The organism is Pedococcus sp. P2_F6 (assembly GCF_056403675.1).
On record NZ_JBFUEZ010000007.1, the window covers coordinates 1 to 113,254 of the forward strand.

Annotated in this window: 109 protein-coding genes, 1 pseudogene and 1 riboswitch; of the genes and pseudogenes, 50 read left to right on the forward strand and 60 right to left on the reverse strand. The window is 70.6% G+C overall.

The genetic code is table 11. The features are described from left to right. Positions 1-189 (forward strand): annotated as a pseudogene (locus AC1DWP_RS17460) (hypothetical protein); the annotation flags it as partial. Between the two features lie 249 nt (positions 190-438). Then, positions 439-1,107 carry a potassium channel family protein gene (locus AC1DWP_RS17465; RefSeq protein ID WP_477615759.1) on the forward strand — a complete coding sequence of 223 codons (669 nt, stop codon included), beginning with the start codon at positions 439-441 and terminating at the stop codon, positions 1,105-1,107. Between the two features lie 682 nt (positions 1,108-1,789). On the opposite strand, the gene AC1DWP_RS17470 is transcribed toward AC1DWP_RS17465, so the two are convergent. Next, the gene (locus tag AC1DWP_RS17470; RefSeq protein ID WP_477615760.1) at positions 1,790-2,020 is read right to left on the reverse strand and encodes a hypothetical protein; all 231 of its coding nucleotides are present in this window, start codon (positions 2,018-2,020) and stop codon (positions 1,790-1,792) included. A gap of 644 nt (positions 2,021-2,664) precedes the next feature. Here AC1DWP_RS17470 and AC1DWP_RS17475 point away from each other — a divergent pair. Then, positions 2,665-3,159, forward strand: a complete 495-nt coding sequence (locus AC1DWP_RS17475; protein ID WP_477615761.1) for a hypothetical protein — start codon at positions 2,665-2,667, stop codon at positions 3,157-3,159. 74 nt (positions 3,160-3,233) lie between these two features. Here the strand turns inward: AC1DWP_RS17475 and AC1DWP_RS17480 are convergent, their stop codons facing one another. The 11 genes from AC1DWP_RS17480 to AC1DWP_RS17530 all read right to left on the reverse strand — a co-directional run bounded on the left by AC1DWP_RS17480 (position 3,234) and on the right by AC1DWP_RS17530 (position 18,723). Beyond that, on the reverse strand, positions 3,234-5,912 hold the full coding sequence (locus AC1DWP_RS17480) for a response regulator (RefSeq protein ID WP_477615762.1): 2,679 nt from the start codon (positions 5,910-5,912) through the stop codon (positions 3,234-3,236). A 236-nt stretch (positions 5,913-6,148) separates the two neighbouring features. Continuing rightward, positions 6,149-7,033: an FHA domain-containing protein gene (locus tag AC1DWP_RS17485; protein WP_477615763.1), complete on the reverse strand. Its 885-nt coding sequence runs from the start codon at positions 7,031-7,033 to the stop codon at positions 6,149-6,151. Further along, complete coding sequence (locus AC1DWP_RS17490) at positions 7,030-8,307, reverse strand: vWA domain-containing protein (RefSeq protein ID WP_477615764.1); 1,278 nt, start codon at positions 8,305-8,307, stop codon at positions 7,030-7,032. Before AC1DWP_RS17490 ends, AC1DWP_RS17485 begins: the two co-directional genes overlap by 4 nt. Next, positions 8,288-9,466, reverse strand: a complete 1,179-nt coding sequence (locus tag AC1DWP_RS17495) for a PP2C family protein-serine/threonine phosphatase (RefSeq protein WP_477615765.1) — start codon at positions 9,464-9,466, stop codon at positions 8,288-8,290. Before AC1DWP_RS17495 ends, AC1DWP_RS17490 begins: the two co-directional genes overlap by 20 nt. Before the next feature lie 17 nt (positions 9,467-9,483). Further along, on the reverse strand, positions 9,484-11,715 hold the full coding sequence (locus tag AC1DWP_RS17500) for a serine/threonine-protein kinase (RefSeq protein WP_477615766.1): 2,232 nt from the start codon (positions 11,713-11,715) through the stop codon (positions 9,484-9,486). Next, positions 11,712-12,935, reverse strand: coding sequence for a hypothetical protein (locus tag AC1DWP_RS17505; protein WP_477615767.1), 1,224 nt, complete (start codon positions 12,933-12,935; stop codon positions 11,712-11,714). The genes AC1DWP_RS17500 and AC1DWP_RS17505 overlap by 4 nt, the downstream gene beginning before the upstream one ends. Further along, a complete protein-coding gene (locus AC1DWP_RS17510) occupies positions 12,932-13,951 on the reverse strand; it encodes a glutamate ABC transporter substrate-binding protein (protein WP_477615768.1) in 1,020 nt (339 codons plus the stop codon). Before AC1DWP_RS17510 ends, AC1DWP_RS17505 begins: the two co-directional genes overlap by 4 nt. After that, positions 13,948-15,369: a hypothetical protein gene (locus AC1DWP_RS17515; RefSeq protein ID WP_477615769.1), complete on the reverse strand. Its 1,422-nt coding sequence runs from the start codon at positions 15,367-15,369 to the stop codon at positions 13,948-13,950. The genes AC1DWP_RS17510 and AC1DWP_RS17515 overlap by 4 nt, the downstream gene beginning before the upstream one ends. Next, positions 15,366-16,796, reverse strand: a complete 1,431-nt coding sequence (locus AC1DWP_RS17520; protein ID WP_477615770.1) for an AAA family ATPase — start codon at positions 16,794-16,796, stop codon at positions 15,366-15,368. Before AC1DWP_RS17520 ends, AC1DWP_RS17515 begins: the two co-directional genes overlap by 4 nt. Continuing rightward, a complete protein-coding gene (locus AC1DWP_RS17525) occupies positions 16,793-17,458 on the reverse strand; it encodes a hypothetical protein (protein ID WP_477615771.1) in 666 nt (221 codons plus the stop codon). Before AC1DWP_RS17525 ends, AC1DWP_RS17520 begins: the two co-directional genes overlap by 4 nt. Before the next feature lie 26 nt (positions 17,459-17,484). Continuing rightward, the gene (locus AC1DWP_RS17530) at positions 17,485-18,723 is read right to left on the reverse strand and encodes a toxic anion resistance protein (protein ID WP_477615772.1); all 1,239 of its coding nucleotides are present in this window, start codon (positions 18,721-18,723) and stop codon (positions 17,485-17,487) included. Between the two features lie 628 nt (positions 18,724-19,351). On the opposite strand from AC1DWP_RS17530, the gene AC1DWP_RS17535 reads away from it, so the two are divergent. After that, a complete protein-coding gene (locus tag AC1DWP_RS17535; RefSeq protein ID WP_477615773.1) occupies positions 19,352-20,080 on the forward strand; it encodes an SGNH/GDSL hydrolase family protein in 729 nt (242 codons plus the stop codon). A gap of 85 nt (positions 20,081-20,165) precedes the next feature. Here AC1DWP_RS17535 and AC1DWP_RS17540 read toward each other — a convergent pair whose 3' ends face one another. Next, positions 20,166-21,350 (reverse strand): serine hydrolase domain-containing protein, encoded by a 1,185-nt coding sequence (locus AC1DWP_RS17540; RefSeq protein WP_477615774.1) that lies wholly within the window; start codon positions 21,348-21,350, stop codon positions 20,166-20,168. Positions 21,351-21,448: 98 nt separating this feature from the next. Between AC1DWP_RS17540 and AC1DWP_RS17545 the strand changes: the two genes are divergently transcribed. Both AC1DWP_RS17545 and AC1DWP_RS17550 read left to right on the forward strand, forming a co-directional pair. Continuing rightward, a complete protein-coding gene (locus AC1DWP_RS17545; RefSeq protein WP_477615775.1) occupies positions 21,449-21,736 on the forward strand; it encodes a DUF1905 domain-containing protein in 288 nt (95 codons plus the stop codon). 231 nt (positions 21,737-21,967) lie between these two features. Then, complete coding sequence (locus tag AC1DWP_RS17550; RefSeq protein WP_477615776.1) at positions 21,968-23,260, forward strand: D-alanyl-D-alanine carboxypeptidase; 1,293 nt, start codon at positions 21,968-21,970, stop codon at positions 23,258-23,260. On the opposite strand, the gene AC1DWP_RS17555 is transcribed toward AC1DWP_RS17550, so the two are convergent. Beyond that, positions 23,254-23,460, reverse strand: a complete 207-nt coding sequence (locus AC1DWP_RS17555) for a hypothetical protein (RefSeq protein WP_477615777.1) — start codon at positions 23,458-23,460, stop codon at positions 23,254-23,256. The genes AC1DWP_RS17550 and AC1DWP_RS17555 overlap by 7 nt on opposite strands. Positions 23,461-23,536: 76 nt before the next feature. Here AC1DWP_RS17555 and AC1DWP_RS17560 point away from each other — a divergent pair, with 76 nt between their 5' ends. From AC1DWP_RS17560 to AC1DWP_RS17575, 4 genes are all read left to right on the forward strand, one after another. Then, complete coding sequence (locus AC1DWP_RS17560; RefSeq protein ID WP_477615778.1) at positions 23,537-24,028, forward strand: MarR family winged helix-turn-helix transcriptional regulator; 492 nt, start codon at positions 23,537-23,539, stop codon at positions 24,026-24,028. Positions 24,029-24,074: 46 nt separating this feature from the next. Then, on the forward strand, positions 24,075-25,415 hold the full coding sequence (locus AC1DWP_RS17565; protein ID WP_477615779.1) for an HNH endonuclease signature motif containing protein: 1,341 nt from the start codon (positions 24,075-24,077) through the stop codon (positions 25,413-25,415). A 63-nt stretch (positions 25,416-25,478) separates the two neighbouring features. Continuing rightward, positions 25,479-27,161, forward strand: a complete 1,683-nt coding sequence (locus tag AC1DWP_RS17570) for an alpha-glucosidase (protein ID WP_477615780.1) — start codon at positions 25,479-25,481, stop codon at positions 27,159-27,161. A gap of 123 nt (positions 27,162-27,284) precedes the next feature. Then, the gene (locus AC1DWP_RS17575; RefSeq protein WP_477615877.1) at positions 27,285-27,689 is read left to right on the forward strand and encodes a PLD nuclease N-terminal domain-containing protein; all 405 of its coding nucleotides are present in this window, start codon (positions 27,285-27,287) and stop codon (positions 27,687-27,689) included. Between the two features lie 11 nt (positions 27,690-27,700). On the opposite strand, the gene AC1DWP_RS17580 is transcribed toward AC1DWP_RS17575, so the two are convergent. Then, positions 27,701-28,594, reverse strand: a complete 894-nt coding sequence (locus AC1DWP_RS17580) for a DUF1028 domain-containing protein (RefSeq protein ID WP_477615781.1) — start codon at positions 28,592-28,594, stop codon at positions 27,701-27,703. A 94-nt stretch (positions 28,595-28,688) separates the two neighbouring features. On the opposite strand from AC1DWP_RS17580, the gene AC1DWP_RS17585 reads away from it, so the two are divergent. Both AC1DWP_RS17585 and AC1DWP_RS17590 read left to right on the forward strand, forming a co-directional pair. Beyond that, positions 28,689-29,801, forward strand: a complete 1,113-nt coding sequence (locus AC1DWP_RS17585; RefSeq protein ID WP_477615782.1) for a calcium:cation antiporter — start codon at positions 28,689-28,691, stop codon at positions 29,799-29,801. A 44-nt stretch (positions 29,802-29,845) separates the two neighbouring features. Then, positions 29,846-30,406 carry an O-acetyl-ADP-ribose deacetylase gene (locus AC1DWP_RS17590; RefSeq protein ID WP_477615783.1) on the forward strand — a complete coding sequence of 187 codons (561 nt, stop codon included), beginning with the start codon at positions 29,846-29,848 and terminating at the stop codon, positions 30,404-30,406. An 18-nt stretch (positions 30,407-30,424) separates the two neighbouring features. On the opposite strand, the gene AC1DWP_RS17595 is transcribed toward AC1DWP_RS17590, so the two are convergent. The 4 genes from AC1DWP_RS17595 to AC1DWP_RS17610 all read right to left on the reverse strand — a co-directional run bounded on the left by AC1DWP_RS17595 (position 30,425) and on the right by AC1DWP_RS17610 (position 34,579). After that, positions 30,425-31,135: a DsbA family oxidoreductase gene (locus tag AC1DWP_RS17595; protein ID WP_477615784.1), complete on the reverse strand. Its 711-nt coding sequence runs from the start codon at positions 31,133-31,135 to the stop codon at positions 30,425-30,427. Positions 31,136-31,367: 232 nt separating this feature from the next. Further along, positions 31,368-32,039 carry a C40 family peptidase gene (locus AC1DWP_RS17600; RefSeq protein ID WP_477615785.1) on the reverse strand — a complete coding sequence of 224 codons (672 nt, stop codon included), beginning with the start codon at positions 32,037-32,039 and terminating at the stop codon, positions 31,368-31,370. A gap of 62 nt (positions 32,040-32,101) precedes the next feature. Next, positions 32,102-32,303: riboswitch (cyclic di-AMP (ydaO/yuaA leader) on the reverse strand. Between the two features lie 246 nt (positions 32,304-32,549). Then, positions 32,550-33,248, reverse strand: coding sequence for an iron-dependent transcriptional repressor DtxR (locus tag AC1DWP_RS17605; RefSeq protein ID WP_477615786.1), 699 nt, complete (start codon positions 33,246-33,248; stop codon positions 32,550-32,552). Between the two features lie 26 nt (positions 33,249-33,274). Continuing rightward, entirely contained in the window at positions 33,275-34,579 is a 1,305-nt protein-coding gene (locus tag AC1DWP_RS17610; RefSeq protein WP_477615787.1) for an MFS transporter, read from the reverse strand. 79 nt (positions 34,580-34,658) lie between these two features. Here AC1DWP_RS17610 and AC1DWP_RS17615 point away from each other — a divergent pair, with 79 nt between their 5' ends. The 3 genes from AC1DWP_RS17615 to AC1DWP_RS17625 all read left to right on the forward strand — a co-directional run bounded on the left by AC1DWP_RS17615 (position 34,659) and on the right by AC1DWP_RS17625 (position 36,892). Further along, positions 34,659-35,393: a hypothetical protein gene (locus tag AC1DWP_RS17615; protein ID WP_477615788.1), complete on the forward strand. Its 735-nt coding sequence runs from the start codon at positions 34,659-34,661 to the stop codon at positions 35,391-35,393. Further along, positions 35,390-36,130 carry an SDR family NAD(P)-dependent oxidoreductase gene (locus AC1DWP_RS17620; RefSeq protein ID WP_477615789.1) on the forward strand — a complete coding sequence of 247 codons (741 nt, stop codon included), beginning with the start codon at positions 35,390-35,392 and terminating at the stop codon, positions 36,128-36,130. The genes AC1DWP_RS17615 and AC1DWP_RS17620 overlap by 4 nt, the downstream gene beginning before the upstream one ends. A 120-nt stretch (positions 36,131-36,250) precedes the next feature. Beyond that, positions 36,251-36,892: a malonic semialdehyde reductase gene (locus AC1DWP_RS17625; RefSeq protein ID WP_477615790.1), complete on the forward strand. Its 642-nt coding sequence runs from the start codon at positions 36,251-36,253 to the stop codon at positions 36,890-36,892. Positions 36,893-37,208: 316 nt separating this feature from the next. Here AC1DWP_RS17625 and eda read toward each other — a convergent pair whose 3' ends face one another. Further along, on the reverse strand, positions 37,209-37,931 hold the full coding sequence (eda, locus tag AC1DWP_RS17630) for a bifunctional 4-hydroxy-2-oxoglutarate aldolase/2-dehydro-3-deoxy-phosphogluconate aldolase (protein ID WP_477615791.1): 723 nt from the start codon (positions 37,929-37,931) through the stop codon (positions 37,209-37,211). Beyond that, on the reverse strand, positions 37,928-39,826 hold the full coding sequence (gene edd, locus AC1DWP_RS17635) for a phosphogluconate dehydratase (protein ID WP_477615792.1): 1,899 nt from the start codon (positions 39,824-39,826) through the stop codon (positions 37,928-37,930). Before edd ends, eda begins: the two co-directional genes overlap by 4 nt. A gap of 191 nt (positions 39,827-40,017) precedes the next feature. Here edd and AC1DWP_RS17640 point away from each other — a divergent pair, with 191 nt between their 5' ends. Beyond that, complete coding sequence (locus AC1DWP_RS17640; RefSeq protein WP_477615793.1) at positions 40,018-40,512, forward strand: phosphate-starvation-inducible PsiE family protein; 495 nt, start codon at positions 40,018-40,020, stop codon at positions 40,510-40,512. Positions 40,513-40,541: 29 nt separating this feature from the next. On the opposite strand, the gene pdxH is transcribed toward AC1DWP_RS17640, so the two are convergent. Beyond that, positions 40,542-41,219: a pyridoxamine 5'-phosphate oxidase gene (gene pdxH, locus AC1DWP_RS17645; RefSeq protein WP_477615794.1), complete on the reverse strand. Its 678-nt coding sequence runs from the start codon at positions 41,217-41,219 to the stop codon at positions 40,542-40,544. 93 nt (positions 41,220-41,312) lie between these two features. Here pdxH and AC1DWP_RS17650 point away from each other — a divergent pair, with 93 nt between their 5' ends. Together AC1DWP_RS17650 and AC1DWP_RS17655 are read left to right on the forward strand one after the other, a co-directional pair. After that, complete coding sequence (locus tag AC1DWP_RS17650; protein WP_477615795.1) at positions 41,313-41,714, forward strand: hypothetical protein; 402 nt, start codon at positions 41,313-41,315, stop codon at positions 41,712-41,714. Then, on the forward strand, positions 41,711-42,616 hold the full coding sequence (locus AC1DWP_RS17655; RefSeq protein ID WP_477615796.1) for an oxygenase MpaB family protein: 906 nt from the start codon (positions 41,711-41,713) through the stop codon (positions 42,614-42,616). The genes AC1DWP_RS17650 and AC1DWP_RS17655 overlap by 4 nt, the downstream gene beginning before the upstream one ends. A 110-nt stretch (positions 42,617-42,726) precedes the next feature. On the opposite strand, the gene AC1DWP_RS17660 is transcribed toward AC1DWP_RS17655, so the two are convergent. Then, positions 42,727-43,461, reverse strand: a complete 735-nt coding sequence (locus AC1DWP_RS17660; protein WP_477615797.1) for a hypothetical protein — start codon at positions 43,459-43,461, stop codon at positions 42,727-42,729. A gap of 196 nt (positions 43,462-43,657) precedes the next feature. Here AC1DWP_RS17660 and AC1DWP_RS17665 point away from each other — a divergent pair, with 196 nt between their 5' ends. Continuing rightward, positions 43,658-44,863, forward strand: a complete 1,206-nt coding sequence (locus AC1DWP_RS17665) for a sensor histidine kinase (protein ID WP_477615798.1) — start codon at positions 43,658-43,660, stop codon at positions 44,861-44,863. Between the two features lie 10 nt (positions 44,864-44,873). Next, positions 44,874-45,539, forward strand: a complete 666-nt coding sequence (locus AC1DWP_RS17670) for a response regulator (protein WP_477615799.1) — start codon at positions 44,874-44,876, stop codon at positions 45,537-45,539. A 146-nt stretch (positions 45,540-45,685) separates the two neighbouring features. On the opposite strand, the gene AC1DWP_RS17675 is transcribed toward AC1DWP_RS17670, so the two are convergent. After that, positions 45,686-46,960 (reverse strand): MFS transporter, encoded by a 1,275-nt coding sequence (locus tag AC1DWP_RS17675; RefSeq protein ID WP_477615800.1) that lies wholly within the window; start codon positions 46,958-46,960, stop codon positions 45,686-45,688. A gap of 60 nt (positions 46,961-47,020) precedes the next feature. Here AC1DWP_RS17675 and AC1DWP_RS17680 point away from each other — a divergent pair, with 60 nt between their 5' ends. Continuing rightward, the gene (locus AC1DWP_RS17680; RefSeq protein ID WP_477615801.1) at positions 47,021-47,902 is read left to right on the forward strand and encodes an NYN domain-containing protein; all 882 of its coding nucleotides are present in this window, start codon (positions 47,021-47,023) and stop codon (positions 47,900-47,902) included. A 42-nt stretch (positions 47,903-47,944) separates the two neighbouring features. On the opposite strand, the gene AC1DWP_RS17685 is transcribed toward AC1DWP_RS17680, so the two are convergent. Beyond that, positions 47,945-48,865 carry an alpha/beta fold hydrolase gene (locus AC1DWP_RS17685; protein ID WP_477615802.1) on the reverse strand — a complete coding sequence of 307 codons (921 nt, stop codon included), beginning with the start codon at positions 48,863-48,865 and terminating at the stop codon, positions 47,945-47,947. Positions 48,866-48,952: 87 nt separating this feature from the next. Next, a complete protein-coding gene (locus AC1DWP_RS17690; RefSeq protein WP_477615803.1) occupies positions 48,953-49,552 on the reverse strand; it encodes a pentapeptide repeat-containing protein in 600 nt (199 codons plus the stop codon). Between the two features lie 91 nt (positions 49,553-49,643). Between AC1DWP_RS17690 and AC1DWP_RS17695 the strand changes: the two genes are divergently transcribed. From AC1DWP_RS17695 to AC1DWP_RS17705, 3 genes are all read left to right on the forward strand, one after another. Then, complete coding sequence (locus tag AC1DWP_RS17695) at positions 49,644-50,741, forward strand: citrate synthase 2 (RefSeq protein WP_477615804.1); 1,098 nt, start codon at positions 49,644-49,646, stop codon at positions 50,739-50,741. Positions 50,742-50,942: 201 nt separating this feature from the next. Then, on the forward strand, positions 50,943-52,073 hold the full coding sequence (serC, locus tag AC1DWP_RS17700; RefSeq protein WP_477615805.1) for a phosphoserine transaminase: 1,131 nt from the start codon (positions 50,943-50,945) through the stop codon (positions 52,071-52,073). Positions 52,074-52,201: 128 nt separating this feature from the next. Beyond that, complete coding sequence (locus tag AC1DWP_RS17705; protein WP_477615806.1) at positions 52,202-53,437, forward strand: lytic transglycosylase domain-containing protein; 1,236 nt, start codon at positions 52,202-52,204, stop codon at positions 53,435-53,437. Between the two features lie 420 nt (positions 53,438-53,857). On the opposite strand, the gene AC1DWP_RS17710 is transcribed toward AC1DWP_RS17705, so the two are convergent. From AC1DWP_RS17710 to AC1DWP_RS17720, 3 genes are all read right to left on the reverse strand, one after another. After that, positions 53,858-55,156, reverse strand: a complete 1,299-nt coding sequence (locus AC1DWP_RS17710) for an MFS transporter (protein ID WP_477615807.1) — start codon at positions 55,154-55,156, stop codon at positions 53,858-53,860. Next, on the reverse strand, positions 55,153-55,620 hold the full coding sequence (locus AC1DWP_RS17715; protein WP_477615808.1) for a MarR family winged helix-turn-helix transcriptional regulator: 468 nt from the start codon (positions 55,618-55,620) through the stop codon (positions 55,153-55,155). Before AC1DWP_RS17715 ends, AC1DWP_RS17710 begins: the two co-directional genes overlap by 4 nt. Before the next feature lie 152 nt (positions 55,621-55,772). Beyond that, a complete protein-coding gene (locus tag AC1DWP_RS17720; RefSeq protein WP_477615809.1) occupies positions 55,773-57,290 on the reverse strand; it encodes an NCS2 family permease in 1,518 nt (505 codons plus the stop codon). 55 nt (positions 57,291-57,345) lie between these two features. Between AC1DWP_RS17720 and AC1DWP_RS17725 the strand changes: the two genes are divergently transcribed. Continuing rightward, positions 57,346-57,597 (forward strand): DUF2530 domain-containing protein, encoded by a 252-nt coding sequence (locus AC1DWP_RS17725; protein WP_477615810.1) that lies wholly within the window; start codon positions 57,346-57,348, stop codon positions 57,595-57,597. A 16-nt stretch (positions 57,598-57,613) separates the two neighbouring features. Here the strand turns inward: AC1DWP_RS17725 and AC1DWP_RS17730 are convergent, their stop codons facing one another. Next, entirely contained in the window at positions 57,614-58,354 is a 741-nt protein-coding gene (locus AC1DWP_RS17730; RefSeq protein ID WP_477615811.1) for a DUF3027 domain-containing protein, read from the reverse strand. Next, on the reverse strand, positions 58,354-58,749 hold the full coding sequence (locus AC1DWP_RS17735; RefSeq protein WP_477615812.1) for a cold-shock protein: 396 nt from the start codon (positions 58,747-58,749) through the stop codon (positions 58,354-58,356). Before AC1DWP_RS17735 ends, AC1DWP_RS17730 begins: the two co-directional genes overlap by 1 nt. A gap of 198 nt (positions 58,750-58,947) precedes the next feature. Between AC1DWP_RS17735 and AC1DWP_RS17740 the strand changes: the two genes are divergently transcribed. Further along, positions 58,948-60,300 (forward strand): MFS transporter, encoded by a 1,353-nt coding sequence (locus AC1DWP_RS17740; RefSeq protein WP_477615813.1) that lies wholly within the window; start codon positions 58,948-58,950, stop codon positions 60,298-60,300. Here AC1DWP_RS17740 and AC1DWP_RS17745 read toward each other — a convergent pair. Together AC1DWP_RS17745 and AC1DWP_RS17750 are read right to left on the reverse strand one after the other, a co-directional pair. Then, positions 60,293-61,219: an aldose 1-epimerase family protein gene (locus AC1DWP_RS17745; RefSeq protein WP_477615814.1), complete on the reverse strand. Its 927-nt coding sequence runs from the start codon at positions 61,217-61,219 to the stop codon at positions 60,293-60,295. The two genes, AC1DWP_RS17740 and AC1DWP_RS17745, sit on opposite strands and share 8 nt — an antisense overlap. A gap of 55 nt (positions 61,220-61,274) precedes the next feature. Further along, on the reverse strand, positions 61,275-62,111 hold the full coding sequence (locus AC1DWP_RS17750; protein ID WP_477615815.1) for a hypothetical protein: 837 nt from the start codon (positions 62,109-62,111) through the stop codon (positions 61,275-61,277). A 103-nt stretch (positions 62,112-62,214) separates the two neighbouring features. Here AC1DWP_RS17750 and AC1DWP_RS17755 point away from each other — a divergent pair, with 103 nt between their 5' ends. Further along, positions 62,215-64,482, forward strand: a complete 2,268-nt coding sequence (locus AC1DWP_RS17755) for a helicase-associated domain-containing protein (protein ID WP_477615816.1) — start codon at positions 62,215-62,217, stop codon at positions 64,480-64,482. A 13-nt stretch (positions 64,483-64,495) separates the two neighbouring features. On the opposite strand, the gene AC1DWP_RS17760 is transcribed toward AC1DWP_RS17755, so the two are convergent. Beyond that, a complete protein-coding gene (locus tag AC1DWP_RS17760) occupies positions 64,496-65,428 on the reverse strand; it encodes a hydroxymethylglutaryl-CoA lyase (RefSeq protein ID WP_477615878.1) in 933 nt (310 codons plus the stop codon). Positions 65,429-65,528: 100 nt separating this feature from the next. Here AC1DWP_RS17760 and AC1DWP_RS17765 point away from each other — a divergent pair, with 100 nt between their 5' ends. The 7 genes from AC1DWP_RS17765 to AC1DWP_RS17795 all read left to right on the forward strand — a co-directional run bounded on the left by AC1DWP_RS17765 (position 65,529) and on the right by AC1DWP_RS17795 (position 74,967). Next, complete coding sequence (locus tag AC1DWP_RS17765) at positions 65,529-66,353, forward strand: hypothetical protein (protein ID WP_477615817.1); 825 nt, start codon at positions 65,529-65,531, stop codon at positions 66,351-66,353. Between the two features lie 3 nt (positions 66,354-66,356). Beyond that, positions 66,357-68,003 (forward strand): DNA repair helicase XPB, encoded by a 1,647-nt coding sequence (locus AC1DWP_RS17770; protein ID WP_477615818.1) that lies wholly within the window; start codon positions 66,357-66,359, stop codon positions 68,001-68,003. A 304-nt stretch (positions 68,004-68,307) separates the two neighbouring features. Next, positions 68,308-69,015: a response regulator transcription factor gene (locus AC1DWP_RS17775; protein WP_477615819.1), complete on the forward strand. Its 708-nt coding sequence runs from the start codon at positions 68,308-68,310 to the stop codon at positions 69,013-69,015. Then, complete coding sequence (locus AC1DWP_RS17780; RefSeq protein WP_477615820.1) at positions 69,016-70,551, forward strand: sensor histidine kinase; 1,536 nt, start codon at positions 69,016-69,018, stop codon at positions 70,549-70,551. Positions 70,552-70,604: 53 nt separating this feature from the next. Further along, positions 70,605-72,164: a S1C family serine protease gene (locus AC1DWP_RS17785; protein ID WP_477615821.1), complete on the forward strand. Its 1,560-nt coding sequence runs from the start codon at positions 70,605-70,607 to the stop codon at positions 72,162-72,164. A 48-nt stretch (positions 72,165-72,212) separates the two neighbouring features. Next, on the forward strand, positions 72,213-74,237 hold the full coding sequence (locus AC1DWP_RS17790) for a HelD family protein (protein ID WP_477615822.1): 2,025 nt from the start codon (positions 72,213-72,215) through the stop codon (positions 74,235-74,237). Between the two features lie 67 nt (positions 74,238-74,304). Beyond that, positions 74,305-74,967 carry an HD domain-containing protein gene (locus AC1DWP_RS17795; RefSeq protein ID WP_477615823.1) on the forward strand — a complete coding sequence of 221 codons (663 nt, stop codon included), beginning with the start codon at positions 74,305-74,307 and terminating at the stop codon, positions 74,965-74,967. Here the strand turns inward: AC1DWP_RS17795 and AC1DWP_RS17800 are convergent. Continuing rightward, entirely contained in the window at positions 74,918-75,451 is a 534-nt protein-coding gene (locus AC1DWP_RS17800) for an NUDIX hydrolase (protein WP_477615824.1), read from the reverse strand. The two genes, AC1DWP_RS17795 and AC1DWP_RS17800, sit on opposite strands and share 50 nt — an antisense overlap. Continuing rightward, on the reverse strand, positions 75,448-76,194 hold the full coding sequence (locus AC1DWP_RS17805; RefSeq protein ID WP_477615825.1) for a DUF4031 domain-containing protein: 747 nt from the start codon (positions 76,192-76,194) through the stop codon (positions 75,448-75,450). The genes AC1DWP_RS17800 and AC1DWP_RS17805 overlap by 4 nt, the downstream gene beginning before the upstream one ends. Before the next feature lie 120 nt (positions 76,195-76,314). On the opposite strand from AC1DWP_RS17805, the gene AC1DWP_RS17810 reads away from it, so the two are divergent. Further along, positions 76,315-76,605, forward strand: coding sequence for a WXG100 family type VII secretion target (locus tag AC1DWP_RS17810; RefSeq protein WP_477615826.1), 291 nt, complete (start codon positions 76,315-76,317; stop codon positions 76,603-76,605). A 115-nt stretch (positions 76,606-76,720) separates the two neighbouring features. Here AC1DWP_RS17810 and AC1DWP_RS17815 read toward each other — a convergent pair whose 3' ends face one another. The 4 genes from AC1DWP_RS17815 to groL all read right to left on the reverse strand — a co-directional run bounded on the left by AC1DWP_RS17815 (position 76,721) and on the right by groL (position 83,637). After that, on the reverse strand, positions 76,721-79,264 hold the full coding sequence (locus tag AC1DWP_RS17815; RefSeq protein ID WP_477615827.1) for an ABC transporter permease: 2,544 nt from the start codon (positions 79,262-79,264) through the stop codon (positions 76,721-76,723). 1 nt (position 79,265) lies between these two features. Next, on the reverse strand, positions 79,266-80,051 hold the full coding sequence (locus tag AC1DWP_RS17820; RefSeq protein WP_477615828.1) for an ABC transporter ATP-binding protein: 786 nt from the start codon (positions 80,049-80,051) through the stop codon (positions 79,266-79,268). 123 nt (positions 80,052-80,174) lie between these two features. After that, positions 80,175-81,872, reverse strand: a complete 1,698-nt coding sequence (locus AC1DWP_RS17825; RefSeq protein ID WP_477615829.1) for an alkaline phosphatase D family protein — start codon at positions 81,870-81,872, stop codon at positions 80,175-80,177. Between the two features lie 139 nt (positions 81,873-82,011). Next, complete coding sequence (gene groL / locus AC1DWP_RS17830; RefSeq protein WP_477615830.1) at positions 82,012-83,637, reverse strand: chaperonin GroEL; 1,626 nt, start codon at positions 83,635-83,637, stop codon at positions 82,012-82,014. A gap of 248 nt (positions 83,638-83,885) precedes the next feature. Here groL and AC1DWP_RS17835 point away from each other — a divergent pair, with 248 nt between their 5' ends. Next, a complete protein-coding gene (locus AC1DWP_RS17835; protein WP_477615831.1) occupies positions 83,886-84,323 on the forward strand; it encodes a phage tail protein in 438 nt (145 codons plus the stop codon). A gap of 8 nt (positions 84,324-84,331) precedes the next feature. Here the strand turns inward: AC1DWP_RS17835 and AC1DWP_RS17840 are convergent, their stop codons facing one another. The 9 genes from AC1DWP_RS17840 to AC1DWP_RS17880 form a co-directional block, all read right to left on the reverse strand. Further along, on the reverse strand, positions 84,332-85,378 hold the full coding sequence (locus tag AC1DWP_RS17840) for a P1 family peptidase (RefSeq protein ID WP_477615832.1): 1,047 nt from the start codon (positions 85,376-85,378) through the stop codon (positions 84,332-84,334). Beyond that, a complete protein-coding gene (locus tag AC1DWP_RS17845; protein WP_477615833.1) occupies positions 85,375-85,779 on the reverse strand; it encodes a VOC family protein in 405 nt (134 codons plus the stop codon). The genes AC1DWP_RS17840 and AC1DWP_RS17845 overlap by 4 nt, the downstream gene beginning before the upstream one ends. Continuing rightward, the gene (locus AC1DWP_RS17850) at positions 85,779-86,234 is read right to left on the reverse strand and encodes an N-acetyltransferase family protein (RefSeq protein WP_477615834.1); all 456 of its coding nucleotides are present in this window, start codon (positions 86,232-86,234) and stop codon (positions 85,779-85,781) included. Before AC1DWP_RS17850 ends, AC1DWP_RS17845 begins: the two co-directional genes overlap by 1 nt. An 82-nt stretch (positions 86,235-86,316) precedes the next feature. Further along, a complete protein-coding gene (locus AC1DWP_RS17855) occupies positions 86,317-86,607 on the reverse strand; it encodes a DUF3263 domain-containing protein (RefSeq protein ID WP_477615835.1) in 291 nt (96 codons plus the stop codon). A gap of 185 nt (positions 86,608-86,792) precedes the next feature. After that, complete coding sequence (locus tag AC1DWP_RS17860; RefSeq protein ID WP_477615836.1) at positions 86,793-88,163, reverse strand: pyridoxal phosphate-dependent decarboxylase family protein; 1,371 nt, start codon at positions 88,161-88,163, stop codon at positions 86,793-86,795. A 23-nt stretch (positions 88,164-88,186) separates the two neighbouring features. Beyond that, positions 88,187-88,843, reverse strand: a complete 657-nt coding sequence (locus tag AC1DWP_RS17865; RefSeq protein WP_477615837.1) for an HAD family hydrolase — start codon at positions 88,841-88,843, stop codon at positions 88,187-88,189. A gap of 47 nt (positions 88,844-88,890) precedes the next feature. Beyond that, positions 88,891-89,304 (reverse strand): arsenate reductase ArsC, encoded by a 414-nt coding sequence (locus AC1DWP_RS17870; protein WP_477615838.1) that lies wholly within the window; start codon positions 89,302-89,304, stop codon positions 88,891-88,893. After that, positions 89,301-89,993, reverse strand: a complete 693-nt coding sequence (locus AC1DWP_RS17875) for an aquaporin (RefSeq protein WP_477615839.1) — start codon at positions 89,991-89,993, stop codon at positions 89,301-89,303. The genes AC1DWP_RS17870 and AC1DWP_RS17875 overlap by 4 nt, the downstream gene beginning before the upstream one ends. Further along, a complete protein-coding gene (locus AC1DWP_RS17880; protein WP_477615840.1) occupies positions 89,984-90,475 on the reverse strand; it encodes an ArsI/CadI family heavy metal resistance metalloenzyme in 492 nt (163 codons plus the stop codon). The genes AC1DWP_RS17875 and AC1DWP_RS17880 overlap by 10 nt, the downstream gene beginning before the upstream one ends. 100 nt (positions 90,476-90,575) lie before the next feature. Here AC1DWP_RS17880 and AC1DWP_RS17885 point away from each other — a divergent pair, with 100 nt between their 5' ends. The 3 genes from AC1DWP_RS17885 to AC1DWP_RS17895 are packed head-to-tail and all read left to right on the forward strand — an operon-like array spanning position 90,576 to position 92,520. After that, positions 90,576-90,956, forward strand: coding sequence for an ArsR/SmtB family transcription factor (locus AC1DWP_RS17885; RefSeq protein WP_477615841.1), 381 nt, complete (start codon positions 90,576-90,578; stop codon positions 90,954-90,956). Positions 90,957-90,976: 20 nt separating this feature from the next. Continuing rightward, entirely contained in the window at positions 90,977-91,654 is a 678-nt protein-coding gene (locus AC1DWP_RS17890) for a uracil-DNA glycosylase (RefSeq protein ID WP_477615842.1), read from the forward strand. Positions 91,655-91,692: 38 nt separating this feature from the next. Then, on the forward strand, positions 91,693-92,520 hold the full coding sequence (locus tag AC1DWP_RS17895) for an SGNH/GDSL hydrolase family protein (protein WP_477615879.1): 828 nt from the start codon (positions 91,693-91,695) through the stop codon (positions 92,518-92,520). 7 nt (positions 92,521-92,527) lie between these two features. Here the strand turns inward: AC1DWP_RS17895 and AC1DWP_RS17900 are convergent, their stop codons facing one another. Then, positions 92,528-93,241, reverse strand: coding sequence for a DUF5995 family protein (locus AC1DWP_RS17900; protein ID WP_477615843.1), 714 nt, complete (start codon positions 93,239-93,241; stop codon positions 92,528-92,530). A gap of 204 nt (positions 93,242-93,445) precedes the next feature. Here AC1DWP_RS17900 and AC1DWP_RS17905 point away from each other — a divergent pair, with 204 nt between their 5' ends. The 4 genes from AC1DWP_RS17905 (at position 93,446) to AC1DWP_RS17920 (ending at position 97,574) form a co-directional block, all read left to right on the forward strand. Then, on the forward strand, positions 93,446-94,630 hold the full coding sequence (locus tag AC1DWP_RS17905) for an acyl-CoA dehydrogenase family protein (protein ID WP_477615844.1): 1,185 nt from the start codon (positions 93,446-93,448) through the stop codon (positions 94,628-94,630). Positions 94,631-94,634: 4 nt separating this feature from the next. Then, positions 94,635-95,399, forward strand: coding sequence for an SDR family NAD(P)-dependent oxidoreductase (locus AC1DWP_RS17910; RefSeq protein WP_477615845.1), 765 nt, complete (start codon positions 94,635-94,637; stop codon positions 95,397-95,399). A 238-nt stretch (positions 95,400-95,637) separates the two neighbouring features. Then, positions 95,638-97,041 (forward strand): vanadium-dependent haloperoxidase, encoded by a 1,404-nt coding sequence (locus tag AC1DWP_RS17915; RefSeq protein WP_477615846.1) that lies wholly within the window; start codon positions 95,638-95,640, stop codon positions 97,039-97,041. A gap of 311 nt (positions 97,042-97,352) precedes the next feature. Next, on the forward strand, positions 97,353-97,574 hold the full coding sequence (locus AC1DWP_RS17920) for a hypothetical protein (RefSeq protein ID WP_477615847.1): 222 nt from the start codon (positions 97,353-97,355) through the stop codon (positions 97,572-97,574). An 18-nt stretch (positions 97,575-97,592) separates the two neighbouring features. Here the strand turns inward: AC1DWP_RS17920 and gabT are convergent, their stop codons facing one another. Continuing rightward, entirely contained in the window at positions 97,593-98,924 is a 1,332-nt protein-coding gene (gene gabT, locus AC1DWP_RS17925) for a 4-aminobutyrate--2-oxoglutarate transaminase (RefSeq protein WP_477615848.1), read from the reverse strand. Between the two features lie 169 nt (positions 98,925-99,093). Between gabT and ligD the strand changes: the two genes are divergently transcribed. The 6 genes from ligD (at position 99,094) to AC1DWP_RS17955 (ending at position 103,944) form a co-directional block, all read left to right on the forward strand. Beyond that, positions 99,094-100,071, forward strand: a complete 978-nt coding sequence (ligD, locus tag AC1DWP_RS17930; protein WP_477615849.1) for a non-homologous end-joining DNA ligase — start codon at positions 99,094-99,096, stop codon at positions 100,069-100,071. Between the two features lie 145 nt (positions 100,072-100,216). After that, on the forward strand, positions 100,217-100,621 hold the full coding sequence (locus AC1DWP_RS17935) for a TOBE domain-containing protein (protein ID WP_477615850.1): 405 nt from the start codon (positions 100,217-100,219) through the stop codon (positions 100,619-100,621). Further along, a complete protein-coding gene (modA, locus tag AC1DWP_RS17940) occupies positions 100,618-101,433 on the forward strand; it encodes a molybdate ABC transporter substrate-binding protein (protein WP_477615851.1) in 816 nt (271 codons plus the stop codon). The genes AC1DWP_RS17935 and modA overlap by 4 nt, the downstream gene beginning before the upstream one ends. Before the next feature lie 10 nt (positions 101,434-101,443). Then, positions 101,444-102,268: an ABC transporter permease gene (locus AC1DWP_RS17945; RefSeq protein WP_477615852.1), complete on the forward strand. Its 825-nt coding sequence runs from the start codon at positions 101,444-101,446 to the stop codon at positions 102,266-102,268. Beyond that, on the forward strand, positions 102,265-103,329 hold the full coding sequence (locus tag AC1DWP_RS17950; RefSeq protein ID WP_477615853.1) for a sulfate/molybdate ABC transporter ATP-binding protein: 1,065 nt from the start codon (positions 102,265-102,267) through the stop codon (positions 103,327-103,329). The genes AC1DWP_RS17945 and AC1DWP_RS17950 overlap by 4 nt, the downstream gene beginning before the upstream one ends. Before the next feature lie 27 nt (positions 103,330-103,356). After that, complete coding sequence (locus AC1DWP_RS17955) at positions 103,357-103,944, forward strand: DUF2238 domain-containing protein (protein WP_477615854.1); 588 nt, start codon at positions 103,357-103,359, stop codon at positions 103,942-103,944. Positions 103,945-103,950: 6 nt separating this feature from the next. On the opposite strand, the gene AC1DWP_RS17960 is transcribed toward AC1DWP_RS17955, so the two are convergent. The 7 genes from AC1DWP_RS17960 to AC1DWP_RS17990 form a co-directional block, all read right to left on the reverse strand. Next, complete coding sequence (locus tag AC1DWP_RS17960; RefSeq protein ID WP_477615855.1) at positions 103,951-104,376, reverse strand: VOC family protein; 426 nt, start codon at positions 104,374-104,376, stop codon at positions 103,951-103,953. Between the two features lie 98 nt (positions 104,377-104,474). Continuing rightward, a complete protein-coding gene (locus AC1DWP_RS17965; protein ID WP_477615856.1) occupies positions 104,475-104,849 on the reverse strand; it encodes an acyl-CoA thioesterase in 375 nt (124 codons plus the stop codon). Between the two features lie 44 nt (positions 104,850-104,893). Next, positions 104,894-107,293 (reverse strand): bifunctional salicylyl-CoA 5-hydroxylase/oxidoreductase, encoded by a 2,400-nt coding sequence (locus AC1DWP_RS17970; RefSeq protein WP_477615857.1) that lies wholly within the window; start codon positions 107,291-107,293, stop codon positions 104,894-104,896. After that, complete coding sequence (locus tag AC1DWP_RS17975; protein ID WP_477615858.1) at positions 107,290-108,930, reverse strand: AMP-binding protein; 1,641 nt, start codon at positions 108,928-108,930, stop codon at positions 107,290-107,292. The genes AC1DWP_RS17970 and AC1DWP_RS17975 overlap by 4 nt, the downstream gene beginning before the upstream one ends. A 32-nt stretch (positions 108,931-108,962) precedes the next feature. Next, positions 108,963-109,886, reverse strand: a complete 924-nt coding sequence (locus tag AC1DWP_RS17980) for an acyl-CoA thioesterase (protein ID WP_477615859.1) — start codon at positions 109,884-109,886, stop codon at positions 108,963-108,965. Further along, positions 109,883-110,359 carry a cupin domain-containing protein gene (locus AC1DWP_RS17985; protein ID WP_477615860.1) on the reverse strand — a complete coding sequence of 159 codons (477 nt, stop codon included), beginning with the start codon at positions 110,357-110,359 and terminating at the stop codon, positions 109,883-109,885. Before AC1DWP_RS17985 ends, AC1DWP_RS17980 begins: the two co-directional genes overlap by 4 nt. Next, positions 110,349-111,233 carry a fumarylacetoacetate hydrolase family protein gene (locus AC1DWP_RS17990; protein ID WP_477615861.1) on the reverse strand — a complete coding sequence of 295 codons (885 nt, stop codon included), beginning with the start codon at positions 111,231-111,233 and terminating at the stop codon, positions 110,349-110,351. The genes AC1DWP_RS17985 and AC1DWP_RS17990 overlap by 11 nt, the downstream gene beginning before the upstream one ends. A 108-nt stretch (positions 111,234-111,341) precedes the next feature. Here AC1DWP_RS17990 and AC1DWP_RS17995 point away from each other — a divergent pair, with 108 nt between their 5' ends. Continuing rightward, positions 111,342-111,761: a RidA family protein gene (locus tag AC1DWP_RS17995; protein ID WP_477615862.1), complete on the forward strand. Its 420-nt coding sequence runs from the start codon at positions 111,342-111,344 to the stop codon at positions 111,759-111,761. On the opposite strand, the gene AC1DWP_RS18000 is transcribed toward AC1DWP_RS17995, so the two are convergent. Then, entirely contained in the window at positions 111,758-112,669 is a 912-nt protein-coding gene (locus AC1DWP_RS18000; RefSeq protein ID WP_477615863.1) for a PaaX family transcriptional regulator, read from the reverse strand. The two genes, AC1DWP_RS17995 and AC1DWP_RS18000, sit on opposite strands and share 4 nt — an antisense overlap. 9 nt (positions 112,670-112,678) lie before the next feature. Continuing rightward, positions 112,679-112,960 carry a hypothetical protein gene (locus AC1DWP_RS18005; RefSeq protein WP_477615864.1) on the reverse strand — a complete coding sequence of 94 codons (282 nt, stop codon included), beginning with the start codon at positions 112,958-112,960 and terminating at the stop codon, positions 112,679-112,681. Positions 112,961-113,254 lie beyond the last annotated feature (294 nt).

Genomic DNA, 113,254 nt, shown 5'->3' on the forward strand with positions numbered 1-113,254 from the left:
TCCTGGCAACAGGTCTCCGTCGGACGCCACCGGGCCGGTGAACGCTGCGACGTCCACGTCGGCCCCGACACCCTCCAGTTCTGGATCGGCAACGAGCTGCTGCGCACCGTGCGACGCGACAGCACCGGCCCCGTCCGCAACAAACGACCCTTGGGAGGTGCACTGACCAAGACCCGCAGGACAAACTGACGTAAGGAGTGTCAAGGATCAACCGACGTAAAACCGTCAACCATCAGCCGAATGCCTACAAGGGCACCACGGCCTGAAGAATTGCTGTCTGGCGAGCACCTTCCTTACTGGCTAAAGGGCGGCCACGCCATACGGGGCCCCACGATCGGGCCCTCGCTCCGGGCGGCGCTTCGCGCACTGCGCGCACCCCACCGCACCCCTCGCACAACCACCGGACAGAAACGCGCTCGACGTCATAGCCTCACGACCATGACCGTCGAGCGCTGGGAACGCCGAGCCGAGGTTCCGCTACTCCTGCTCGCCCTCGCCTTCCTCGTGGCCTACGCCTGGCCGGTGCTGGATCCCAGGATCGACCCGACGCTCAACACATTTCTGGACTACATCAGCTGGACCGTGTGGGTGGCCTTTGCGATCGACTTCCTGGTCCGACTCGTGCTCGCCCGCGACCGTGCGCAATACGCCCTCCATCACTGGTACGACGTCGCTCTGATCGCCCTGCCGGTCTTGCGGCCACTGCGGCTGCTTCGCCTCTTGGCCTTCCTCCGCATCCTGAACAGGAGTGCAGCCGGCAACCTCGCCGGCCGGGTAACCACCTATGTCATCGGCTCTGCCGTAATGGCCATCGGCCTCGGGGCGGTGGCCGTGCTCGACGCCGAGCAAGACGCTTCCAAGGCCAACATCACCACCATCGGCGACGCCCTCTGGTGGGCCGCCACCACAGTGACCACCGTTGGGTACGGAGACCGCTACCCGGTGACCACCACGGGACGGGTCATCGCCGTGACGCTCATGGTCGTCGGAATCGCCCTCGTCGGAGCGATCACCGCCTCCATCGCCGCATGGTTCGTAACCAGTCTCGACCGGGAGCGGCGAACTAAGGCGAACGAGCCAGAACTCGTCACCGACGAACGTCTCTGACTCGCAACCCCACGACCCGCAAGGTCATGGCGCGCCCTGTCACCACCTGCCCTCCGACTCTGCGCTCCACCTTCGCCACCTCCAGGCCGCATGAAGGGCGCTACGCATAACTCCGTGATGGCCTCCGGCCACCCTTGACCCGACCACTCGGCAGGCTCTCCTACTCCGCTATCGGGACGGTGGCTCATCCCGCCGGACGACTTGGGGTCCGTGGTTCTTCCGGTACGTCCAAGCCATTCCGACCGCATTGACCACCGCGGCGAAGACGAAGATGCCGGTCCAGACCGGGACATCGTGGGCCCAATTGATCGCCGCACAGACGATGAGAACACGATGAGAACGGCGTTCGCCGCCAGCTGGGCCCTCTGCTGCATTCGTGCGTCCCAATCCACACGCACAGTGTCGCGCACTCCCCGATCGACGTGGCCGTGGGCGCGCCCTGCGCCACGCTTGGTAGTTGCCCGAGAGATGCCCATAGGGTCCGGAACAGCCAGACCCACCCGGCATACAGCAGAGCCCAACCCGTTGCAGCGCAATGGAATCCGCGACACCGCTCACCCTTGGGGCTCGCTCCTAAGACGGGTGTCGGCGGTGCGAATCAGCTCGAGGGCGCCCAACGCCTGCACAACGGCCTTTGGGAGGTGGGGGCCATTTCAGCCTTCCCCTCGCCGCTTCAGGTCCCTCATTCCTCACGCGGGATCAGGCCTCCGACTCTGCGTGTGGCGTCGGCCTCGGCCGATCGGAATCGGGCGTCCTCGATGCTTGCGGCGATGACGCGCATTTGCGCGGGGTCGGCGGTGAGGTCAATCCATGCTCGTGCGCGGCCGCGTTTGCTGCCTATCAGGTAGCCGATCCAGCCGCCAATGCCGTAGGCGAGGGCGATGATTGCCGCATAGACGAGAGTCTCGGTCACGGTGGCGAGTGTGCCAGGCGACGTGGAGACGAGTGGCTGGTTTGGCGCCCAGGATCGGCATGAACCCGGCCGGGCCCCTCGACATCGCCCGGTGTGCGACCCAACGAAACGACACGAAACGACACGCAGAGGCTCACTCCATCCTTCTTGGACCACGCCAGTCGTCCAGTCCTCATCAGCCACGCGGTCGGATTGGCCCCAGTGTGGAAGCCCGCTGAGCCCGCGCGGAAACCGCTGGACCTCTTTCGGGACAGCCAACGGGAGCGGGACAAGGTCACCTTTGCGCTACCGCCCCTGCGCGCCACCATGAAGCCATGGACGTGAAGCGCTTTACATGCCGTCTCGTTGGCCACCGATGGAATCATCACCGGTTGCCGGATCACACGGTCAAGTCGACGTGCCAGCGGTGCGGGCTGATCGAGTTCGGCGACGGCGAGCCCGATTCGAGGGCCCAGCACATCGTCGGAGGCGGAGGCCCGAGCGGCCCAGGTTGATGGGACAACCTCCCGGCGCTCCGCAGCCAAACTGCGGTGGTCCCTGGCCCCCGCTGCGATTACGCCAATTGGAGGAAGCCGAACGCGTCCGCGGGTAGGAGGGTGTTGATGTAGGCAACGCCCTCAAGCCCAAGCAAAGGCAGGTTAACCATGTCCCGCAAGACTTTCGCGCGTGCCACCTTCGCCGTCGTTTGCGCCGGAGCCGCGCTCTTGGCCGCACCCGCAGCCAGCTACGCCGACAGCTTCTCACTGCCCCAGGGAGAAGCCTGCGCAGACTTCCCCGTCACGTTCACCGTCTCTGGTGGCAATCAGAGCGTGCGACCCGCTAACGGCCAAGGCGGCAACCCGAGTCGCGTCATCGTCGCCGGGACGGGGAGCAACGTCACCGTCACCAACGACGACACACAGCAGGCGGTGTCGTTCCAGTCCAACGGAGCGGTGACTCGCACCACGACCCGCGCGGACGGAAGCCAGACTGTCAGCGCCACCGGGCACTACATCATCATCTTGTTCTCCACCGATGTCGGAGGGCCGTCCACCACGCTCTACACCGGACAGGTGACCTACACCGTCACTCCAGGCGGAGTCTGGGAGGTACTGAGCCACTCCGGATCGGCGCTCGACCTCTGTGCAGCGCTCAGCTGAGCCCGTTCTCGACGCCAACCGCGACGAAACTCAACCGACGAGGGAGGCGGAAGCACGCGGCATACCCAAGGTAGTTAGTCCGGCAGGGCGGCTGGGACACCGGCGAGGCCGGCCAGGCGGGTGGAGAGCTGGATCAGGTCAAGACGGCTCTTGGACGCCACGAACTCCACCCGGCCCTTGAGCCGGCGCCGATCGGCGGCCGTGAGCGTCTTGGCTGTGAGCACGACGATGGGGATGCCTTGCGTGTTCGGGTCGTGGTGGAGCGCGTCGATGACCGCGAAGCCGTCGGTGTCCGGCATGAGCAGGTCGACGAGGACCACGGCCGGCGACTCGCTGCGCACGACCGCATGGGCCTCGGCACCGTGGGCGCAGGTCCGCACGTCCCAGCCGAGTGGTTCGAGGGTGACCTGCACCAGCTCGAGCGCCGCCGGGTCGTCGTCGACCACCACGATCCGCCGGTGCGCCACCTGGTGGGGCGGGCCCACCCCCACCCGGCGCAGGGCGGCGAGGAGGTCGTCCCTGGCCACCGGCTTGACGAGATAGTCGGAGGCGCCGAGCGCGAAGCCACGGCCGCGTTCGGGGAGCACACTGACGACGACGACCGGCGTGTCGGCCGTCGAGGGCTCAGCCTTCAGCGCGCCCAGGACGTCCCAGCCGTCCATGCCGGGCAACCGGATGTCGAGGATGACGGCGGCCGGGTGCATCGAGCGCACCGCGTCCAGTCCCTCCTCGCCCGTCCCCACCGCCACCGGCCGAAGACCCGCCGCGCGGACGTGCACGGAGACCAGCTCCGCGGAGTTCTCGTCGTCCTCGATGATGAGGATCGTCGGCCGGGAGTCCTCCCCCTCACGACCCCAGTCCGCGCCAGCGTCGGCGAGAGCGCCGGCGTCGGCGTCGGCGTCGGGCACCAGGCGCGGCTGGGCGCTCAGGGGGATCCGGAAGCCGAACGTGCTGCCGACCCCGAGGGTGCTCTCGAGCCACAGCGTCCCGCCGTGCAGCTCAACGATCCGGCGGGTCAGCGTCAGACCCAGGCCCGTACCCTCGGCCGACGAGCTGGACCGACCGCCCTGCTGGAAGGAGTCGAAGATCCGGGCCTGGTCCTCCGGCGCGATGCCCACGCCCGTGTCGGTGACGCTCACCTCGAGATCCCCTTCGACCCGGTGCGCGACGACGCGCACCCGACCTCCGTCGGGCGTGAACTTCACGGCGTTGCTCAGCAGGTTGAGCATGATCTGCTTGAACCGCAGCTGGTCCGCCCAGATCGTCCCCAGCTCCTCCTTGGACGCGTCCACCGTGACCTTGATCCGGTGTTGAGAGGCCCGTTCGCGGACCAGCAGGTGCGCGTAGTCGAGGGCCTCGGCCACATCGAAGGAGGTCCGGTCGAGCTCCATGTGACCTGCCTCGACCTTCGACAGGTCGAGCACGTCGTTGATGAGCGCGAGCAAGTGGCGACCGGCGCTGTGGATGTCCTGGAGGTAGTCGGCCTGGCGCTCGTTGAGCTCACCGAACATCCGCTCCAGCAGCACCTCCGAGAAGCCGATCACCGCGTTGAGCGGCGTCCGGAGCTCGTGCGACATGCTCGCCAGGAACTCGGACTTGTGCCGGCTCGCATCGGCCAGCTCGGCGCTCTGCCGCTCGAGCTGCTGGTAGAGCCGGGCGTTCGTCAGCGCGATGGCCGACTGGCTGGCGAACGAGGACAGCAGCTCGCAGGTCTCATCGCTGAACACCCCGGGTTGCTTGCGCCGCACGACCAGCGCGCCGACGATCCGGTCGGCACGGGTGAGCGGGATCGCGACGAGGGAGCGCCAGCCGGCCTCGTGGAGCAGGGTCAGGTGCGGGTCGAGGTCCTGGCGCTCGGACAGGTCGGGGATCTGGGCCACTGTGCGCGAGGCGGCCGTCCGGCCGACGAAGGTCTCGTCGACGTGGATGCGGGACTGCCGGAGGCGCTCGACCACGTCGCGGCTGGTGCCGTAGGTCGTGCGCACCCCGAACAGCCGGGTCTCCTCGTCGTACTCCATCAGCGACCCGCCGTCGGTCTCCGAGAGCTGGACGGCGTGCTTGACGATGGTCGTCAGCACCTCGTCGGGGTCCAGGGACGAGCTGATCGCCTCACCGACCTCAGAGAGCGCCTCGAGCTGCTCGACCTTCCACGACAGCTCGTCCGACCGGCTCTCGAGCGCCCGGAAGAGGCCCACGTTCCGCAGGGCCAGGGCTCCCTGCGCGGCGAACGTGCTGAGCAGGCTCCGCACCCGGTCGTCGAACGGGTCGACGATGGTGCGCCACACCGACAGCACCCCGACCACCTCGTCCTCGACGATCATGGGAGCGCCCATGATCGTCCGGATGCCGCTCTTGCTCTGGAACTCGGGGCGGTCGTAGTCAGGGTCCGCGAGCACGTCGACGATCTGCTGGGTCCTGCCGTCCAGGCCGACCCGGCCGACCAGCGAGGTGCGGTCGCGCGGCACCGGTTTGCGAGTGGCCAGCTCCAGGTAGTCGGGCCGCAGGCCGACCGAGTGCACCATCGTGAAGTTGTGCTCGGTGGCGATGTGGATCGTGGCCGCATCGGCCCAGCACAATCGGCGAGCCCGCTCCACGATCGCGTCGAACACCTCGGCCTCACCCGACGCGGAGGTCCCGAGCACGGCCAGGATCTCGCTCGTCGCGGCCAGCTGCTCCTGCGTCTCGGCCAGCCTGGCCTGGAGGCGCGCCACGGCCGCGGCGCTCGCTGCAGACCTGTCCTCGGACTCGGTCACGTGCGCCTCCGATCGCGACATCACAGCTGGCGTGCGGTTCCAGCACCCTCAGTCGTCCGGTTCCAGCACCCTCAGCGCGCCCTCCGCCTCAGGTATGCCGTTCCAGCACCTTCAGCAGTCTGCCCCCAGATCAGGACCCATGCCTACCTCCAAAGGGTGAAACTGCCTGTGGCCGCGCAGGTTTGCGTGGGCCGACGTCGGTGCACCTGCCGACGACCTCGGCACCGTCCGGTAGGTCAGAGTGCCTGTTCCTCCGCCGTCGCGCGGCGCACGACGAGTCGGGTCCACGCCCCTACATAGACCCGGTCGCCCTCGGCGAGCTCGCGACGCTGGCCCGGCGTCACCGGCGTCTCGGGCAGCGGGCCGCTCGCGGAACCGACGTAGGTGCCGTTGGAGGACTGCAGGTCCTCGACCCACCACCGCGAACCGTCCGTGGTGAGCTGGGCCTGCCGGCGGCTCACGCCGGGGTCGGAGGCGAGGTCGATGTCGGGGTGGATCCCCCGACTGACCGACGGCCGGCCGATGAGCAGGCTCTGCCGCCGCAACGGCAAGGTCTCCGGAAGTCCGGGCGACGGACACGGGTCGTCACTCTCCTGAGACGCGTACCAGTCAGGGTCGACCCACACCTCGACCACCCAGCCGACGGAGACCTCGGGCGCAACGGGCGCCTGCGGGTCGGGTGCCTTCGCGTCAGGTGCCTGCGCGTCGGGTGCCTGCGCGTCGGGTGCCTGCGCGTCGGGCGGCGGGCCGGCGGACCCCACCCCGGCGCCCAGGTCGAGAGCCGACGTCGGCGCGACCTCCGCTGGCCGTGGCATCGTGCCGGTCGTGAAGTCGTAGCCGCACGCCTCGCAGAACAGCGCGGCCGAGTCGTTGTCGGTCCCGCAGTTGGGGCACTCCTGCGTCGGCGCCTGCCCGCTCGATGCCGCACCTTCAGGAGCGGCGTCAGGCGCCGCGCCTGGAGCCGCGCCAGGAGCCGCAGCCCCGCTGGCTCCCCCAGCCGCTGACGCGCCGGCCGACGCGCCGGCCGACGCGGCACCTTCCTGCGCGATCGGCGCTCCGCACAAGTCGCAGTAGTCCGTCGCGACGGACTCGTGCCCGTTCGGACACGTGACGGCGCTCATTTCCTCACCCGCGTCGTCTTGGTGGACGCAGTGTCGAGCGCCATCTCGTCGAGCTTGCTCACCGCTCGACGCAGCCGGACCGTGCCGGTGTCCGCGTCGTCGATCTCGACGATCTTGCGCAGGCGGCTGGTCGCCTCGTCGTTGCCGGTCTGCGCCGCGAGCTGGACCGCCCGTCCGAGCTTGGCGGTCGCCGTGGTCGTGTCGCCCGCTGCCTTCGCGGCGAGGCCGTCCTGGATGGCCTCCGCGAGCTCGGCCTGCCCGGTGTAGTGCGCGACAGCCGGGTCGATCCGCGCCGTCAGGGTGTCGTCGTTGGACCACAGCGCCTTGACCAGGCCCTGGGCCACCACGGTGTCACCCACGGCCAGCTGCACCCTCGAGGCGAGCTGTTCCTGTCCCACCGACTTCGCTGGCAGCCGCACCGCCACGTGGTAGTCACGCGCCTCGTCGCCCCAGGAGCCGGTGGGATAGCCCCGGGTCAGCGGGTTGACCTCCTGCCGACGTGGCGTGAGGTCCTCGACGGTCGGCGCGACCTGTCTGACGAACAGCACCTCGGCCCCCTGCGGCGCCCACACCCGCAGCGACGCCTCCGCGACCCCGCGGCCCATCGCCTGCCGCATGATCTGCTCGAAGTCCGCCGCCATGTCCTCGGGGCGGGCGATCAGGTCGACGCTGCCCAGCAGTGCCGTCGCGATGCGGCGGACCTCGGCCACCTGCCAGTCCTCGCCGACGCCGCGGCAGTCGCACTGGAACAGGCCCTTGGCCTGCTCGATGGCGGCGCTGAGCTCCTGCGGTGACTCGTGCTGGTTGATGCCGTCGGTCAGGAGGATCGCGTGCCTCTGCGCGAGCGTGGGCACCGACGCGAAGACCTTGGTCGCCAGCCTGAGCCAGGTGCCCATGGCGGTCCCGCCATCGGCGAAGAACGAGCCGACCGCTGCCTTGGCCTGGGCCCGGACCTGTGAGTCCATTCGCACCATGGCGGGCTCCGGGGTGACCGGGAACGCCAGGCGGGGCAGGTGGCTGCCCGCGATGACGGCGAACCAGACACCGTCGAGCACCTGGTCGAGCGCCGCGGCGGCGGCCTGCTGGGCGGCGACGATGTTCTCGCCCTTCATCGAGCCGGAGGTGTCGACGATGACGATCTCGCCGGCCTCGCCCGAGTCCGTCTGCCCCGCCTCGCCCGCGCCGGAACACGTCACCGTGACGATGGCGTGGACGTCCGTCCCGCCGTCGGGCAGGAACTCGTTCTGGAACACCTCAGCTGAGAACGTTGCCATCTGGCGTGCCTTCCTCTTGGTATGCCGCGGGCGCCGGCTCGGGGGTGGTTCCAGCTTCCGCCGTGCCCGGCACCGTCGGAGTCGGCGTCGTCAAAACCGGCGTCGGTGGACCGACCCGGGCGAGGGCCACCGTGATGTTGTCCTGGCCGCCCTGGGCATTCGCCCAGTCGACCAGTCCGTCGGCAAGGTCGAGCGGGGCGTAGCCGGTGGTCGAAGCAGTGTCGCGCAACAGGACTGACATCGCCTCCCCTTCGGAGCAGTAGTTCCAGAGGCCATCGGAGCACACCATCACCCACCCCGGCTCGGTCAGGTCGAGCGAAGCGGTCCGGGGGGTGTGGTCTGGTGCGTCGATGCCGAGCCACCGGGTGATGGCATGCGCCTGTGGCCCGTTCTCCGCATCCTTGCGCGCCACCCCGGCGGCGATCTGCTCCGCAGCGAACGAGTCGTCGATGCTGAGCAGCTGCCCGGCGCCCGCGTCGGGCAACCAGTAGGCCCGGCTGTCCCCGACCCAGCCCACGACGAGCTGGGACTCCTGGATGACCGCCGCGACGAACGTGCACGACGCCGGGTTCCCCGGGCCTGCGGTGGTGTTGCGGATGACCGCGTCGTTGGCGGCATCGACGGCGACCTCCATGGCCCTCGCCGTCGCGGTGCGCCGGGTCGCCGCGGTGCCGAGCGCCTGCGGCCGGGAGACCGTGAGCAGGTCGCGCGCCGCCCGCGCGGCGGCGAGGCTGGCCACGTCGGAGTCGGTGGAGGACGACACCCCGTCGCAGACGACGAGCACGGCGTGGCTGCCCGGCTCGGCCCCGGCGTGCAGCGCCATGGCGTCCTCGTTGCGGGAGTGGCGGATACCGCGGTCGCACACCGCGGCAACCCATGGGGCTGGTGTCTCGACGAAGTGGTCGCGCTCGCTGACGGCCTCGGCACCGCACTGGGTGCAGTAGCCGTCAGGGGCGACCACGCCGCCACATTCGTGGCACGCCCTGGCGACCGCCACGGGTGCCGCCTGGGGCGGTGGTGCCACCGCAGGAGTCAGCTCGGCGCCGCAGGCTTCGCAGAACCGGTCGCTCTCGCCGATCGGAGCCGAGCAGGCTGGACACGACAGCGCCACGTCCGCCAACGGCATACCGCCCTCTTCTCTGGTGGCCTCGGCGTCCACGCCACTCCCCGTCCCTGTCATCGCAGCGTCCACCGGCGCACCGAGTTGGCCTGGTCGACGAGACGGACGCGCTCCTGCTGGCTGGGAGCGTGCGTCGCGAGGTCGCGGTACGCGGACTCGAGCCCGTCGCGCAGCGCCGGCTCCGAGGCAGGGTGACCCGCGAGGGAGACCGTCGGGTCAGCGCCCTGCGTGGTCACCACCGACAGGGCCGCCTCGAGCACGTCGACGCGGAAGCGGGAGCGGTCGACCGGGTCGATCGTCAGGTTGTCGATGCTCTCGAGCGCCGCGGCGAGGGCCGGCAGCCCACCACCGGACTCGGCGAGGAGCCCAGCCCGTCGGCGCCGGGCCTGCGTGAAGGCACGGCTCGTCGCCGGCACGAGGTCGAGGGCACGGACCGCGCCGTCGACGTCACCACGGCCAGCGCGGATCCGGGCCAGGCCGAACGCCGCCGGCGCGATGTAGTTGGCGTCAGTCCGGACACACGTGACGTAGAGCGACTCGGCCACATCGGCCTCGCCGCCGGTCTCGCAGGCGAAAGCGAGGGCCAGCTTGGGGGCGAGCTCACCCGGCACCTGGCCGTAGACCGCGTTGAAGGCGCTCTGGGCATCTGCCGTCCTGCCGCGAGCGAGCGCGACGAGGCCGTCCATCCAGACCGCGCGCCACTCCCAGGGGTCGTCGGTCAGCAGGGCCTGCACGGCCTGGTCCACCCGGTCGTAGTCGCCCGCGTGCAGGGCTGCCTGCGCGGTGGCCAGCAGGACCTCGGGGCTCGTCGCCGGCGCACCCTCCAGGGCCACCAGCCGCTGGGCGGGATCGTCGATGCTCACCGTCCGCAGCCAGGACGCCTGGGGATCGCCCTCGTCCCGGCGCAAGGTGGGCAGGTGCTGCCAGGCCAGGGAGTCGTCCGAGACCGTGGGCACGTCGAAGAGCAGGGACGAGGTCGAGTGCTCCGCGGCTCCCTCCCGCTCGAGGGCGACGACCTCTCGCAGCACCCCGAGGAGCTGGACGCGCAGCTCGTCGGCGCTGACGAACCGGTCGGCAGGATCGGGTGCACAAGCCTTGAGCAGCAGCCGGTAGAGCGAGTCGTGCTTCTGGAACAGGGGTGTCTCGTCGATCGGCGGGAGCGAGGCGACGTAGGTGCTCTGGTAGCCGCGGAACTCGGTGGTGAGGACCATGAGCGCGCGGCCGATGGTGTAGATGTCCGAGGCCACCGAGGGCCCGACCTGTGGCACCTCCGGCGCCTGGTAGCCCGTCGTGCCGTAGATCGCCGAGTCGACGTCGTCGAGCCGCCGCACCCCACCGAGGTCGATGAGCTTGACGGCATCGCCGACCTGGATCACGTTGTCGGGCTTGAAGTCGCAGTAGACGAGGTTGAGGTCGTGGAGGTACTGGAAGGCCGGGAGCACCTCGATGACGAAGGCGATCGCCTGGTCCACCGGCAGGGGGCTGTAGGTGCCGCCCGCCTTCTTCATCCGGTCCTTGAGCAGCTGCTTGAGCGAGGTGCCGCCGACGTACTCCATGACGATGTAGCCCGCACCCTCGTGCGACACGAAGTTGTAGATCTCGACGATGAGCGGGTGCTCGACCTGGGCGAGGAACTGGCGTTCGGCGATGGCGGCGGCCAGCGCGTCGGGGTCGCCCGAGTTCAGCAGGCCCTTGAGCACGACCCAGCGGTCGGACACGTTGCGGTCGCGCGCGGCATAGATCCAGCCCAGCCCGCCGTGCGCGATCGCGCCGGCGACGACGTACTGCCCACCGACCACGTCGCCCTCGTGCAACTTGGGGGTGAAGGAGAACGGGTTGCGGCACGTGGGGCAGAACCCCTCGGTGCGGCCGGGGCGGCCGTCCCGTGACCGGCCGACGGGAGACCCGCACGACGGGCACGTCCGCCGCTCCTCCGGAACCATCGGGTCGGCCAGCACCGCCTTGGCCGCGTCGACCGTCGGCACGGGTGGGATCGAGGTCAGCCCGGCGCCGAGCCGGGCGCCCCGCAGTCGCTGTGAGGACGTGCCCAGACGGCGGGTGACCTTGCTACCACTGGCGTTTCGGGCCGACCCCAAGGCCGTGGAGGCGAGTCGGTTGGAGGCCCGCGACACCATGGACGGGGTCTGGTCGACGCCGGCCGGCGCCGTCGGCACCGACATGTCCGGAGACGCGGCAGCAGTGGCTGCCGGTGAGCCGCACACGTCGCAGTACCCGTCGAGGATCGTTCCGGTGCAGCCCGGCTGGGTGCACGCGACGGTCGTGGTCATGAGGCTGCTCCTGAACCGGGCCGGCCGGTCTGGCGTGGCGTGCTCTGGGCGCTGCCCAGCGCGGCCCCGAGATAGGCCTGGTATGCCGCGACGAGGCCTCGCGCGCGCGCCAGGTCGGCCGGGGTCTGGTCCAGCACCTCGAGGGCGCGGGTCTCGAGCTCCTCCAGGTCTCGCGCTCGCCCCGCGTCGACCCTTGCGTCCGACGGTGAGGCGGCGAGAGCTGCAGCCTTCGCGGCATACGCCCCGAGGCGCCCGCGCAGCTCGTCGCGCTCGGACAACGCCGCGGCATACGCGTCCTGCGCCACGGTCATGGCGCGACGGACTTTGTCCAGGCGCACCAGGTAGGCGTCGACGGCCGCGGGGTCGCTCGGAACGGGCCCCAGGGTGGACACGTCGGGCACGGCGAAGCGAGGGGGCGACACCACCTCGGCGACGCACCGGGCCGCGAGGTCACGCAGTGCGGCGCCCTGTGCCTCGAGCTCGGCACGCAGGGCGTGGGCGCGGGCCGAGTCACGGGAGTCGGCCGCGCGCCGGGAGGCCGCGACGATGAGGTCACGCTCGGCGCGAGCGGCGTCGTGCTCCAGGGGACCCAGGAGGCCCCCGACGTCCGCACCCCGCTGGAAGCGGGCGCCGAGGTCGTCGACGCGCGCCGAGAGCCGCGCCAGCGTCGACGCGGTGGATGACGTGGATGACGTGGACGAAGTGGACGACTCCGTTGCGTCGGTGGAGGAGGGCGCGCCGTCGACGAGGTCCCTGATGCGCTCGACCGCGGCGCGCAGCTCGCGGAGCCGGGTGGTGACGTCGGCCTGCGACGTGTCGAGGCCGAGCCGGGCCCGCAACGAGGTGGCCAGCGCGTCCGAGAGGCGGCACGCCTCGGGCAGGGAGACCGCGAGGGTGGCGTCGACCCTGCCCCAGACGAGAGTGGAGAGTCGCTCCAGCTCCGTCGGGCCCGCGCGCCCCGAGTCCCAGGTGGCCGTGAGCAGGTCGTAGCGGTCGGAGACCGACTTCCAGAGGGCCATCGAGAGCAGCAGGTCGCCGGTGAAGGCCGACTGGTCCGGAGCCTCGAGCGCAGCCTCGTCGAGCAGGTCGAGCTCGGCCTTGCGCTGGTCCCGCCAGGCGCCCAGCGCCTCGAGGTAGCGCAGGGCCTCCAGGGCAACCAGGGGCGTGCCGAGCCGTCCCGGTGCGACGGGAGCCGAGGCGCTGGCCATGGTGGCAGTCACCGGGTCCGTCCGTACACAGCGACCGGGATCGGCGCCGGGCCCAGCGCCGGGGCCAGCCAGGAGTTGTAGCTCTTGGTCCACCGGCCGTCCGCCCGCATCTGCGCCAGCACACCGTTGACGAACGCCACGAAGTCGACGTTCGCCGCGTTGAACCCGAGACCGTACGGCTCGGCGGTGAAGGTGGGGCCCTTGACGACGAGGGCGTAGGGGTCCTGGGCCACGAGACCCGCCAGCACCGTGGCGTCACCGATGATGGCGTCGACCTTGCCCTCCTGGAACAGCACCAGGCAGCCGGTGTGGGTGTCCGCGCCGACGGGCACGACGCCGGTGAAGGTCCGGAGCTTGTCCATGCTCGTGGTGGCGTTGGGTGCGCACACCTTCTTGCCGACGAGGTCGGCCATGCCGGTGATGGGGCCACCGTTCTTGGACGTGTCACCTCGGCGGACCAGCACGTTCTGTCCGGACCGGTAGTACTCGCTGGAGAACGCGATCGTCTTCCAGCGGACACAGGTGATGGTCATGTTGCGGGCCACGATGTCCACAGTGCCAGCCTCGAGCACCGGCAGACGCTGCCCCGAGGTGATGACACGGAACTCGATCTTGTCGGGGTTGCCGAAGATCGCCTGAGAGACCGCGTGCAGCATGTCGATGTCGAAGCCCACGATCTTGCCCGTGACGGGGTCACGCGAGCCGAGCAGCAGGGTGTCGGCCGAGACCCCGGCGATCAGGCGACCGCGAGCCTGGATCCGGGCCATCGTGCTGCCCGCGGGCATCTGTCCAGGGCTCGGAAGCGTCGCCGGCGGGGCGTAGGACGGCAGACAGTTGGCGGCCACGACGTCGGGGTTCGTCGGCGTCGGCGTCGTCGTGGTGGGGGGCGTTGTCGGAGTCGTGGTGGCGCTGACGTGGTTCTTCGGTATCGGCGTCTGCTCGTAGGCGCCCGCGTTGGAGCACGATGCCACCGCCAGGCACGCCACCACGGCCACGGTGGCCAGCGCCGCTGCGCGTACGCGGCTCATCGGTACTCCTCCAGCCGGTGCGAGAAGCCGCGCCAGGCCAGGGCGGCGGCCAGCAGGCCAGCCAGGACGCCCAGCGCGCCGCCGACGGGGAGCCACGTCCCGGCACCGTCAAGGCGCGAGGCGACCTTGGCGTTGAGACTGGACAGCTGCCGCGCCGACGCGGTGTCGAACGCGGCGAAGGAGCCGTTGCCTGCCTTGGCCCCGGTCCCGGTGGCCAGCTTCACGGCACCGTCCCAGTCCCCCTTGGCGTCGAGGGTGCGGATCTGCCGGTGCACGCCTACGTACCCGGGCCACGGCAGGGCGCCCGACCCGGCGTACGCAGGGTTGCCGGCGAGGTGTGAGAGCTCGGTCCGCACCGCGGCATCGGAGTCCTTCCAGGCCTTCTCGAAGGCATCGCCGGAACCACGGGCGATGAGCGTGAGGCTCTCGTTCGACTTGGCGTCGAAGGCGGCGATCCGGGCCTTCGCGGTCGAGAGCGTCGCGGCATAGACCCCGGTCCGCACCGTGTCGACGGAGCGCGCCACTGCCGTGAGTGCCACGACGCCGACCACGAGGGCGACCAGGACCACGACGGCGCCGGCCGCGAGCGGGACGTTGAGGTAGCGCCTGGTCCGGCGAGCCAGCCAGACCAGCTCGAGCGCCAGGACCACCAGGGCGAGCAGCCCGACGATGACCAGCCACAGGGCTGCCCGGCCCGCGTTGTCGAACTCGGCGTCGACCCGCTTGTCGTTGGCGTCGACGAGGTTCTTCAGGATGGGCCGCGCGTCGGCCCGCAGGTTGGCACTCGCGTCCCTGAGGTACTGCGCGCCCACCGGGAGCGCCTGGCGGTTGTTGGCCCGGGCGCGCTCGATCTGGCTGGCGTAGGCGACCAGCGACTGGTTGAGGGCACCCAGGGCGGGACCGTCGGCCGGCTGGTGCTGCGCCGCCTCGGCGATCAGCTCGGTGGCGGACCCGACGGCCCTGAGGTAGTCGGCCCGCTGGGCGGGCGGTTCCAGCCCTCCGACGAGGAAGGCGTTGGTGGCGTCGGCGTCGGCCTGGACGAGGTTGGTCTGGATGGCCTGGATCCGCACGAGCTGGTCGGTATTGGCTCCGGCCCTGTCGAGGGCGCCGCTGGCGGACCGGAAGGCCTGGCCGCCGGCGAGCCCGAAGGCGAGGGCGACCGCCACACCCACCGACGCCAGCCAACGCATCCGACCCGGGGTCTCCTGCAGGCTGGCGCGGAGCCGCACGAGCAGCACGGACGCCCGTCCGGCGAGCCCGGCCGGGGTGGCGGATCCGGGGTCGGAACCGGTGGCGGGACCCGGGGCGGAATCGGGTGCGGAACCGGGTGCGGGGCTCAGCGGGACACGGTCACCCGGCACCGGGGCTGTGCCCACGCGGGCAGCGGTCGCCGAGGTCGCGGTCGCGGGGGTCGTCACGGCATACCTCCAAGGGGGCGGTCACGGGGTCCCGGATCCGCAGGGGTCAGCACAGGCTCTGACGCCGATGGACCGCCAGCGGATCCGTCCTCGAGAGGCTCCTCGTCGAAGTCGCGCGCCACGAGCTGTCTGAGCTGGTCGAGGGACGGGGCGTCGACTTCGCGCAGCCTCCAGGCGTGCGCGCCGATGGCCGCCTCGAGGGCGTTGCGCGCGAACCTGCCGTTGCCGAAGCTGCTCCCGCGGGGAGTGCGGCCGAGCACCTCGCGGAACCGCTCGGTGGCCTCGGGCAGCAGCTCGTAATCGGCACCCCATGCGAGCTTCACGAGGATCTCCACCAGCTCGTCGTCGCTGTAGTCCTCGAACTCGATGGTCGTGCGGAACCGGCTGGCCAGCCCGGGGTTCGCGTCGATGAACGCCTCCATCGGCGCCGGGTAGCCGGCGACGATGACGACGAGGTCGTCGCGCCGGTCCTCCATCTCCTTGACGAGGGTGTCGACCGCCTCCTGGCCGTACTGGTCGCCGTGGGGCCCGGCACCGGTGAGGCTGTAGGCCTCGTCGATGAACAGCACCCCACCCGCCGCGGACTCGACGACCTCGGCGGTCTTGGTGGCGGTCTGGCCGAGGTAGCCGGCGACGAGCTCGGACCGGTCGACCTCGACGAGCTGGCCGCGGGACAGCAGGCCCAGCGCTTGGTAGATGCCGCCCACCAGGCGCGCCACCGTCGTCTTGCCGGTGCCGGGGTTGCCGGTGAACACCAGGTGCCTGGTGATGGAGGGACTCTTCAGGCCCGCGTCGGTGCGCAGGCGCTCGATGCGCAGCACGGCCACCTGACGGTGGACCTCGCGTTTGACGCGCTTCAGGCCCACGAGGGCGTCGAGCTCCGCCAGCAGCTCGTCGAGGCTCCGGGCCGCCGCGGGGGCGGGCGGTGCGGGCGTCGAGTCCGCGGCCGACGTCAACGATTCCGTATGCCGCGTGGCAGTCGTGGCGCCCGGGCTCGGGGCGGGTGGGCTCGGGGCGGGTGGGGCTGAGGGAGCGCCGGGCACCGCCGAGAGCTGGGCGGCGGCCGCGACGGAGGCGTTGCCGATGACGCGCATCGTCGGCTCGCCGAGCTGGCACGCCGCGGAGGCCACCTCGGCGAGGGCTTCGGCGTAGGCGCGGGCTGACGAAGACCCTTGTGCGACAAGGGCGCTCAGCGACGCAGTGGGGGACTCGCGCCAGCGACGGCCCCGGCTCGCCGCATCGAAGAAGTCCTGCGTGGTGGCGGCGCCGAGGGCCCGCGCCCAGTCCGAGGCCGCCCCCGGAGCCGACTCGGCCACCGCCGCCGCGAGGCTGAGCGCCTCGGACCGCGCGGAGTCCGGGTCCAACCCCGCGCTCGAGGCCAGCGCCGCCGCGACGTCGACGGCCTCGACCAGGCTGGCTGCACTCATGAGGCGTCCCGTCCGGCGGGCGGCTGGAGGCGTTCGAGGCTGCCGGTGTCCTCGTCCGGGGACTTGGCAGCGGGGAGGTCTGGCCGGTCCAGCGTGGCCGGCATGGCGGCTGTGGCGGCCGTGGCCGGCATGGGGGGCAGGGGGGTGGCGTCCACGTTGAGGGACCCACCCGACGAGGCGGTTCCGAACTTCTCGGCGAGGAACCGCCCGTGAGCCACGAGCGCGGCGGCGTCGTCGCGGCATACCGCGTCGTAGACCTTGTCCATCGTCGTGGCGAGCAGGTCGAGCTGGTCGATGAGCACCATGAGCGAGGACTTGCCGCGGTCGACGGGACGGCTGTCGGCGAACTGCCGCGGGAGGCGCAGGTAGCCACCGACCGCCTCGGGGAGGTAGTCGGTCGCCGTGGCCATCACGGAGTACGCCTGAGGACTCCCCGCGCCGAGGCTGGACAGCCGCGGAATGGTGTCACGCACGACCCGGTCGACCCGTCTGACCCGTGAGGCGACCGGCGCGGGCACGGCGCCGCCCGCCACCATCGCCTCGACGCGGTCGAGGGCGGCGAAGAGGTCGTCGCTGGTCGGCACCGCGGGTACGCGGAAGCCCACTTCGCCGACCGGCTGTTGCGGCCGGCGCAGGAGGCGATCCCAGAACCCACCCGACATGTGCTCACTATCCCCCACGCCACCCCTCAGCGTCCGGCAGCCACCGAATTGCCCAGGTCCAGCGATCCGTGAGCCACCTGTTGGTCCTGGCGCTCGACCCGGTCGAGGTAGGACCGCGACTTCCCGACCTCGGTCTCGAGCGTGCCGATGGTCGCGGCCATCGTGTCCAGGGCCTGCACCTTGAAGCTGTCGATGGCGTCCATGGTGGCGTAGATGTTCTGGAACGCCGCCTGGAGCTGGGGCAGTCCGATGGTGGCGGAGGCGGCCTGCTCCTGGATGCGCACTGAGTTGTCGCGCAGCATCTCGCTGGTGCGCTCGATCATGCCGGACGTCGTGGTGTTGAGGGCCGAGATCTGTTCGAGGACGAGCTTCTGGTTGCTGAGGGCCTGCGCCACGATGACGGCGGTCCGCAGCGCAGAGACGGTGGTCGTCGACGCCCGGTCGACCCCCTTGATCAGCTCGACGTTGTTCTTGATGACCACGTCGATGGCCAGGTAGTTCTGGATCGAGACGGCCAGCTGGGTGAGCAGGTCCTGGTGCTTCTGACGGACGTAGAAGAGGACGTCGTCGCGCAGGGCGGTGGCCTTGTCGGGGTCGGTCGCCTCGAGGTCGGCGATGCGGGCGGCGAGGTGGGCGTCGAGCCGTTCCGCGACGTAGACGTACTGGTTGAGCCGCGCCATGGAGTCCCACAGCAGCTGCTTCTCGAGGTTCAGGGCGGCGTTGTCCTTGCCCAGCTCGTCCTGGCCGTCGCGCAGGGCGTGGAGGATGCCGTCGAGGTGGCTCTGCGCCGACTGGTACTTGCGGAAGTAGTCCGCGACCTTGTCGCCGAAGGGGACCATGCCCAGAAGCTTGCGGGCCCCCGTCGCCTCCTTGGGGTCGAGGTCCTCGATCGTCCGGCGCAGCTCGAGCAGCGTCGCGCCGACCGTGGAGCCCTCCGCGAGCCCGCCCTCCTGGAGCGCCTTCACGGGGGCCTTGAGGAGGCGGTTCGAGGTCTCGGCGGCCTGGCGGATGTCGCCGTCGCCCATCGTGCGCACGTCCGCCGACTTGGCCGCGAACCCGGGCGACCTGGGAGCCTCGGACAGCAGCGCCTCGAGGTAGGCGTCGACCTTGGCGTCGAGGGCGGGCAGGGCTGCGGCGTCGATGGCCGGGGCCATCCTGGGGGCGGCCGTGGCCTGGACCGGCGCCGGCGCCGTGGGCGCGGTCAACGTCAGGGTGGCTGCCTGCGTGGCCGGGGGCTGGAGCGGTCCTGGCTGTGTGTCGGTCATGACGGTTCGTCTCCTCCGCAGTGCCGATGGGCCCGGCTCGCTGTCCTTGTTGACGAACGGCCAATGTACGCGGTTCCCAGGCCGCTGTTCGGGGATTACGCCGACCCATCCGTAAGGGCTGGGCGGGCACCACGCGCCCATGCTCTGTGGTGCTCATGGCTCCATGGTGCTCATGGGAATCCGCGACGTCTGTGCCGGACGTGACACAACGTCGCTGCCTTGCCGCGTGGGCTTCTACCCCCAACGCCCAGGGAGCTGCCCGCACCGTGACAAGGAGCCTTCACAGGAGAACACTCGTGGGGGTGAAGCTCGCGAAGGTGATCTGCAAGCTGACCAGACATCAGTGGGTGGGGAAGCACGGCAAGGAAGGTGAACACTTCCTGCAGTGTGAGCGCTGCGGTGCCATCCGCGACTCCGAGTCCCACATGTATGGCGGGTTCGGGGGCTAGTTCCCATGGCTCGACGGTGGCGCATCGCGGCGGGGACCATCGCGCTGCTCGCCGCGGTGGTGGCCTGCGCGGGCGATGCGACGACGCCATCAGCCGGCACCTCATCCACCAGCCAGTCACCCGGTTCAGCCGCGCCTCCTGCCACGGCCACGGGACGCCCCGACCACCCCATTGGTGTGATGGCGATCGGGCATTCCTGGATGACCGGCTTCCAGTCGGACCCGACCAGTCCCGCGACGGACAATGCTGCGAACTCCTGGGCCACGGGGTCCAACCCCGCCGTTCGCAGCATCTATCAGCGCCTGCTCGAAGCCAGACCCGAGACAAGCGGCAACGTGGTCAACTCAGCCCGAGATGCGGCCACCTCGGAGAGGCTCGTCGAGCAGGCGACTGCAGGCCTCTCGCGACTCCCCTATCCGGCGCTGGTGATCGTGCAGATCGTGGGTAATGACCTGCGCTGCGACGGAACTGATCCAGAGCACTACGCCGAATTTCGCGCGTCCGTGCGGCGGGCCGTACAGACGATCGTCAAGGCATCGCCCCAGACCAGCGTGCTGCTGATCGGCGACCCCGGCAGGCCAGCCGGCTACGCGGCAGCCATCATGGCCCTGCCAAGCACCCCCTCGGCCTTCATCGACACGAGGCCTTGCTATCTCTTCTCGGCAAACCGCACCGTCAACCAGGCAGAGGTCGCGCGCGTGACTGGCCTGCTCGCGGCATACGAGGCACAGCTGGCTCGTGCATGCCAGGGCATCAGCCAGTGCCACACCGACGGCGGCGCGGCGGCGCGGATGGCCATGCATCTCGAGGACTACGGTGCGGACCACCGTCATCCGTCGATCGCAGGCCACGCGAACATCGCAGCGGCCGAGTGGCCGGTGGTCGTCTCGGTCCTACGCCTGGGATAGTCCAGCCGAGGATGGTCGCCAGACCTTGGAAGTCGCAGGCCCGCCCTGCCAACGCCCAGAACACTGATCGCCTCAGGACGCAGTCTCAGCGGGCCGCATAGATGGCGTCACGGACCTCGAGTGGGAACTGTCCCCAGCAGCCCTCGAGGGCGGTGTTGGTGAACATCGCCGCGCTCACGCCGGCCTCCGGGTCGAGGAACCACTGGTGTCCCCAGGCGCCTCCCCAGTTGATCGTTCCGACTGCTTGAGGAGTCGCACCCGCGACTGGGTCGAAAAGGACGCCGGAGAGCAGTCCGAAACCCCAGCCCGGCTCCTCGTCGCGCAGCAGCCCGACGTGGTTGGCCAACGCGACCTCGACCGTCTCGGTGCTCAGGATCGGCGCTCCCCCGGTGCGGATGACCTCGAGGAACTTCATGAAGTCACCGACCGTCCCCACCATTCCCGCTCCCCCGGACTGGAACGACTCGTCGTCGAACGCTCGAGCCGGGGAGAACGTGAACCCCTGGATCGTCTGCGGATCGCGCATCCGTTCCGCACGAGGTGTCCCATCGGCATACGGCACGGCAAGGCGCTGCGGCTCTCTCACGTGGAACCCCGTGTCGACCATGCCCAGCGGGCCGGTGACGTACTCGGAGACGGCCTCGCCCAGGGAACCACCGTGGACGGTCGCGATGATCGCGCCGAGCACATCGGTGGCGACGCCGTAGCGCCAACCCGTGCCGGGCGGGAAGTAGAGCGGCACCGACGCGATGCGGTCAAGGTTCTCCTCGAGCGACAGCCCCGGCTGGTCCAGGCCGCTGGACACCCGGGCGGCCAGGTACCGGTCCACAGCCATCCCAGACTCCGCTGGTTCCTCGGACACCTCGTCCGCCGAAGCGCCATCGCTCTCCTGAGCCACCTCGGGGTACCCGAAGCCGGCCGTGTGGGTCAGGAGATGGCGCAGCGTGATGGCCGGCTCGTGTCCGTCGTCCAGCCGCGGCCGGAAGTCCGGCAGGTGGTCGGTGACCAGGTCATCGAGCCCGAGCCTGCCGCGCTCGACGAGCGCCAGGGCGGTGGCGGCGACGAGGGGCTTGGTCAGCGAAGCAATGCGGAAGACGGTGTCGATTGCGGTCGGCGTCCCGGCCTCCCGGTCGGCATGCCCCGCGGCCCGCGAATAGACCGGTATGCCGTTCTCCCGGACCAGGACGACCACTCCCACCACCTGGCCGGCGGCCAGCGCACGGTCGATGACTGCGTCGACCCGGTCCTCCAGTGACAGTTGTCCGGACACGGGACCTCCGTCGTCGAGTAGCGCCCCCGATCGTCCACCCCACGCGTGCCGACGGCAAGGCGAGCACTCGCCGATCCGGCGCTCCTATCCTGTGCGGCATGGAGATGGAGTTCAGCGGTGAGATCTGGTTCTGGAAGGGGCCGTCGCCGTTCCACTTCGTCACCGTGCCCGAGGACTTCTGCGATGCCCTTGATGCGACGGCCGGGCTGGTGAGCTACGGCTGGGGGATGATCCCGGTCCAGGTCCGGATCGGCGAGACCAACTGGAAGACCTCTCTCTGGCCGAAGGACGGCCGCTACATCGTGCCGCTGAAGGACGCCGTGCGCCGGGCCGAGGGACTCGAGCTCGGCACGACCACGACGGTCCGGCTCTTCGTCGACGCCTGACGGGCGCGGGCGCGGCCACGTCTGGCCACGCGGCCGGGCCACGCGGCCGGGCCACGCGGCCGGGCCACGCGGCATACGGGCACCTCCAACTCGGGTGAACGGGCAGAAACGCTGTGAATATCGGTCCAAAGTCCCCACTGGGCCGCGGGCGGGCGTACCTTCGCCCCATCCCCCGCAGTCACACCTGCCCCAACCGTCTCCACGGGGCAGCACTTTCACCTGAGGACCGGCATGACTTCACGCCCCCGCTCCGTGACCTTCCGTCGACTCACGATCGCCGCGCTGGCCAGCGCCCTCGGTGTCGCGCCCGTCCTGGCGACCACGGGCAGCGCGAACGCCGCCGTGGCGTCCGCCACGACCACGACCTACGTCAACACCGCGGCCGACACCCGGATCGCGACGAAGCTGCAGGGTCGGGTCACGACGACACGCTTCGGCACGTCGTTCACCGGGGCAGTCATCGACGCCGCGAGCGGCAAGGTCGTGTGGAGCAAGAACGGCAGCGCCGGCTACATGCCCGCCTCGACCGCGAAGTGGGTGACGGCCACCAACGCCCTCCGGGTCTTCGGGGCGTCCGCCCGGTTCACGACGAAGGTCAGGCGCGGCCCGCAGGCAGACCAGGTCATCCTCGTCGGCTCCGGCGACCCCTCCTTCTCATCGGCCCAGCTCACCGCCCTCGCCAAGACCACGGCTGCCGCCATGAAGGCGCGTGGCCAGCTCCGCGTCCGCCTGTATGCCGACGACACCCTCTTCGCCCCGCGCACCTTGGCGACGGGGTGGCGCTCGACGTACATCCCCGCCGACACCACGTGGCTGCGGGCCCTGGTCGTCGACGGGCGACAGGTCTCCGACACCAGCATCGACGCGGCCACCCTGTTCGCGGGCAAGCTCAAGACCTACGGCCTCACCGTGACCCGGATCGGGCGGGGCACCGCGAGCTCGACCAGCCCGGTGCTCGCCACCTCGGCGGGGCAGACCGTCAGCCAGATCGTGTCGCGGATGATGCTCGAGTCCGACAACGAGCACGCCGAGGCGCTGCACCGCCTGGTCGGCATCAAGCTGGGCTACGGCAAGACCTGGACCGCAGCGAGGTCCGCGCAGACCGCGCGGCTGCGCAGCGAGGGCCTGTCCGCCACCGTCCTGTATGACGGGTCCGGGCTCTCGCGCAGCGACCGCCTCACCGGACTGCAGCTCGCACGGCTCGTGACCAACGTCTTCGAACCCGCCAACGCGACCCCGTTCGCCCTCCTGCGCAGCAACGCCGGCCTGCCGATCTCGGGCCAGACGGGCACCCTGCGGGCGTCCTACAGCCGGTTCACCGCGTCGACCTCGAAGTGCGCCGTCGGCAAGGTCCACGCCAAGACCGGCACCCTCACCGACGCAGTGGCCCTGAGTGGCTGGACACTCGGCACGGACGGTCGGGTCAAGGCCTTTGCGTTCGTCATCAACGGAAAGCCCACGTCGATGACGGCGATGCGCCAGAACATCGACATGCTCGCGGCAACCGTCACCGGTTGCTACTGACCGAGCCGGCTGGACTCTCGCTGCTCGCGGGCCCGGCGGGCCGCGGCGACCTTGGCAGCGCGCTGGCGCTCGAGCCGGCGGTGCGGGTCCTCCACCTCGCCGAGCTGGGCCGGCCCGTACAGGTGCATGCCGATCACCTTGACGCGGTAGACGATCCGATAGCCCAACGACAGTCCCTCGCGGTCAGTCTTGCGACTCATTGCTTGCTCCACAGTTCCTTAGTACCCTAACTATCTGTGCACTAACGATAGCGCCCGATCCCCTAGACTCGAAATCGTGACCACCAGAGCCCCCGCGCCCACGACGCCGGTCGACCTGCTGAAGCTCGACCGGCAGGTCTGCTTCGCCCTGGCCGTCGCGTCACGCAACGTGATCGCGCTCTACCGGCCACTACTCGAGCCGATGGGCCTGACGCATCCTCAGTACCTCGTGATGCTGGCCCTCTGGGAGGACTCACCGCTGCGGGTCGGCGACCTCGCCCAGCGACTCAGCCTGGAGCCGGCGACGCTCTCCCCCCTGCTCAAGCGCCTCGAAGCCAGCGGCATGGTCAGCCGTGACCGCGACCCCCTCGACGACCGCGCCCTGGCGGTCTCCCTCACCAGGAAGGGCGCGGCCGCCCGCAAGCGTGCCGAGCGCATCCCACCCGCGATCATCGACCGCCTCGGGATGAGCATCAGCGAGCTCGAAGCCATGCGCGACAGCCTCACCCACCTGATCGCCGCGGCCGCGGAGCCGCCCCAGGGCACTCAGCAACCCTCAGGTTCCTAGCCATACCCTGGTTGACATTCGAACAGGTGTTCGAATAGAGTCAGGTATGGCCATCGCCCCCCTCCACCCGTCGCCGCCCTTGTCGGCGGCCGATGGAGTGCGTCAGCTCCACTCGGTGCTGGACCGGTGCGATGGTGTCGAAGAGCTGTCGGGGCAAGAGGCGTCGACCCTGATCGACGACCTCGAGCGGGCGGTGACCCGCCTCCAGGCCATGAAGCTGTCACTGGTGGCGGTCGTCGACAAAGCCGACGTGGCCGGGGACGCGGGGATGACGGGCACGGCTGCCTGGCTGGCGGCGCGTTCTCGACGCGACGGGGCGGCAGCAGCCAAGGACGTGCGGCTGGCCACCGCTCTCGACGAGGGGCTGCCCGCGACCAAGGCGGCGCTGAGCGAGGGTCAGTTGTCGACCGAGCATGCCCATGTCATTGCGCGCGCGACGGAGCAGCTGCCCTCGGGCCTCGACGAGACGGAGCGAGTCGCGATCGAGCAGTCGCTCGTCGCAGTGGCAAGACGAGTCGACCCGGTTGCGTTGCGCAAGAAGGCACGACGGGCCCTCGAGGCAGCCCAACGGCACCAGGCCGAGGTCGACGCCCACGAGGATTCGATCCTTCGCTCCGAGGAGGAGCGCGCCCTCGCGGCGACCAAGCTGACCATGCACGACAACCACGACGGCACCATGACGGGGCACTTCACCGTGCCCACCCTGGCCGGCCAGATCCTGAAGAAGGTCGTCCAGCAGCTCGCCTCGCCCCGCCGGTTCGCCCAGCGCGCGGCGCGGGACGCGAAGGCCCAGGCCCTCGAGGCCGGCGCTGACCTGACCGCCGCCGAGACCGCGGAGGCGACGTGGGACGCGTTCCGGGCCGAGGAGCTGGGCTGGTCGCAGAAGTACGGGCGGGCGTTCGTCGAGCTGCTGGAGCACCTGCCCACCGACCACCTGTCGGGCAAGGTCAACGCGACGATCCTGGTCACGCTGGACCACGACAAGCTCAAGGCCTCGGTCGGGGCGGCTCACCTCGACACCGGCCACGACGTCTCCGCCTCCGAGGCCCGCAGACTGGCCTGCGGCGCGGGGATCGTGCCAGCGGTCCTCGGCGGGGAGTCCCAACTCCTCGATCTCGGCCGGTCGCAACGATTCTTCACCGAGGCGCAACGGGTCGCGCTCGCCCTGACCTACGACTCCTGTGCCGCCGACGACTGCGATCGGCCCTACGCGTGGACCGAGCATCATCACGAGGATCCGTGGGCGACCGGCGGACGGACGGACCTCGACCTGGCCGTCCCTCTCTGCGGCTACCACCACAAGCGGATCCACGACCCCGGCTACCACCACCGCGTCCTGCGCGAGGGCACCGGTCGCAAACGAGTCACCTTCGTAAAACGGACATGAGCCTGGCGCGTCCGGATCACTGCTGCGCTTGCCGAGGGGGGTGCGGGTCGAAAGACTCACGCCATGACCGATGACCAGTGGTTCCGCGAAGCCGTCGTCTACCAGATCTATCCCCGCAGCTTCCAGGACTCCAACGGTGACGGCATCGGTGACGTCCCGGGCATCATCAACCGACTCGACTACCTCGAGCAGCTCGGTGTCGACGTCGTGTGGCTGTCCCCGATCTACACGAGCCCCCAGGACGACAACGGCTACGACATCGCCGACTACCAGGACATCGACCCGACGTTCGGCACCCTCGCTGACGTGGACTCGCTGATCGAGCAGGCGCACGCCCGCGGCATCCGGATCGTCATGGACCTCGTCGTGAACCACACGTCCGACGAGCACCCGTGGTTCGTGGAATCCCGTTCCAGCAAGGAGAACCCGAAGCGCGACTGGTACTGGTGGCGCACGGGCGATGGCGAAGCGCCGAACAACTGGGAGTCGTTCTTCAGCGGACCCGCCTGGGAGCTGGACGAGGCGACCGGCGAGTACTACCTGCACCTGTTCAGCCGCAAGCAGCCCGACCTCAACTGGGAGAACCCGGAGGTCCGCGAAGCGGTCTACGCGATGATGCGCTGGTGGCTCGATCGCGGCATCGACGGGTTCCGCATGGATGTCATCAACATGATCTCGAAGGTGACGTCGCTGCCCGATGGGGAGCCGCTGCCCGGCTACCCCGAGCTCGGCGACGGCACACCGCACTTCCTCAACGGGCCCCGGATCCACGAGTTCCTCCAGGAGATGCACAAGTCCGTCTTCGAGGGCCGGGCGGAGAAGCTGCTCACCGTCGGCGAGATGCCCGGGGTCACGGTCGAGGACGCGATCCTCTACACCGACCCCTCGCGTCACGAGGTGGACATGGTGTTCCAGTTCGAGCACGTGGGACTCGACATCGGTGCGCACAAGTGGGACCGCAGCCGGGTCGACCTGCGCGACCTCAAGACCTCCCTCGGTCGCTGGCAGGAGGGTCTCGCGGACGTCGGCTGGAACTCGCTCTACTGGAACAACCACGACCAGCCTCGGGCGGTGTCACGGTTTGGCTCCGACGCTCCAGAACACCGAGTCGCCTCCGCCAAGCTTCTCGGGACTGTGCTGCACCTGCACCGAGGCACGCCCTACGTCTACCAGGGCGAAGAGCTCGGCATGACCAACGTGCCGTTCGCGACGGCCGACGACTTCCTCGACATCGAGTCGGTCAACTACTTCCGGTTGGCGACCGGCGCTGGGGGTGACGTCGAGGAGATCCTCGTCAACCTGCGGCTCGGGAGCCGCGACAATGCCCGCTCCCCCATGCAGTGGGACGACAGCACCAACGCCGGCTTCACGACCGGAAAGCCTTGGGCCGCAACGAACCCCAACTACACGGAGATCAACGCGGCCGCCGCGGTGGCCGACGATGGCTCTGTGTTCCACCACTACCGACGCCTGATCGAGCTGCGCCACACCGAGCCGGCCATCGCCCACGGCGACTTCACGATGATCGCGCCGGACCACACGGCCCTCTACGCCTTCACCCGCTCCCACGCGGGCACCGACCTGCTGGTCCTCGCCAACTTCTCCGGGGACGACCTCGACCTGACCAGCGCGGTCACCGACCTCGACCGATGGTCCGGCGCGGCCCTGCTGCTCGGCAACCTGGGTGACCCCGCGTCGCCCACAGCCCCCCTCCGCCCCTGGGAAGCCCGCCTGCTCAAGCGCTGACGTCGGGCGGGAACGGGCGGGAGATTCTGGGTAATCAGCCCATCCGAATTGCTTCGTTGTGCCACGCTTCTTGGCGTGATTCGAGCAGAACTTGGATTGGGGATCCTCGGGACGGCGTTGTGGATGTATTGCCTCTTCGACGTGATCATGACCGATGAGTCGCGGATCCGGAACCTGCCGAAGGTGACCTGGATCTTCATCGTGCTGGTGACGTCGGTGGTCGGCGCCGTGGCCTGGCTCGTGGCCGGACGACCGCAGGGACCGGCGCGGAGCCTGCCCTACAAGGGCAACACCGGCGCGGCGTACCCGGAGTACGAGCGACCTGGCCGGTTCGTCGCGACCAACCCGGATGACGACGCTGCGTTCCTGCGGCAGGTGCGGGAGCGTGCGGAGGCGCAGCTGAAGGAAGCCAAGCGCCAACGGATGGAGCGCGAGCGGCTCGAGGCCGAGGAGCGCGAACGTCGCCGGCGGCAGGCCAATGGCGGCGGCACCGGGACCGCCGAACCCGACCAGGTGGACCCGGCCTAGCCCGAGTAGGACTAGCCGGTCGTGGATCCGGTGGCGTCGCGCAGGGCGGCCAGCACCTTGGAGTCGATCCCGTCGGGGCTGAGCCGCATCTCGTAGTTGGCCTCGCCGGCCCAGGCGGCCAGGGCCTGCGTCACCTCGCCGTGGTGGCCGAGCAGCGCCAGCCTCCGGCCTACCTCGTCAGCCACCGTGCTGGCCTCACCCGAGCCGGAGCCGCCGGACTCGTCGGACCTGTCGGACCCGTCGGACCCGTCGGACCAGCGCAGCACGAGCTCGGGGCCACCGAAGACGAGGTCGTTCAGTCGCAACAGCCGGGCCAGCTCCCGGGGAGCCTCCGGGTGGTCATCGACCCGGAGGTCGGCGAGGACCCCGCAGTGGTCGTACCCCGCGCCTGGCAGCACGGCATACAGGGCAGCGCCCTGGCGACCCCGTGAGTCGCCACCCGCGGCGTCGCCGGCCAACAGCGCCTCGACGAGGCGGTCGGTGAGGGAGGCGCCGGCGGATCCGAGCCACGCGGCTTCCATCGCCGCCACGACGTCGGGACCGGTGAGGATGTTGCCCTGGATGGCATAGCCGCCGCTGCTCTCGCGACCACTGACGCCGCCCGCCCAGTTCATGCACGAGTCACCCGTCCACGTCGCCTGCGTGTCGACACCCACGACCCCGAGCTGGCGGTGGGCGCGGTCCGCATCGGAGGAGGTGCATGCAACGACCGCCTCGTCGGCGGACGCCCCGTCGGCGAGGGCGTCCAACGCCACGGCCCGGTAACCCACCCTGGCCATCGCCTGCGTGGCCACGGCTCCGACGCCCAGGCGGGCCTGCGGGACGACTGCCCCGACGAAGGGGAACTTGCTCGCGACGGCCACGCCGAAGCCCTCACCCACCTGGCCGACGATCGAGAAGGTCATGGGTCGACCGTAGCGACAGCGACTCGGCGATCGGGAGTCGGCGATTGGGAGTCGGCGATTGGGAGTCGGCGCCGCTCACCTGTGAGAATGGGGCATGGCCGCGAAAACGACCAGGACCGAATCACTGAGCAGTTTTCTGACCTGGACCACCCTCGCGCCGCTGACAGCCATCCTCGCCCTCGTGCTCACGTGGGGCCGACACCTCGGCACACTGCCCGTGCTGGTCGTCGCAGTGGCCCTCGCCGCCGCCGTCCTGGCAGCGGTTCACCACGCAGAGGTGGTCGCCCACCGCGTCGGCGAACCGTTCGGCTCGCTCGTCCTGGCCGTGGCCGTCACGATCATCGAGGTGGCGCTGATCGTCACGCTGATGATCAGTGGCGGCAAGGACACCGAGTCACTCGCCCGCGACACCGTCTTCGCCGCGGTCATGATCACGTGCAACGGCATCGTCGGGCTGTCGCTGTTCCTCGGTGCGGTGAAGTACCGGCTCATCTCGTTCAACGCCGAGGGCACGGGGGCGGCCCTGGCCACCGTGACCACGCTGGCCGTGATGACGATGGTGGTGCCGACGTTCACGACGAGCGCGCCAGGTCCGGAGTTCTCCAGCTCTCAGCTCGCCTTCGCTGCGGTGATCTCGCTCGCGCTCTACGGGATGTTCGTGTCGACGCAGACGAGACGGCACCGCGACTTCTTCCTGCCGGTGGCCCACGACGGCAAGCCGCTCGAGGACGAGCACGCCGACCCGCCCAGCGACCGCGAGACCCTGCAGAGTCTCGGGCTGCTGCTGGTGTCGCTGGTCGCGGTCGTCGGTCTGGCCAAGGTCGAGTCCCCGGCCATCGAGTCGGCCGTGGCGGCGGCAGGCTTCCCGCAGTCGTTCGTCGGCGTCGTCATCGCACTGCTGGTGCTGCTGCCCGAAACCCTCGCCGCCGCCCGCGCCGCCCGCGGCAACCGCATCCAGACCAGCCTCAACCTCGCGCTCGGATCGGCCATGGCCAGCATCGGGCTGACCATCCCGGCCATCGCGATCGCCTCGATCTGGCTCGACGGTCCGCTGGTCCTGGGCCTCGGCCCGACCCAGATGGTGCTGCTGGCCCTGACCGTGGTCGTGAGTGTGCTCACCGTGGTCCCCGGTCGCGCGACGCGGCTGCAAGGTGGGGTCCACCTCGTGCTGCTCGCCGCGTTCGTCTTCCTCGCGGTCAACCCCTAGGCGCACTCTGCCGTCAGGCCGGCGGCGCGGCATACCGTGGGTGGGTGGTCACCATCGAAGCCGTCCTGGGCGACATCACGACCGAGCGGGTCGACGCCATCGTCAACGCCGCGAACTCGATGCTGCTCGGCGGGGGTGGGGTGGACGGCGCGATCCACGCGGCGGCGGGGCCACGACTGCTCGAAGCATGTCGGCGGGTGCGCAACACCACCCACCGGGGCGGGCTCGACGTGGGGGACGCCGTGGCGACGACCGCGGGCGACCTGCCCGCCCGATGGGTGATCCACACCGTCGGCCCGAACCGGCATCGCGGGCAGACCGACCCGGCGCTGCTGGCATCCTGCTTCAGCCGCAGCCTCGAGGTCGCCCGTGAGGTGGGTGCCCGCAGCATCGCGTTCCCGGCGGTCAGCGCGGGTGTCTACGGCTGGGACCCGGTGGAGGTGGCGCGGATCGCGGTCGACGTCGTGCGCGCGAGCCTCCAGGGCGAGCGGGACGAGCCACCGGAAGGTCACCAGCGCGGGGACGACCAGCCGATCGAGCTCGTGCGGTTCGTGCTGTTCAGCCGCGCGACGCTGGCCTCCTTCGAGGCAGCCCTCGCCGACTGAGCGGGACCGCCCGCCTCGTCAGGCCCCGGCGCTCATCGCCTCGTGGTCGCCGTTGAGAGCGGCTTCGATCAGCTGGCCGATGACTTCGGGCGAGTGGGCGCCGGAGAGGGCCACCCGCCGGTTGGCCATGAAGAACGGCACCCCGGAGACACCGATGTCGGTGGCAGCCTCTTCGTCGGCGCGCACGTGGTCGGCGAACTCGTCGCTGGCGAGCACCGCCGACACGCGGCGCCCGTCGAGCCCTGCCTCGGCGCCGAGGCGCTGCAGGGTCTCGATGTCGTCGATCAGCTTGCCCTCGGTGAAGTGGGCGCTGTAGAAGCGTTCGAGCACCGCAGCCTGCAGCGCCGGGCCACCCTGGGCCAGGCCGAGCGCGATCAGGCGGTGCGCGTCGAACGAGTTCGCTCGCAGCTGCTTGTCGACGACGATCTCCACCCCGTCGGGACGTCCCATCACGGCAGGTCGCTCGGCGATCTCACGAGCCCCTGCCAGGTCGGTGCCGTACCGCTGCGCCAACCACGCGAGGACCGTCTCCCCCTTGCCGTGCGCGACGTGGTGGTCGAGCTCGAAGGCGTGGTAGGTCACGGTGACCTCGGCCGGGTGCGCACTCTCGGCGATCGCCATCTCCAGCCGTCGCTTGCCGATGTAGCACCACGGGCAGACCACGTCCGCCCAGACATCGATCTCCACGGCGTGGGGGTGGAGGGCGTCAGTGGGGTGTGCGTCGTTCATCCGTCCATCCTCACACGACCGCGCAACCCGAGGTATGCCGCACGGACGGCCCCGTGCGGAGTGACCCCGCGGCATACCTCGAACTGGGCGGGACTGGGCGGGACGGGGCGGGACTGGGTGGGACGGGGTGGCGACTGGGGGGACTGGGTCGGGACGAAACGCCGCAGGCCCCCACCCGCCGAAGCGGGAGGGGGCCTGCGGACCGTGGCTTGGCGCTGTGGCCAACCTCAGGTCAGGGGCGACCGTAGGTGACGTTCGAGGACCAGATGGAACGCAGCGCGACGGCCTGGCCGCTGCGCGGGGAGTCCCACATCATGCCGTTCCCGGCGTAGATGCCCACGTGGTAGGCGGGGCTGCCGAAGAACACGAGGTCACCCGGCTGCGGGTTCGACACGCGGGTGGTGGCTGCGCGCTGGGCGTCGGCGGTGCGCGGCAGGCTGATGCCGACCTTGCCGAAGACGTACTGCGTGAAGCCGGAGCAGTCGAAGCCGGTCGACGGGCTGGTGCCGCCGTAGGAGTACATCAGGCCTTCGTACTGGGCCGCGATGCCGAGCACGCCACCGGCAGCCGGCTTCAGGCTGGTGAAGTCCTTGCGGGCCGTCGAGCGGCTCGCGGTGCGGTCGCTCGTGCGGGCCGCGACGGGCACGACGACGGGCTTTGGCTTGGGCTTGGCGGTCGCCTTGAAGCCGATGACACCGAAGGTGTTGGTCGCCGTCGGGGCTGCGGTCTCGGGCGCCTGCACCGCGACGGGCGCGCTGACAGTGGCGCTCTTGGCCACCGAGGAGGGGCTGGCCGAGGCGGCAGACGCGGGAAGGGCGAACGAGGCGACGAGACCACCGGAAGCGGCGATGACCGCAGAGGTCTTGACTGCGGGCTGCGCGGCGCTGGCCACGATGTCCGACAACTCGGAAACGGGATTGAAGCGACCCGGCGCGCGGTGGCGGCCAGAACTGTGTGAAGCCACGATGGATGAACCTCCGGCGCCTACGAGGTGAGCTGTCGGGTTCGGGTGGAGGTAGATCACCCGGCCTCCACGGTTGTCGCCCGACCTTGCGGGCGCGTGCGTGGAGACTTAACCCCAAGGACCATCTCGTGAAGAGAAGGCCCAAAGTTGGGTCCCCCGCTCCTGCCAAGCGGTTTGTACTGATGACTCGGGCGTGGTGACAGGACTAGGCGTTCCACATCGAGCCGGTCCACCCAGGGGGCGAGTGAACCGCAGCCACCGTACACAAGCCGCCTGGGAATGTCACATTGAGGTCACGGCAGCCCCAAGAAAGTCCAAGCCCACGTCTGGTCCGCCTGCGCCCTCGTGCTCAGGAAGCGCGGAACTGACCAAAGACCGGACCCGCCGAAGCGCTCAGATGAGCGCGCCTGTCGAACCTGCGCCCCGTCAGGCGCCTCGCAGGCCCCTTGGTCAGACCAAGGCGCCGAACACGTGCTGGGCCACCTCGTCGGGCAGCGAGACACCGGTGGACTCCGGCGCGCCCTCGCGGACCGCCACCACGCGGCCGTCGGCGCGGTGCACCCGCACGCGCTCGCCGGGCAGCAGGCGCGCGACGGTGAGCAGGCTCAGCGCCTCGTGGTCGACCTGGACCGGCTCGCCGATGCGGCGCACGAGCACCGTCTCGGGAGAGTCGCCGGCCAGCTCGGTCAGGGTGCGCAGCCCGAAGCGGAAGTCCTCGGTCGGCTCTTCCTCGCCCAGCTCGTCGAGGCCCGGGATGGGGTTGCCGTACGGCGAGTCGTGGTGGTCCTTGAGCATCGCGAGGATCTTGCGCTCGACCCGCTCGGACATCACGTGCTCCCAGCGGCAGGCCTCGTCGTGGACGTACTCCCACTCCAGGCCGATGACGTCGACCAGGAGGCGCTCGGCCAGCCGGTGCTTGCGCATGACCCGGGTGGCGAGCAACCGGCCGTGGTCGGACAGCTCGAGGTGGCGGTCGCCGGCGAGGCTGAGCAGGCCGTCGCGCTCCATCCGCGCGACGGTCTGGGAGACGGTCGGCCCGGAGTGCCCGAGACGCTCGGCGATGCGAGCGCGCAGGGGCGTGATGCCCTCTTCCTCGAGCTCGAAGATCGTCTTGAGGTACATCTCGGTGGTGTCGATCAGGTCGGTCACAGGCCTAAGCCTCTCACCTGCGGCCGTCAGCGGGATGCGCCGCCGCGCACCGGGTCGTAGCGGGGCACCCAGTAGCCCAGCCAGCCGGTCCCGACCAGCGCCAGCCCACCGAGGGTGACACAGGCCGCTGCCAGTCCTGCCTGTGCCGTGACGAGGCTGATCAGCGCCGGCGACCCGCTCATGCCCAGGACGGACACGAAGCGCCAGCCACCCAGGAACTGCGACCGCCCGACCTCCGGCGCGCTGTCGGCGCCGAGGGTCATCACGATGCCCGATCCCATGCCGTTGCCCACGGCGGCGACGAGGGCGACCGCCGTGACGGCGAGCGCGCTGTGCGTCAGGGGCAGGGCGATCATCCCGATCCCGAGCAGCACGACGCACGGTACGGCCACCCAGATCCGGCCGAACCGGTCCATCACCGACCCTGCCGGGTAGAACAGCAGCATCTCGACGCCGGCGACGATGCCGAAGATGACGGCCGTGGTGCTGGCGGACAGGCCGACGTGCGCAGCCCAGAGCGGGAGCAGGACGAGCCGGGCCGAGCGTGCGGCGCCGATGACCATGACTCCCAGGCCGATGGTCAGGTAGACCCTGCGGTGGCCCCAGAGCACCGCGGCGGTGCCGGTGGGGGTTCCGCCGGTGGGAGTTCCGTCTGCGGACGCTCGGTCGCGCAGCTCCCTGGCCTGCGCCTCGTGCGCCGCCGTGAGGTCCGGACCCAGCCACACCAGCGCCGCCGCGCCGAGGCCGGCCGCCACCGCGACCGCGAACCCGGCGCGCGGCCCCCACAGGTGGATGATCGGCGCCCCGATGAACGGCCCGATGAACATCCCGATCCGGTTCACCCCGCCGAGGGTCGACAGGGCTCGCGCGCGCATGGAGACCGGTACCGCGTCGATGAGGTAGGCCTGCCGTGCGACCAGGAACACGGACGACGTGAAGCCCATCGCGAACACCGTCACCATGAGCACGCCGAGCGACGGGGCGGTCAGTGCCACGAAGGCCGCGACCGCGTCCACCGCGCTCGCCCACAGCAGCGCCCGTCGCTCCCCGACCCGGTGGACCAGCGCTCCGGCTGGCACCGCGAAGAAGAGCTCGGCGACGAGGGCCAGCCCGGCCGTGAGGGCGGCGATCGCCGGGGTCGCCCCGAGGTCGAGAGCACTCAGCGTGACCACTGGCACGACCGCGCCGCTGCCGATCGCCACGATGATGGTGGGACCGTAGGCCGGCACCGCGATCGCGCGCAGGCTGAAGGGGGTCTCGGTGTCGAGCGCGGGTCGAGGCTTGGGTGGCTTGGGTGGCCTGGGTGGCTTGGGTGGCTTGGGTGCGGACATCCCGGCCATTCTGACGCGCTCCGGCGACGGACGCCCCTGACTTCTGACGCCCAGGGACCCCACGAGTAGGTTCGGGCCCATGAGCTTCGTCGTGCCCGCCCGCTTCTGCGGCCCACCCGAGTCGGGCAACGGAGGCTGGGTCAGCGGGCACGCGGCTGCCCTGCTCCAGCCCGGCCCCGACGAAGCCGTCACCGTGCGCCTGCGCACCCCTCCCCCGCTCGATCGGGAGCTGACGGTGCAGACGAGTTCAGCGCGGGGCCACCGCACCCTCGAGGTCCACGACGGCGAGCACCCCGTCGCGGAGGCGACGACGACCGCGAGACTGGACGCGGGCGGCATACCGGCTGCTGTGTCGTTCGCCGAGGCCACGACGGCGGGCGAGGGCTATGAAGGCCTGGCCGCCCACCCCTTCCCCACCTGCTTCTCGTGCGGCACTGGTCGCGCGGCCGGCGACGGCCTACGGCTCCAGCCCGGTCGGGTCGCGGGCGGCGACGGTGAGTATGCCGCCGCCTGGCGCCCCGGCGCGGACGTCGACCTCGAGACGGTGTGGGCGGCGCTGGACTGCCCCGGCGGCTGGGCCTCGGGGATCGCCGGCCGACCGATGGTGCTCGGCACGATGACCGCCCAGGTGTCGACCCTGCCGATCCCCGGCGACGAGTACGTGGTCATGGCGTGGCAGCGCGGCGGCGAGGGCCGCAAGTACCTGAGCGGGACTGCCCTGTATGCCGCGGACGGAAGCCTGCTCGCGCAGGCCGAGGCGACCTGGATCGCCGTCGACCCCACAGCAGTTCGACCCGCCGGAGGTGCGGCATGAGCAAGCTCGCAGTCGTGACCGGGGCCAGCAGCGGCATCGGTGAGGCGACCGCTCGGCAGCTGGCGGCGGACGGGTTCGAGGTGGTGTGCGCGGCCCGTCGTCGCGACCGGATCGAGGCGCTGGCGTCCGAGATCGGCGGCCGCGCGGTGGTCTGCGACGTGACGTCGGCCGACGACGTGGCGCGGCTGGCGGCGGAGGTCGGCGACCGCCTGGACGTGCTGGTCAACAACGCGGGTGGCGCGCTCGGGCTCGCCCCGGCCGCCGACACCGAGGTCGCCGACTGGCGCGGGATGTTCGAGTCCAACGTGATCGGCACCCTGCAGGTCACCCAGGCGCTGCTGCCGGCCCTGATCGCCTCGGGAGCCGGGACCATCGTCAACGTCGGGTCGATCGCCGGACACGTGGCGTACGAGGGCGGTTCGGGTTACGTGGCCGCCAAGCACGCGGTCGCGGCCCTGACCCAGACGCTGCGGCTCGAGCTGGTCGACCAGCCGGTCCGGGTCGAGGAGATCGCACCCGGGATGGTGCGCACGGAGGAGTTCGCCCTGACCCGGTTCGGCGGGGACCAGGCGCGGGCCGACGCGGTCTATGCGGGGGTGTCGGAGCCCCTGGTGGCCCAGGACATCGCCGAGGCGATCGGCTGGATGGTCGGGCGCCCGGCCCACGTGAACATCGACCTGCTCGTCATCAAGCCCCGCATCCAGGCCGCTCCGCACAAGGTGCACCGTGACGCCTGACCCGCGGGATGACGGGCGCCGAGCGGGCCGCTTCCTGCTGCCTGCTTACTGCTTTCCTGCTGCCTGACCTGCGCTTTCATGGTTGAGGAATGCAACCATGAAATTGAGTGTTCAACGACCATGACCCAGACCCATGACTCCCTGACCGAGCTCGAGGCCCAGTTCGTCGACCACCTCGAGCTCTCCCCCGAGGCTCAGGACCTGCTGTTCCGCGATGCCCGCACCGCCAACGCCTTCACCGACGAGCCCGTGACCGAGGACCAGGTGCGCGCCATCTACGACCTCGTGAAGTGGGCTCCCACCTCGATGAACAACCAGCCGCTGCGGATCGTCCTCGTGCGGACCCCCGAGGCGCGCGGCCGGCTGGTCGAGCTGATGGGCGGCAACAACAAGGCGAAGACGTCGACCGCTCCCCTGGTCGCCGTGCTGGCCGCCGACACCGACTTCCACGACGAGCTCGGCAAGGTCTTCCCCCACTTCGAGGGTGCTCGCGACCTGTTCGCGGGCAACGACGAGATGCGTGAGGGTTCGGCCACCCTCAACGCCACCCTGCAGGTCGCCTACTTCATCCTGGGCGTCCGTGCGGCCGGCCTGGCTGCCGGCCCGATGACCGGGTTCGATGCCGACGGCGTGGACCGCGAGTTCTTCCCCGACGGCGCCCACCGCACGATCGCCGTGGTCAACATCGGTCGCCCCGCCGAGGGCGCCTGGATGGACCGGCTGCCGCGCCTCGACTACGACGAGGTCGTGACCTCCGTCTGACCCGCGCGCATTTCCCTTCCTAAAAACCGTTGCACCAGCCGACCTTCCCGAATTAGCGTCGAGCTACACGGAAGGGAGGTGGTCCAAGAAGTGATTTCAATTTGGACGCGTGAGGTGACTGCGCGCTAGCGCACCTCGACTGCTCGAGGTCCGCCATCCGGCGCAATCCCCAGCAGTTCACCGCAGCCCGTGGGCCGTGCAGGTCGTCCCCTGCGCACGCCGAGCCGATCGTTGTCGGCACGGCAAGGCCCACGGGCTGTTCCATGCCCGGCCGCTGGCAACGAGTCGCCCCCTCCTGCGACTCGATGCCCGCGCCTCAGGGCTGGCGGAGAGCCGCGGCCTCGGCGGCGAGGGCCTCGATGCGGTCCCAGTCCCCTTGTGCCACAGCTTCCTTCGGCGTCAGCCAGGACCCGCCGACGCAGCCGACGTTCGGCAGCGCCAGCCACGCGGCCGCCGTCTCGGGCGTGATCCCACCCGTCGGGCAGAACCGCAGGTGCGGACACGGCCCGCTCATGGCAGACAGATAGGGGCGCCCGCCGCTCGCCTCGGCCGGGAAGAACTTCATCGCCTCGAGCCCGGCCTCGGCCAGGACGAGCATCTCCGTCAGGGTGCCGGCACCCGCCAGCAGCGGCAGGCCGCTGGCCAGCGCGGCGTCGAGCAGGCGCGGCGGCGATCCCGGGGTGACGAGGAACTGCGCCCCGGCGTCCTTGACCTGCTGCACCTGCTCGGGCGTGACCACCGTGCCCGCGCCGACGACCATGCCCTCGACCTGCGAGGCCACCGCCTCGATCGCGCCGAGGCCGGCTTCACTCCGCAGCGTGATCTCGATGACGGGTATGCCTCCGCGCACCAGCGCGCGCGCCAGCGGCACCGCCTGCTCGACGGAGTCCACGACGACCACCGGGATGACCGGGGAGAGGTCGAGGATGTCCGCCTCGCTGTTCAGCACCGGCGTGGTCGGGGTGGCCGGCGCGCGCGCCGCGTCCCTCGTGGTCGCGGCCGCCGGGCTCGCGCCGGTCAGGGTGTTGGCGGTGGTCATCGGTTCTCCTCGTGGCTGACGAACGGGGCATTGTCGCTTCGGTCCCAGACGTGCCCGAGGCTGCCGAACACGTGGGCTCCCTCGTCGGCGCGGCCGACGGCGGCCCGCATGGACGCGAACAGCTCGCGCCCGGTGCCGACCCCCTCCGCGCTGACCCGCGGGGACGGGACCCGGGCGGCGAACTCGTCCTCGTCGACGAGGACGTCCAACCGGCCGGTGAGCGAGTCGACCCTGATGACGTCGCCGTCCTGGATCTTCGAGATCGGCCCGGCGTGCACCGACTCGGGGGTCACGTGGATGGCCGCGGGAATCGCGCCCGACGCCCCGCTCATGCGGCCGTCGGTGACCAGGGCCACGGCATACCCACGCTTTTGGAGGACTCCGAGCGAAGGGGTCAGGGCGTGCAGCTCGGGCATGCCGTTGGCACTGGGGCCCTGCTCGCGGATCACGACGATGACGTCGCGGTCGAGCTCGCGCCGGGAGAAGGCCTGGAGGAAGCCGACCTGGTCGGTGAAGACGCGCGCCGGCGCCTCGATGACCCGGTGCTCCTCCGCCACGGCCGACACCTTGATGACCGCGTGGCCCAGGCTGCCTCCGAGGACACGGAGCCCGCCGTCGACCGTGAACGGGTCGTTGGCCGGGCGCAGTACGTCCCGGTCGCCGGATTCCGTTGCCGCGTCGACGAACCCGAGCTGACCACCGATCAACACCGGCCGCTGGGTGTAGCGCCGCAGCCCGGGCCCTGCCACGGTGAGCACGTCCTCGTGGAGCAGGCCGTGGTCGAGCAGGGTGCCCACGAGGAACGGCGTGCCGCCGGCTGCATGGAAGTGATTCACGTCGGCGGGCCCGTTGGGGTAGATCCGGGCGATGGACGGAACCGCAGCCGACAGGTCGTCGAAGTCCTCCCACGTCAGGTCGATCCCCGCAGCGGCTGCCATCGAGATGAGGTGCATGGTGTGGTTGGTCGAGCCGCCGGTCGCCAGGAGGGCGACGACCCCGTTGACGACCGTCTTCTCGTCCACGACCTGGCCGATGCCGTACGGCGCGTCGGAGGAGGCGATCTCGGCGACCCGGGCCGTCGTCGCCGCGGTGAGCGCCTCGCGCAACGGGTCGTCGGGGTGGACGAACGCCGCCCCGGGCAGGTGCAGGCCCATGACGTCCATGAGCATCTGGTTGGAGTTCGCGGTGCCGTAGAAGGTGCAGGTGCCCGGCGAGTGGTACGACGCCACCTCGCTCGCGAGCAGCTCGTCGCGGCCGACCTCGCCGGCGGCGAAGGCCTTGCGGGTCTCGGACTTGTCCGCGTTGGAGCGGCCCGACGCCATCGGTCCGGCCGGCACGAGGGCGGTCGGCAGGTGCCCGAACGACAGGGCGCCGGCCACGAGCCCGGGGACGATCTTGTCGCAGACGCCCAGCATGAGGACGCCGTCGAACACGTCGTGGCTGAGCGCGATGGCGGCCGACATCGCGATGACGTCGCGGCTGAAGAGGCTGAGCTCCATGCCCGCGCGGCCCTGGGTGATGCCGTCACACATCGCGGGCACCCCGCCGGCGACGCGGGCCACGGCCCCGACCTCGCGGGCGGTCTGCTTCATGGCGGCGGGGTAGTGCTCGAACGGCGCGTGCGCCGAGAGCATGTCGTTGTAGGACGTGATGATGCCGAGGCTGACGCCCGTGTCGGCAGCCATGGTGGTCCGGTCGCTGCCGCCGCACGCGGCGACCGCGTGGGCGAGGTTGGAGCAACCGAGGTCGGTGCGTGCCGGGCGCAGGCTCAGCTCGGACGCGGCCCGGGAGAGGCGTTGCAGGTATGCCGTGCGGCTGGCACGGCTGCGGTCGGTCACCCGGGCGGTGACGTCGGCGACGACGGGGTGGATCGCGGGGTGGCTGGCGGGCGCCATGAGGCTCCTGAGGGGATTCGGCGGTCGGGGATGGGACCGCGCGAACGGCATCTTTGGCGCGCGCGTGTGATTCAGTTCACAAGTGTGACGGCGACCCGGGATCCGGCAATGGCCATCCCGGCATACGGACCGGTAGCCCCGCGAGTGACGGACGAGTGACGGATCAGCGCAGGTCGGTCAGGATGTCGGTCATGACGGACTTGATCGAACGGACCATCGAGCGGGTCGAGAACGTCATCTACCTCGCCGTGGCTGTGGTCCTGTTCGCCATCGCCGCCGTCGTGATCGGCAAGACCGTGCTGACCTTCGGGGACCTCGGCAGCGGCGGGGTCGTGGAAGTGGCCGCCGACATCCTCGACCTGCTGCTCCTCGTCTTCATCGTCGTCGAGCTGCTCTTCGCCGTGCGAACCACGCTGTCCCGGCGCGAGCTCGTGGCCGAGCCCTTCCTCCTCGTGGGGATCATCGCCTCCATCAAGGAGATCGTGGTGCTGTCGGTCAAGGCGCCGGACCTGCTGGGCAAGCCCGAGTTCGCCGACACGCTGCGGCTCATGGGGCTGCTGACGGGCACGATCATCCTGCTGGCCCTGGCGTCGTTCCTGTTGCGGCGCAAGGAGCGAGAGCCCAGCGAGGGCGCCAACTCCGGCCACGGCGACACCGAGGTGCAGACCGAGGCCCACCCGACCTGACCGCCTCAACCCCCGGAGTTCGGCGGACGTCAGGGCTGGCGGCGGGACAGTGCCCACGCGGCGGCGTCGTCCAGCGAACCCTGCGCCACCCTGCTGAAGACGAGCCGGTCGTGCAGCCGGTTGCGCCGGCCACCCCAGAACTCGACCTCGTCGCAGAGCACGCGGTAGCCGCCCCAGAAGTCGGGCACGGGCACGTCGTCCGCGTTCCCTCGGTCGGGGAACTGCGCGGCATACCTGTCGTAGGCCTGCTCGAGGCCGGCGCGACCCTCGATCGGCTGGGACTGTCGCGAGGCCCACGCGGAGATGCGGGAGGCCCACGGCCGTGACCCGAAGTAGCCGGCAACCTCGTCGCGGGAGACCTGCTCGGCCACGCCTCGGAACCGGATCGCCCGGAACATCGCCGGCCAGGTCAGCGCCGCGGCGATCCCGCCGGTGGCGGCGATCTCGAGTCCCTTGGTGGACTCGGTGCCGGTGACGAACCCCGGGCCGCGCTCGTCGAAGAACCGCATCAACACGGTCCGCACGTTGGGGCGTCCCTCGGCGTCGACGGTGGCGACCGAGAGGGCGTACGGCTCGGGAACGTCGGCCTGGACCTGCGAGCGCGCCACCGCGTCGTCGACCCAGCGCGTGGCCTGCTGCCACGGCGTGGGCGCGATGTCGGCCTCGGAGATTCCGTCGCCGCTGTAGTCGGTGCGAGCAGTGTCCATGGGAACAGTGTCCACGCGCCGTACGTCTCCCATGACACGGGACCAGGGGCCCGAGATTAGGGTGAAGGCCGGACCAGACGTCAGGGAGGCAGCATGCCCAGCAAAGGCAAGGCCGTCGGCAACCTCGTGAAGTGGGGCGTGAAGTACGGCCCCCACGTGGTCGTGCTGGCCCAGCAGGCCAAGGAGCCGGCGATGAAAGCCGCTCAGACGGCACTGGACCGGCAACGGGCCAGGCGCCGGGCGATCGAGCACGCGACGACGGTGCGTGAGGGCACCGTGCTCAAGACGTTCGACCCGCGAGCGGACCACAGCGAACCGGTGTGGGTGGTCTTCTCGGCCGACGACCCCATCGCTGCCCACCCCACCTCCACCACCCCGCTGGCCGAGCTGATCGCCAACAGCGACCTGTCCAAGCGCGTCCGCCCGGCGGACCTCCCCACCCCGGCCGCACGCCTCAAGCAGCTCCCCCGCCGCCGGAACGGACGATCGCGATGACGCTGCTGGCGCCGATGGCCGACGGGGCTCGGCGCCAGCTCGCCCACGCGCTGCGCTCCAGGGTCGCCGGCAGTGACGCCCAGGCCAAGGCCGAGCGCATCTGGGGAGCCGAGGGACCGCGCTGGTTCACGCCGGAGGACCCGATCTGGCGGGTGCACGCCGACGCCGCGATGTTCCCCGGCGGCATCCGGGCGCTCCTGCTGCAGTCGCTGCACCCGCTCGCCATGGCGGGCGTCGCCGGGCACTCGGGCTACAAGGGCGACCCGTGGGGGCGGCTGCAGCGGACCAGCGAGTTCCTGGCCACGACGACCTTCGGCACCATCGACCACGCAGAGGAACAGATCGCCCGGGTCCGGTCGATCCACGACCGGGTGCGCGGCAAGGCGGCCGACGGTCGCCCCTACTCGGCCGGCGACCCGCACCTGCTGAAGTGGGTGCACGCGACCGAGGCCGACAGCTTCCTCACCGCCTACCAGCGCTACGCCGTGTCGCCGCTGAGCGCTGCCGAGGCCGACCTCTACGTGCAGCAGGGCGGCATCGTCGCCAGCGCGCTCGGGGTGGTCGACCCGCCGACGACCGTGGCTGGGCTGCGCGCGACCATCGAGGGCTACCGACCCGAGCTCGAGTCGACAGCCGCGGCTCGTGAGGCGGCGCGGTTCCTGCTCGTCCACCCACCGTTGCCCCTGGCCGCCAAGCCCGGGTATGCCGCGTTGGCAGCGGGCGCCGTGGCGATGCTCCCGCGGTGGGCCAGGCAGCCGCTGCGGCTGCCGTGGCTGCCTGTGACCGAGCGGCTGGTCGGGCGCCCCCTCGGTGGGGTGGCGACGTCGACGGTGCGCTGGGCGATGGCGGACGCGACCGACGAACGCCGCCGCGCCGCCTTGCGCCGGGGCAGCTCCGTCTGACGGACGGGTTCCGCCGGCTGGCGCTGGCCGGAACAAGCGGTGTGCCGCGCGGCTGAGCCAGCCACGCGGCATACCTGCTGTTGGTGCTCCGTTGGTCGGTTTGCTCTGGTTCAGGCGAGCCGGCTGCGCTGGAGCAGTCGCAGTCCCACGAGGGCGAACGGCGAGAACCCGACGAGCACACAGGCTGCGGCGACGAGCGGGCTCGTTGCGCCGAAGACCGTCAGCCCCGCGACACCGGTGACGATCAGCCCCAGGGTCCACCAGCCAAGGACCCCCGCACGGGCCAGGCCCGCCAGCAGGAGCAGCGGCCCGACCAGGCTGAGCGGCTCGGTGCCGTCCCAGAAGGGCAGCAGCGACCCGGTCTTGAAGCCGCGGAACACCTCGACAGCCTGCTCGGAGCTGAGGTGCGTGCCGGCGGAGGCGTTCCACCAGTCGCTGAGGACCATCCCCGATACGTTCGCGAACCCGATGGCGGTGGCGAGGGCTCCCGCGACAGCGAGGCGCAGGCCGCGGGCGCCGCGCACCAGGCTCGGTCCGGCGAGGATGCCGAGGGCGATCACGAGGTTGCCGTAGTGCAGGAACAGCGCCGAGATCTGCGTCATCGTCGTGTCCCGCGTCAGCGAGGAGATGTAGTCGGCGTCGGCCATGCTCTCCTGCGGCGGAGAGGTGAACATGCCACCCGCCCACAGCAGGGGGCCTGCGACGAGGGCGATCCCGGCGGCGACCGCCATCGCGCGACCGGGCGCCCGGCGCGGGTGGTCGGCGGTGGTCTCGTCGCGGGTGGTGCGGTCGCGGGTGGTGTGGTCGCGGGTGGTGAGCGAGGTCCGTGGGGTCGTGGTGGTCACGGTGTGTCCTTTTCGTGAGGTGGCCCGTGGGCCGTCGCCGTCTCTCGGCGCTGCACCAACGGTCCCGGCGGTCCCCCTCAGCGCAGATCCGTCGAGGGGGACCGTCTTCGCCTCCCCCTCGAGGCGGAGCTGGACACGCTGCCGCTCCTCCTCAAGTGGGATACGCGTGCTCGGCGGGCGCCCTACTGTTTTCGCCATGTCTCGAGCCGCCGCCCTCCGCGACCACCGCGTGGTGCCCGTCGTGGCCGCGGTCGCCCTGGGCCTGCTCGGTCTCGTGGAAGCGTGGTCCGATCCCCAGTTCCGGCCGCACTTCGGCGTCCTCGCCATCGCGTCAGGAGTCATCGCCGCCGGCTTCCTGGTGGCCGTCCGCTGGCCGGTTGCCGGTGCCGTCGTGGTCGCCTGCTTCTATCCCGTCGCCACCCTGCTCGGCGCCCCCGGCCCGGGTGGCGCCGGCCTCATCGCCTCGCTCGTGGCCATGGCGTACGCCGGCTTCGCGGCATCCCCGCGCACGTCCCGCATCGCCGCCGTCGCCTCTGTGGGGGTGTTCATCACCACCGAGGCCCTGCGCAACGGCCTGGGCTGGGACACGGTCTTCTTCCCCGTTGTGTTCGTGCCGGCCTGGTGGGTCGGCACCCTGGTGCGGCGGGAGCGCGAGCGCAGCCGCCAGGTCATCGCCCTCGCCACGGAGCTCGACGCGCAGCGCGAAGCCAGCGCTCGCGCAGCGGTGGTCGAGGAACGAGCCCGCATCGCGCGGGAGGTCCACGACTCGGTGGCGCACTCGGTCAGCGTCATGACGCTGCAGCTCGGCGGTCTGCGGCGCCAGCTCGACGCAGTGCTGGTCGACCACCCCGTGGAGCGCGACGTGATGCTGGGGCTCGAACGGCTCGGCCGTCAGTCGGTCGAGGAGCTCCGCGCCACCGTGGGCATCCTCCGCGAGCCGGGTGATACCGCCACCGGAGCCCCTCCCCCTGCGCTGGCCCGGCTCGAGGACCTGGTCGGCGACGTGCGCGCCACCGGCCTGGACGTGTCCCTCGAGGTGAGTGGCCCGCTGGACGGGCTGCCCAAGGCGCTCGACACCGCGGCATACCGGATCGTCCAGGAGGCGCTCAGCAACGTCCTGCGCCACGCACCGGGAGCTCAAACTGTCGTACGGGTCGTCAATGACGGCAACGTGGTTCGCCTCACCGTGACCGACGACGGGCGGGGCTCCGGTCGCTCCGGTGTCACCGACCGGGACACCCCCACCACCGCGGACGGGGCGTACGGCGGCCACGGCGGCCACGGCATCGTGGGCATGCGCGAGCGGGTGGACATGCTCGGCGGGAGCATCTCCGTCGGGCCGGTGCCCGGCGGAGGGTTCGAGGTCGACGTGCGGCTGCCGGTCTCGCGGGAGTGGCAGTGAGGGCGGGGTCGTGAGCATCCGGGTGCTGCTGGTGGACGACGAGGCGATGGTGCGTGTCGGGCTGCGCATGGTGCTGAGTGCCGAGCCCGACATCGAGGTCGTGGGAGAGATCGGGGACGGTGAGGCCGCCGAAGCCGCCGCGCTCGAGCTGGCTCCGGACGTCGTGCTGATGGACGTTCGCATGCCCAGGCTCGACGGGATCGAGGCGGCTCGCCGGGTGATGGCCGCCCGGCCGCAGACGCGCGTGGTGATCCTGACGACGTTCGGCGAGGACGAGTACGTCGAGGGGGCGCTGCGCTCCGGCGTCAGCGGGTTCCTCCTCAAGGTGTCGCCGCCGGAGCAGCTGGTGGCAGCGGTGCGGACGGTCGCCTCCGGGGGTGGTCTGCTGGACCCGTCGGTGACGTTGCGGGTCATCGAGCGGTTCGCCGGCGCTCCCACTCCGCGGACCGTCCGCTCCTCGGCGCTGGACGCGCTGACCGAGCGCGAGCGCGACGTGCTGACCCTGATCGCGAGGGGACTGTCGAACGCCGAGATTGCCGCAGATCTCTACCTCGGCGAGGCCACCGTCAAGACGCACGTGTCGAACGTGCTGATGAAGCTCAGGCTCCGCGACCGGGTGCAGGCCGTCGTGGCTGCCTACGAGCTGGGCCTGGTCGCGCCCGGGGGCCCGGGCTAGTCACCACTGGCGGTCGGCAGCGGAGTTTCGGGCGAGTGGCCGAAAGTTGTGCCCCACCGGGCGGCGCGGGCCGGGAGTTTCGGGCGAGTGGCCGAAAGTTGGGCCCCACCGGGCGACAGATGCTGCGGAAGGGTGACGGCTAGGCGCTAGGGCACGGGGTGGCGGGCGTCGTAGCGGACGAAGCCCGGCTGCAACCGGCCCAGCACGACGATGGCGAGCACACAGGCGAGGCCGCCGACGACCGCGGTCATCGCCTCGCCGATTCCGCTGGCGAGGAAGCCACCCGCCATCTCACCCAGCCTCGGCCCGCCCGCCACCACGACGATGAAGACGCCCTGCAGCCGCCCGCGCAGGTGGTCCGGTGTGGCGGCCTGCAGGATCGTCGTCCGGAACACGGCGCTCACCGAGTCCGAGGCGCCGGCCACCGCCATGGCCACCAGCCCGAGCCACAGCGCCGCCCCCTTGGACATCACCCCACCGGCCGCCAGCATGGCGGCCCCGAAGCCGGCGATGGCGAAGCCCCAGCCCACGATCGACACCAGGATCGCCAGGCCCTGACGACGCACGTGTCCGAGCCGGCCGGAGAAGAACATGGCGACGATCCCACCCACCGCCGCCGCCGCCGACAGCGCCCCCACCGTCTTGGCCCCGCCTCCGAAGATGATTGCGCCGGCAGCCGGGAACAGCACCCGAGGCTGGGCCAGCAGCATCGCGCAGATGTCGGCGACGAAGGTCATGCGCACATTGGGTCGCGTTGCCAGGAAAGCGAATCCGTCGAGAACCGACCGCAGTCCGGGCCGGCTCGGGGCTGCCCCCTCCTCAGGCTCAGGGGGCAGGGGCTGCAGCCGGGCCAGCCCCCAGAGCGCGGCTGTCGTGATGACCGCGTCGGTCGTGTAGGCCGCCTTGAAACCGCCCCAGTCGACGAGGAAGCCGGCCATGAGCGGTCCAACGGACATCGACGCGTTCATCGCGAACACGGACAAGGCGTTCGCCGCCGGCAGCAGGTCGCGCGGCAGGATCCGCGGGTAGATCGAGGTGCGGGCCGGTGACGAGACCGCGAACGCGCCGTTCCACAACGCCACCAACGCATAGAGCACCCACACGTGCGTGTTGCCGAGCCAGGCCTGAAGCGCGCACAGGATGCTCGAGACGAACGCCACCGCCTGGGCGATGAGGCCGACGGTGCGCCGGTCGAAGTGGTCGACGAGCGTGCCGCCATAGAGGCCCATGACCACCAGCGGCACCAGCGCGCAGAACCCCACGATCCCCACCGCCGCAGTCGATCTGGTGATCTCGTAGACCTGCAGACCGATGGCCACGACAGCCAGCTGCGAGCCCACGTTCGAGAGGGTGAACCCGACATACAGCCGCCGGTATGCCGCGTGGCTCCGTAGCGGGGTCAGGTCCAGGAGCAGCGGCACGAAGAGACTGTATGCCGCGTGGCCACGCTCGCGGCGCCGGGTGCCGTAGCGTCGGGCCCCATGGACCCCCGCGCCCGGATCGCCCTGCTCATCGACGCCGACAACTCCTCGGCGACGAAGATCGACCTGATCCTCAACGAGCTCAGCGCCTACGGCGAGACCAGCATCCGCCGCGCCTACGGCAACTGGACCAAGGCCGGGCTGCGACCCTGGGCCGACGTGCTGCATCCACGGGCAATCCGGCCGATGCAGCAGTACGACTACAGCCGCGGCAAAAACGCCAGCGACATGGCGATGGTCGTCGACGCGATGGCGCTGCTGTACAACGACCACCCCGAGGCGTTCGGGATCGTCTCGTCGGATGCCGACTTCACACCATTGGTCATGCACCTGCGCGAGAAGGGGGCGGCGGTCTACGGATTCGGCGAGCGCAAGACGCCTGAGCCGTTCCGCTCGGCGTGCACCAAGTTCCTCTTCCTCGACCAGCTCGCTGAGCCCGAGGAGGTGGGCGACGCGACCGCAATCACGGACGCTGCTCCCAACGGCACAGTCCTCCGCGAACCCGAGCCCGAACCCGGAGCCACAGGCCCCGCGAGCAAAGCGACGGCCACCAAGGCGACAACGAAGAAGGCAGCCGTGAAGAAGGCTGCGGCCCTGCGCAAGGGCGCTGCGGCGCCGGCACGCAAGACGACGACCGAGCTGCGCCAGGACGCGGGCCTGGTGCGGCTGCTGCGCAATGCCGTGTCCCGGGCCGCCGACGACGACGGCTGGGCCAGCGTGGCCGAAGTGGGCAACCGCATCTCGAACCAGTCGTCCTTCGACTCCCGCAACCACGGGTACGCCTCGTTGAGCAAGCTGATCAAGGCGACTGAGCTGTTCGAGGTCCGCACCAACGGCAACGCGATGTCCGTCCGCGACAAGCGGCTGGCCAGGAAGGCCTAGACAGAGCCCGCTCCACCGTCGAACCCGCCGCCTGCGCGGCGGTCAGCCGCCTGCGGACCGCGCAGCGAGGAACGCGCGGAGGCTCTCGAGCAGGATGCTGCGCGAGGGGCCGATCCACGCGAAGTGGCTGAAGGCTCCAGTCTCGACCAGCGTGCTGCCCGTGATGGTCGCCTCGAAGTCGAGAGCGTGCGTGAAGGCCGCTCCCCCGTCCGTTCGCGACGCGGTGACCAGCGTGGGCACGCTGACGGAGCGCTGGACCCGCTCACGCTCGGACGAGGACGACTCGCGACCCTGGGCGACGTCGAGGACGAAGCCCCTGCCCGAACCCATCGACAGCAGGGTCGCCCGCGCCTGCTCGCGCTGCTTGGGCGACCACTCGTCGAACCACTCACGGGCGGGCAGCGTGGACAGCTCGCCCATCATGAGTCGCAGTCCCCGGTCGGTCCGCACCATCGCCCTGGTCGCGGCCCACGTGGCCCGCTCGACCCGAGGGCCGAACACCACCGTGGCCATCGCCCGGTCCCGCTTCGTGTCGGGGAAGACGAGCCTCGACGGCGCGCAGCTGTGGAGGACGAGGCGGTCGGCGAGCTCGGTGGCGACAGCCGTGGCGAGCGCCTGCAGCCCGCCGAAGGAGACACCGACGACCGCGTCGAACCGACTGACCCCCAAGGCCGCCGCCACGTCGACGACGGCAGGGACGAACTGGGCGGCGGTCAGGTCGCCGACTCCGGTCGCGCCGTACCCGGGCCGGCTGACCGTCACGACCTGGAAGCCGAGCTCCTCGTAGACGTCCTGCCCGAGCGGAGTCCTCGCCGAGCAGTGGCCTCCCGGGAAGAGCAGGACGTGCCGTTCCGCACTCCCCCGTTCGGCACTCCCCCGGTCTGCGCTGCCCCACACGGCCACCTCGACCGGCCCGAGCCCGGTCCGGACCAGCGTGGCACCCGGGGCGGCCGTCCTGTTCACACGGCGAGTGTGGCCCGGCGGCTGAGCAGACGACTCCGTCATCGGGTTGAACTCCGCCGGCCGCGGGCAGACAGGCACTCCGCCCCGCTAGTCGGCGACCTTGATGCCCAGCTCGGCGGCGAGCGCGGGCCCGAGGTCGATCAGCTGCAGCGCCGAGACGGTCGCGCCCCGCAGTCCCGACACACCACGCGGGCCGGCCACCTCGGCCCCGGTCAGGTCGACGTCCTTGAAGGTTCCCTTGGTGAAGTCCGGCGACACCAGCCGCGACCCCTCGAACGTGACCGAGGTGAGCGTGGCGTCGGCGAAGTCGGCCTCCACGAGCTGGCAGTCGACGAAGGCGACGTCGCGAAGCCTGGCCCCACGCAGGTTGAGGAACTCGATCTTGCAGCCCTCGAACCGCACTCGGGACAGCTCCGCCCCGTACATCGCCACGGCACCGAGCCGGGCTCCCTGCACGAGGCAGTCGCTCCACGACGACTCGGCGAGGTCGACGCCCGCTCCGTGCACGGCATACAGGCTGGACTCGGAGAACCGCGAGCGTGGGGCGCGCAGCTCGCTGAGGTCGCACCGCTGGAAGGTGCACTCGAGGAATCGCGAGCCGCCCGCCGCGGACCCGGTCAGGTCCTCGGTGAACACCTCGCCGTCGTAGTCGGTGTCGGCTGTCAGCACTGCGCCATAGTGGCCCATCACCCCGACAGTGCAGAATGAACCAGCCAGTAGGTAACCGGGCGCCACACCAAGGTCGCCCCACCTTCCCCCCAAGGCCGAGAGGACACCGATGTCCGACAGCGACTTCAAGCCGGGCCTCGAGGGCGTCATCGCCTTCGAGTCAGAGATCGCCGAACCCGACAAGGAAGGCGGCTCGCTGCGCTACCGCGGCGTCGACCTCAAGGAACTCGTCGGCACGGTCAGCTTCGGGCAGGTGTGGGGTCTGCTGGTCGACAACGAGTTCGACCCGGGACTGCCGCCGGCCGAGCCGTTCCCGCTGCCTGTGCACTCCGGCGACATCCGGGTCGACGTGCAGTCCGCGCTGGCCCAGCTCGCCCCACTGTGGGGCTTCAAGCCGTTGCTCGACATCGACGCCGCGCAGGCCCGTGAGGACCTGGCCCGCGCCTCGGTGATGGCGCTGTCGTTCATCGCGCAGTCCGCCCACGGGCAGGGGTCACCCATGGTGCCGCAGCGTCGCGTCGACGAGGGGCGCACGATCGTCGACCGGTTCATGATCCGCTGGCGCGGCGAGCCCGACCCCAAGCACGTCGAGGCGATCGACGCCTACTTCATCTCCGCCGCCGAGCACGGCATGAACGCCTCGACGTTCACCGCGCGCGTCATCGCCTCGACCGGGGCCGACGTGGCCGCGTGCCTGTCCGGCGCGATCGGCGCCCTGTCGGGCCCCCTTCACGGTGGTGCCCCGTCGCGCGCACAGCACATGATCGAGGGCGTGGAGCGCAGCGGTGACGCCCGGGCCTACGTCAAGGGTGTGCTCGACCGCGGTGAGCGGCTGATGGGCTTCGGCCACCGCGTCTACCGCGCCTACGACCCGCGCGCGGCCGTGCTGCGCGACACCTGCGAGCGCCTCGGCGCGCCTCGCTTCACGGTGGCCCTCGAGCTCGAACAGGCTGCCCTGGCCGAGCTGCGCGAGCGCCAGCCCGACCGGGTGCTGGAGACCAACGTCGACTACTGGGCCGCGGTGCTGCTCGACTTCGCCGAGGTCCCCGGCGCGATGATGACCCCGCTGTTCGCCGCGGCGCGCACCGCCGGCTGGTCGGCGCACATCCTCGAGCAGAAGAAGACCGGTCGGCTGATCCGGCCCAGCTCGCGCTACATCGGCGACGCTCCCCGCGGCCTGGAAGCCGTCTCCGGCTACCGCGCCTGACGCGTCGTCCGGCGGCGCGCCGAGCCTGATACGTGTTTGCAGAAAACGAAATGGGCCTGCACGAATGCGCAGGCCCATTTCGCATTTCACGGCGGGGTATGCCGCGTTGCTAGGCCAGCGGGCGGCCTACCGTGCCTTGGTGGTAGTCCGGGTGGTGGACCTCACGTCCCACGCCTCGGGACGGGATGAGACACTGACGCCGTGACCGACACTGCCGCCACCGCGACGCCCACCATCCCCGCCGACCTGCTGCCCAAGGACGGCCGCTTCGGCTCCGGGCCGTCGAAGGTGCGCCCCGAGCAGGTCGAGTACCTCGCCGGACTGGGCACCACCCTGCTCGGCACCTCGCACCGCCAGGCTCCGGTGAAGAACCTCGTGGGCGCCGTCCGTGAGGGGCTGTCCGACCTGTTCAGCCTGCCCGAGGGCTACGAGATCATCCTCGGCAACGGTGGATCGACCGCGTTCTGGGACATCGCGGCCTTCGGCCTGGTCCGCGAGCGCGCGCAGCACCTGGCGTTCGGCGAGTTCTCCGCCAAGTTCGCCAGCGTGACCAACAACGCTCCCTTCCTCGGCGAGTCCACGATCATCAAGGCCGACCCGGGCAGCCTCGCCACGGCCCGCGCCGAAGCCGGCGTCGACGTCTACGCCTGGCCGCACAACGAGACCTCCACCGGGGTGATGGCTCCCGTCAAGCGCGTCGAGGGTGCCGACGAGGGCGCGCTCGTGCTCATCGACGCCACGTCCGGCGCCGGCGGGCTGCCCGTGGACGTGGCCGAGACCGACGTCTACTACTTCGGCCCGCAGAAGTGCTTCGCGGCGGACGGTGGCCTCTGGCTGGCCGCCTTCTCCCCCGCCGCGCTCGCCCGGGTGGACGAGATCGCCGCGTCCGGCCGCTGGGTGCCCGACTTCTTCAGCCTGCCGACCGCCGTGTCCAACAGCCGCCTCAACCAGACCTACAACACCCCCGCGCTGGGCACCCTGGCCCTGCTGCGCTCGCAGATCGACTGGATCAACGGTCAGGGCGGGCTCGAGTGGGCCGTCAAGCGCACCGCCGACTCGAGCGGACGCCTCTACGACTGGGCCGAGCGCACGGCATACACCTCGCCCTATGTCACCGACCCGGCCGCCCGCTCGCAGGTGGTGTCGACGATCGACTTCGCCGATGAGGTCGACGCGGCCGCCGTCGCCAAGACGCTGCGTGCCCACGGCGTGGTCGACGTGGAGCCCTACCGCAAGCTCGGTCGCAACCAGCTGCGTGTGGCGACGTTCCCCGCTGTGGACCCTGAGGACGTGTCGGCCCTTATTGCGTGCATTGAGCACATTGTGGGCTGATTTACTCCCCAGTAAGCCCTCTGCGAACGACGCTCGCGCGTAACCTCGGCTCCAGACCCTCGTTGAACCTCACATAACCCCTGGGGTGGGACACCGCAAGGTGGACAACGATGTCGAGGAGCCGAACGATGACACGCACGACGCGACTGCCGTGGCGCAAGATCGCAGGAGGTGTGCCCGCGCTCGCCCTGATCGGCGCCGGAGTGGCGCTGGCGGCCACCGGTGGTCAGCCCGCGACCGACATCGTTGCCGACAACACCCCCGTCGTCACCGTGCCCGGCGAACCGATCACCGGCCTCGACGCCCCGCGGCTCCCCGAGCTGCCGGCACCCCCGGAGGCCGAGCCCACCCCGTTCGCCCAGTCGGCCGGCCTGCCTGCCTCGATGAGCGCCAACGGCATCCCTGCCGCTGCCCTCGAGGCCTACCGTCGTGCCGCCACGATCGTCGACGCCGCCGACGCCGAGTGCCGCATCGACTGGGCCCTGATCGCCGCGATCGGGAAGGTCGAGTCCAACCACGGCCGCTACGGCGGCAACGGCATCGACCGCGACGGCACCGTGCGTCCCGGCATCTACGGCATACCCCTCAACGGCCAGAACAACACCGCCGCGATCAGCGACACCGACGGCGGCTCGTACGACCGTGACGTGACCTGGGACCGCGCGGTCGGCCCGATGCAGTTCATCCCCGGCACCTGGCGCGTCGTCGGCGTCGACGCCAACGGTGACGGTCGCAAGGACCCGCAGAACATGGCCGACGCCGCCACGGCGACCGCGGTCTACCTGTGCTCGGGTCCTGGCGACCTCAGCACCGACTCCGGTGCCCGCTCGGCCGTGCTGCGCTACAACCACAGCGACGCCTACGCCGACCAGGTGCTGGCGATCGCAGCCGGCTACCGCGGTGGCTACACCGTGCTCCCGGGCTCCGACCTGTCCGAGGCGCAACGCAGCGGCTCGCCCTACCTCCCGTCCGGTGAACCCCAGACGATGGCGAGCTACGACCCCGCCAAGGCGTCACAGCCCGCAGCCTCGACCGCACCCGGCAAGGGCGGCTCGGCGACAGCGGCGAAGCCCGGTTCGGGTGGTTCGGCTGGCTCGGGCGGCGGCTCTGCCTCGCCGGTTCCGCAGCCCTCGTCCGGCGCTGCCGGTGGCGTCGTGGGCGCCGCGACCGGTGCCGTCGGCGGAGTGGTGGGGGGCGTCACCGGAGGCACTCCCGCCCCGAGCCCGACGCCGTCCCCCAGCCCGAGCAGCTCGACGCCCGCGCCGCTGCCCCTGGAGGTGCTGCCCGTCAACGGCAAGTGCCCCACCGGCTACGACCCGGTGGTCAACCTCCTCGGCGTCACGGTCCTCTGCAAGCTGCACTGAGTCCTCCGCACGCTGCACTGACCGGACCGCTCAGCACGCCCGGGGACGTGTTGTCGCCTGGTGGTCACCCGACCCCCACTTCGCCCCTCCCGTGACGATCCGCGCGCAACAAGTCCCGGCCGTCCGGACTTGTTGCCGCCAAGTGGTCACCGGACCCCCATTTCGCCCCTCCCGTGACGATCCGCGCGCAACAAGTCCCGGCCGTCCGGACTTGTTGCCGCCTGGTGGTCACCGGACCCCCATTTCAGCCCTCCCGTGACGATCTGCGCGCAACACGTCGGGAGCTGGGCGCGTGGTCCCCACACGGCATACCCCCCCGATCGGGCGGTCAGCGGAAGGTGCCGGCGAGGCTGGCGACGACTGCCACGGTGACCACGATGACGAGGACGGCGATAGTCACGCGCCGACGGAAGAGCGGCGTCACCGGACGGCCTCGGGGACGGGTTCGGAGACCTCGGGCTGCGGGAGCGTGCGGATCCTGATCCGCGGGCGACGCTGGGACTCGTAGGTCACCTGGACATTCTCGCGCCTGGCGGTGCGGATGGACACCGCCACCAGCATGAGCCCGACCGCGATGGTGCCGATGCCGATCGTCCAGCGCGGGCCCGCGACGTCACCGATCCACCCGATGAGTGGTGCTCCGAGCGGCGTGCCCCCCATGAAGATGGCCATGTAGAGCGCCATCACCCGCCCGCGCATGGCGGGATCCACGCTGAGCTGGACCATCGCGTTCGCCGTCGTCAGGGCCGTCAGCGCCGTGAGTCCCACGGGGATCAGGGCGAGGGCGAACAACGGGTAGGTCGGAGCGCTCGCCGCCAGCCCGCTCGCGATCGTGAAGCCCACGAGCGCGACGAGCAGGATTCGCAGCCGCGGCCTGGCCCGACGGGCCGAGAGCAGCGCGGCCGTCAGGGAGCCGATCGCCATGATCGAGCCGAGCAGGCCGTACTCCTGCGGGCCCTTGCCGAACTCCTTGGTGGCCATCAGCGCCGTGGTGATCTGGAAGTTCATCCCGAAGGTGCCGAGCACGAAGACCAGCGCCATCACGAGCTGGAGGTCGGGTCGGCTGCGCACGTAGGCGAGCCCCTCACGGATGGCGCCGCTGCCTCGGGCGAGGGCGGGCGCAGGACGCAGCTCGCCGACGCGCATCGATGCCAGGGCGACCAGCACGGCCACGAAGGTCAGCGTGTTGAGCAGCAGCGTCCAGCCCGTGCCGAACGCCGCGATCGTCAGGCCCGCGACACCGGGACCGACCAGCCGCCCGGCATTGAACGAGGCACTGTTGAGGGAGACCGCGTTCGCCAGCCGGTCACGCGGCACCATCTCGGACACGAAGGTCTGGCGGGCCGGGTTGTCGACGGCGGTGGCAATCCCGGTGAACAGCGCGATGCCGTAGACCATCCAGAGCTGGGCGGTCCCGGTCACGACGAGCAGACCGAGGGCAAGGGACGACAGCGCGAGCGACGTCTGGGTGACAGCCAGGATCCGCCGCTTCGGATAGCGGTCCGCGATCATCCCGGCCCAGGGGGCGAGCAGCAGGAAGGGCAGGAACTGCAGCCCGGTGACGATGCCGAGCGCCGTCGACGAGTGGTTGGTCAGCTCGGTCAGGACCAGCCAGTCCTGGGCGACCCGGCCCATCCAGGTGCCGATGTTGGAGATGAACGCACCCGTGGCATAGATGCGGTAGTTGCGGACGCCCAGCGAGGAGAAGGTGGGGCTCACTCGTTGGCCACCCGGGTGAGGATGGCCGACGCCTGCCGCAGCACGTCCTGCTCGGCGGGGGTGAGGTGGCCGACGCGCACCGACATCCAGGCGTCGCGCTTGCGGCGGATGTCCTTCAGCAGCGTGGTCGCCTCGCTCGTGAGCGACAGGATCACCTGGCGTCGGTCGGCGGGGTCGTCGGTGCGCGCGACGAGCCCGCGCTCGACGAGGGCCGCGACGGTGCGGGTCATGCTGGGTCCGCTCACCTTCTCGATCTCTGCGAGCTCACTCGGTGTGCGCGGCGCCTCCTGCAGGCGGCAGAGCACCGAGAACTGGTGCGGTGCAACGACATCCGTGCTCTCGAACCGCACTCGGCGCGAGATGCGCATGCAGGCGAGTCGGAGCTCGCCGGCGAGGGCATAGATCGCAGAAGGCGAGAGCCCGGCATCGCCAGCGCGGCGTGAGCGTGCGGCGGGTGGGGTCATCTGTTCCTCCTCAGGTCGATACTTAGCATAACTCATTACCTGTGCTAAGTATTTCGATCACCCTTCCGGACAGCTCCCAAGGCCCAGACGCAGGTATGCCGCGTGGCCCCCTCACGGGGCCACGCGGCATACCTGCTGTGGTCGGGGAGGGGTCAGCCGACGCCGAGGACCTCCTTGATCGGGGTGATCGCGAAGTAGATGACGAACAGGGCGGACACGGTCCACAGCAGCGGGTGGATCACGCTCGCCCTGCCACGCACCACCTTGATGAGGGTGTAGACGACGAAGCCCGCGCCGATGCCGACGGTGATCGAGTAGGTGAACGGCATCAGGACGATGGTGAGGAAGGCCGGGATGGCGATGTCGAGGTCGTCCCAGTCGATGCCCTTGACCTGCTGCATCATCAGGAAGCCCACGACGACCAGGGCCGGGGTCGCCGCCTCGTAGGGCACGACCTTCACCAGGGGCGCCAGGAAGGTCGCGAGCAGGAACATCACCCCGGTGACGACCGAGGCCAGACCGGTCCGGGCGCCTTCGCCGACCCCTGCCGCCGACTCGATGTAGGACGTGTTGGACGAGACCGAGCCCGCGCCACCGGCGATCGCGGCGACGGAGTCGACGAGCAGGATCTTGTCGGAGTTCGGCGGGTTGCCGTCCTTGTCGAGCAGGCCACCCTCGGCACCGACGGCGACCATCGTGCCCATGGTGTCGAAGAAGTCGGCGAGCAGGAGCGTGAAGACGAGCAGCAGCGCCGCGACGAAGCCGAGCTTGTCGAACGAGCCGAGCAGGTTGAAGTTGCCGAGCAGCGAGAAGTCGGGGACGTCGACGATCTGGTCCGGCAGCGCGGGGACGTTCAGCCCCCAGCCGGCCGGGTTGACGAACTTGCCCGTGTTGTCGAACTGGCCGCCGATGTTGCCGATCGCCTCGACGATGATCGCCAGGACCGTGCCACCGAGGATGCCGTAGAGGATGGCAGCCTTCACCTTGCGGACCATCATCACGATGATCGCGAGCACGCCGATGACGAAGACCAGCAGCGGCCAGCCGTTGAGGTTTCCGGAGATGCCGAGCTCGACCGGGACGGGCCCGACGCCGGTGCGGCGGACGAACCCGGCGTCGACGAGACCGATGATCGTGATGAACAGGCCGATGCCGACCGAGATCGCGGTCTTGAGCTGGGCCGGGATCGCCCGGAACACAGCCTGGCGGAAGCCGGTCAGCACGAGCACCAGGATGATGACACCCTCCATGACGACCAGGCCCATCGCGTCGGCCCAGGTCATCTCGGGCAGCTTGGCGATGCCGAACGTCACGAACGCGTTGAGCCCGAGACCGGTGGCGAGGGCGAGCGGGTAGTTCGCGACGACACCCATGAGCAGGGTCATCACGCCGGCGCTGAGCGCGGTCCCGGCCGCGACCAGGGTCTGCGCCTTGACGATGTCACCGCCACCGAGGAACTGTCCCGAGCCATCCTGCTGGGTGCCGATGATCAGCGGGTTGAGGACAACGATGTACGCCATCGTGAAGAACGTGACGAGCCCACCGCGGACCTCGCGGCTGAGGGTGGAGCCACGCTCGGTGATCCGGAAGAAGCCGTCGAGCCCTCCGGACGACGGGGACTTCGGGGACGGGCGCTGCGGTGCCGCAGACTTCGTGGTGGGCTTGGCCATGGGCAGCAGAGTAGGGCCTGACTGTCACGTCGTCGTGAAAGATAGGCTGCCCGGCATGAGCGAGTCGCACCCCACCCCCGACGGTCCCGGTGAGGAGCTGCAGCCGCTGGCCGTCAGCACCGCCCGGATCGTCGTCTGGGCGCAGCTCGGCTGGGTCCTCGCACTGGCCGTCATCCTCGCCGTGCCGGCCCTGCACGAGGGCGAGCGCGACTGGTGGCCGTGGGTCCCGGTGGCCGGCATCGTGCTCGGGCTGATCGGCTTCTCGTACGTGCGCCGCGGTCGCGGCAACGCCGCCGGCGCCCAGTAGCCGGCCGGCGCCTCAGTCAGACGAGGTCGTAGGCGATCTCGTCGATGATGGGTTGGCCGACCGGCATGGGTTCGGCCGGCTCGGCGTCGACCTCGGAGTGGGCGCCGCAGCCGTGGTCAAGACTTACGACGCGACCGTCGGAAGGTGACCAGGCGTTGGCGCACACGCCGAAAAAAGACCGGAGTGCACCCGCCATCGGGAGGAAGTAGCCGCAGGTCGAGCACGGTGCGGGCGCCTTCTCCGCGACGTCGGCGTGAGGGCCGTTCTCGCCCTCGTACCACCGCTGCGCAGCGGCCTCGCGTCCCTCGGCGGACAGGACGCGCTTGCGGCCCAGACCCAGCTCGTAGGCCGCGAGCTCGTCGACCTCCTCGTCGCCGGTCGCCTCGAACCCGGGTTCGAGCAGGGGGTCGTCCTCCTTGTAGGGGAGCACGTCGCCGGCGCTGAGGTCCCCGGGAGCCAGGCGCTCGGCATACGGGAGCCACTCGGGCGACAGCAACGCGCCCTCGCCGGGCACGAGGTTCGTCTCGCACACGGTCGCGACCTTGCCGCGCGGCACGCGGGCGACGGTGATCGCCCAGCGCCAGCCCGGGTAGGCGCCTGCCTCACACGCGAAGAAGTGCGTGGCCAGCCGCTCGTCCTCCATCTGCATGCCGAGGTGCTCGCCGACCGTGCCCCGCTCCGCGATCGACTCGGCGGCCTCACGGGCGACGGCGACAGCCTCGGCGGCGGCCAGGACGGCGTCGTCCTTGGTGGCCATCAGGGCTCGATCTGGTCGGCGAGGAACCGCAGGACAGCGGCCAGCTTGGTGGCGTGGTCCTTCTCGGGCCGACGACCGCGGCGCAGCGCGTTCGACGAGTTGTCGAGCAGCTTGATGGCGTCCTCGACCAGCGGGGCGAGGTCCTCGGGGGACTTGCGCGACGCCTCGCGCTTGCCGGCGGTGACCGTCGGCGCGGCTTCGAGCAGCGTGACGGCGAGCGCCTGGGTGCCGCGCCGCCCCTCGGCGACGCTGAACTCCACCCGCGCGCCGCCCTTGAGCGTCGCGACGCCCTCGGGGAGGGCGTTCGCGTGCAGGAACACGTCGCTGCCGTCGTCGTCGGAGATGAAGCCGAAGCCCTTCTCCGCGTCGTACCACTTGACCTTGCCTGTAGGCACTTGTCTTCCTCTTGCCTCGAAAAGTTTTGGGGGTGCGCCAATGCGCACTTCAAAGGCTATCGGGTGGGTCCAAATCCTTTCTTCGGTATGCCGCGTGCTCACCGCGTGCTCGCCGGTGGCCGCCTGCCCGACGAGGCGCCGGACGACGGCCCGGATAACCGGTGTCGGGCTGTCGGTGGAGTGCGGGAGGATCGTCCGGTGAGTGAGTCGTCCACGTCGAGCCAGCCCGGGTTGCGCCAGTTCTGGGCGGAGCTGCCGGTCGAGGGCCGGTGGCTGCTCTCGACCGTGGCGGTGCAGACCCTCGGTCGCGGGCTGACGCTGCCGTTCACGGTGATCTACCTGCACGAGGTCCGAGGCATCTCGCTCGACCTGGCCGGCCTGCTGATGGCGTTCATCGCCCTGGTCGCACTCGTCGTCACGGGGCCGGGTGGCGCGTTGACCGACCGGCTCGGGGCGCGCCGGATGCTGCTGTGGGGCACCGGGGCCCAGATCGTCGGCTGCGTGATCCTCGCGTTCGCGACCACCCCGCTCGTGGTGGCGCTGGCCTTCGTCTTCCTCGGGTTCAACTTCGGGGTGTCCTGGCCTGCCTTCAACGCCCTCGTCGCGGCGATCACGACCGGGAGTGCGCGTCAGCAGTACTTCGGGATCAACTTCGCCCTGGTCAACCTCGGCATCGGACTGGGCGGGGTGATCGGCGGCCTCTACGCCGACGTGGCCAACCCGTCCACGTTCACCGTGATCTTCCTGGCCGACGCAGTGTCGATGCTGGTGCCGATCGGGCTGCTCCTCGGGCCCCTGCGCCACGTCCACGGTCGCGCCGAGAAGCCCGAGGGCGAGACGGCAGCGGCGGGCTCCTACCTCACGATCCTGCGCAACCCCGCGGTCGTGTGGGTCACGCTGCTGACCTTCCTCGGGGTGTTCATCGGTTACGGCCAGATGGAGGCCGGCTTCCCCGCGTTCGCCCGTCAGGTCAGCCAGGTGTCGACGAGCGTCATCGGGTTCGCCTTTGCCGTCAACACGGCCGTCATCGTCGGCCTGCAGTTCTACGTCCTCAAGCGCATCACCGGACGCAGGCGTACTCGGGTGCTGATCGGCATGTCTGCACTGTGGGCCCTGGCGTGGGTGGTCCTCGGGCTGACCGGGTTCGCTCCTGGGAGCGTCGCGGCTGCGGCCGGCGTCCTTGCCTTCCACGCGACCTTCGCCCTCGGCGAGACCCTGCTCCAGCCGACCATCCCGGCCATCACCAACGACATGGCTCCCGACCACCTCCGCGGCCGCTACAACGCCGTCAACGCGGGCGCCTTCCAGGCCGGCACGATCCTGGGCCCCGTGGTCGCCGGCTTCATGCTGAACCACCGCTGGTCGGCGGCCTTCATCGCCATGATCGTCGTGGGGTGCGCGCTCATGGTGGTGCTGGCCTTCGCGGTCGAACGCAGGATCACCCCGCTCGTCAACGGCCTCGAGGAAGATCCGGCGCCCACGGGTCCACACGGTCTCCAGGACGATCCTGCGCCCACGGGTCCAGCAGCGGGCGCAGGCGCCGTCAGCTGAGCACGGCTGGCTCGATGCCCCACTGGGCCGACCAGGACTGACCCGGCTCCAGGACGACCAGTCCCTCGCCGGAGTTGAAGGCGTTCGCGGGGCACGACATGGGTTCGACGGCGATGCCGCGGACCCCGTCGACCCCGGTGTCCCGGCCCTTGGCCGTGAACACCTGCACCCAGTTCAGCGACTCGTCGCCCCACACGGTCACCTCGCCGTTCTCGAGCCCGCCGACGACGACCTCCCAGGCTCCGGAGGTCGTGGACCGCGACAGGTCGGTGAACGCGGTGTCCAGCTCGGTCGCGCCCAGCTCGCGAGCAGTCCGGAAGTCCAGATCGGGACCCACGGGTGCGGTGCCGGTCGGGATCAGCCGGTCGTCGACCAGCACCTCGCGGGCTGCGGGAATGGCCAGCTCGACCTCGGCCAGCGGAGTGTCACCGAGGGCGATGTAGGGGTGCGCCCCGAAGCCGAACGGAGCCGCAGTCGCGCCGACGTTGGTGGCGTGGACGCTGACGGTCAAGCCCTCCTCGTCGAGGACGTAGTTGACGCTCAGGTCGAGGATGCCGTCCCAGCCGGGCTGGGGGTGCAGTCGGGTCCGCACGGTGAGCGCCGACCAGTCGTCGTTGTGCCAGTGCAGCTGCCAAACGGCCCACCGGACCAGCCCGTGGTTGGCGTTGCGCAGGACCGCCTCGGTCAGCCCGAGCTGGTGGTCTTCGCCGGCAAAGGAGTACAGCCCGTCGCGGATCCGGTTCGGCCACGGCATCAACACCTGACCGCGGCCGGCGCGGCATACCTCGTCGTCCGCGTAGCCGGCCACGATGTCGGTGCCGTCCACGCGGTAGGTGCGCAGGCCGCCACCCACCTCGACGACGGTCGCCTCCTGCCGTCCGCGCCGAAGGGTCCACTGCTCACCACTGGGAAATGTCACGTCGCCCACGCTAGCGGCGGCGTTACGCGCGGGCTCGTCCGAGGGACGCGGACGATCAGTTGCGGGTTCCGGTCACCAGGACCGCCTTGGCACCGGTCTTCTCGGCGACCACGAGGACCGAGTCGCCGACCTGGACGGTGGTGGCCCGGCCACGGGTGTCGGCGCCGACCGCATAGGTGGCGCTGAAGTTGTCGGCGCTCTTGACCGTGATCGAGGTGGAGCTGGCCTTGGTCACCTCACCGCGCTGGAGCGTCATGACGGTGGTCTTGCCGTTGTCCTCGAGGGTGAACTCGCCGTGCTGGACGTTGCCGAGCCCCATCGCCTCGCGCATGAGAGGACCCAGGCCGTTGCCCATGCCGTTGCCCATGCCGTTGCCACCCTGCCCGTTGCGCTGTCCGCGCGGGGCCTCGGGCGCCTTCGGGAGCCGGTCGAGCTTCTTCTGCTGCCCGGGCGGGAGCACGCGCCCGTCCCCGACTCGCTCCATCCGGTTCGCGTGGCCGTCGTGGCCGATGGCGCGCACGGCGACGAGTCCTGCCACGCCCACGAGGGCGAGCACCATCAGGGCGACGAGGCAGCCGGCCACGATCACGGCGATGGTCCCACCGGTCGTGGACGTCGCCTGACGCCACAGACCCGGTCGTCTCGGCGGTGGACCGCCGGGCGCGTAGCCACCCGGGGCTCCCGGACCGCCGTGCCCGGCCCCAGCGCCACCCGGAGCACCCGGTCCGGCAGCACCGGCTCCTTCTGCCGCGGAGACGGCGGGCAGTGGCTGGGTGGGCGCGGGAGGCACGCTCGCCGTCTCCGGTCCCGGACCCGGCGCGACAGGATCCCCGGGCTGCTTGGCTGCCCCCTTGGGCGTGCGGGGCTTGGTGGGTTCGGTGGGCTCAGACATGGTGCGTCCTCTCGTTGTCACAAGTGTGCAGGTCAAGCCTGTGCGTGGCATGGGAAACGGCTGAGAGTCCGGAGGACCTTCCTCGGACGACTACCGTGGTGCGGTGGCCGCCATCTCCTCGTCCCGTTCGACCGCACGGTCGATGGCCGACGACGTGCGGGAGCGGACCGACGACCAGCTCGCCACCCTTCTGCGACGTCGACAGGACCTGGCCCGGCCCGCGCCCGCCGACCTGTCGTCCCTCGCCGCCCGGGCCAGCACCCGCGCGAGTGTCCAGCGGGCCGTGGACTCGCTCGACCTGGCCCACCTCCAGGTGCTCGAAGCCGCCGTCGCCGCCACGTCGCCGCTCGACACCCGGGCAGTCGGTGCCCTGCTCGGCGTCACGACCGGGGAGATCGAGCCGGTCCTGGACGACCTCTGGACGCTCGCCCTGCTGTGGCGCAGCCCCGAGGGGTTGCGGGTGACCCGCACGGTCGGCGAGGTTCTCCCCCACCCGGCCGGGCTCGGTCCTCGAGCGGCCGACAGCTTCGTCGACGTCCCATCGCCGGCGCAGGTCCCGACCCTGCTCGCCGACGCCCCGCCGGCAGCCCGCGCCATCCTCGACCGGCTGACCTGGGGTCCCCCGCTGGCCGTCCTCCCCCCGGGCACGCCGGACCGGCTGGCCGAGGGCGCGCGGTGGCTGCTCGAACACCACTTGGTCTTCTCCCCGTCGGCCGACCAGCTGGTGTTGCCTCGCGAGGTGGCGTTGGCCCTGCGTGAAGGCCGCAGCCATGCCACCCCGGCGCTCCAGCCGCCTGCCCTCGAGGGTCAGCCCCGCGCGGGTGCCGAGGTCGACGCCGCGGCCGGCCAGCAGGTCACCGACCTGCTCGCCCTCGTCGACGAGCTCGCCGCAGAGTGGGGACTTCGCCCACCCAGGGTGCTTCGTTCCGGCGGCCTGGCGGTGCGAGACCTCAAGCGGCTCGCCTCCGTGCTCGACGTCGACGAGGGCCGTGCGGCCTTCGTCGCCGAGCTCACGTATGCCGCCGGCCTCCTCGCGGACGACGGCTCGCTCGACCCGTCCTGGGCCCCCACCCCCGCCTACGACGAGTGGCAGCAGCACCCGGGTGACCAGCGCTGGGCGGTGCTCGCCCGCGCCTGGCTGCTCACGACCCGCGCCCCGCACCTCGTGGGCACGACGCCCGCCGGCGCGTCCGGCACGGTCAACGCCCTCGGGCCCGATGCCCACTGGCCACCGGCCCGAGGCCTGCGCAAGGACGTCCTCGAGCAGCTCGCCGCCGCGCCGGCAGGGTTGGCCCCCGAGCGCGGCAGTGTGGGCACCGCCCTGAGCTGGCAGCGGCCGCGACGCGTGCCCGCCAGCCTCGACACGGTCGTCGCCGCGGTGCTCGGTGAGGCCGAGTGGCTGGGCGTCACCGGCCGCGGCGCCATCTCCACCGCGGGTCGGGCCCTGCTGGCCGGGCGAGCCGACACCGAGCTCGCCGCCGCGATGCAACCGCACCTGCCCGAGCCCATCGAGCACGTCCTCCTCCAGGCCGACCTGACCGCCATCGCGCCCGGCCCGCTGGCCGGGGGGCTGGCCACCTTCATGCGACTCGTAGCCGATGTCGAGTCACGCGGTGGTGCCACGGTGTACCGGTTCAACCAGGACTCGGTGCGCAGGTGCCTGGACGCCGGGTGGTCTGTCGACCAGGTGCTCGGAGCCCTGACCGACGCGAGCCACACCCCCGTCCCCCAGCCGTTGGACTACCTGATCCGTGATGTCGCCCGCAGGCACGGGCAGGCACGGGTCGGTGCGATGCGGGCCTACATCCGCTGCGACGACGAGGCCACCCTGGGCGCCATGATCGCCGACAGGGAGCTGTCACCGCTCCAGTTGCGGAGCATCGCCCCAACCATCCTCGTGTCGCCCGTGGCCGCCGAGACCGTGCTGGACTTCTTGCGCGACAACGGTTTCGCGCCTGCTGCCGAGACACCGGACGGCGGGATCATCGTGCCCACCACCGGGCAGCACCGCACGCCGCTGCAGCGGCGGCCCGCCCCCGTGACAGCGCAAGCCCTCGACGACGAGCTCGTGACCACCATGGTGGGTGCGCTGCGCGCCGGCGAGGAGGCCGCGGCATACCAGCGCGAGCAGGTGGCGAGCAGGCCCGGACCCAGCCTGCCGAGCACCGACCCGACCACGACCCTCGCGGTGCTGCGCGATGCGGCAGCCGACCGGCAGGCGGTCTGGCTGGGCTACTCCGACGCGGACGGGCGCACCCAGCGGATCCTCTTCTACCCCGACCGGGTCGAGGGTGGCCGGGTGCACGGCACCGCGGACGGAGCTGCCCGCACCCTGTCGATCCACCGCGTGACCGGGGCCGTGCAGGGCTGATGCGAGGCCGCCGTCAGCCGCCGGCGAGAGCCCTCACGACGCTGGACGGTGACGGTCGCCCGAGGTGGCCGGCCATCCAGACGCTCGTCTCGACGAGGGCCGCGAGGTCGACTCCGGTCTCGACACCCGCCCCGTCCAGGGCCCACACGAGATCCTCGGTGGCGAGGTTCCCGGTGGCGCTCTTGGCGTAGGGGCAGCCGCCGAGCCCACCAGTGGACGCATCGACCACGGTGACCCCGTGACGCAGCGCCCTCATCGTGTTGGCGAGCGCCTGGCCGTAGGTGTCGTGGAAGTGCACGCCGACCCGGTCGGCACCGATCCCCTTGGCGTCCAAGGCGTCGAGGAGGCGACTCACGTGCCCGGTCGTGCCCGTGCCGATGGTGTCCCCGAGGGAGAGCTGGTCGGCTCCAAGGTCCATCAGCCGCTGCGACACGTCGACCACCTGCTCGACGGGGACCGGTCCCTCCCAGGGATCGCCGAAGCACATCGAGACGTAGGCGCGCACCCACAGTCCTGCGTCCTTCGCCCGCGCCACGACGGGCGCGAACATCTCGACGGACTCGGCAACGGTGCGGTTGAGGTTCTTGCGGGCGAACGTCTCGGTGGCGCTCCCGAAGATCGCGACCGCCCCGACGCCCGCCTCGAGCGCGTTGTCGAGACCGCGCTCGTTGGGCACGAGCACCGGTCGGCGCGGGCCGCGGCCGAGGTCCCCGAGGTCGGCCAGCACCTCACGGGCATCGGCGAGCTGCGGCACCCACGTCGGCGGGACGAAGGACGTCGTCTCGATCGTCTCGAGCCCGGCGGCGGCCAGCCGGCGGATGAAGTCCGCCTTCACGGCAGCCGGGACGACGGCCTTCTCGTTCTGCAGACCGTCGCGCGGACCGACCTCGTAGATGGTGACCCGGCTCGGCAGCTCCGGGTCCGGTTCGCGCTGGGGCAGTCCGATGGTCACGGTCTGATCCTGCCATTCCCGGACTGGGGAACGGTCCCCCGCGGCAGGGGTTAGATTTGCACCCGAACGCAGGCGACGCCCGAAGGGACGCATGATGAGCGACACACCACGCAACGACGAGACCCCCGAGTTCCGCGACCCCACGGCGCCCAGCGACGACAGCACCCTCAGCGACGCGAGCACCTCCAGCCACGCGAGCACCTCCAGCGACGATGGCACGTCGGGCGGCACGACCGCCTCCGGCGACGCGACGACGTCCAGCGACTACACCGCGCCGATCGAGACCAACCAGACGCAGGAAGTCCCCCCGATCCCGCCGGCGCCGGCCACCTCGGCCAGCCCACCCGCGTCGCAGCCGGCACCGCCCGCGCCCCCCGCCGTCGCGCCGGGTGGCCAACCCACCTACGGTCCGCCGCCCGGCTCCGCTCCCCAGAACCCGTATGGCGTGCCCTCGGCGGGTGCCGGCGCGCCGTCCCCTCCGGTCAACCCCTACGCCAGCGCCCCCGGCGCGGGGCAGCCGCACCCCTACGCGGGTCAGCAGCTCCCCACCCAGGGTCAGCCGCAGGGCGGCTACGCCGGCGCCCCGCCCTATGGCGCCCCGGCCTACGGCGCCCCGGCGTACGGCACTCCCGGCTACGGCGCCCCCGGCTACGCCACGCCGCGGTCGCTCAGTGGCAACACCATCGCCCTCCTGGTCGTCTCGGGCCTGACGACGCTCGGCTGCGGCTTCGGCATCGTCGCGCTGGTCTTCGGCATCGTCGCCGCGACCAAGAAGGACGACCCGACCGCATCGGCCAAGTACACCAAGTGGGGCTGGGTCGCCTTCGGCGTAGGGCTTGCGCTGTCCGTGATCGCCATCGGCCTGGTCATCGCGTTCGCGGTGACGAGTGGCACCACGACCTACGACTCGTCGTACTAGGTCATGCCTGATGGCCCCCTGATCGTCCAGAGCGACAAGACGCTGCTCCTGGAGGTCGACCACCCCCGCGCCGAGGAGGCGCGGCGGGCGATCGCCCCGTTCGCCGAGCTCGAGCGCGCGCCCGAGCACATCCACACCTACCGGGTGACCCCGCTGGGCCTGTGGAACGCGCGCGCCGCGGGTCACGACGCCGAGCAGGTGGTCAACGCCCTCATCACCTTCAGCCGGTATGCCGTGCCGCATGCCCTCCTCGTCGACGTCGCCGACACGATGGACCGCTATGGCAGGCTGACGCTCGAGAAGGACCCCGAGCACGGCCTCGTGCTGCGCACCACTGACCGGCCGGTGCTCGAGGAAGTGTTGCGGCACAAGAAGATCAAGCCGCTGATCGGGGAGCGTCTCGACGCTGACCGCGTCATCGTGCACCCCTCGGAGCGCGGTCACCTCAAGCAGGAGCTGCTCAAGGTGGGCTGGCCGGCCGAGGACGAGGCGGGCTACGTCGACGGCGAGGCGCACGCCATCGACCTCGACAACCGGGACTGGTCGCTGCGGCCCTACCAGCAGCAGGCGGTCGACGGGTTCTGGCACGGCGGGTCAGGCGTTGTCGTCCTGCCGTGCGGGGCGGGTAAGACCCTCGTCGGCGCGGGCGCCATGGCGGTGGCCAAGGCGACCACCCTCATCCTCGTCACCAACACGGTCTCGGCGCGGCAGTGGCGTGACGAGCTGCTCAAGCGCACCAGTCTCACCGACGACGAGATCGGCGAGTACTCCGGTGCCCGCAAAGAGATCCGCCCGGTCACCATCGCGACCTACCAGGTGCTCACCACCCGCCGGAAGGGCGTCTACACCCACCTCGACCTGCTCGACGCCCGCGACTGGGGCCTGATCATCTACGACGAGGTGCACCTGCTCCCGGCCCCGATCTTCCGGATGACCGCGGACCTGCAGGCCCGTCGTCGACTCGGGCTCACGGCGACCCTCGTGCGCGAGGACGGCCGGGAGGCAGACGTGTTCTCCCTCATCGGCCCCAAGCGCTACGACGCGCCGTGGAAGGACATCGAGGCGCAGGGCTACATCGCCCCCGCCGACTGCGTCGAGGTGCGCGTCACGCTCCCAGACGCCGACCGCCTCGCGTATGCCGTGGCGGAGCCCGAGGACCGCTACCGGCTGTCCTCGTGCAGCCCGGTCAAGAACCCCGTCGTCGAGCGGATCGTCAACCAGCACCGAGGTGAACCCACGCTGGTCATCGGCCAGTACCTCGACCAGCTCGCGGAGCTGTCGGAGCGGCTCGACGCCGACGTCATCACCGGTGAGACACCGGTCGCGCAACGGCAGAAGCTCTTCCAGGCCTTCCGCGTCGGCGAGATCAACCTGCTCGTGGTGTCGAAGGTCGCCAACTTCTCGATCGACCTTCCCGAGGCGAGCGTCGCGATCCAGGTGTCCGGCACCTTCGGATCCCGCCAGGAGGAGGCCCAGCGCCTCGGCCGGGTGCTGCGCCCCAAGGGCGACGGCCGCACCGCCCACTTCTACACCGTCGTGTCGCGCGACACCGTCGACGCCGAGTTCGCCGCGCACCGCCAGCGCTTCCTCGCCGAGCAGGGCTACGCCTACCGGATCGTCGACGCCGACGACGTCGACGCCACCGCCTGACCTGAGGCACCACGCGATCGCCGAGCGGGTTGGTCGGCGACAGCAAGCACCACCGCCCCGCACTTGTTGCCGCGTCGTGGTCACGAACACCGAAATCCGCCCCATCATGACCACCCCAGAGCAACACGTCGCGGGCCTCCAGCACTTGTTGCCGCGTCGTGGTCACGAACACCGAAATCCGCCCCATCATGACCACCCCAGAGCAACACGTCGCGGCGGGAGGGGCGGCGCAGCACACCGCCTGACACCTGACTCGCCCAGACGGCATACAGGAAACTCCCAGACTCTGCACGGACACTGAGGCGTGACCACTGTGCAACCCGAGGCACGCCTCCTCGTCGTCGAGGACGAGCCCAACATCCGCGAGCTCCTCGCCACCTCCCTGCGCTTCGCAGGTTTCGAGGTGCACGTCGCTGCCGACGGCGCCACCGCCCTTCACCTCGCGACCGTCCACGAGCCCGACCTGGTCGTCCTCGACGTCATGCTCCCTGACATGGACGGCTTCACCGTAACCCGCAAGCTGCGCGACACCGGTCGCCAGCTGCCCATCGTGTTCGTCACCGCGCGCGACTCGGTCGACGACAAGATCAAGGGGCTCACGGTCGGCGGCGACGACTACGTCACCAAGCCCTTCAGCCTCGAGGAGGTCGTCGCCCGGATCCGCGCGGTGCTGCGGCGCACCCGCGGCGAGGTGGACGAGGGGGCCTCGATGCGCTTCGAGGACCTCGAGCTCGACGAGGACTCCCACGAGGTGAGCCGGGGCGGTCGCTCGATCGACGTCTCCCCCACCGAGTTCAAGCTGCTGCGCTACCTCATGCTCAACCCCAACCGGGTCCTGTCCAAGGCGCAGATCCTCGACCACGTCTGGGACTACGACTTCCGCGGCGAGAGCGGCATCGTCGAGTCCTACATCTCCTACCTGCGCCGCAAGATCGACCTCGACGGGGTGCCGCCGCTGATCCACACCAAGCGCGGCGTCGGCTACGTGCTGCGCAAGCCGCCGGAGGCGTAGATGACGGCTCCGACGAGCCCCGCGCCCACGGGCACGCCACCACCTCCCCCGCCGGCCCCGAGCCGCCCCGCGCAGCTGGCCGTGGAGCGGGCCAAGGGGCGCCTGGAGCTGCTCCCGCTGCGGGTGCGCCTGATCGCAGTGATGCTCGTCCTGCTGTTGCTGGCGCTCACCCTCACTGCCGCGGCCACTGCGGCCCTGATGCGCCGCGACCTGATGAGCCGCGTGGACGACGACCTCAAGCGCGCTTCGCCGACCGTTGCCCAGCAAGCGCTGAACACGCTGCGCGCCCCGACCCGCAACCGCCTTCCCAGCGGCTACGCGGTCGTCTTCTACCCCACGGATGGCACCCCTGCGGTCGAGATCGACCCCACCGGCGCCCTCACCCGCCCCGGTGTCCCGGACACGCTCGCCCTCGACGACCCGCGGGTCACGTCGCTGGAGGCCTTCACCATCGGCAGCCGCAACGGATCTGGGCAGTGGCGGGCCTATGCGGGCAACCTCAGGGACGACTCGGCGACCTTCATCGTGGCGGTGCCCCTGTCCAGCGTCAGCCACACCGTGCGTCGCCTCGTCCTCGTGGAACTGCTCATCGGCCTCGCCGTCCTCGTCGCCTGCGCCATCGGAGGGTGGTATGCCGTGCAGCGGGCCTTCCGTCCGCTGCGCCAGATCGAGGACACCGCCGCCGCCATCGCCGATGGGGACCTCGCCCGCCGCATCCCGATGCGCACCGCCAAGGACGAGGTCACCTCGCTGGCCCGGTCGCTCAACGTCATGCTCGCGCAGATCGAGCAGTCCTTCGCCGCCCGCGAGGCCTCCGAGGAGCGGATGCGACAGTTCGTCGCGGACGCCTCGCACGAGCTGCGCACCCCGCTCGCGGCGGTGCGGGGCTACGCCGAGCTCTACCGCCAGGGCGCGGTCAGCGACCCGGCGGACGTGGCCAGTGCGATGACGCGGATCGAGGGCGAGGCCACCCGGATGGGCGGCCTGGTGGAGGACCTGCTCGTGCTGGCTCGCCTGGACGACCAGCGACCGCTGCGTTTCGCGCCCGTCGACCTCACGGTGCTCGCGGCCGATGCCGCACAGGACGCCCGCGCCATCGACCCCACCCGCCAGATCGCCGTGTCCGGGCTGTCCGGGCCGCTGGGCCCGACCGTGGTGCCCGGCGACGACGCCAAGCTGCGCCAGCTCCTGGCCAACCTGGTCTCCAACGCCCTCAACCACACCCCGAGTGGCTCACCTCTCGAAATTGCTGTGGGCACAAGGGAGTCCGATCAGCACATCGTGATGGAAGTGCGCGACCACGGGCCGGGAGTCGATCCCGACAAGGCCCGCAAGGTGTTCGAGCGGTTCTACCGCGCCGACCCGTCCCGAGTTCGTGGGACTGGTGGGGGCAACGGCCTCGGGCTGGCCATCGCCGCGGCGATCGTCAACTCGCACCAGGGCCGGATCGGCGTCGCCCAGACCCCCGGCGGCGGCGCCACGTTCATCGTGGAGCTGCCCACAGCGAACTCTCAGGCAGCGCCCAGCACCCCTTGACGTTGGGCAGGTTGACTCAGGGTCACCAAGCCACACCAAGGAGCGCGATCGTCATGACCCAGATCCACCCGGACACCCGACCGGACACCACCGGTGACGGCGGGCAGCGTCCCCAGCAGCCGACGGCATCGCACGATGACCGGGTGTGGGCAGCTCCAACCCACGACGCTCCCGCCCAGGGCGAGCCGACGGCTCCGGTCTGGTTCGGTCAGACGCAGGGAATCACGACCCCGGAGGACCGCACCGAGGAGCTCCCGCGCGACCATGCGGCGCTCGGCCTTCCGCGCGTCGCAGGAAATCCCACACTTCCCGCGGCGGGTGCCCACCCGGCATACCCGCCGTTCTCACAGACTCCGGCTGGGCCGCCCCCATCCTTTCCCACTCGGGACGGGGCAGAGCCTGCCCAGCCGGGCAAACGGCGTCGACTGACGGAACTCACCGCCGTCGCGGCGCTCGCCGCCCTCCTTGCGAGTGGCGGCACCTACGCCGCGGTCCAGCTGGGCGACGGTTCGCAGTCCTCCTCCACTGCGAACACGTCGACCCTGGGCCGCGGCGCGGACGCCGGTCCAGTCGTCCAGGCGGACGCCACCAACCCCAACTGGACGGCCACCGCGGCTGCCGTCGCCCCGAGCGTCGTCGCCATCACCGTGAAGTCCGGTCAGAGCGAAGGACAGGGGTCAGGCGTCGTGATCGACGCCAAGGGCCACATCCTCACCAACAACCACGTGGTGAGCGGCGCCGGTTCGAACGCGAGCATCACGGTGACCCTCAACGACGGGCGCACCTACAAGGCCACCATCGCGGGCACCGATCCCAGCACGGACCTCGCCGTCATCACCCTGAGCAGCGTCCCGAGCAACCTCAAGCCGATCGCGATCGGCAACTCCGACGACCTCAAGGTGGGCGACCCGGTCATGGCGATCGGCAACCCGCTCGGCCTCGCCGGGACCGTCACCACAGGGATCGTCAGCGCCCTGAACCGCCCGGTGACCACAGCAGCCGAGGACAACAGCCAGCAGCAGCAGCAGCAGGATCCCTTCGGCCAGAGCCTGCCCGGCCAGGACCAGCAGCCCCAGACCAGCAGCGACGGCGACTCCGTCGTGACCAACGCCATCCAGACATCCGCGGCGATCAACCCGGGCAACTCCGGTGGCGCCCTCGTCAACGCGTCCGGCCAGCTGATCGGCATCAACTCGGCCATCGCCAGCCTCGGCTCGTCGAGCAGCAGCCAGAGCGGAAGCATCGGCATCGGGTTCGCCATCCCGGCCAACGAGGCCAAGAGCATCGCGTCGCAGCTCATCTCCTCCGGCAAGGCCGAGCACGCCTTCCTCGGGGTCACCCCCGGGGACGGCACGGCCTCCGACGGCACCAGCCAGCGCGCCGGCGCCGAGATCACCGCGATCTCGGCCAACACCCCGGCCGCCGCCGCCGGCCTCCAGAAGGGCGACGTGGTCATCGCCGTCAACTCCGAGCGGGTCGACTCCGCCCTCTCGCTGGTGGCGAACATCCGCGAACGCGCCGTCGGCGACAAGGTCACCCTCACGGTGCTGCGCAACGGGAAGCAGCTGAACCTCACGGCCACCCTCGTGGCCAAGGCGGCAGCGACCAACTAGCCAAAATCGGTTCGACGCGGCGGGCGCGCGGTGGCAAGGTAGACCCTTGTGTCTGCACCCGCTCCCGCCGCCGAACTGACGCGCGAGCAGGACTACCTCGTCGCCGCGCGAGAGGCCCTCGCCCGGATGCGCGAGCAGACCCTGTCGCTCAAGATCCAGGCGCACGACCCCATCTCCGCCGAGCACCTCGCCCGCACCCTGCACCTGAGGGCCGCCTCGCTCCAGGACGACCCGTCGACCACGCTCTTCTTCGGCCGCATCGACACCGACACCGACGAGCGCTGGTACATCGGACGTCGCCACGTCGCCGACTCGGCCGGCGACCCGCTGGTCATCGACTGGCGAGCCGGGATGTCGACGGCGTTCTACCGCGCGTCACGGACCGAGCCGATGGGCGTGGTGCTCCGTCGCCGGTTCGGGCTGGACCACGGCGCCATCACGGCCTACGAGGACGAGCACCTCCAGGACCGGGCCGAGCACGATGTCCGCAGCCAGATCCTGGCCGAGGAGATCGAGCGACCCCGCGTCGGGCCGATGCGCGACATCGTCGCGACGATCCAGCCCGAGCAGGACGAGATCGTCCGCGCGGGCGCCGACCAGACGATCTGCGTCCAGGGGGCGCCGGGCACGGGCAAGACCGCGGTGGGCCTGCACCGAGCTGCCTGGCTGCTCTATGCCTTCCGTGACCGCCTCGCCCGGTCCGGGGTCCTGGTCATCGGCCCCAACCGCGCCTTCCTCGAGCACATCGGCGCCGTGCTGCCGGCCCTCGGAGAGGTGGCCGTCGGCCACACCACCATCGAGGAGCTCGTCGCGTCGGTGCCCGTGCGTGGCACCGACAGCACCGAAACGGCTGTGCTCAAAGGCGATGCCCGCCTCGCCGAGGTGCTCAGGTATGCCGTGTGGTCGGCGGTGCAGCGCGCGACCGAACCGCTCGTGGTGCCGCGCGGCGTGCGCAAGTGGCGCGTCCCGGCATACGAGGTCAACGAGATCCTGGACGAGCTGAAGGCGAGGGGCGTCCGCTATGACGCCGCACGACAGATGCTGCCCCAGCGACTCGCCCACGCGGTCCTCCTCCAGATGGAGGGCGCGGGCGACTCACCCGACGACCGCGTGCAGGACCAGGTCGCCCGCAGCGCGATCGTGAAGAAGTACGTCGCCTCCCTGTGGCCGGCGCTCGACGCCAAGGCCGTGCTGTACTCGCTGCTGTCCGACCCCGACGTCCTCGCGCGCCACTCGCAGGACCTCCTGACCGACGACGAGCGCCGGATCCTGCTGTGGGAGAACCCGGCTCGCTCCAAGGGGACCGTTCGCTGGTCGCGGCCCGACACCGTGCTGCTGGACGAGCTCGGTGACCACATCGCCCGCACGCCGTCGCTGGGGCACGTCGTCCTCGACGAGGCGCAGGACCTCTCCCCCATGCAGCTACGCGCCGTCGGACGTCGGTGCTCGACCGGTGCGGCGACGGTGCTGGGCGACATCGCCCAGGGGACGACGCCGTGGGCCACCGACTCGTGGGAAGCCTCGCTGCACCACCTCGGCAAGCCGGGCAGCCACGTCGAGGTCCTCGACCGGGGGTTCCGCGTGCCCGCAAGCGTCATCGAGTACGCCGCCCAGCTGCTCCCCCACATGGCGCCAGGTCTCGGCGCACCGGTGTCGGTCCGCGACAACCGGGGCCGGCTCGACCTCGTCGCCGTGACCTCGGGCGACCTGCTGGCCCACACCGCCAGCATCGTGGCCGGCGAGCTCGCCGAACCCGGCTCGATCGGTGTCATCGCGCCGGACGACCTGGTCGCGGAGGTGTCGAAAGCCCTGAGCCACCACGGGATCGAGCACGGCGTGCTCGGGCAGGACCACGGCGACATCGACCACCAGGTCGACGTCGTGCCGGCCACGGTCGCCAAGGGCCTCGAGTTCGACCGGGTCATCGTGGTCGAGCCGGCCGCCATCGCCGCTGCCGAGCCTGACCAGCGCACTGGACTGCGGCGGCTCTACGTCGTGCTGACCCGAGCGGTCTCGGCGCTCACGGTCGTGCACGCCCAACCGCTGCCGGCCGAGCTCGCCCAGCGGCCCTAGCCGGGGGTCTCGCGCGTCGTCCGACGACTCCCGCCCAGACGAGCTCGCGCTCTGTCAGACTCGGCCCGTGCCGGCACTCATCACGTGGTGGAAGCTCGACGTCGCCGACCTCGCTCCGCGCGCGCACTCTGACGCCGTCCTCGCGATCGGGGCCGACCTGGTGCGCAGGCTCGACGAGGAGCACCGCAGGTACCACACGACGCGACACCTCGTGGAGCTGTTCTGGGCGCTCGAGGACCTGGAGCGCGCCCACGTCGTCTCGGCTCGTGAGGCGGCACTGGGCCGGATGGCGGGCTGGTTCCACGACGCGATCTACGACCCCACCACGCCCCCCGGCGACAACGAGATCCGCAGCGCTGAGCTCGCCGTCCGGGACCTCAGCGCCCTCGGCTTCGCGCCGGACGACATCGAGACGCTCCGCGACCTCGTCCTCGCCACGCAGACCCACGAGCTGGCCCACGACGGCCTGCCCGCCGCCTTCCACGACGCAGACCTGTGGATCCTCAGCGCCCCGCACAGCCGCTACGACGAGTACACAACCCAGGTGCGCGAGGAGTATGCCGCCGTGCCCGACGAGGTGTTCGCCTCCGCGCGCGCGGCGATCCTGCGGCCCTTCATCGACCGCGAGTCGATCTACGCCACGGCCTTCGCCCGGGAGAACTGGGAGGACGCCGCCCGTCTCAACCTGGCGGCCGAGCTGGAGACCCTGACGGCGGCACGTCCTCGATGAGCGGCCACCAGAAGCGCCCGCCGGAGCGGTTCCGGAACTCCTCCACGCTGACCCACTGGGGGTCGACCGCGTCATCCTCCGTGGCGGTCAGCTCCGGTGCCACCGAGCGGATGCGGGCTCGGTAGAGCTGCATCGCACCACCGGCGACAGGCCATCGTCCGGGCGTCTGCGGCTCGAACCGCTCCTGCCCCCACGGCGTCAGGTCCTCGTCCGCCAGGATGAGACCGGTCTCCTCCCGGACCTCGCGCAGCACGCATTCGAGCACGGTCTCGCCCTGCTCGCGGGCACCACCGGGAGGCCCCCACTCGCCGCGGCGCGGACTGAACACCACGGCATACCGGTCCTCGGCATCCTGGAGCACGACCATGGCGGCGAACACCTGCGACTCCGGCGCGAGCTCGTCGGAGCGGACGAGCTCGACGTGGGCCACCGAACCATCGGCGAAGGGCACGTCCCGCAGCTGCGCCAGGACGGTCCGACTCATCGTCGGCGTTCCAGGTGCTCCAGGTACCCGATCAATGGCCACCAATGGCGTTGTGACAGTTCGGTTTTCGCGCGGTCGGGCGCCAGCCAGGTGCCGTGACTCGCCTCGTCCCCCAGGGCGAGACGGTCGCTGTACACGGCGAAGCAGGCCTTCGGGGCGGGCCACGGATAGTCCGTATCGGGTGACGGCACGGTGTTGCGGACGTAGCCCAGCAGCGTCGGCGAGACGGCAGAGGGCGAGCCCACCAGGTCGTCGACCAGCGCGGCAAGCGCCTCCACCGGCGACCCGTCGTCCACCGCGCAGGTCGGGAGGTCCCAGCCGCCGTCCGGGCGTTCGACCACCAGCAGGTCCGGCCCGCGCACCAGGGCCAGCCGCACCACGACCGTGTTGGCCGGCGGCTCGTCCTGACGGGACGCGATCACGTCGGCCCGTGAGCCAGGCGGCAGCCAGGACGCGCCGGGCACGGCCTCCACGACGCGTTCGTGCTTGCGCTTCTGGATCCGCAGACCGCTCCGCTGCAAGATCCGCACCACCTCCCTCCCGTCGACGGGAGCGGCGCCTGCGGCGACCAGCGCGGCATACCGCTCCTGCGGCACGTCGTAGTGGTCACCCTCGAAACCGCGGCGTGGAATCCCTTGTGCTGCAGCGAAATCGTGGAGCTCTTCATAGGAGGTGTCGCTGACGAGATGGGACCACAGGCGGCCGTGGGCCGGCCAGGCAGGCGGGTCGATCCAGATCGTCACCCGGCTGACGCTACCGCGCCGCGAAGAGCCCTGTGGATAACCCCGGGCCTACCGCGCACAGGTGCCTAGCCTCGGCACAGGCGGATGTCATGGGGGCACCGCACCGTCAGGAGGACAACCATGTCGGCACAGTTCACGGTGGACACCGAGCGCATCCACTCCGCATCGGGTGACATCGCCCGCATCTCCAGCGAGATCGACGGCCAGGTCACGGCGATGATGGCGCGGCTCAACGCGCTCCAGGGGGCGTGGACCGGCACCGCCTCCGCGCGGTTCCAGTCGCTGGTCGCCGAGTGGCAGGGCACCCAGAAGCAGGTGCGTGCCTCACTCGACTCGATCGGCGGCGTGCTGGCCGCCGCCGGGGTTCAGTATGCAGAGGCGGAGGCGCAGACCCTTCGGATGTTCAGCTGACGTCGCGACACCGTGAGCGCGTGGCACGGATCGTCATGCGTCCGGGCCACGGACCGCAGGTATGCCGCGTGGCCCGGACCGCGCTGGGTCCGGGCCACGCGTCGTGCCGGCCCCGCTACTCGGTGGTGATGGCCTTGAGAACGTCCAGCCGCGAGGCGCGGCGCCCGGGCCAGAGGGCAGCGAGGACACCCACCACGCCCGCCAGCGCGACGAAGATCGCCAGCTGCGGCACGGGGACCGCCAGCACGTCGATGCCGTCGTCGGCCAGGGAGCGCTGCAGACCCCAGCCGGCGCCGAGGCCCAGGACCACCCCGAGCACGGCTCCCAGCAGGGCGATCGCCACCGACTCCAGCCGCAGCATGGTCCGCAGCTGGCGGCGGCTGAGGCCGACGGCCCGGAGCAGTCCGATCTCGCGGGTCCGCTCGATCACCGACAGGGCCAAGGTGTTGACGATCCCCAGCACCGCGATGACGACGGCCAGGCCGAGCAGGGCGTAGATCATGTAGAGCAGCTGGTCGATCGGTTTGCGCTGCTCGGCGGCGAAGGCGTCCTGGTCCTTGAGGGTGACCGTGGGCAGGTCGGCGATGACCTTGTCGATGCCCGCCTCGATGGCCTTCTTGTCGGCCCCGGGCTGACGGACGACGAAGGTCAGGCTGTCCTGCTCCGGACGTCCGTTGGCCGTGGCGGTCGCGATCGAGGTCAGCACGGGGATGTCCATGGCCTCCATCGACCGGTAGATCGCGGCCACGGTGTAGGTGCCTTCCTTGCCGGCGGCGATCGAGGCCTTGACCGTGTCGCCGAGCCCGAGACCCAGCTCCTTGGCGGACTTGTCGGTGAGCATGACCGTGTTTCCGGTGAGGTTGGACAGCTTGCCCTGGAGGACCTCGATCGGCACTGCCCGGGCGAAGGTCGCCGGGTCGACCGCGGCGGCGAACTGGGTGTCGCCGCCCTTCTTGAACACCGTGTAGCGCACCGGGGTGGCCACCTCGACGCCCGGGACCTTGGCCACGTCGGCCGTGATCGTCGACGAGAACGGCTGACCGATGGCGTTGGACACGACGTAGTCGGCCACGAAGTTCTGCGCGATCGACTTGTCGACGCTGGCCTTGGCCGACGCCCCGAACACCGACATCATCGACACCAGGGTCAGGCCGATCATCAGGGCCGAGGCCGTGGCCGCCGTGCGGCGCGGGTTGCGGATCGCGTTCTGCTCGGCCATCACCCCGACGGTCCCGAACAGCCGCCGGTAGACGAAGCCGCAGGCCGCGATCACCGGGCGACCGATCACCGGGCTGGTCAGCGCCACCCCGAGCAGGAGCCCGAACACCCCACCACCGACGTACAACGCCGAGTGGTCGATGTCGGTGAAGGCACCGAGGTAGCCGGCCACGAGGCCGCCGACCATCAGGACGGTGCCCACCAGGAGGCGCCAGCGCAGCGCCGACTCGGGCAGCGCCACGTCATCGCGCATCGCGGCCACCGGCGGCATCTTGCCGGCGCGGCGAGCGGGCAGGTAGGCCGCGATCATGGTCACGAGCAGGCCCACGGCATACGACCACATGGCAGTCGTCCACTCGAAGACGAGGGGTGACCCGCTGAGGTCCAACCCGAACTGGGCGAACAGTGCCTTGATCCCCAGGGCGAGGACGAAGCCGAGACCCAGTCCGAGCGTCGCACCGACGAGGCCGACGACGAAGGCCTCGAAGAGCACCGACCGCGTCACCTGCTTGCGCCCCGCACCCAGGGCGCGGAACAGCGCGAGCTCGCGACTGCGCTGGGCGACCAGGATCGAGAACGTGTTGACGATGAGGAACGACCCGACGAACAGCGCGATCCCGGCGAAGACCAGCAGGAAGGTGTTGATGAACGACAGCGCCTGGTTGATCGAGTTCTGCGACTCCTTGGCGACGGCTGTTCCGGTGACGGCCTCGTAACCGGCGGGCAGCTTGGCCTGGACGGCCTTGGCAAGGTCCTCCTGGCTCACGCCGTCCTTGGCCGTGACCCAGGCGTCGGTGTACTCGTCGCGGCCCCCCAGGTAGAGCTCCTGGGCGGTCTTGGTGTCGAAGAAGGTGAGGGTGGCGCCCACGAGACCCGACTTGAACTCGGCGAGGCCGACGAGGGTGGCGCGGACGATCGGAGTCGGGCTGCTGGTGGCCAGCGTGACCTCGTCGCCGATCTTGTAGCCGGCTCGCTCAGCGGTGCCGGCGTCGAGGACGACCTCACCCTTCTGGTGGGGCGAGCGTCCCCGCTTGATGGATGCCGGGGGCTCACCCGCCGCGGTCGGTGCGTCGTTCCACGACAGACCCAGTCCCGGGGCGCCCTGCCCGCCGATGAGCTTGCCCTTGGTGGAGACGACGAACGTGGTGGGGTCGGTGACGTTGCCGTCGGCGCGGGCCACCCCGGGGACGGAGGCCAGGTCGCGGACCATGGCGCCCGGCAGGGTGGCCGACGAGGGGGCGCTGTCGAAGTCGCCGCTCACGCTGTCGGGACGCACGACGACGTCGCCGACCGTGTCGACGATCCCGCTGAAGGCCTTCCCGAGGGTGTCGGTGAAGATGAGCGACCCCGACACGAACGAGACGCCGAGGATGATCGCGAAGGCACTCATGAACAGCCGCAGCTTGCGGCCCATCAGGCTCTTCCAGCTGGCACGCAACATGTCAGGCGCCGGCCTGCGCGGAGAGGTGGGCCATCCGCTCGAGGATCTTCTCGGCGGTGGGCTCGCGCATCTCGGCGACGACCTTGCCGTCCGCGAGGAAGACCACGCGGTCGGTGTGGGCGGCGGCGTTGGCGTCGTGGGTGACCATGACGATGGTCTGGTCGAACTCGTCGACGCTGCGGCGAAGGAACCCGAGCACCTCGGCGCCGGAGGTCGAGTCGAGGTTGCCGGTCGGCTCGTCGGCGAAGACGATCTCGGGCTTGCTGACGAGCGCCCGGGCGCAGGCGACGCGCTGCTGCTGGCCACCGGAGAGCTCGCTCGGCCGGTGGCTGAGCCGGTCACGCAGGCCGACGGTGTCGATCACCGTGTCGAACCAGGCCGCGTCGGGCGTGCGCCCGGCGATGGCCAGGGGCAACAGGATGTTCTCCTCGGCGTTGAGCGTGGGGATGAGGTTGAAGGCCTGGAAGACGAACCCGATCCGGTCACGGCGCAGCAGGGTCAGCGCCTTGTCCTTGAGGCGGGTGATGTCGACGTCCCCGATGTAGACCTCACCGGAGGTCACCGCGTCGAGGCCGGCGGCGCAGTGCATCATGGTCGACTTGCCCGAGCCGGAGGGACCCATGATCGCGGTGAACTCACCGCGGGCGATGTCGATGCTGACGCCGTCGAGGGCGCGGACCTGCGCCTCTCCCTTGCCGTAGACCTTGTGCAGGTCCACGACCCTCGCGGCGACCACGCGGTCGGTCGGCGCCGAGGTGGCGTCAGTGGTCAAGGGTGTCGCAGTCATCTCAGGCTCCCGGCTCATGGTGGATTCCGTTCTCGTCAAACGTAGGGATGCATCCGCGCTGACGCATTCAGGTTCAACCCTGAACCCACCCTGAGTGAACCCTCAGTCGGCAGTTCCTGACGGTCAGTGCACGACAACCCGGGCAACTTGGCGCAGATCGGGCGCATCGAAGCGCTCGCCCCTGACCTCACCGGCCTCCCAGCGGATCACCAGTCCCCGCCCGCGCACCTCGAGCGTGGCGAGGTTGTTGTCGAACCAGGGACCATCGGTGACGTCCCACCGGTATGGGGCGTTGGGCACCTTGTCGGTGCGGTTCACCAGGAGGGCCAGGGGCCGGGCGAGGCCCTTGCCCAGGAGGGCCTGGGCGATGCGGACCTGGCGGGGCAGCGGGTTGCGGATCGGTGAGCAGACGGCCTGGAGGATCGTGCTGCTGCCGGCCGGGAGCTGGTCCGGGGAAATCCGGGTGACGTAGGAGTTGTGCACGTCACCGGACAGGAACGTGATCGTGCCGGGCCGCTGTCCGCGCTTGCCGGAGGCGACCTCCACCACCATGGCCAGCACGGCGGCGAAGCCGTCCTGGAACGCCGCCCAGTGCTCGAGGTCGACGGCGCGACGCATCTTCTCGCCCCACCGGGCGACGCGCGGTCCCCACGCCCCGGTGGCCATCGCCTCGTTGATCGCCTCGAGGTCGTGGATGCCCTGCGCGATGAAGAAGGGCAGCGACGTGCCGATGAAGAGGTGGTCGACGTCGCCGCGCAGCTGCCCGTCCAGCCACTCCAGCTCGTCGTCGTCGAGGATCGAGCGCCGCTCGGGCTCGAGGACGCGGGCCGCGCGGGAGTCCACGACCACGAGCCGGGACTCGCCGAGGTCCCGGGCGTAGCTCCAGCGGTAGGTCTCGGGCTGGCGGTCGACACGTTCCGCGAGGTCGTCCAGCACCCGGGTCAGGTCGAGCTCGTCGCTCGAACCGCCGTCAGCGTGGGCCACGATCTGCTGCCACACCTCGTCCTGTGCCAGCTCCTCGGGCGAAAGGTTGCCGACGTGCTGGTAGACCCAGTAGGAGGCGAGCCCACCGACGATCCGCTCGTGCCACCAGGAGGTCTGGTTGATCTCGCGCTTCCAGCTCTGGGAGGTGTTCCAGTCGTCGCGGATGTCGTGGTCGTCGAAGATCATCGCGCTCGGCAGCGTCGACAGCAGCCAGCGGTTGAGGGGATCGCTCCAGGCCAGGAAGTACAGGTGGGAGTACTCCTCGAAGTCCTTCAGCTCCTCACCGGGCGGCTCGTCGAGGCTGCGCCGCGAGGCGATGAACTCCTGCATCTCCTCGCTGGTCTCGTCGGCGTACACCTGGTCGCCGAGGAAGCAGACGAGGTGGGGCCATTCCTCCTCGTCCCGCTCGGGCCGGCTCAGGTGGTACGCGTAGGCGCGCAGGGCGTCCACGCCGTTGCTGGCATTGCCCTCGGCGTCGTGCGGGACCGTCGTGCGGCACGACCCGAAGGCCAGCCGGGTGGGCTCACTGTGCAGCAGGGTCCGGATCCGGCTCGCCGGGAGGTCGGGGTGGTCGGGTGCGGCCTGCGGCCAGACCTGCTCGCCGTCGATGTCGACGGCGTAGTCGCCGGCCGTGCCTGGCTCCAGTCCGTCGACGACCACGAGGGCATAGTGCCGTCCGTGCGCCCCGAAGGTGGGCGCCGACCACTCCCGGTCGAAGGCCCGCACGCGCACCACGGCGGAGTCGCGGGTCTGGACCCAGACCGTCGCCGACGTCTCGCCGACGTAGCGGAGCAGCGGCCCCAGGGTCAGGGGTGACGCGGGGAGGTGAGTCGGCACGAGGACCGTTCTACACGGCATACCCCCTGCGTGGGTAACGACCCTGGACGACGCACCCCTTCGGGGGATGGCGAAAGGGCGGCCCGCCTCTCGGTGGACCGCCCTCTCGGCGTTGCGGCGGGTGCCGGGTTGCGGGGTCCTAGAACCCCATGCCACCCATCTCGTCGCCACCGGGGGCCATCGCGGGAGCCTTCTCGGGCTTGTCGGCGATGACGGCCTCGGTGGTGAGGAACAGCGCGGCGATCGACGCGGCGTTCTGCAGCGCGGAACGCGTCACCTTCGCCGGGTCGATGATGCCCGCGGCGATCAGGTCGACGTACTCGCCGGTGGCGGCGTTGAGGCCCCACCCTGCATCGAGCGTGCTGACCTTCTCCGCCACGACGCCGCCCTCGAGGCCGGCGTTGATCGCGATCTGCTTGAGCGGAGCGGAGGCCGCGACGCGAACGATGTTCGCACCGGTGGCCTCGTCACCCTCGAGCTCGAGCTTCTCGAACGCGGCCTTGGTCGCCTGGAGCAGGGCCACGCCACCACCGGCGACGATCCCCTCCTCGATGGCAGCCTTGGCGTTGCGCACTGCATCCTCGATGCGGTGCTTGCGCTCCTTGAGCTCGACCTCGGTCGCGGCACCGGCCTTGATGACTGCGACGCCGCCGGCCAGCTTGGCCAGGCGCTCCTGCAGCTTCTCACGGTCGTAGTCGCTGTCGGACTTGTCGATCTCGGCGCGGATCTGGTTGACGCGACCCTGGATCTGGTCGGCCTCGCCGGCACCCTCGACGATGGTCGTCTCGTCCTTGGTGACGACGACCTTGCGAGCGCGGCCGAGCAGGTCGAGCTCCGCGGTGTCGAGCTTGAGGCCGACCTCCTCGGAGATGACCTGGCCACCGGTGAGGATGGCGATGTCGGCCAGCATGGCCTTGCGACGGTCCCCGAAGCCGGGAGCCTTGACGGCAACCGACTTGAAGGTGCCGCGGATCTTGTTGACCACCAGGGTCGACAGGGCCTCGCCGTCCACGTCCTCGGCGATGATGAGCAACGGCTTGCCGGACTGCATGACCTTCTCGAGGAGGGGCAGCAGGTCCTTGATGCCGGAGATCTTGGAGTTGACCACGAGGACGTAGGCGTCCTCGAGAACCGCCTCCATGCGCTCGGTGTCGGTGACGAAGTAGTGGCTGATGTAGCCCTTGTCGAAGCGCATGCCCTCGGTGAGCTCGAGCTCGAGGCCGAAGGTGTTGGACTCCTCGACGGTGATGACGCCTTCCTTGCCGACCTTGTCCATGGCCTCGGCGATCATCTCGCCGATCAGGGGGTCAGCAGCGGAGATCGAGGCCGTCGAAGCGATCTGCTCCTTGGTCTCGACGTCCTTGGCCATCTCGAGCAGCTGGGCGGAGACGGCCTCGACGGCCTTCTCGATGCCGCGCTTGAGGGCCATCGGGTTGGCGCCTGCGGCGACGTTGCGCAGACCCTCCTTGACGAGGGCCTGGGCGAGAACGGTGGCAGTGGTCGTGCCGTCGCCAGCGACGTCATCCGTCTTCTTGGCAACTTCCTTGACGAGCTCTGCGCCGATCTTCTCGTACGGGTCGTCGAGCTCGATCTCCTTGGCGATGGACACACCATCGTTGGTGATCGTGGGGGCTCCCCACTTCTTCTCGAGGACGACGTTGCGGCCCTTCGGACCGAGGGTGACGCGGACGGCGTCGGCGAGAATGTTCATTCCCCGCTCGAGACCGCGGCGAGCCTCTTCATCGAAAGCGATGATCTTGGCCATTCGGGTGGTTCCTCCCACGCGAAACGTAAACGATGGCCAGCGGGCGCCCGCGACGGACGGACCGGCTTGCGCGGCTCACGTCGCCGTGCTCCCCGGACCTCGCCCTGACTGGCCTGGATTGTCACTCTCATGGTGAGAGTGCTAACGCCATTATTGGCACTCTCAGGGGGAGAGTGCAAACGGGTCGGGCGTCCGGTGGGACAGGCGGTGGGGTTCCGCCGGAGGTCGGGGGGTGGGACGCTCGGCTCATGGCTGCGCACCCCGACCCGTTCGAGGCCTCGAACTTCCTCGTCGACTTCGCCGGCGCGGACGTCGCGTCCTTCTCCCACGTCGACCTCCCGGTGGCCCTCCTGGACGAGATCGCCTACCGCTCGGGCAACGACAAGGCCAACGAGCCGCGCAAGCAGCCCGGGTTGGCGAGCTACTCGCACCTCGTCCTGAGTCGGGGCCTGACCGCGAACCTCGACCTCTGGGACTGGTGGGAGGCAGCCCGCAACGGCGACCCCACCGTGGACCGCAACGTGGTCGTCAAGCTCCTTGACGGGACCGGTCAGCTCGTCCTGACGTGGAAGTTCCGCAACGCCTTTCCGGCCGTCTACCGGCTGAGCCCGCTGGATGCGGCCTCCAGCGACGTCGTCGTCGAGACGGTCGAGCTCGCCTTCGACTCCATGGACGTGGAGGTCTAGGAGGAGGTCTAGGGGAAGGCCGACGGGAAGGCAGCACGGTAGGAGCGGAGGTCGACCGTCCCGTTGACGACCGACTCGGCGGCCAGGACGGCATGTCCGACGGCGCGGGTCACGCACTCCCCGGCAGCCACCATCACCGCGTGCAGCTCAGGCAGCTCGGGCGCGGGCCGCTCACCGGTCGCGAGGGTGAACAGCGTGTCGCCGTCGAGCAACGTGTGCACCGGGTTGACCGCCCGGGCGAGCCCGTCGTGACCGAGCCCGCTCACCTTCTGGCACTGCGCCTTGGTGAGCGTGGCGTCGGTGGCGATGACGCCGATCACCGTCGCCATCCCCGGACGCAACGGCTCCCCTTCGTATGCCGCGGCCGCCCGTTCGCGCGCAGCCGCAATCTCGTGGGCGGCCGGGAGCGCGACGTCCGCGAACTCCTCACCGAGTCCGTGCCGCCTCGCGAGCAGCTCCCCGGTCAGCTCGTCATAGGGGGCGCCGAACGAGTTGGCGACGACCAGGGCCGCGACCGTGGTGCCGTCGTCGAGCACGGCGCTCGCCGAGCCCACAGCACCCTTGAGACCGCCGGCCCGGGCTCCCGTCCCAGCGCCCACACACCCCTGGAGCACCGCGTCGGCTGTTGCCACGGCGAACGCGTCGGCCCCGTCCGCGGCAGTCGGTGCGTTCGCGAACTCGCCGCCTCGTCCGAGGTCGAACAGGATGGCGGCCGGGACGATCGGGACCACCTCACCGGGTTCACCCATCGGCCAGCCCAGCCCCGCGGCATACAGGCCCTGGACCACCCCGTCGGCGGCCGCCAGGCCGAAAGCACTCCCGCCTGCCAGCACGATGGCGTTGACGCGGTCGACGAGGTTCCGCGGGTCGAGCAGGTCGGTCTCCCGCGTGCCCGGCGCACCACCTCGGACGTCGACACCGGCCACCGCTCCCGCATCGGGGGCGAGGACGACGGTGACGCCGGTGAGCCAGCCGGCCTCACGGCGCGTGGCGTGCCCGACGCGCACCCCGACGACGTCGGTGAGCGAGTTGGTCGGCCCGGGGACTGGGCTCACGCCGGGCCGTCCGGCCCGGTGACGTCGACGTGTCCGGGGGCGGCGTCGATGACGCAGAACCTGTTGCCGTCCGGGTCCTCGAGGACCACGAAGTCGTGCTCCTCCTCGGGATAGGGCCAGTCCTCGACGCGTCGCGCTCCGAGACCGACGAGCCGCTCCACCTCGCGGGCCTGGTCGCGGGCGTAGAGGTCGAGGTGGAGGTGGGGAAAGGCCTCAGGGGTGGACTCGCCGAGGTTGAGCGAGAGGTTGGGACCCACACCGTCCCTGGGCTGGAGGATGACCCAGTCCGGCTCGGGCTCGTAGCGCGGTTCGTAGTCGAGGACCGCGGCCCAGAAGGCCATCGCCCTGGGCACGTCGCTCACGTTGACGACGACCGACCCGATCCGCAGCGCGGCACCCATCACAGCTCCAGTCGGTGGGCCCGTGCGTCGGCCACGAACCCGACCCGCTCGATCATCGCCGTCGTGTGGACCCCGGCGGACATCAGTACCTGCCTGAATCCCGCGTCGCGCGCCCACTCCACGGCGGCTCGCAGGAGCACTTCCCCGGCACCGATCCCCCGGTGCTCCGGGCGCACGAAGAAGGTGTCGACCACCAGGTCGGCTCCCGCTCCGGACGGGCGGCCCGGCCACGGCAGCGGCTCCACGACGGCCGCCTGGAGGTATCCCGCGTGCTCGTCCCCTGCCTCGGCGATCCAGACCGGGTGGGCGTTGCCGGTCGCCAGCCAGGCCCGTGCGTAGCGGTCGAGGAAACCGGGCTCACCCTGCCCACCCCGGTGGCGGGCGCACTGCAGGGTGAGTGCCGCCACGACGAGCGCGTCGTCGGGTTCGGCCAGCCTGGTTCGCAGCTCACCCACGAGGGCAGTCAAGCACGACCCGGGACGCAACAACGCCCGTACAGTCGCTTCTGCACGGGCGTTGGTGAACCAGGGGGCTCGGTCAGAGCTGGATGCCCAACCGTCGGGCGCTGCGGGCCCGCTGGCGCGACGCGCGCAACCGGCGCAGTCGCTTGATGAGCATGGGGTCGGCCTCGAGGGCGGCCTGGGAGTCGATCAGGGCGTTCAGCACCTGGTAGTAGCGGGTCGCGCTCATGTCGAACAGCTCGCGGATCGCCTGCTCCTTGGCGCCCGCGTACTTCCACCACTGCCGTTCGAAGGCGATGATCTCGCGGTCGCGGTCAGTCAGCTCCGTGGGGGCGCTGACGTGATCCTGCTCGTGTGCGGCGTTCAACTCTCGACTCAGTCCTTCGTGGTTCGCAGACGTGCCCTGCCGTGTGTGCGTGCAGGGCAACTATACGGAGCGAATCACACGCTTGTCATTCCACTCGCGTAGTCCGATCGGGCGAGTTCTCTGGGTGTGGTCACATTCGTCCCACTCGCCTCACGAGGGCCTTGGCGCCTCAGCAGGCAGGCGCCTCAGGCCATGGTGTCGAGGATGGCCACGATGTCGTCCTCGGAGGTGCGCGGGTTGACGATCGCGAACCGGGTCAGCGTCTCGCCCGCGTGCGAGGTGGGCACCACGAAGGCGAACTGGTCGGCCAGCAGCCGGTCCGACCACTCCTGGTACTGCGCCGCGGACCAGCCGATCCGCCGGAACACCACGACCGAGAGGTCCGGCTCGCGCGCGACCTCGAGGTAGTCGCGCCGGCCGATCTCCTCGGCCGCGAACCGCGTGACCTCGAGCGTGCGCTCGACGGCCTCGCGGTAGGCGTCCGTGCCGTGGGTCGCCAGCGAGAACCAGAACGGGAGGCCCCGGGCCCGGCGGGTCAGCCCCACCGAGTAGTCGGTGGGGTTCCAGTCGGGCGCGTCGTTGAGGACGTCGAGGTAGGACGCGTGCTGGGTGTGTGCCGCGCGGGCCAGGGCGGGCTCGCGGTAGAGCAGGGCGCAGCAGTCGAACGGCGCGAACAGCCACTTGTGCGGGTCGACGATGAACGAGTCGCAGTGCTCGATGCCTGCATACCTGTGGCGCACCGACGGAGCGGCCAGCCCGGCGCCTCCGTAGGCGCCGTCGACGTGGAACCAGATGCCGAACTCGCGGCAGACCTCTGACACCGAGGCGAGGTCGTCGACGATGCCGAAGTTGGTCGTGCCACTCGTCGCGACCACCGCGAAGAACGTCTCGGGGCCGTGGGCGAGCAGGACCTCGCGCAGGGCCGGTCCGGTCAGCCGACCCATGTCGTCGACGTCGACCCCCACGAACTCGGCGTCCATGACGTCGCAGGCCGACTGGATCGAGGAGTGCGCACCGTGCGTCGCGGCGACACGGAACGGTCGCGCGCCGGCGCCGGTCCTGCCCTCCAGGGCGGCGCTGGTCCGAGCGGTATGCCGTGCCGCGACCAGCGCGGACAGGTTGCCGATCGTCCCACCCGGCACGAAGACACCACCGGCCTCCGGCGGCAGACCGGCCAGGTCGGCGATCCAGCGCAGCGCCTGGTTCTCGGCGTAGACCGCTCCGGCCCCTTCGAGCCAGGACCCGCCGTAGATCGACGAGGCCCCGACGACGAGGTCGAACATCGCGGCCGCCTCGGTGGGAGCGCACGGGATGAAGGAGAGGTACCGCGGATGGTCGGTGGAGATGCAGGCCGGAGCCAGGTCCTCCTCGAAGAGCTTGAGCGCCTCGATGCCGCCGATGCCCTCGGCGGTGATGGTGGCTCCGGCCAGGGCGTCGAGCTCCGCCAAGGTTCGTGGGCCGTCGAGAGGCACCGGGTCGAGCTTCAGACGGTCGGCGGAGTAGGCGAGGATCGCGTCGCCGAGGGCCTCGAGGTTCTGGTCGCTGTAGCCGTGCACGCGGCGAGTCTAGGCTGCGTCGCTCACGCGGGGGCAGGGGCGAAGAGGACCGCCCTCAGGCCGACCACATCCGCCACGATCGCGTCGGGTCGGCTCGCCGCGAGCGCGGGCTCCAGGCCCGCGCCCCAGGTGACCGCGACCGCCCCCATTCCCGCGGCTCGGGCGGCCTCGACGTCCACGGTCGCGTCGCCGACGTAGACGCAGTCGCGGGGGGCGGCACCGAGCTGCGCCGCGGCATACAAGAGGGGTGCTGGGTGGGGCTTGTGGAGGTCCGTTTCCTCTTGTCCTGCAAGGACATCGATCCGGCGGTCCAGGCCCACCGCCCGCAGGCCGAGGCGCACGGTGTCGCCCTTCTTGGAGGAGACGACGCCGGTGCGGGCACCGGCGTCGTGCAGGTCGTCGAGGAGCTCGATCACGCCGTCGACGGTGCGGATCAGCTCGTCGTGGTTGGCGAGGTTCCACTCGCGGTAGACGTCGGTGAGCTCGGCGCCACGACCCGGGTAGCGCTCCTCGAGCACTGGCTGGAGGGGGCGGCCGATCCAGGACCTCACCTCGTCCTCTGCGGCCTGCTCGCCGAGGACCGACCCCAGCGCGTGGTGGTAGGACGCGACGATCAGGGGGATGGTGTCGGCGAGGGTGCCGTCGAAGTCGAACAGGACCACGGGCCAGCGAGGAGTCACGGGCTCGAGGCTAACGAACAGCCTCGATGGGGCGCCGGGTGCGCCGGTCAGGCCCGCGGCTCGACGCCCAGCTCGCGGAGCAGCACCTCGACCCGTCCGCGGATCTCGTCGCGGATCGGGCGCACGGCGTCGACTCCCTGCCCTGCCGGGTCGTCGAGCACCCAGTCCTCGTAGCGCTTGCCGGGGAAGTAGGGGCAGGTGTCGCCACACCCCATGGTGACGACCACGTCGGAGTCCTGGACGGCTTCGGTGGTCAGGACCTTCGGGATCTGTGCGGCGATGTCGATGCCCTCCTCGGCCATGGCTGCGACCGCGGCGGGGTTCACCTGGTCGGCAGGCTGGCTCCCCGCCGAGCGCACCTCGACGGCCCCACCGCCGAGATGCGCGAGGTATGCCGCGGCCATCTGCGAGCGCCCGGCGTTGTGGACACACACGAACAGGACAGAGGGCTTGTCACTCATACGGATTCGCTTTCAGGGGTGGGGATCGGGACGGTGCGCGTCCGAACGGTGCGCAGCAGGGCGAGGCCGGCTCCGACGCCGACGAGCTGCGCTGCGACGAAGGCCGGAACGGAGGCGGGCGCGATGCCCGCGAAGGTGTCCGAGAGGGCACGCGCAACGGTGACGGCCGGGTTGGCGAACGACGTCGAGGAGGTCAGGAAGTAGGCGCCGAAGATCCACGCCGGGACCACGAGGGCGGCGCGACTCCCCTCGCGCACCAACCCGATGGCGAGGACCAGCCCTGCCGTGGCGACGACCTCGCCCAGCCACTGTCCGGCACCCCCTCGCTCGTGGCGGGACAGGTGCAGCGCGGGCAGCCCGAACATGAGGTTGGCCAGCGCCGTGCCCGCAACGCCACCCACGAGCTGGACGGCCACGTAGGGCGCCACGTCGCCCCACCCATGCTCCCCCCGGACGGCCTGCGCCAGCGTCACCGCGGGGTTGAAGTGGGCACCGCTGACCGGGCCGAACGTGCTGATGAGCACGCCGAGCACCGCCACCGTGGCAAGCGCGTTGACGAGGAGCTGGACAGCGCCGTCGTCGGTCAGGCGCTGGGCCATCACGCCCGACCCGACGACCGCGGCGAGCAGCCCTGCGGTCCCGACCAGCTCGGCGGCCAGTCGGGCGCGCACCGGGTGGTTCAGCAACACGCCTCCTGCAGCGCGGGGCCTGCGGCCGTCGTGCAGCACCCGCCGTCGTTTCCGCCCGCCACGATCGGAAGGCTCGCCGTGGCGGGACGTCCGTCGGCCGGGTTGTCGTCCTTCACGGTGTAGACCTCCCAGGGGGCGCCGGCCGGGTCGTGCACCCAGACCTTGTCCTGCAACGCATAGCAGCAGGTCGTGTCCCGCTCGTCGAACGCGGCCAGACCAGCCTCGCGCAACCGCGTCGCCCCCGCCTCGACGTCGGCGCTGCTGTCCACCTCGATGCCGAGGTGGTTGAGCGCCTGCGCGGTGCCCTCGCCGCGCTGGTCGGCCGGGACCTCGATCAGCACCAGCTTGAGCGGCGGCTCGACGATGGCGAAGTTGGCGTAGCCCGGACGGCGCTTGTGCGGCTGGGTGCCGAAAAGGGTCGAGTAGAACGCGACCGACTTCTCGAGGTCGGCGACGTTGAGCGCGAGCTGGACACGGGACACGAGCAGACTCCTTGGTTCATCGACTATTGTCTATGCAGGAAGTGAATCGACTGCATTGATGTTTGTCAATATCGATGCAGGTCTATTTCAAGGAGATCCCGTGCCCGGCCCCACGCTCGTCACCCTCGCCGCCCCCGGCGACGCCCTCGCCGCCACCACGACCGCCGGTGTCGCCTGCTGCGGCACACTCACCACGGACCAGGCGATGGGACGAGAGCAGGCCGAGGCCACGGCATCCCTGCTCAAGGCGGTGGCCGACCCGGTGCGGCTCCAGCTGCTGTCCCTCATCCGCTCGTCCCAGGGGCAGGAGGCCTGTGTCTGCGACCTCACGCCCGCCGTCGGACTCAGCCAGCCGACCGTGAGCCACCACCTCAAGGTGCTCACCGAAGCCGGCCTGGTGACCCGCGAGCGGCGGGGCACGTGGGCATGGTTCCGGCTGGTGCCGACGCGGTTGGACGACCTGGCCGCGATCTTCCGCTGACAGGGGTTTAGTTTCTGGGTATGCCGCCGGCTGCCCTCACCGAGCTCGTCCACCCCTCGTGGGCGGCCGCCCTGGAGCCCGTGGCCGGGGCCGTGGCCTCGCTGGGTGAGTTCCTGCGCGAGGAGGTCGCGGCCGGACGGGGCTACCTGCCGGCCGGCGTGCACGTGCTCCGTGCCTTCGAGCGGCCGCTGGACGACGTGCGGGTGCTCATCGTCGGACAGGACCCCTACCCGACTCCCGGGCACGCGGTGGGACTGTCGTTCTCGGTCGCGCCGGACGTGCAGCCGGTCCCCCGCAGCCTGGCCAACATCTTCCAGGAGCTGCAGACAGACCTCGGGCTCCCGCGACCGTCGACCGGCGACCTGTCGCCCTGGGCCGACCAGGGGGTCCTGCTCCTCAACAGGGTGCTGACCGTGCGACCCGGCAAACCCGCCAGCCACCGCGGCAAGGGCTGGGAAACCGTGACAGCACAAGCGATCTCGGCGCTGGTGAGCCGCGGTGGCCCGCTGGTCGCAATCCTGTGGGGCAGGGACGCGAGGAACCTCGTGCCGCACCTCGGCGGCATACCCGCCATCGAGAGCGCCCACCCCTCTCCCCTGTCGGCGCACTCCGGCTTCTTCGGGAGCAGGCCGTTCAGCCGGACCAACGAGCTCCTCGCCCACCAGGGCGCCGCACCCATCGACTGGAGGCTTCCGTGAGCGACGCGACCACTGACCCCACCCCCGCGCCCGACGCGATGGCGGACAACCTGACGCATCTCCCCGAGAGCGGCAAGGTCTGGCACCGCTACGTCGCGATCGGCGACTCGTTCACGGAGGGCATGTCCGACCCGGACCCCCAGCACGAGAACGCCTTCGTCGGCTGGGCCGACCGGCTGGCCCACCACCTCGCGGCCATCGCGCACGATGCGGGAGGCGACTTCGCCTACGCCAACCTTGCGGTGCGCGGGCGGCTGCTGGCCGACGTCATCGGACCGCAGCTCGACGCCGCGATCGCCCTGGGTCCCGACCTGGTCTCGATGGTCGGGGGCGGCAACGACATCCTGCGACCCAAGGCCGACCTCGACGCGATCGCCGCCCGGCTCGAGGCGGCGGTCGTGCGGTTGCGCGAGGCAGGGGCCGACGTGCTGCTGGCGACGCCCACCGACCCCGTGGGCGCGCCGGTGCTGCGCCACCTGAGGGGGCGCCACGCCATCCACTCGGCCAACCTGTTCAGCATCGCCCAGCAGCACGGCGCCTACGTCATCAACCAGTGGGGCATGAAGGCGCTGCAGGACTTCCGGCTGTGGTCCGAGGACCGGATCCACATGACGAGCGAGGGGCACCGGCGCGTGGCACTCAACGCCCTGTCGGCGCTCGGGCACGACACCGACCGCGCCGACTGGTCCACCCCGTTGCCCCCGGCGCCGCCCGTCGCCCGACGCCAGGCGGCCGCGGCCAACGCCGAGTGGGCCCGCACCCACCTCGCGCCCTGGGTGCAACGCCGGCTCAAGGGCGAGTCCAGCGGCGACGCCGTCCGGGCCAAGCGCCCTGACCTCACCCCACTGGACCGCGGGACCTCCTAGCCCGCGATCAGGCGAGCGCCACGAGCAGCTGGCGCGACACCAGACCCACCGTGCTCGCGAGCGAGTCGAGGTAGGTGCGGGTCAGGGTCGGGCTGGACTGCAGCTCCCAGAGCACCAGCGCCTGCTGCCAGGCCGCGTCACGGGCCCGGTTGACACTCCATGAGCCGACCAGGTTCAGGACCGGGGAGACCTCGTGGTCGAGGCGTCGCTGGGTCTCGTCGAGCAGGGACTGGCGCACCTCCTCATGGACCTCTGCCAGCACGGCATTGACGGTCAGGTAGTCACGCTGGACCCCGGGACTGGTCGGTGAGAGACCGAGCTGGCGGCAGGTGCGGACCGTGGCGATGGGCAGGTCGTGGTTGATGTGGGCGTTCATCCCCGCGACGGCGAACTGGACCGGCACCAGACCGGTGGCCGCACGGCTCTCGAAGAGCGGGGTCCACGCCTTGCTGCGACTCTCGTCAGACGCCTCGACTGCCTCGAGGTAGAGCCCCGCGAACACCACGTCGAGGCGCTCGAGGAAGGCCGGGTTCACGAACGCGTGGGCCGCCAGCCGATCACCGACCCGCTCGGTGACGAGGAGGTACAGCGCGTTGAAGCGGCCCACGCCGTCCGCGGGCCCGAGGGCGGCACCCAACCGGCGCAGCCGTTCGACCACCTCCGGGACGCTCGCGGCCTGGCCGGGCGGCACGACGACCGGACGGATCGGCGCGAGGACCATGCGCACTCGTCGGATGACAGAGCTCAACCACCCCACAACGACGACGGTAGGCGCAGAAGTCCACGGCGTCCACGGTTTCGCCGCAGGGTCGAGAGTGCGTGACACGCTGGCGCCCGCGCCGAACTTTCAGCGTGTCGTGCACTCTCGAACCCTGCTGACCTGCGCGATTCAAGTAGTAGGACGTCCTACTACTACCCTTGGTGCATGCCAGCGACCCGCCTCATGCCCTCCGAGGAGGGCTACGACCTCATCGACCTGACCCGCGAGATCTGCGACAAGGAGCTCCGTCCCCAGGTCGACGAGGCCGAGCGCGCCGCCGCGACGACGCCGGCCCTGCCCCGCGACGCCTTCCGCACCCTGGGCCGAGCCGGGCTGCTCTCGCTGCCCTACCCCGAGGAGTTCGGCGGCGGTGGCCAGCCTTACGAGGTCTACCTCCAGGTCGTCGAGGAGATCGCCTCCGCCTGGATGAGCGTCGCGGTCGGCGTCTCCGTCCACTCGCTCACCTGCTACCCCGTCGCCCAGTTCGGCACGCGGGCCCAGCAGGAGGCACTCCTTCCGGCGATGCTCTCGGGTGACCAGCTCGGCGCCTACTGCCTCTCCGAGCGCCACGCCGGTTCCGACGTCGCCTCGATGAGCGCCCGCGCGACCCCTGACGACGAAGCCGACCCCACGGCATACCAGCTCAAGGGCACCAAGGCCTGGATCTCGCACGCCGGGCACGCGGACTTCTACACGAGCTTCGTGCGCACCTCGGACGACGGCGCGCGCGGCCTGTCCTGCTTCGTCGTCCCGGGTGACGCCAAGGGCATCGCCTTCGGTGCGCCGGAGAAGAAGATGGGCCTGCACTGCGACACCGTGAGCGAGGTGCACTTCGAGGGGGTCGAGGTGTCCGCTGACCGTCTCGTGGGTGGCGTCGGCCAGGGCATGACCATCGCCCTGTCAGCCCTCGATTCGGGGCGCCTCGGAATCGCTGCGGCCGCAACGGGTTTGGCTCAGTCGGCACTCGACCAGGCTGTCGCCTACGCCAAGGAGCGCGAACAGTTCGGTCGACCGATCGGCGACAACCAGGGGCTCGCCTTCCTGCTCGCCGACATGGAGGCAGGCGTGACGTCGGCCCGCGCGGCCTATCTCCACGCCGCCCGGCTGCACGATGCCGGCCGGCCCTTCACCAAGGAGGCGGCAGTGGCCAAGCTGGTCTGCACCGACAACGCCATGCGCGTCACCACCGACGCGGTGCAGGTGCTCGGCGGCGCGGGCTACACCCAGGACTTCCCGCTGGAGCGCTACATGCGCGAGGCCAAGGTGACCCAGATCTTTGAGGGCACCAACCAGATCCAGCGGCTCGTCATCAGCCGCCAGCTCCTCAAGAGCCCGTCCAAGAGAGACTGACGCCATGCAGATCACCGATTCCACCGTCGCCGTCGTCACCGGCGGAGCCAGCGGCCTCGGCGGTGCCACCGTCCGCCGCCTGCACGCCGACGGTGCCGCCGTGGTCATCCTCGACCTGCCGTCCTCCCCGGGTGAGGCCTTGGCCGAGGAGCTCGGCGAGCGCGCACGCTTCGTGGCCACCGACGTCCGCGACGAGGCGCAGGTCCAGGCCGCGATCGACGTGGCGCGTGAGCTCGGGACGCTGCGGATCGTCGTCAACTGCGCGGGGGTCGGCACGCCCGGCCGGGTGGTCGGCAAGCGCGGTCCGCTGCCGCTCGAGCAGTTCGCCAACGTGATCAACATCAACCTGATCGGCACCTTCAACGTGCTGCGGCTCGCCGCCGCGGCGATGCTCGAGAACGAGCCCGTCGACGCCGACCGGGGCGTCATCATCATGACGGCGTCCATCGCCGCCTACGACGGACAGATCGGTCAGGCCGCGTATGCCGCGAGCAAGGGTGGCGTCGTCGGCCTCACCCTGAGTGCCGCTCGCGACCTGGCGGACAAGGGAATCCGCGTGATGACGGTCGCCCCGGGAACGTTCATGACTCCGATGCTCGCGGGTCTGCCGCCCGAAGCCACTGCCGTCCTCGAGGCCCAGGTGCCGCACCCCTCACGACTGGGCAACCCTGACGAGTACGCCAGCCTCGTCGCGCACATCGTCGACAACGGCATGCTCAACGGCGAGGTCATCCGCCTCGACGGCGCACTCCGCATGCCTCCTCGCTGACGACTCGCTGACGACTCGCGGGTCTTGGCCGGACCTCGGGCGGACGCGATCCGGAGTACGCGATCCGGAGTACGCGCTTCGACGTACTCGCCACCGCGAACGCGCGGTTCGTCGGTACGCGCTTCGCCCGAGGGCGAGGCGCATTTCGTCGTGCCACGATGGTGAACTGGGCCTGACTCTGATGGCGTCGGGCGTCCCGCTCGCGTCGGTCGTTGGGCCCCCGTCGAAGGGACCCGCCATGAGAGCACGCTCTCGGACCGTGGCAGGGACGGTCCACCAGACACCCCCACGCGGCCTCCGGCCGCTTCATCGTTGGCACCGCAGTTCTGGTCTCGCGCTCACCGCCGCCCTGGGCGCGGCGGTCGCGGCGACGGCCGGAGCGCCCGCCACTGCCGAACCCTCGGCCGCCGCACCCGGCCCGGGCGTACTGCTGCAGTGGAACATCACCGCCCAGGGCCTCACCACCCCACTGCGGCCCTCGGCCCACGGCCAGACGCGAGGCATCGCCATGGTCGCGGGGGCTGTCTACGACGCGGTGAACGCCATCGACCGCGGCCACCAGCCCTACCGACTCGACGTCGCGGCCCTGGACATCAAGCCGTGGGCGTCGACCGACGCGGCGATCGCGACCGCAGCCCACGACGTCCTGGTTGCCATCGTGCCGCAGGCTCAGTGGGCCGCGCTCGACACCGCCTTGACGACAAGCCTTGCGGCCGTGCCGGACGGAGCCGGTGAGGACGAGGGTGTTCGTGCCGGCAGGGCCGCGGCCGCGGCGATGGTCGACTCGCGAAGGGGGGACGGCTTCATGTCACCCTTCACGTTCAACCTCGGGACCGAGCCGGGCGACTGGCGACCCTCACCCGCGACCGCGCTCGACCCCGACCCCTGGGTGGGGCAGCTGCGACCGTTCCTGATGAGGAGCCCCGACCAGTTCCGTTCCTCCGGGCCGAACGCCCTGACCAGTGCCGAGTACGCGAAGGACTTCAACGAGGTCAAGGAGCTCGGCTCGCTCACCAGCACACGGCGTACCGCGGACCAGACGAAGGCGGCCATCTTCTGGCAAACCGCTCCCGCGCCCCTCTGGCACGGCATGGCACGAGACCTCATCACCCGCCACGGCCTCAGCGCCAGTGAGGGCGCTCGCCTGATAGCCAGCATGAGCCTGGCCGGGGCGGACGGCGCGATCGCCTGCTGGAACGACAAGTACTACTGGCAGTTCTGGCGGCCGAACGCGGCTATCCGTGAGGCGGACACCGACGACAACCCGGCCACCGTGGCCGATCCCAGTTGGCGACCTCTCTTCGACCCTGCGACGGCGACCACGCCTCCTTTGGTGAACCCGCCCTTCCCCGATCACCCCTCGGGCCACGGATGTGTCAGCGGTGCCACCCTCGACGCCGTCCGCACCTTCTTCGGGACCGACAAGGTGTCCGTCCGCATGGCGTCCAGCCGCTACCCGGGCGAGACGCGGGACTTCAGCCGGCTGTCGCTGGCCATGAAGGAGATCATCGACGCCCGCGTCTGGGGCGGGATCCACTTCCGCACCGCAGACGTGGTGGGAGCGAACACGGGTCGCAAGGTCGGCCACTGGATGGAGAAGCACTACTTCCAGCCAGTCGGCCAGGTGCCGGCCAGCCCGTAGGTCGCGGGACCCGGCGCAGAAAGGGGACTCATGCACCTCTTGCGCGAGGGACCGTGATGGGTCAAGATCATCGAACCTCCCTCGGGAGGCCAGTCCCCCTCGGGGGACACGAGACCCGGCCAACTCATACTTGGCCGGGTCTCACCTTTTCTAACAGCCGAAGGTGGTCCGACCGGTAACCGACACGCGTCAGCCAGGTAAACACTGCACGAGGGTTGGTGCCATGTCGTTGGCCCGGCGTCCCGATCTCGCGGGTCGCGCGTCCTTCCCTGTGAGAGGTGCAGCCGCCTTCTCCTGCAAGGGAGGGAATCATGCTCGCAGCCCTGGTTCGACGCCCGACCACGTTCGCCCAGGCGCTCGCGCTGGCGGCGTCCGAGGCCGTGCTCGTCGAGGTTCTCCTGGTCGTCGTGACCACGGTGTCCGGCACCCCGCACCCGCCTTGGACTGCATTGCTGCTCTACGGGCTCGGCTGGGTGTCGGTCTCCGCCCTGCGGTGGGTGCTGATCGACAGGCGCTTCGTCCAGGGCACCTAGCCAGACGCCAGGTGCGGGTCAGACGGACTGGGCGAACGCGTCCTCGAGGATGTCGAGCCCCTCGGCCAGCAGCTCGTCGCCCGCGGACAGCGGCGGCAGGAACCGGAACACGTTGCCGAACGTGCCGCAGGTCAGCGTCACCAGACCGGCCGCGTGACAGGCCTTGTTGATCCGGCCAGTGAGGTCCGCGTCAGGAGTCTTGTGCTCGAGGTCGCTGACCAGCTCGACGGCCAGCATCGCCCCACGGCCACGGATGTCGCCGATCACGCCGTACTTGTCAGCCAGCGCCTCCAGCCTCGGGCGGAACAGCGCCTCGACGGCCCGGGCGCGACCGCGCAGGTCGTCCGCCTTCATCGTCTCGATGGCCGCGAGGGCACTGGCACACGCGACGGGGTTGCCGCCGTAGGTGCCGCCCAGCCCACCGACGTGGATCGCGTCCATGACGTCGGCGCGACCCGTGAGGGCCGCGAGCGGCATACCTCCGGCGATCCCCTTGGCCGTGGTGATGAGGTCGGGGACGACGTCCTCGTGGTCGGAGGCGAACCAGTCGCCGGTGCGGCAGAACCCGGTCTGCACCTCGTCGGCGATGAACAGGATCCCCTGCTCGGTGCACCAGTCGGAGACCTTCTTCATGAAGCCCGGCGCCGGCACGATGAACCCGCCTTCGCCCTGGATCGGCTCGAGGATGACGGCGGCCGTGTTGTCCTCGCCGACCTGGGCGTGCACGAGGTCGACGAACTCCGCGAACGCCTCCTCCGCACAGGCCTCGGGACCCGTCGGCCAGCGGTAGGGGTAGGCCATCGGCACGCGGTAGATCTCGCTCGCGAACGGCCCGAACCGGTGCTTGTAGGGCATGTTCTTGGCGGTCAGCCCCATCGTGAGGTTGGTGCGCCCGTGGTAGGCGTGGTCGAACGCGACGACACCCTGCCGACCGGTGAAGTGGCGGGCTACCTTGACGGCGTTCTCGACGGCCTCGGACCCGGAGTTGAAGAGGGCGGAACGCTTCTCGTGGGTTCCGGGCGTGACCTCCGCGAGCACCTCCGCCACCTCGAGGTACTCCTCGTAGGGCGTGACCATGAAGCAGGTGTGGGTGAAGTCGTTGATCTGTGCGGTCACCGCGTCGATGATGCGCTGGTTGCCGTTGCCGACCGTCGTGACGGCGATGCCCGAACCGAAGTCGATGAGCTGGTTGCCGTCGACGTCGCGCAGGATCCCGCCCGCCGCCTGCTCGATGTAGACGGGGAGGCCGGTGCCCACACCGGCGGACACGGCGGCGAGCTTGCGCTGCTGGAGGGCCTGGCTCTTGGGGCCGGGGATGCTGGTGGCGAGGATGCGCTTCTGCTCGAGCATGCGCCGAGCATACGACCGCCCCCGCCCCATCGTTATCGGGTCTAGGGACTTGTGTCGGCTTCACCCTGGAACCGTTTCCGGGTGAAGCCACCCTTTGTCCCTAAACCCGATAAAGGTGAGGTATGCCGCGGGCGTGGCACCGCGGCATACCCACCCGTAGCGTGGGGGCATGGCAGCCAAGGCGTCGCCCGCGATCGTGCTCGAGGTCGGTGATCGCGACGTGCGGATCACGAACCCGGAGCGCGAGTACTTCCCGGCCCGCGGCGAGACCAAGCTCGACCTGGTCAAGTACTACCTGTCGGTGGGCGATGGGATCGTCAACGCGCTGAGGGAACGGCCGTGCATGATGCACCGGTTCCCCTCGGGGATCGCCGGGGAGAAGGTGCACCAGAAGCGGGTGCCGCACGGGGCGCCGCCGTGGCTGCAGACGGTGCGGGTGACCTTCCCGCGCTACACCCGCAAGGCCGACGAGCTGTGCGTCACCGAGCTGGCCCAGGTCATCTGGGCGGTGCAGATGTCGACGGTCGAGTTCCACCCCTGGAACAGCAGGCGCGCCGACGTGGAGAAGCCGGACGAGTGGCGGATCGACCTCGATCCCGGGCCCGACTGCCCCTGGGACCGGGTGCAGCGCGTGGCCCACGTGGCGCACGAGGTGCTCGACGAGCTGGGGGCGGTCGGCTGGCCCAAGACCAGCGGCGGGTCCGGGATGCACGTCTACGTGCGGATCGCGCCGGACTGGGGTTTCAAGGACGTGCGGCGCGGTGCGCTCGCGTTCGCGCGCGAGGTGGAGCGACGTATGCCGGACGACGTCACCACCACGTGGTGGCGCAAGGACCGCGACCCCGCGGACCTGTTCATCGACTACAACCAGAATGCGAGGGACCACACGATCGCCGCGGCCTACTCGGTGCGCGGCAACGCGATCGGGACCGTGTCGGCACCGATCCGGTGGGACGAGGTCGACGATGTGGTCCCCGACGACTTCACCATCGCGACGATGCCCGCCAGGTATGCCGAGCTGGGCGACCTGCACGCCGGAATCGACGACGCGGTGTTCGAGATCGACCAGCTGCTCGAGTGGGCGGAGCGCGACGAACGGGACGGCGCCGCCGAGCCGCCCGAGCCGGACGCGGCGGAGCCGGCCTAGCGAGACGGAGCCGACAGCGGGACGCCAGACCGCGCCGAGCAGGCCGAGCGGGTGGAATAGGCGGAGTAGGTGGAGTAGGCGGAAAACCGCAGACGCGGTTTGATTTGCTTGTATCGACCGCAGGCACGGAACTACAGTTGATCGCATGCCGCTGATGAGGATCAAGGACGCCGCGTCATTTCTCGGCGTCAGCGACGACACCGTGCGGCGCTGGGTGGACAGCGGCGCGCTCGAGGCACGCACCGACGAGGCGGGCCGCAAGGTCGTCGACGGCTACCAGGTCGCGCTGCTCGCCCGTGACCAGGCGCATGCCGTGGAGGATCCGTCCGGCGTGGGTCGCTCGGCCCGCAACCGCTTCGTCGGCCTCGTCACGGACATCAAGCGAGACACGGTGATGGCCCAGGTCGAAATGCAGTGCGGGTCGTTCCGCGTGGTGTCGCTGATGAGCTCCGAGGCCGTGGACGACCTCAGGCTCGAGCTGGGCTCCGTGGCCATCGCCGTGGTCAAGTCCACGACCGTCATCGTCGAAACACCCCAAGGAGCATCATGATCCGCCCCCTCGCCACCCTGGCCACCGTTGCCACAGCGGCGCTGGTCCTCGCGACGGCAGCGTGCGGGTCCGACGCCGGCGACACCACGAGCTCCAGCTCGTCCTCGTACTCGTCCTCGTCCTCGTCCCCGGCGCTGACCGGGCAGATCACGGTGTTCGCGGCGGCCTCGTTGAAGAAGACCTTCACGGCGATCGGAGCCGAGTTCGAGAAGGCGCACCCGGGCGCCAAGGTCGCCTTCAACTTCGCTGGCTCCTCCGACCTCGTCGCCCAGATCCAGCAGGGCGCACCCGCCGACGTCTTCGCCTCGGCCGACACCAAGAACATGGACAAGGCGACCGGCGCCTCGCTCACCGCGGACACCCCTGTGAACTTCGCGTCCAACACCCTCGAGATCGCCGTCCCGCCGGACAACCCGGCCAAGGTCACTGGCCTCGCCGATCTTGCCAAACCAAGCGTCAAGGTCGTCCTGTGCGCCCCGGCCGTTCCGTGTGGCTCCGCGGCGGCCAAGGTCGAGACGGCCGCGAAGATCGACATCAAGCCGGTCAGCGAGGAGCAGTCGGTCACCGACGTCCTCGGCAAGGTGACCTCGGGCGAGGCCGACGCCGGACTCGTCTACGTCACCGACGTCAAGGGCGCCGGCGACACAGTGAGGGGCATCGAGTTCGCCGAGTCCTCGGCCGCCGTCAACACCTACCCGATCGCGACCCTCAAGAGCAGCAAGAACGCCGCGCTGGCCGACGCCTTCCTCCAGGCCGTGACGGGTGAGCCGGGTCAGGGCATCCTCGCCGCCGCCGGGTTCGCCAAGCCGTAGCCTGCCTGTCGTGCCCCCGGTCCATCCCACGCCGCGACGACGACCGCAGCCGGGACGACCGCGGCTGGGGCTGCCGGCCTGGGTGTTCGTCCCCGCCGCGGTCGGCGCGCTGTTCGTCGTGCTCCCCCTCGTGGCGATGCTCACCCGGATCGAGTGGGGCAGCTTTGGCACCCTCATCACGTCGGACTCCTCCCGCGCCGCCCTGGCCCTGAGCCTGCGCACCTCGGTCGCCAGCACGGTGCTGTGCATCGCTTTCGGGGTGCCGATGGCGCTCGTCCTGGCCCGCACCGAGTTCCGCGGACAGTCGATCGCCCGGTCCCTCGTCCTGCTCCCCCTCGTGCTCCCGCCAGTCGTCGGCGGCATCGCGCTGCTCTACACGTTCGGTCGTCGTGGGCTGCTCGGCCACACCATCGAGGTCCTCGGACTCCAGATCGCGTTCTCCACCACCGCAGTCGTGATGGCACAGACGTTCGTCGCCCTGCCCTTCCTCGTGGTCAGCCTCGAGGGTGCGTTGCGCACCGGCGGACAACGGTTCGAGGAGGTGGCCGCGACCCTCGGGGCGCGCCCGACGACGGTGTTCCTGCGGGTGACCCTGCCCTTGGTCCTGCCCGGCCTCGCCTCCGGCGCGGTGCTCGCCTTCGCCCGGGCGCTGGGTGAGTTCGGAGCCACGATCACCTTTGCGGGCAGCCTCCAGGGCGTCACCCGCACCCTGCCGCTGGAGATCTACCTCCAGCGCGAGACCGAACCCCAAGCAGCCGTGGCCCTCTCGCTCGTGCTCGTCGTCGTCGCCACCGTCGTGATCGCCCTGACCCGACGGTCGAGGACCGCGCTGTGAAGCTCCACGCGCAGGTCCGACTCCCCCACCGCGGCGTCGACCTCACGCTCGCCGTCGAGGCCGGCCGCACGCTGGCGCTGCTCGGACCGAACGGTGCCGGCAAGTCCACAGCCCTCGCCACCATCGCCGGGCTCCTGCGCCCCACCTCGGGCCAGATCACCCTCGACGACCGGGTCCTCTTCTCCGGCAACGACTCTGCCAATGCTTCAGGCCACGGCGAGTGGGTGCCTCCGCACGCGCGAGGCGTGGCCCTGCTGGCCCAGGAGGCTCGACTGTTCCCGCACCTGTCGGTGCTGGACAACGTCGCCTTCGGCCCGCGCAGCGCCGGTATGCCGCGTGGCCGGGCCCGCGAACAGGCGCGGCAGTGGCTCGCCCGGGTCGACGCCGAAGACTTCGCCGACCGGCGTCCGGCGTCGCTCTCCGGGGGTCAGGCCCAGCGGGTGGCCATCGCCCGGGCGCTGGCCACCGAGCCGCACCTGCTTCTGCTCGACGAACCGCTGTCCGCCCTCGATGTCGAGTCCGCCCCCGCGATTCGCCAGCTGCTGCGCCGAGTCCTCAAGGACCGCACGACGATCCTGGTCACCCACGACATCCTCGACGCGGTCCTGCTGGCCGACGACGTCGCCGTCGTCGAGGACGGCCACGTCGTCGAGCAGGGGCCCACCTCCCGGGTGCTCACCCGGCCGACGAGCGGCTTCGCAGCCCGCATCGCGGGACTCAACCTGGTGCGCGGAACCGCCCACGGGGCAACGGTTTCGACTCCTGGGGGACTGCGCATCGAAGGGCTCACCGAGGACGTCCTGGGGGATGGTCAGGCCGCCGTCGCGGTGTTCAGCCCGAACGCCGTCGGCGTCTACCTACAGGCCCCTGCCGGTAGCCCCCGCAACGTCGTCCGCGGGACGGTGACCGACCTCGAACCGCACGGTCACCAGGTGCGCGTGCACACGGCATACCTCTCGGCGGACATCACGCCTGCGGCGCTGGCCGAGCTCGACCTGGCCCCCGGCTCCGACGTCGTGTTCACGATCAAGGCGAGCGAGGTCGCGGTCTACGCCGCGTGAGCGGCTCGCGTCCACCATGATCGTGTGATGATCCGGGAGACGAGGCGGCGCGGTGCCTGGTGGCTGCCCGCGTGCGTGCTGGTCCTGACGATCGGGCAACTGGCCGTGGGCACCTTCGCCGGCGGACTGCAGCAGTTCGAGGGCAAGGCGTTCGGGGCACGGCTCGTGGCCTACCCGGTGATGATGCTCATCGTTCCCGCCGCGTGGTGGCTGGTCCACCGGCGGCAGCGCGCCGAGGTGCCGTGGCTGGCGTTCGGCCTCGTGATGGCACCGTTCCTCATCGACGTCACCGGCAACACCCTCGACCTCTACGACTCGGTGACGTGGTGGGACGACGCCAACCACTTCGTCAACTGGGTGTTGCTGTGCGCCGGCCTGGGTCTGCTTCTGCTGCAAGGGATTCGTATGCCGTGGGCACGGGTCCTGCTCGTGACGGGACTCGGCGCGGTGCTGGCGATCGGGTGGGAGCTCGGCGAGTGGTACACGTTCATCCGCCACGGGACCGAGCTGGACACGGCCTACCAGGACACCCTCGGCGACGAGGCGCTCGGCACCCTCGGCGCCCTGGTGGCAGGGCTGCTGCTGCGCAGGCCACGACCCACCCGAGGTGCCTGACCGCCCCTAGCCGTCGCTGGCGTCGGTCGCTGCCGCGGCCTCGCGCGCAGCCAGGGCGGCCGCGTAGTCAGGCAGCTCCTGGAGCGCGAAGTGGTTGCCGTCAGGGTCCTCGAAGTGGGTGAACCGACCCCACGGGAGGTCCTCGACCTCGGTCACCTCGACGCCGCGGCCCTTGAGCTCGGCATAGGCCGCATCGGCGTCGGCGACCACGACCTGGAGGTACTGCTTCATCCCCTCGCCCAGCATCTGCATGCCCTTGACGAAGCAGAACGAGCAGGCCGACCCGGGAGGCGTGATCTGGACGAAGCGCAGGCCGGCCTCTTCCACGACCTGGTCCTGGTCCGCCGGCCACCCGACGACGTCCTCGTAGAACGCCTTGGTGCGGTCGATGTCCGTGACGGAGATGGGGATGAGCTCGATCTTGTAGTCCATGGCCGGTCCTCTCGTCGCAACCTCTCTCCCGGAGGTTCTACCACCAGCCTAGGAAGGCTTCCGGTCACCTTCTGTCCGGAATCAGGCTCGGTCCGGAATCACGACCTGTCCGCTTTGGACAGGGCTTCTCGCCACGAGGTCGGCCACGGCTGGGCCGAGTCCGCGCCCGTGGGGACGTGGACGGTGACGTACCGCCCGTGGGCCGCCCTCGTCCGGGGGCGACCCTCGAACGGCTCGCCCCACACCTCGTAGGCGAAGGTCATCGAGCTGGTGCCGATGCGTTCGACCGCCACGGTGGCCGTGACCTCCTGGCCGAACCAGAGCCGCGCCTCGTAGTCGACCTCGTGGCGCACCCGAGGGGCGACACCGAAGTAGCCGGCCACGGCGCGCTCGCGCATCAGCTCAGCCTCCGCCGACTCGACCCACCGGGTGATGGCCGTGTTGTGGTGGTGGCCGGCCGCGTCGGTGTCCATCCACTCGACCCTCGCGCGATGGATGCCGACCGGATCTTCGAGGGTCACCGAGCCACCGCGACCTGCGAGCCCACCGAGGCGGCCTCGGGCGTCCAGCGCAGGTGGGTCGGCAGCTCGTCGCTCTCGGTCTCCTTGATCAGCGAGAGCCGGGGCCGGACCGCATCGGTCCGAGCCGTCGGCGGCTTGCGGCGGCCCGCCGCGAAGGGCAACGGCCACTCGGCGGCCGGACCGCGGAACTCCTGCTCCGCCGCCGCGTGCAGCGTCCACTGCGGGTCGTAGAGGTGCGTCCGCCCCAGCGCACACAGGTCGGCCCGGCCGGCGAGGAGGATCGAGTTGACGTCATCGTGCGACGAGATGGCGCCCACGGCGATCACGGCCACGCCTGCTGCCGCGGCCACCTCGTGACGGATCCGGTCGGCGAAAGGAGTCTGGTACGACCGCCCGAACGCCGGCTTCTCTTCCTTGGCGATCTGCCCCGACGACACGTCGATGCCGTCGGCACCGTGGGCGATGAAGGCCCGGGCCATAGCGACCGCGTCGTGCTCGTCGTTGCCGTCCGGCATCCAGTCGGTCGCCGAGATGCGGACCGTCAGGGGCCGCTCAGCCGGCCACGCGGCCCGCACCGCGTCGAAGACCTCGAGCGGGAACCGCAGCCGGTTCTCGATCGAGCCGCCGTACTCGTCGGTGCGCTGGTTGGAGATCGGCGAGAGGAACGAGGACAACAGGTAGCCGTGGGCGCAGTGCAGCTCCAGCAGGTCGAAGCCCGCGTCCGCCCCACGCCGCGCGGCGGCCACGAACTCGTCGCGGATCGCATCCATGTCACTGCGGGTCACCTCGCGAGGCAGGTGGCACCCGTCGCCGTAGGCCAGGGCCGAGGGGCCGGTGACCTCCCAGTTGTCCGTGTCGAGCGGTTCGTCCATGCCCTCCCACATGAGCTTGGTCGACCCCTTGCGTCCGGAGTGGCCGAGCTGGAGGCCAATGGCAGCAGTGGAGTTCGCGTGGACGAAGTCGACGACCTTGACCCAGGAGTCGCGCTGCTCGTCGGTCCAGAGCCCGGTGCAGCCGGGGGTGATCCGACCCTCCGGCGAGACGCAGACCATCTCGGTCATCACGAGCCCCGCCCCACCGAGTGCTTTCGACCCCAGGTGGACGAGGTGGAAGTCGCCGGGCACACCGTCGACCGCGGAGTACATGTCCATCGGCGAGACGATGATGCGGTTCTTGAGCTGGAGGTTGCCGACGTGCATCGGCTGGAACATCGCCGGCACCACCTCGGCTGCGCCCTGGGCGGCGGCGAACGCCTCGTCCACCCGGGTCGCGAACTCCTCGTCGCGGGTGCGCAGTCCGTCGTAGGTGATGCGCCGCGAACGGGTCAGCAGGTTGAAGCAGAACTGGGTGGGGTCCTGGTCCTCGTACAGCCCGATGTTCTCGAACCACTCCAGCGAGGCCTGCGCCGCGCGCTGCGTCGACTCCACGACCGGTCGCCGTTCCGTCTCGTATGCCGTGAGCGCGGCATCGAGGGCATCGTGCTCGTGCAGGCAGGCGGCCAGGGCCAACGCATCCTCCATGGCCAGCTTGGTGCCGGAGCCGATGGAGAAGTGCGCGGTGTGCGCCGCGTCGCCGAGCAGGACGACGTTGTCGTCGTGCCAGTGCTCGTTGCGAACGGTCGTGAAGCTGAGCCACTTCGAGTTGTTGGACAGGACCTCGTGGCCGCCCAGCTCGTCGGCGAAGACCTCGGCCACCCGGGCGATCGACTCCTCGTCGGAGACCCCCGGAGGGAATTCGGTCCCCTCGCTGGCATCCAGACCGGCCGCCCGCCAGACGTCCTCGTGCATCTCGATGATGAACGTCGAACCCTTGTCGGAGTATGGGTACCCGTGGATCTGCATCGTCCCCCACTGCGTCTGCTTGACGTAGAACTGGAACGCCTCGAAGACCAGGTCGGTCCCCAGCCACATGAACTTGTTGTGCCGCCGGTCGAGGCTGGGACGGAACACGTCGGCATACCGCTGCCGCACCGCGGAGTTGACGCCGTCGGCCGCCAGGACCAGGTCGTGCGTGGCCCGGAGCTCCTCGACATCCGGCGCCACGGTCGAGAACCGCACGTCGACCCCTAGCTCGGCACACCGCTCCTGCAGCAGCGAGAGCAGCTCCTTGCGACTCATGGCCGCGAAGCCCTGGCCGCCGACGGTGTGCCGCTGGCCGCGGAAGTGGATGTCGATGTCGGTCCAGCGGGCGAAGCGGTCGGCCATCTGCTCGGCGATCCGCTCGTCGGCGTTCCCGATGCCACCGAGGGTCTCGTCGGAGAAGACCACTCCGAACCCGAACGTGTCGGAGGCGGCGTTGCGCTCCCACACGGTGACCTCGTGGGCGGGGTCGAGCTGCTTCATGAGGGCGGCGAAGTAGAGCCCGCCCGGCCCACCCCCGATGACGGCGATCTTCACGACTGCCCCTCCTGAGCGATCTGGTCCCTCAATCTGAAGTGCTGCAGCTTGCCGCTGGGGTTGCGCGGCAGGACGTCGACGAAGCGGACGTCGCGGGGGTACTTGTAGGGGGCGATGTGGGCCTTCACGAAGTCTTGGAGCTCGCGCGCCTTCGCCTCGTCGCCCACCACGCCGGCGCGCAGGACCACGAAGGCGCAGACGATCGACCCGCGCTCCGCGTCCGGCCTGCCGACGACAGCGCACTCGGCCACGTCGGGGTGCTGGTCGATCGCGGCCTCGACCTCCGGCCCGCCGATGTTGTAGCCGGACGACACGATCATGTTGTCGGAGCGTGCCTGGTAGTAGAAGTAGCCGTCGGCGTCGCGGACGAAGGTGTCGCCGGTGATGTTCCACCCGTTCAGCACGTAGGCGTGCTGGCGTTCGTCGTTGAGGTAGCGACACCCCGTGGGTCCGATGATCGCGAGCCGACCGGGCACGTCCGGACCGACCTCCTGACCATCGGCGTCGAGGATCGTCGCCCGGAACCCGGGCACCGCCTTGCCGGTCGCGCCGCGGCGGATGTCGTCCCCCCTCGCCGAGACGAAGACGTGCAGCAGCTCGGTCGACCCGATGCCGTCGATGATGCGCAGGCCGGTCTGGTCGAGGACGGCCTGCCAGGTCTCGGGGTTGAGGTGCTCGCCGGCCGACACCGCGGTGCGGACGCCCGCCAGCAGCCCGACGTGACCGTCGACGACGATCGCCCGGTATGCGGTTGGGGCGGTGAACAGCGTCGTCACCTCGTGGTCGTGGACCAGCTGGGCGAGCTCTGCGGGCGTTGCCTTCTCGGTGAGCAGGGAGCTCGCGCCGGACCGGATGGGGAAGACCACGAGTGCGCCGAGACCGAAGGTGAAGGCCAGCGGCGCCGTGCAGGCGACCACGTCGTCGGAGGTCAGCTGCACGAGGTGCTTGCCGAAGGTCTCGGCGATGGACGCGATGTCGCGGTGGAAGTGCATCGTCAGCTTGGGGACCCCGGTGGTGCCGGAGGTCGGACCCAGCAGGGCCACGTCGTCGGCAGCCGTTGGCACCGCTACGAATTCGCCGGACTTCGTGGCGCACCGAGCCACGAGGTCGTCCGACCCCGAGCCCCCGAACTCCACCACCGCGAGGTCGGGCGCGGCGCTGTCGCGCACGGCATACACGTCCTCCGCGAAGCGGTGGTCGACCAGGGCGATGGTCGGCTTGGAGGCGGCAACGATGGGGGTGATCTCGACTGCCCGCAGGGCAGCCATGGTGGTGACGACGACGGCACCCGCCTTGAGGGCACCGAACCAGCAGGCCACCACCCACGGCGTGTTCGGCGCGCGGAGCAGGACGCGGTTGCCGGGAACCAGGCCCAGGTCGTCGGTGAGCACCTGCGCGACCTGGTTGGCCCGCTGCTGGAGCTCGCCATAGGTCCACGTCGTCCCGCCGGGCGTGTGCAACGCCGGGCGGTCGGCACCGACCCGGTCGGCCGTGTCGTCGAGCAACCAGGTCGCGGCGTTGAGCCGGTCGGGGTACTGCAGCTCGGGAAGGGTGAACTCGATGGTCGGCCACAGCTCGCGCGGCGGCAACGAGTCGCGGGCGAAGGTGTCCTCATGGGCCGAGGGGCTGAGCTCCATCATCGTGCCTTTCCCAGTCGTGCGCTCCGACATCACTGACCTGCGCGGATCATGCCCTCTTGGGCGACGGTGGCGACGTGGTCGCCGGATCGGGTGTAGAACCGGCCCAGACCGAGGCCGCGGCCCCCGTGGGCACTGGCCGCCTCCTGGGCGTAGAGCAGCCAGTCGTCCATCGCGAACGGCCGGTGGAACCACATCGCATGGTCGAGGCTGGCGGTGACCAGACCCTTTTGCGCCCAAGGCATTCCGAGCACCCTCAGCACGGGCTCGAGGATCGTGTAGTCGCACGCATAGCCGAGCGCCGCCTGGGCCAGCTGGACGTCGTCGATGCCCTCGACCGGGCGCAGCGCGTCGAACGGCTTGACCCACACCGCCTGGTGCGGGGCCCGCTCCCCCTCGACCTGCACGTAGACCGGTCCGGGGACGTGGCGCATGTCGAACGAGCGCCCGCCCGACCAGTAGCCGCGCGAGTCCGCGGTCATCGTCCCGGCCGCCTCACTCCCCGGCTCGAACCCCTCGAGGTATGCCGCGGAGCTGGGCAGCGCCTCGGGCGCCGGGACCGCGGTCGGCGCCTCCGCGGCATACTCCCCGCCGTCCTCGGGCACGTGGAAGGAGGCCATGGCGACGTAGACGACCTTGCCCCCCTGGAAGGCGCGGACCTGGCGGGTGGAGTAGCCCCGGCCATCACGCAGCCGCTCGACCTCGTAACGCACCTGCGCGCCGATGTCGACGGGGCGCATGAAGTAGCTGTGCATCGAGTGCAGCCCGCGGTCGGTCTCGACCGACCGGATCGCGGCGACCGTCGCCTGGGCGACCATGTCGCCGCCGTACGCCTTCGGCCACGGGCAGTACTGCGTCGTGGCGGTGTAGGCCTCGTCGAAGACCTCGGCATCGACCTGGGTGAGGGCGAGCGCATCGGTCAGCACCCGCGAGGTGGGGGTCACGAGCTCACTCATGCGCGGCGGAAGCCCTCGAGGATGGAGTCGTCGACGTCGGCGAGGTTGACGACGATGTTGTCGGGAGTCCGGGTGGTCAGCCAGACCAGGTCGTGCCTGGTCGACATGTTGCACTCGACGTGGTGCATGAACGGCGGCACGAACACGAAGTCCCCCTCGGTCATGTCGACGTACTCGCGGAAGTCCTCGCCGTAGTAGATGCGGCCGTGTCCCTGCAGCACGTAGCCACCGGTCTCGGCCTCGCCGTGGTGGTGGTTCACGGAGCGGTAGCCGGGCTTGTTGAAGACCTTGCCGTACCAGAGTCGCTGCGCCGGTGTGTGCTGGATGCTGACACCGGACACGCGGTAGGCGCCGCCGGAGTCGGCAGTCGACGCGTCCTCGGAACCCGCCTTGGTGACGATGGGGATGACGCGACCATCGGGCTGGGCCCACGGCGACGGGTCTCCTTCGAGCACGTAGTCGTCAAAGTTCATCGGCGTCTCTCCTTGATCGGTGTCGGGTTAGTCGAATCGTGCTGTCCAGGAAGCCGATTCCCTCGATTTGCGTGCGCACGACGTCGCCGTCGGCGAGGAACCGTGGTGGCTTCATGCCCATGCCCACGCCTCCGGGCGTGCCCGTGAGCACGAGGTCACCGGGCCGCAGGAGCGTGAACTCGGAGATGTAGGCGAGGAGCGCCGCTGCACCGAACACCAGGGTCTTGGTGTTGCCGCGCTGGACGGTCTCGCCGTTGACCAGGCAGGTGACCTCGAGGCCGGCCTCGGGGTCGACCTCGTCCGGGGTCACCACGACGGGGCCGACCGGTGTCGTCGCGTCCCAGGCCTTGCCCTGGAACCACTGCAGCGTGCGTCGCTGCCAGTCACGGACCGAGATGTCGTTGGCCACGGTGTAACCGGCGATCGCTCCTCGGGCCTGATCCTCGGTGGCGTGGCGTAAGGGTTGGCCGACGACGACGGCGAGCTCGGCCTCCCAGTCGAGGTCCACCTCCGCAGGAGCGTGGATCACGTCGGTGGGACCGACCAGGGTGTCGGCGTACTTGGCGAACAGCGTCGGGAAGTCCGGCAGCTCGCGGCCCATCTCGGTGATGTGGTCGCCATAGTTGAGCCCGCAGCAGATGACCTTGGCGGGGCTGGGCAGCGGAGTGAGCAGCGGAGTGAGCAGCACGGCGTCAGGCCCACCGACGACCATGGCGGCCGGGCACGCGGCCACCTCGCGCCAGTCCGGTCGGGCCAGGAGCTCGGAGAGGTCGGCGGCAGGCATCGCGAGCCAGTCGCCGCACGAGGGCGACGTGTCGTGGGAAACGGCGGCACACGTCGCACCGTCCGGCGTCGCCACCGTGGCCAGTCGCATCCTCGCGCCCTTCCGTCCGCTGTATAGCGACAATTTCACGATCGTCACGTATAGTCAATAGTCGCAGGCGTCGAACTGCCCACGCCCAGGAACCACCCGAGGAGCGCCATGACCCCCGTCGCCATCAACCCGGCCGCGCTGCCCGCTCCGAGCGGCTACTCGCACGGCACGCTCAGCGGCAACACGCTGTACCTGGGCGGCCAGACGGCGCTCGACGCGGACATGCAGATCGTCGAGGGCGGCATCGTCGAGCAGTTCCGCCAGGCGTTCGGGAACGTGCTGACCACCCTCCGCGAGGCGGGCGGCCTCCCGGAGGACCTCGTCAGCCTGACGATCTACCTCACCGACATCCCCGACTACCAGGCGCACGGCCGCGAGATCGGCCGCGCCTGGCGCGAGCTGGCCGGCCTCGTCTACCCGGCGATGGCCGGCATCGGCTGCACCGCCCTGTGGCAGCCGGAGGCGCTCATCGAGATCCTCGGCGTCGCGGTCATCCCCGACGACCGGCTGCGCCGCCCTCAGGCCTAGCTGCCGATGACCGACTCTGCGTAGCGACGCGCTGGGCCGGCCAGCCGCTGGTGCAGGTCCGAGAAGAGCCGCTCCGCTGCGATCCCCTGCCAGTCCGGTGGCAGGAACTCCACCGGGAGGCCGGGGTCGAGGTAGGGCAGCCGGCGCCACGCGGTCAGCAGCAGCACGTCGTCGGCAAAGGCGCGCGCGTCGTCATCCGGCCCTGACCCGTGGGGACCCGACCCGTCCGCAGCGGTGCCCCACCGCTCGCGGACCGGTTCGAACTGGGCCCGGAACCCGGCATACAAGGCACCCAGCGCGTCGAGGTCCCACCACTCGGCGACGCGCCGCGCGACCTGGTCGTCGAGCAGGTCGGCCGCGAAGAACTCCACGAACTCCAGCAACCCCTCGCGCTCGAGCTCGCGGCGCAGGTGGGCGTGGACGAACTCGGGGGCGATCCACAGTCCAGCGGCCACCGTGCCGAACCCACGCCCCGCGAGCACCCGGCGCAGCTGGTGGCGCAGGTTCCGCTGCGACTCCGGCACCGAGAACGCGGCCAGCAGCCAGCGGTCGCCGGGCTGGGCGCGCCGCGGCGCGAAGATGCGTTCGTCACCCTCCTCGAAGACGTCCTCGAGCTGCGGATCCAGCCGGTATGCCGCGCTGCCAGCTTTGCGGGTCGGCAACAGGACGCCGCGCTTCTTCAAGCGGGACAACGCCGATCGCGTAGCGGCCTCGTCGACGTCGAGGGTGGCGAGGAGCTTGATGAGCTCGGCCACAGCCAGGGAGTCGTGCTCACCCCGGGCGTGGAGAGCGCAGATCGTGACGATCAGCTGCTGGAGCTGCCGACCGGTGCCGGCCTGGGGCTCACCCGCATGCGACGCACCCGTCGGGGCTTCGCCCTGGACTGCGGTGTCGGACGGACGAGGCACCCCGCCAGCCTAGTCAGCCCGGGCGGCGCGGCCTTGGACGTCGAGGTGACTCGTGGGGAGCTGGGTCTCGGGACACCGCGCGTGCAGCTCGTCGATGATCTCCTGCTCGCGAGCCAGGGCCGCGAGCAGGTCCGTGGGCTGCACCGTCCCGGCCGGACCCGCGAAGCCCCCGGGGCCGCGGGTGGCGTCCTCCAGCTCGGCGAGCTCGGTGAGGAGCTCACGCACGGACGCGGAATGGACGGGCGTCGTGGCCCGATCACCCACGCGGACGGACTCGATCGGCTCGCTCACCTGCAGCCTCCTGGGCGCTGACGACTGGTGCCCCGGCTGCTTGAAGCCTTGCGATCATCATCCGGTTTGTGGCGTTCTGTCAACGGTTGGCGCAACGGCTGGGCCTCCGGCGTCACATTCGGACCGTCCAGAATGTCTATCCCGTAGTCCTGTCGGCAGGGCGCGGCGACCATCACCCCTGCCGACAGGACCACGAGGGCCTGACCCGCGCGGGTTCAGCCCGGGCGGCGTCACGGTTCGACCGGGTATGCGTCGTATGGGTGGTGCGCTGTGCTGTCGGTGGGGCGGTCGGAG

Bases quoted from the DNA above. Each gene is read 5' to 3' on its own strand.
- AC1DWP_RS17465 (WP_477615759.1), top strand. From the start codon at position 439: ATGACCGTCGAGCGCTGGGAACGCCGAGCCGAGGTTCCGCTACTCCTG.
- AC1DWP_RS17475 (WP_477615761.1), top strand. From the start codon at position 2,665: ATGTCCCGCAAGACTTTCGCGCGTGCCACCTTCGCCGTCGTTTGCGCC.
- AC1DWP_RS17485 (WP_477615763.1), bottom strand. From the start codon at position 7,033: ATGAGCGCCGTCACGTGTCCGAACGGGCACGAGTCCGTCGCGACGGAC.
- AC1DWP_RS17490 (WP_477615764.1), bottom strand. From the start codon at position 8,307: ATGGCAACGTTCTCAGCTGAGGTGTTCCAGAACGAGTTCCTGCCCGAC.
- AC1DWP_RS17500 (WP_477615766.1), bottom strand. From the start codon at position 11,715: ATGACCACGACCGTCGCGTGCACCCAGCCGGGCTGCACCGGAACGATC.
- AC1DWP_RS17510 (WP_477615768.1), bottom strand. From the start codon at position 13,951: ATGAGCCGCGTACGCGCAGCGGCGCTGGCCACCGTGGCCGTGGTGGCG.
- AC1DWP_RS17520 (WP_477615770.1), bottom strand. From the start codon at position 16,796: ATGAGTGCAGCCAGCCTGGTCGAGGCCGTCGACGTCGCGGCGGCGCTG.
- AC1DWP_RS17525 (WP_477615771.1), bottom strand. From the start codon at position 17,458: ATGTCGGGTGGGTTCTGGGATCGCCTCCTGCGCCGGCCGCAACAGCCG.
- AC1DWP_RS17530 (WP_477615772.1), bottom strand. From the start codon at position 18,723: ATGACCGACACACAGCCAGGACCGCTCCAGCCCCCGGCCACGCAGGCA.
- AC1DWP_RS17535 (WP_477615773.1), top strand. From the start codon at position 19,352: ATGGCGATCGGGCATTCCTGGATGACCGGCTTCCAGTCGGACCCGACC.
- AC1DWP_RS17545 (WP_477615775.1), top strand. From the start codon at position 21,449: ATGGAGATGGAGTTCAGCGGTGAGATCTGGTTCTGGAAGGGGCCGTCG.
- AC1DWP_RS17550 (WP_477615776.1), top strand. From the start codon at position 21,968: ATGACTTCACGCCCCCGCTCCGTGACCTTCCGTCGACTCACGATCGCC.
- AC1DWP_RS17555 (WP_477615777.1), bottom strand. From the start codon at position 23,460: ATGAGTCGCAAGACTGACCGCGAGGGACTGTCGTTGGGCTATCGGATC.
- AC1DWP_RS17565 (WP_477615779.1), top strand. From the start codon at position 24,075: ATGGCCATCGCCCCCCTCCACCCGTCGCCGCCCTTGTCGGCGGCCGAT.
- AC1DWP_RS17570 (WP_477615780.1), top strand. From the start codon at position 25,479: ATGACCGATGACCAGTGGTTCCGCGAAGCCGTCGTCTACCAGATCTAT.
- AC1DWP_RS17575 (WP_477615877.1), top strand. From the start codon at position 27,285: ATGTATTGCCTCTTCGACGTGATCATGACCGATGAGTCGCGGATCCGG.
- AC1DWP_RS17580 (WP_477615781.1), bottom strand. From the start codon at position 28,594: ATGACCTTCTCGATCGTCGGCCAGGTGGGTGAGGGCTTCGGCGTGGCC.
- AC1DWP_RS17585 (WP_477615782.1), top strand. From the start codon at position 28,689: ATGGCCGCGAAAACGACCAGGACCGAATCACTGAGCAGTTTTCTGACC.
- AC1DWP_RS17595 (WP_477615784.1), bottom strand. From the start codon at position 31,135: ATGAACGACGCACACCCCACTGACGCCCTCCACCCCCACGCCGTGGAG.
- AC1DWP_RS17610 (WP_477615787.1), bottom strand. From the start codon at position 34,579: ATGTCCGCACCCAAGCCACCCAAGCCACCCAGGCCACCCAAGCCACCC.
- AC1DWP_RS17615 (WP_477615788.1), top strand. From the start codon at position 34,659: ATGAGCTTCGTCGTGCCCGCCCGCTTCTGCGGCCCACCCGAGTCGGGC.
- AC1DWP_RS17620 (WP_477615789.1), top strand. From the start codon at position 35,390: ATGAGCAAGCTCGCAGTCGTGACCGGGGCCAGCAGCGGCATCGGTGAG.
- AC1DWP_RS17625 (WP_477615790.1), top strand. From the start codon at position 36,251: ATGACCCAGACCCATGACTCCCTGACCGAGCTCGAGGCCCAGTTCGTC.
- eda (WP_477615791.1), bottom strand. From the start codon at position 37,931: ATGACCACCGCCAACACCCTGACCGGCGCGAGCCCGGCGGCCGCGACC.
- edd (WP_477615792.1), bottom strand. From the start codon at position 39,826: ATGGCGCCCGCCAGCCACCCCGCGATCCACCCCGTCGTCGCCGACGTC.
- AC1DWP_RS17640 (WP_477615793.1), top strand. From the start codon at position 40,018: ATGACGGACTTGATCGAACGGACCATCGAGCGGGTCGAGAACGTCATC.
- pdxH (WP_477615794.1), bottom strand. From the start codon at position 41,219: ATGGACACTGCTCGCACCGACTACAGCGGCGACGGAATCTCCGAGGCC.
- AC1DWP_RS17650 (WP_477615795.1), top strand. From the start codon at position 41,313: ATGCCCAGCAAAGGCAAGGCCGTCGGCAACCTCGTGAAGTGGGGCGTG.
- AC1DWP_RS17655 (WP_477615796.1), top strand. From the start codon at position 41,711: ATGACGCTGCTGGCGCCGATGGCCGACGGGGCTCGGCGCCAGCTCGCC.
- AC1DWP_RS17665 (WP_477615798.1), top strand. From the start codon at position 43,658: ATGTCTCGAGCCGCCGCCCTCCGCGACCACCGCGTGGTGCCCGTCGTG.
- AC1DWP_RS17680 (WP_477615801.1), top strand. From the start codon at position 47,021: ATGGACCCCCGCGCCCGGATCGCCCTGCTCATCGACGCCGACAACTCC.
- AC1DWP_RS17690 (WP_477615803.1), bottom strand. From the start codon at position 49,552: ATGGGCCACTATGGCGCAGTGCTGACAGCCGACACCGACTACGACGGC.
- AC1DWP_RS17695 (WP_477615804.1), top strand. From the start codon at position 49,644: ATGTCCGACAGCGACTTCAAGCCGGGCCTCGAGGGCGTCATCGCCTTC.
- AC1DWP_RS17705 (WP_477615806.1), top strand. From the start codon at position 52,202: ATGACACGCACGACGCGACTGCCGTGGCGCAAGATCGCAGGAGGTGTG.
- AC1DWP_RS17715 (WP_477615808.1), bottom strand. From the start codon at position 55,620: ATGACCCCACCCGCCGCACGCTCACGCCGCGCTGGCGATGCCGGGCTC.
- AC1DWP_RS17720 (WP_477615809.1), bottom strand. From the start codon at position 57,290: ATGGCCAAGCCCACCACGAAGTCTGCGGCACCGCAGCGCCCGTCCCCG.
- AC1DWP_RS17725 (WP_477615810.1), top strand. From the start codon at position 57,346: ATGAGCGAGTCGCACCCCACCCCCGACGGTCCCGGTGAGGAGCTGCAG.
- AC1DWP_RS17730 (WP_477615811.1), bottom strand. From the start codon at position 58,354: ATGGCCACCAAGGACGACGCCGTCCTGGCCGCCGCCGAGGCTGTCGCC.
- AC1DWP_RS17750 (WP_477615815.1), bottom strand. From the start codon at position 62,111: ATGTCTGAGCCCACCGAACCCACCAAGCCCCGCACGCCCAAGGGGGCA.
- AC1DWP_RS17765 (WP_477615817.1), top strand. From the start codon at position 65,529: ATGAGCGACACACCACGCAACGACGAGACCCCCGAGTTCCGCGACCCC.
- AC1DWP_RS17770 (WP_477615818.1), top strand. From the start codon at position 66,357: ATGCCTGATGGCCCCCTGATCGTCCAGAGCGACAAGACGCTGCTCCTG.
- AC1DWP_RS17780 (WP_477615820.1), top strand. From the start codon at position 69,016: ATGACGGCTCCGACGAGCCCCGCGCCCACGGGCACGCCACCACCTCCC.
- AC1DWP_RS17785 (WP_477615821.1), top strand. From the start codon at position 70,605: ATGACCCAGATCCACCCGGACACCCGACCGGACACCACCGGTGACGGC.
- AC1DWP_RS17800 (WP_477615824.1), bottom strand. From the start codon at position 75,451: ATGAGTCGGACCGTCCTGGCGCAGCTGCGGGACGTGCCCTTCGCCGAT.
- AC1DWP_RS17810 (WP_477615826.1), top strand. From the start codon at position 76,315: ATGTCGGCACAGTTCACGGTGGACACCGAGCGCATCCACTCCGCATCG.
- AC1DWP_RS17815 (WP_477615827.1), bottom strand. From the start codon at position 79,264: ATGTTGCGTGCCAGCTGGAAGAGCCTGATGGGCCGCAAGCTGCGGCTG.
- AC1DWP_RS17820 (WP_477615828.1), bottom strand. From the start codon at position 80,051: ATGACTGCGACACCCTTGACCACTGACGCCACCTCGGCGCCGACCGAC.
- groL (WP_477615830.1), bottom strand. From the start codon at position 83,637: ATGGCCAAGATCATCGCTTTCGATGAAGAGGCTCGCCGCGGTCTCGAG.
- AC1DWP_RS17835 (WP_477615831.1), top strand. From the start codon at position 83,886: ATGGCTGCGCACCCCGACCCGTTCGAGGCCTCGAACTTCCTCGTCGAC.
- AC1DWP_RS17845 (WP_477615833.1), bottom strand. From the start codon at position 85,779: ATGGGTGCCGCGCTGCGGATCGGGTCGGTCGTCGTCAACGTGAGCGAC.
- AC1DWP_RS17870 (WP_477615838.1), bottom strand. From the start codon at position 89,304: ATGAGTGACAAGCCCTCTGTCCTGTTCGTGTGTGTCCACAACGCCGGG.
- AC1DWP_RS17890 (WP_477615842.1), top strand. From the start codon at position 90,977: ATGCCGCCGGCTGCCCTCACCGAGCTCGTCCACCCCTCGTGGGCGGCC.
- AC1DWP_RS17895 (WP_477615879.1), top strand. From the start codon at position 91,693: ATGGCGGACAACCTGACGCATCTCCCCGAGAGCGGCAAGGTCTGGCAC.
- AC1DWP_RS17900 (WP_477615843.1), bottom strand. From the start codon at position 93,241: ATGGTCCTCGCGCCGATCCGTCCGGTCGTCGTGCCGCCCGGCCAGGCC.
- AC1DWP_RS17905 (WP_477615844.1), top strand. From the start codon at position 93,446: ATGCCAGCGACCCGCCTCATGCCCTCCGAGGAGGGCTACGACCTCATC.
- AC1DWP_RS17910 (WP_477615845.1), top strand. From the start codon at position 94,635: ATGCAGATCACCGATTCCACCGTCGCCGTCGTCACCGGCGGAGCCAGC.
- AC1DWP_RS17915 (WP_477615846.1), top strand. From the start codon at position 95,638: ATGAGAGCACGCTCTCGGACCGTGGCAGGGACGGTCCACCAGACACCC.
- AC1DWP_RS17920 (WP_477615847.1), top strand. From the start codon at position 97,353: ATGCTCGCAGCCCTGGTTCGACGCCCGACCACGTTCGCCCAGGCGCTC.
- gabT (WP_477615848.1), bottom strand. From the start codon at position 98,924: ATGCTCGAGCAGAAGCGCATCCTCGCCACCAGCATCCCCGGCCCCAAG.
- ligD (WP_477615849.1), top strand. From the start codon at position 99,094: ATGGCAGCCAAGGCGTCGCCCGCGATCGTGCTCGAGGTCGGTGATCGC.
- AC1DWP_RS17935 (WP_477615850.1), top strand. From the start codon at position 100,217: ATGCCGCTGATGAGGATCAAGGACGCCGCGTCATTTCTCGGCGTCAGC.
- modA (WP_477615851.1), top strand. From the start codon at position 100,618: ATGATCCGCCCCCTCGCCACCCTGGCCACCGTTGCCACAGCGGCGCTG.
- AC1DWP_RS17955 (WP_477615854.1), top strand. From the start codon at position 103,357: ATGATCCGGGAGACGAGGCGGCGCGGTGCCTGGTGGCTGCCCGCGTGC.
- AC1DWP_RS17960 (WP_477615855.1), bottom strand. From the start codon at position 104,376: ATGGACTACAAGATCGAGCTCATCCCCATCTCCGTCACGGACATCGAC.
- AC1DWP_RS17965 (WP_477615856.1), bottom strand. From the start codon at position 104,849: ATGGACACCGACGCGGCCGGCCACCACCACAACACGGCCATCACCCGG.
- AC1DWP_RS17975 (WP_477615858.1), bottom strand. From the start codon at position 108,930: ATGGAGCTCAGCCCCTCGGCCCATGAGGACACCTTCGCCCGCGACTCG.
- AC1DWP_RS17980 (WP_477615859.1), bottom strand. From the start codon at position 109,886: ATGAGTGAGCTCGTGACCCCCACCTCGCGGGTGCTGACCGATGCGCTC.
- AC1DWP_RS17985 (WP_477615860.1), bottom strand. From the start codon at position 110,359: ATGAACTTTGACGACTACGTGCTCGAAGGAGACCCGTCGCCGTGGGCC.
- AC1DWP_RS17990 (WP_477615861.1), bottom strand. From the start codon at position 111,233: ATGCGACTGGCCACGGTGGCGACGCCGGACGGTGCGACGTGTGCCGCC.
- AC1DWP_RS17995 (WP_477615862.1), top strand. From the start codon at position 111,342: ATGACCCCCGTCGCCATCAACCCGGCCGCGCTGCCCGCTCCGAGCGGC.